The sequence below is a fragment of the Lujinxingia vulgaris genome (assembly GCF_007997005.1).
Taxonomy (GTDB): domain Bacteria; phylum Myxococcota_A; class Bradymonadia; order Bradymonadales; family Bradymonadaceae; genus Lujinxingia.
Genome location: NZ_VOSL01000036.1, coordinates 57672 through 173014, shown reverse-complemented (window position 1 = coordinate 173014; position 115343 = coordinate 57672). Strand labels below are relative to the sequence as shown.

At 65.8% G+C, this 115343-nt stretch carries 90 protein-coding genes and 1 tRNA gene (1 of these 91 only partly in view); 42 read left to right on the top strand and 49 right to left on the bottom strand.

The annotated features are described in order from the left end of the window. From FRC96_RS07700 to FRC96_RS07685, 4 genes are all read right to left on the bottom strand, one after another. Window positions 1–99 carry the beginning of a serine/threonine protein kinase gene (locus tag FRC96_RS07700; RefSeq protein WP_146973920.1) on the bottom strand. It extends 1125 nt beyond the left edge of the window, so 99 of the gene's 1224 nt are visible here — the first part of the coding sequence; it begins with the start codon at window positions 97–99; the stop codon falls past the left edge of the window. A gap of 194 nt (window positions 100–293) precedes the next feature. Then, window positions 294–1520 (bottom strand): hypothetical protein, encoded by a 1227-nt coding sequence (locus tag FRC96_RS07695; RefSeq protein WP_146973919.1) that lies wholly within the window; start codon window positions 1518–1520, stop codon window positions 294–296. A 185-nt stretch (window positions 1521–1705) separates the two neighbouring features. Continuing rightward, window positions 1706–3016 (bottom strand): mechanosensitive ion channel family protein, encoded by a 1311-nt coding sequence (locus FRC96_RS07690; protein WP_230469989.1) that lies wholly within the window; start codon window positions 3014–3016, stop codon window positions 1706–1708. A 163-nt stretch (window positions 3017–3179) separates the two neighbouring features. Beyond that, window positions 3180–3265: transfer RNA gene (locus FRC96_RS07685), tRNA-Leu, on the bottom strand. A gap of 348 nt (window positions 3266–3613) precedes the next feature. Here FRC96_RS07685 and FRC96_RS07680 point away from each other — a divergent pair. Beyond that, window positions 3614–6460 carry a neutral/alkaline non-lysosomal ceramidase N-terminal domain-containing protein gene (locus FRC96_RS07680; protein ID WP_146973917.1) on the top strand — a complete coding sequence of 949 codons (2847 nt, stop codon included), beginning with the start codon at window positions 3614–3616 and terminating at the stop codon, window positions 6458–6460. Beyond that, on the top strand, window positions 6457–7185 hold the full coding sequence (locus FRC96_RS07675) for a hypothetical protein (RefSeq protein ID WP_146973916.1): 729 nt from the start codon (window positions 6457–6459) through the stop codon (window positions 7183–7185). Before FRC96_RS07680 ends, FRC96_RS07675 begins: the two co-directional genes overlap by 4 nt. A gap of 174 nt (window positions 7186–7359) precedes the next feature. Here the strand turns inward: FRC96_RS07675 and FRC96_RS07670 are convergent, their stop codons facing one another. Continuing rightward, window positions 7360–8658 (bottom strand): hypothetical protein, encoded by a 1299-nt coding sequence (locus FRC96_RS07670; protein ID WP_146973915.1) that lies wholly within the window; start codon window positions 8656–8658, stop codon window positions 7360–7362. 571 nt (window positions 8659–9229) lie between these two features. On the opposite strand from FRC96_RS07670, the gene FRC96_RS07665 reads away from it, so the two are divergent. From FRC96_RS07665 to FRC96_RS07640, 6 genes are all read left to right on the top strand, one after another. Next, window positions 9230–11167, top strand: a complete 1938-nt coding sequence (locus tag FRC96_RS07665; protein WP_146973914.1) for a choice-of-anchor D domain-containing protein — start codon at window positions 9230–9232, stop codon at window positions 11165–11167. Window positions 11168–11550: 383 nt separating this feature from the next. After that, window positions 11551–13515, top strand: a complete 1965-nt coding sequence (locus FRC96_RS07660) for a choice-of-anchor D domain-containing protein (RefSeq protein ID WP_230469988.1) — start codon at window positions 11551–11553, stop codon at window positions 13513–13515. A 309-nt stretch (window positions 13516–13824) separates the two neighbouring features. After that, window positions 13825–15759, top strand: coding sequence for a choice-of-anchor D domain-containing protein (locus tag FRC96_RS07655; protein WP_146973912.1), 1935 nt, complete (start codon window positions 13825–13827; stop codon window positions 15757–15759). A 144-nt stretch (window positions 15760–15903) separates the two neighbouring features. After that, entirely contained in the window at window positions 15904–16296 is a 393-nt protein-coding gene (locus FRC96_RS07650) for a hotdog domain-containing protein (protein ID WP_146973911.1), read from the top strand. Window positions 16297–16326: 30 nt separating this feature from the next. Further along, on the top strand, window positions 16327–17163 hold the full coding sequence (locus tag FRC96_RS07645; protein WP_146973910.1) for a 3-keto-5-aminohexanoate cleavage protein: 837 nt from the start codon (window positions 16327–16329) through the stop codon (window positions 17161–17163). Between the two features lie 237 nt (window positions 17164–17400). Continuing rightward, a complete protein-coding gene (locus FRC96_RS07640) occupies window positions 17401–17694 on the top strand; it encodes an HU family DNA-binding protein (RefSeq protein WP_146973909.1) in 294 nt (97 codons plus the stop codon). Between the two features lie 395 nt (window positions 17695–18089). Here the strand turns inward: FRC96_RS07640 and FRC96_RS07635 are convergent, their stop codons facing one another. Then, complete coding sequence (locus FRC96_RS07635) at window positions 18090–19049, bottom strand: UbiA prenyltransferase family protein (protein ID WP_230469987.1); 960 nt, start codon at window positions 19047–19049, stop codon at window positions 18090–18092. 128 nt (window positions 19050–19177) lie between these two features. On the opposite strand from FRC96_RS07635, the gene FRC96_RS07630 reads away from it, so the two are divergent. Beyond that, complete coding sequence (locus tag FRC96_RS07630) at window positions 19178–20686, top strand: cellulose synthase family protein (RefSeq protein ID WP_146973907.1); 1509 nt, start codon at window positions 19178–19180, stop codon at window positions 20684–20686. Between the two features lie 3 nt (window positions 20687–20689). Here FRC96_RS07630 and FRC96_RS07625 read toward each other — a convergent pair whose 3' ends face one another. The 3 genes from FRC96_RS07625 to thiS are packed head-to-tail and all read right to left on the bottom strand — an operon-like array spanning window position 20690 to window position 22411. Further along, the gene (locus FRC96_RS07625; protein ID WP_146973906.1) at window positions 20690–21352 is read right to left on the bottom strand and encodes a thiamine phosphate synthase; all 663 of its coding nucleotides are present in this window, start codon (window positions 21350–21352) and stop codon (window positions 20690–20692) included. A gap of 3 nt (window positions 21353–21355) precedes the next feature. Next, the gene (locus FRC96_RS07620) at window positions 21356–22153 is read right to left on the bottom strand and encodes a thiazole synthase (RefSeq protein WP_146973905.1); all 798 of its coding nucleotides are present in this window, start codon (window positions 22151–22153) and stop codon (window positions 21356–21358) included. Between the two features lie 48 nt (window positions 22154–22201). After that, window positions 22202–22411 (bottom strand): sulfur carrier protein ThiS, encoded by a 210-nt coding sequence (thiS, locus tag FRC96_RS07615; protein ID WP_146973904.1) that lies wholly within the window; start codon window positions 22409–22411, stop codon window positions 22202–22204. A 120-nt stretch (window positions 22412–22531) separates the two neighbouring features. Between thiS and murJ the strand changes: the two genes are divergently transcribed. Then, complete coding sequence (gene murJ / locus FRC96_RS07610; protein ID WP_146973903.1) at window positions 22532–24136, top strand: murein biosynthesis integral membrane protein MurJ; 1605 nt, start codon at window positions 22532–22534, stop codon at window positions 24134–24136. 53 nt (window positions 24137–24189) lie between these two features. On the opposite strand, the gene FRC96_RS07605 is transcribed toward murJ, so the two are convergent. Then, window positions 24190–26649, bottom strand: a complete 2460-nt coding sequence (locus tag FRC96_RS07605) for a protein kinase domain-containing protein (protein ID WP_146973902.1) — start codon at window positions 26647–26649, stop codon at window positions 24190–24192. Then, complete coding sequence (locus tag FRC96_RS21905; protein WP_230469986.1) at window positions 26642–26779, bottom strand: hypothetical protein; 138 nt, start codon at window positions 26777–26779, stop codon at window positions 26642–26644. The genes FRC96_RS07605 and FRC96_RS21905 overlap by 8 nt, the downstream gene beginning before the upstream one ends. A 275-nt stretch (window positions 26780–27054) precedes the next feature. On the opposite strand from FRC96_RS21905, the gene FRC96_RS07600 reads away from it, so the two are divergent. Further along, window positions 27055–27648 (top strand): TetR/AcrR family transcriptional regulator, encoded by a 594-nt coding sequence (locus tag FRC96_RS07600; protein ID WP_230469985.1) that lies wholly within the window; start codon window positions 27055–27057, stop codon window positions 27646–27648. A gap of 62 nt (window positions 27649–27710) precedes the next feature. Here the strand turns inward: FRC96_RS07600 and FRC96_RS21900 are convergent, their stop codons facing one another. Then, entirely contained in the window at window positions 27711–27935 is a 225-nt protein-coding gene (locus tag FRC96_RS21900; RefSeq protein WP_230469984.1) for a hypothetical protein, read from the bottom strand. Between the two features lie 340 nt (window positions 27936–28275). Between FRC96_RS21900 and FRC96_RS07595 the strand changes: the two genes are divergently transcribed. Continuing rightward, entirely contained in the window at window positions 28276–31677 is a 3402-nt protein-coding gene (locus FRC96_RS07595; protein ID WP_146973900.1) for a DUF7107 domain-containing protein, read from the top strand. 354 nt (window positions 31678–32031) lie between these two features. Further along, on the top strand, window positions 32032–32598 hold the full coding sequence (locus FRC96_RS07590; RefSeq protein WP_349632748.1) for a radical SAM protein: 567 nt from the start codon (window positions 32032–32034) through the stop codon (window positions 32596–32598). A gap of 117 nt (window positions 32599–32715) precedes the next feature. Here the strand turns inward: FRC96_RS07590 and FRC96_RS07585 are convergent, their stop codons facing one another. Together FRC96_RS07585 and FRC96_RS07580 are read right to left on the bottom strand one after the other, a co-directional pair. Continuing rightward, complete coding sequence (locus FRC96_RS07585) at window positions 32716–33003, bottom strand: HU family DNA-binding protein (RefSeq protein WP_146973898.1); 288 nt, start codon at window positions 33001–33003, stop codon at window positions 32716–32718. Between the two features lie 265 nt (window positions 33004–33268). Beyond that, window positions 33269–34546, bottom strand: a complete 1278-nt coding sequence (locus FRC96_RS07580) for an FHA domain-containing protein (RefSeq protein WP_146973897.1) — start codon at window positions 34544–34546, stop codon at window positions 33269–33271. A gap of 305 nt (window positions 34547–34851) precedes the next feature. Between FRC96_RS07580 and rpmB the strand changes: the two genes are divergently transcribed. The 3 genes from rpmB (at window position 34852) to FRC96_RS07565 (ending at window position 38237) form a co-directional block, all read left to right on the top strand. Further along, window positions 34852–35094 (top strand): 50S ribosomal protein L28, encoded by a 243-nt coding sequence (gene rpmB, locus FRC96_RS07575; RefSeq protein WP_146973896.1) that lies wholly within the window; start codon window positions 34852–34854, stop codon window positions 35092–35094. Window positions 35095–35350: 256 nt separating this feature from the next. Then, window positions 35351–37300 (top strand): GAF domain-containing protein, encoded by a 1950-nt coding sequence (locus FRC96_RS07570; protein WP_230469983.1) that lies wholly within the window; start codon window positions 35351–35353, stop codon window positions 37298–37300. Window position 37301: 1 nt separating this feature from the next. Beyond that, on the top strand, window positions 37302–38237 hold the full coding sequence (locus tag FRC96_RS07565; protein WP_146973894.1) for a tetratricopeptide repeat protein: 936 nt from the start codon (window positions 37302–37304) through the stop codon (window positions 38235–38237). 6 nt (window positions 38238–38243) lie between these two features. Here the strand turns inward: FRC96_RS07565 and FRC96_RS07560 are convergent, their stop codons facing one another. Both FRC96_RS07560 and FRC96_RS07555 read right to left on the bottom strand, forming a co-directional pair. Then, on the bottom strand, window positions 38244–40646 hold the full coding sequence (locus FRC96_RS07560; RefSeq protein ID WP_146973893.1) for a YncE family protein: 2403 nt from the start codon (window positions 40644–40646) through the stop codon (window positions 38244–38246). Between the two features lie 86 nt (window positions 40647–40732). Next, complete coding sequence (locus tag FRC96_RS07555) at window positions 40733–42025, bottom strand: YncE family protein (RefSeq protein WP_146973892.1); 1293 nt, start codon at window positions 42023–42025, stop codon at window positions 40733–40735. A gap of 554 nt (window positions 42026–42579) precedes the next feature. Between FRC96_RS07555 and rpmG the strand changes: the two genes are divergently transcribed. The 4 genes from rpmG (at window position 42580) to FRC96_RS07535 (ending at window position 47611) form a co-directional block, all read left to right on the top strand. Further along, window positions 42580–42735, top strand: coding sequence for a 50S ribosomal protein L33 (gene rpmG, locus FRC96_RS07550; RefSeq protein WP_111731220.1), 156 nt, complete (start codon window positions 42580–42582; stop codon window positions 42733–42735). A gap of 42 nt (window positions 42736–42777) precedes the next feature. After that, window positions 42778–43020 (top strand): 30S ribosomal protein S18, encoded by a 243-nt coding sequence (gene rpsR, locus FRC96_RS07545; protein WP_146973891.1) that lies wholly within the window; start codon window positions 42778–42780, stop codon window positions 43018–43020. Window positions 43021–43413: 393 nt separating this feature from the next. Then, on the top strand, window positions 43414–45165 hold the full coding sequence (locus FRC96_RS07540; protein WP_146973890.1) for a hypothetical protein: 1752 nt from the start codon (window positions 43414–43416) through the stop codon (window positions 45163–45165). Between the two features lie 277 nt (window positions 45166–45442). Further along, complete coding sequence (locus FRC96_RS07535; protein ID WP_146973889.1) at window positions 45443–47611, top strand: WD40 repeat domain-containing serine/threonine protein kinase; 2169 nt, start codon at window positions 45443–45445, stop codon at window positions 47609–47611. A 29-nt stretch (window positions 47612–47640) separates the two neighbouring features. On the opposite strand, the gene FRC96_RS07530 is transcribed toward FRC96_RS07535, so the two are convergent. Next, on the bottom strand, window positions 47641–48756 hold the full coding sequence (locus FRC96_RS07530) for an MJ1255/VC2487 family glycosyltransferase (RefSeq protein WP_146973888.1): 1116 nt from the start codon (window positions 48754–48756) through the stop codon (window positions 47641–47643). Window positions 48757–49159: 403 nt separating this feature from the next. Here FRC96_RS07530 and FRC96_RS07525 point away from each other — a divergent pair, with 403 nt between their 5' ends. The 10 genes from FRC96_RS07525 (at window position 49160) to FRC96_RS07480 (ending at window position 61169) form a co-directional block, all read left to right on the top strand. Beyond that, entirely contained in the window at window positions 49160–49930 is a 771-nt protein-coding gene (locus FRC96_RS07525; RefSeq protein ID WP_146973928.1) for a Stp1/IreP family PP2C-type Ser/Thr phosphatase, read from the top strand. A 29-nt stretch (window positions 49931–49959) separates the two neighbouring features. Continuing rightward, complete coding sequence (rapZ, locus tag FRC96_RS07520) at window positions 49960–50871, top strand: RNase adapter RapZ (protein ID WP_146973887.1); 912 nt, start codon at window positions 49960–49962, stop codon at window positions 50869–50871. A gap of 119 nt (window positions 50872–50990) precedes the next feature. Beyond that, window positions 50991–52439 (top strand): multiheme c-type cytochrome, encoded by a 1449-nt coding sequence (locus FRC96_RS07515; protein WP_146973886.1) that lies wholly within the window; start codon window positions 50991–50993, stop codon window positions 52437–52439. Between the two features lie 66 nt (window positions 52440–52505). Beyond that, a complete protein-coding gene (locus tag FRC96_RS07510; protein WP_146973885.1) occupies window positions 52506–53540 on the top strand; it encodes a hypothetical protein in 1035 nt (344 codons plus the stop codon). A gap of 588 nt (window positions 53541–54128) precedes the next feature. Then, a complete protein-coding gene (locus FRC96_RS07505) occupies window positions 54129–55307 on the top strand; it encodes a class I SAM-dependent rRNA methyltransferase (RefSeq protein WP_146973884.1) in 1179 nt (392 codons plus the stop codon). A 156-nt stretch (window positions 55308–55463) separates the two neighbouring features. Continuing rightward, window positions 55464–56096 (top strand): hypothetical protein, encoded by a 633-nt coding sequence (locus FRC96_RS07500; RefSeq protein WP_146973883.1) that lies wholly within the window; start codon window positions 55464–55466, stop codon window positions 56094–56096. Then, complete coding sequence (locus FRC96_RS07495) at window positions 56093–57769, top strand: FAD-binding oxidoreductase (RefSeq protein WP_146973882.1); 1677 nt, start codon at window positions 56093–56095, stop codon at window positions 57767–57769. Before FRC96_RS07500 ends, FRC96_RS07495 begins: the two co-directional genes overlap by 4 nt. Next, window positions 57766–58866: an FAD-binding oxidoreductase gene (locus FRC96_RS07490; protein ID WP_146973881.1), complete on the top strand. Its 1101-nt coding sequence runs from the start codon at window positions 57766–57768 to the stop codon at window positions 58864–58866. The genes FRC96_RS07495 and FRC96_RS07490 overlap by 4 nt, the downstream gene beginning before the upstream one ends. Beyond that, window positions 58866–60083 carry a (Fe-S)-binding protein gene (locus FRC96_RS07485; RefSeq protein WP_146973880.1) on the top strand — a complete coding sequence of 406 codons (1218 nt, stop codon included), beginning with the start codon at window positions 58866–58868 and terminating at the stop codon, window positions 60081–60083. Before FRC96_RS07490 ends, FRC96_RS07485 begins: the two co-directional genes overlap by 1 nt. Window positions 60084–60158: 75 nt before the next feature. Then, complete coding sequence (locus tag FRC96_RS07480) at window positions 60159–61169, top strand: diacylglycerol/lipid kinase family protein (RefSeq protein ID WP_230469981.1); 1011 nt, start codon at window positions 60159–60161, stop codon at window positions 61167–61169. A 28-nt stretch (window positions 61170–61197) separates the two neighbouring features. Here the strand turns inward: FRC96_RS07480 and FRC96_RS07475 are convergent, their stop codons facing one another. Continuing rightward, complete coding sequence (locus FRC96_RS07475; protein ID WP_146973878.1) at window positions 61198–63687, bottom strand: heavy metal translocating P-type ATPase; 2490 nt, start codon at window positions 63685–63687, stop codon at window positions 61198–61200. A gap of 380 nt (window positions 63688–64067) precedes the next feature. Between FRC96_RS07475 and FRC96_RS07470 the strand changes: the two genes are divergently transcribed. Then, entirely contained in the window at window positions 64068–64940 is an 873-nt protein-coding gene (locus FRC96_RS07470) for a M50 family metallopeptidase (protein ID WP_230469980.1), read from the top strand. A gap of 31 nt (window positions 64941–64971) precedes the next feature. After that, a complete protein-coding gene (locus tag FRC96_RS07465; protein WP_146973876.1) occupies window positions 64972–65385 on the top strand; it encodes a J domain-containing protein in 414 nt (137 codons plus the stop codon). Between the two features lie 19 nt (window positions 65386–65404). Here the strand turns inward: FRC96_RS07465 and FRC96_RS07460 are convergent, their stop codons facing one another. The 8 genes from FRC96_RS07460 to FRC96_RS07425 form a co-directional block, all read right to left on the bottom strand. Next, window positions 65405–65809: a PilZ domain-containing protein gene (locus FRC96_RS07460; protein WP_146973875.1), complete on the bottom strand. Its 405-nt coding sequence runs from the start codon at window positions 65807–65809 to the stop codon at window positions 65405–65407. Window positions 65810–65890: 81 nt separating this feature from the next. Continuing rightward, window positions 65891–67654, bottom strand: a complete 1764-nt coding sequence (locus tag FRC96_RS07455; protein ID WP_146973874.1) for a carcinine hydrolase/isopenicillin-N N-acyltransferase family protein — start codon at window positions 67652–67654, stop codon at window positions 65891–65893. Then, window positions 67654–68583 carry a CDP-alcohol phosphatidyltransferase family protein gene (locus FRC96_RS07450; protein WP_146973873.1) on the bottom strand — a complete coding sequence of 310 codons (930 nt, stop codon included), beginning with the start codon at window positions 68581–68583 and terminating at the stop codon, window positions 67654–67656. The genes FRC96_RS07455 and FRC96_RS07450 overlap by 1 nt, the downstream gene beginning before the upstream one ends. Then, complete coding sequence (locus FRC96_RS07445) at window positions 68580–69347, bottom strand: NTP transferase domain-containing protein (RefSeq protein WP_146973872.1); 768 nt, start codon at window positions 69345–69347, stop codon at window positions 68580–68582. The genes FRC96_RS07450 and FRC96_RS07445 overlap by 4 nt, the downstream gene beginning before the upstream one ends. 522 nt (window positions 69348–69869) lie before the next feature. Further along, a complete protein-coding gene (gene aceA, locus FRC96_RS07440) occupies window positions 69870–71153 on the bottom strand; it encodes an isocitrate lyase (protein WP_146973871.1) in 1284 nt (427 codons plus the stop codon). Between the two features lie 136 nt (window positions 71154–71289). After that, complete coding sequence (gene aceB / locus FRC96_RS07435; protein WP_146973927.1) at window positions 71290–72909, bottom strand: malate synthase A; 1620 nt, start codon at window positions 72907–72909, stop codon at window positions 71290–71292. Window positions 72910–73096: 187 nt separating this feature from the next. Then, entirely contained in the window at window positions 73097–73687 is a 591-nt protein-coding gene (gene mobA / locus FRC96_RS07430) for a molybdenum cofactor guanylyltransferase (protein ID WP_230469978.1), read from the bottom strand. Then, window positions 73684–74346 (bottom strand): START domain-containing protein, encoded by a 663-nt coding sequence (locus tag FRC96_RS07425; RefSeq protein WP_230469977.1) that lies wholly within the window; start codon window positions 74344–74346, stop codon window positions 73684–73686. The genes mobA and FRC96_RS07425 overlap by 4 nt, the downstream gene beginning before the upstream one ends. 304 nt (window positions 74347–74650) lie before the next feature. On the opposite strand from FRC96_RS07425, the gene FRC96_RS07420 reads away from it, so the two are divergent. Next, window positions 74651–78136, top strand: coding sequence for a S41 family peptidase (locus tag FRC96_RS07420; RefSeq protein ID WP_146973868.1), 3486 nt, complete (start codon window positions 74651–74653; stop codon window positions 78134–78136). Window positions 78137–78156: 20 nt separating this feature from the next. Here the strand turns inward: FRC96_RS07420 and FRC96_RS07415 are convergent, their stop codons facing one another. Genes FRC96_RS07415 through FRC96_RS07405 form a run of 3 tightly spaced genes read right to left on the bottom strand, consistent with a single transcriptional unit; the run spans window position 78157 to window position 80788 of the window. Further along, a complete protein-coding gene (locus FRC96_RS07415) occupies window positions 78157–79233 on the bottom strand; it encodes a hypothetical protein (protein ID WP_146973867.1) in 1077 nt (358 codons plus the stop codon). After that, the gene (locus FRC96_RS07410; protein ID WP_146973866.1) at window positions 79230–80105 is read right to left on the bottom strand and encodes a c-type cytochrome; all 876 of its coding nucleotides are present in this window, start codon (window positions 80103–80105) and stop codon (window positions 79230–79232) included. Before FRC96_RS07410 ends, FRC96_RS07415 begins: the two co-directional genes overlap by 4 nt. Continuing rightward, on the bottom strand, window positions 80105–80788 hold the full coding sequence (locus FRC96_RS07405; RefSeq protein WP_146973865.1) for a hypothetical protein: 684 nt from the start codon (window positions 80786–80788) through the stop codon (window positions 80105–80107). Before FRC96_RS07405 ends, FRC96_RS07410 begins: the two co-directional genes overlap by 1 nt. Window positions 80789–81075: 287 nt before the next feature. On the opposite strand from FRC96_RS07405, the gene FRC96_RS07400 reads away from it, so the two are divergent. Beyond that, window positions 81076–83148, top strand: a complete 2073-nt coding sequence (locus FRC96_RS07400; protein ID WP_146973864.1) for a hypothetical protein — start codon at window positions 81076–81078, stop codon at window positions 83146–83148. Between the two features lie 20 nt (window positions 83149–83168). Here FRC96_RS07400 and recD2 read toward each other — a convergent pair whose 3' ends face one another. After that, window positions 83169–85352: an SF1B family DNA helicase RecD2 gene (recD2, locus tag FRC96_RS07395; RefSeq protein ID WP_230469976.1), complete on the bottom strand. Its 2184-nt coding sequence runs from the start codon at window positions 85350–85352 to the stop codon at window positions 83169–83171. 214 nt (window positions 85353–85566) lie between these two features. On the opposite strand from recD2, the gene FRC96_RS07390 reads away from it, so the two are divergent. After that, complete coding sequence (locus FRC96_RS07390) at window positions 85567–85992, top strand: NUDIX hydrolase (RefSeq protein ID WP_146973863.1); 426 nt, start codon at window positions 85567–85569, stop codon at window positions 85990–85992. A gap of 87 nt (window positions 85993–86079) precedes the next feature. Here the strand turns inward: FRC96_RS07390 and FRC96_RS22635 are convergent, their stop codons facing one another. The 5 genes from FRC96_RS22635 to FRC96_RS07365 all read right to left on the bottom strand — a co-directional run bounded on the left by FRC96_RS22635 (window position 86080) and on the right by FRC96_RS07365 (window position 92799). Beyond that, window positions 86080–87213, bottom strand: coding sequence for a DUF2914 domain-containing protein (locus FRC96_RS22635; protein ID WP_146973862.1), 1134 nt, complete (start codon window positions 87211–87213; stop codon window positions 86080–86082). A gap of 51 nt (window positions 87214–87264) precedes the next feature. Then, entirely contained in the window at window positions 87265–87507 is a 243-nt protein-coding gene (locus FRC96_RS07380; RefSeq protein WP_146973861.1) for a hypothetical protein, read from the bottom strand. 27 nt (window positions 87508–87534) lie between these two features. Beyond that, window positions 87535–89406, bottom strand: coding sequence for an oligoendopeptidase F (gene pepF, locus FRC96_RS07375; RefSeq protein WP_146973860.1), 1872 nt, complete (start codon window positions 89404–89406; stop codon window positions 87535–87537). A gap of 72 nt (window positions 89407–89478) precedes the next feature. Next, complete coding sequence (locus FRC96_RS07370) at window positions 89479–92487, bottom strand: hypothetical protein (protein ID WP_146973859.1); 3009 nt, start codon at window positions 92485–92487, stop codon at window positions 89479–89481. Between the two features lie 51 nt (window positions 92488–92538). Next, on the bottom strand, window positions 92539–92799 hold the full coding sequence (locus FRC96_RS07365) for a hypothetical protein (protein WP_146973858.1): 261 nt from the start codon (window positions 92797–92799) through the stop codon (window positions 92539–92541). Window positions 92800–92937: 138 nt separating this feature from the next. On the opposite strand from FRC96_RS07365, the gene FRC96_RS07360 reads away from it, so the two are divergent. Beyond that, window positions 92938–94842 (top strand): response regulator, encoded by a 1905-nt coding sequence (locus FRC96_RS07360; RefSeq protein WP_146973857.1) that lies wholly within the window; start codon window positions 92938–92940, stop codon window positions 94840–94842. A 354-nt stretch (window positions 94843–95196) separates the two neighbouring features. Here the strand turns inward: FRC96_RS07360 and dusB are convergent, their stop codons facing one another. Continuing rightward, window positions 95197–96285: a tRNA dihydrouridine synthase DusB gene (gene dusB, locus FRC96_RS07355; RefSeq protein WP_146973856.1), complete on the bottom strand. Its 1089-nt coding sequence runs from the start codon at window positions 96283–96285 to the stop codon at window positions 95197–95199. 89 nt (window positions 96286–96374) lie between these two features. Between dusB and FRC96_RS07350 the strand changes: the two genes are divergently transcribed. Together FRC96_RS07350 and FRC96_RS07345 are read left to right on the top strand one after the other, a co-directional pair. Next, the gene (locus tag FRC96_RS07350) at window positions 96375–96641 is read left to right on the top strand and encodes a hypothetical protein (protein WP_146973855.1); all 267 of its coding nucleotides are present in this window, start codon (window positions 96375–96377) and stop codon (window positions 96639–96641) included. Window positions 96642–96847: 206 nt separating this feature from the next. Continuing rightward, the gene (locus tag FRC96_RS07345; RefSeq protein WP_146973854.1) at window positions 96848–97324 is read left to right on the top strand and encodes a nucleoside deaminase; all 477 of its coding nucleotides are present in this window, start codon (window positions 96848–96850) and stop codon (window positions 97322–97324) included. A 287-nt stretch (window positions 97325–97611) separates the two neighbouring features. Here FRC96_RS07345 and FRC96_RS21890 read toward each other — a convergent pair whose 3' ends face one another. The 5 genes from FRC96_RS21890 to FRC96_RS07315 all read right to left on the bottom strand — a co-directional run bounded on the left by FRC96_RS21890 (window position 97612) and on the right by FRC96_RS07315 (window position 101961). Continuing rightward, the gene (locus FRC96_RS21890) at window positions 97612–97806 is read right to left on the bottom strand and encodes a type II toxin-antitoxin system death-on-curing family toxin (RefSeq protein ID WP_230469975.1); all 195 of its coding nucleotides are present in this window, start codon (window positions 97804–97806) and stop codon (window positions 97612–97614) included. A gap of 190 nt (window positions 97807–97996) precedes the next feature. Continuing rightward, window positions 97997–98230 carry an AbrB/MazE/SpoVT family DNA-binding domain-containing protein gene (locus FRC96_RS07330; protein WP_146973852.1) on the bottom strand — a complete coding sequence of 78 codons (234 nt, stop codon included), beginning with the start codon at window positions 98228–98230 and terminating at the stop codon, window positions 97997–97999. A gap of 264 nt (window positions 98231–98494) precedes the next feature. Beyond that, window positions 98495–99232: an AgmX/PglI C-terminal domain-containing protein gene (locus FRC96_RS07325; protein WP_146973851.1), complete on the bottom strand. Its 738-nt coding sequence runs from the start codon at window positions 99230–99232 to the stop codon at window positions 98495–98497. A 157-nt stretch (window positions 99233–99389) separates the two neighbouring features. Beyond that, window positions 99390–100157, bottom strand: a complete 768-nt coding sequence (locus tag FRC96_RS07320) for an alpha/beta fold hydrolase (RefSeq protein ID WP_146973850.1) — start codon at window positions 100155–100157, stop codon at window positions 99390–99392. Further along, window positions 100150–101961, bottom strand: a complete 1812-nt coding sequence (locus FRC96_RS07315) for a hypothetical protein (protein ID WP_146973849.1) — start codon at window positions 101959–101961, stop codon at window positions 100150–100152. The genes FRC96_RS07320 and FRC96_RS07315 overlap by 8 nt, the downstream gene beginning before the upstream one ends. 1 nt (window position 101962) lies before the next feature. Here FRC96_RS07315 and FRC96_RS07310 point away from each other — a divergent pair, with 1 nt between their 5' ends. The 3 genes from FRC96_RS07310 (at window position 101963) to FRC96_RS07300 (ending at window position 106525) form a co-directional block, all read left to right on the top strand. Further along, window positions 101963–103282 (top strand): TraB family protein, encoded by a 1320-nt coding sequence (locus FRC96_RS07310; RefSeq protein WP_230469974.1) that lies wholly within the window; start codon window positions 101963–101965, stop codon window positions 103280–103282. 158 nt (window positions 103283–103440) lie between these two features. Beyond that, window positions 103441–105450 carry a hypothetical protein gene (locus FRC96_RS07305; RefSeq protein ID WP_146973847.1) on the top strand — a complete coding sequence of 670 codons (2010 nt, stop codon included), beginning with the start codon at window positions 103441–103443 and terminating at the stop codon, window positions 105448–105450. After that, window positions 105434–106525: a hypothetical protein gene (locus FRC96_RS07300; protein WP_146973846.1), complete on the top strand. Its 1092-nt coding sequence runs from the start codon at window positions 105434–105436 to the stop codon at window positions 106523–106525. The genes FRC96_RS07305 and FRC96_RS07300 overlap by 17 nt, the downstream gene beginning before the upstream one ends. Before the next feature lie 104 nt (window positions 106526–106629). Here FRC96_RS07300 and FRC96_RS07295 read toward each other — a convergent pair whose 3' ends face one another. Continuing rightward, window positions 106630–108120: a pyridoxal phosphate-dependent decarboxylase family protein gene (locus FRC96_RS07295; protein WP_230469973.1), complete on the bottom strand. Its 1491-nt coding sequence runs from the start codon at window positions 108118–108120 to the stop codon at window positions 106630–106632. 211 nt (window positions 108121–108331) lie between these two features. On the opposite strand from FRC96_RS07295, the gene FRC96_RS07290 reads away from it, so the two are divergent. Beyond that, on the top strand, window positions 108332–108904 hold the full coding sequence (locus FRC96_RS07290; protein WP_146973844.1) for an SRPBCC family protein: 573 nt from the start codon (window positions 108332–108334) through the stop codon (window positions 108902–108904). 40 nt (window positions 108905–108944) lie between these two features. Here the strand turns inward: FRC96_RS07290 and FRC96_RS07285 are convergent, their stop codons facing one another. The 7 genes from FRC96_RS07285 to FRC96_RS07255 all read right to left on the bottom strand — a co-directional run bounded on the left by FRC96_RS07285 (window position 108945) and on the right by FRC96_RS07255 (window position 115281). Then, a complete protein-coding gene (locus FRC96_RS07285; protein WP_146973843.1) occupies window positions 108945–109400 on the bottom strand; it encodes a DoxX family protein in 456 nt (151 codons plus the stop codon). Between the two features lie 84 nt (window positions 109401–109484). Beyond that, window positions 109485–111110, bottom strand: a complete 1626-nt coding sequence (locus FRC96_RS07280) for a glycoside hydrolase family 57 protein (protein ID WP_146973842.1) — start codon at window positions 111108–111110, stop codon at window positions 109485–109487. After that, the gene (locus FRC96_RS07275; protein WP_230469972.1) at window positions 111107–111601 is read right to left on the bottom strand and encodes a DUF4912 domain-containing protein; all 495 of its coding nucleotides are present in this window, start codon (window positions 111599–111601) and stop codon (window positions 111107–111109) included. The genes FRC96_RS07280 and FRC96_RS07275 overlap by 4 nt, the downstream gene beginning before the upstream one ends. Window positions 111602–111667: 66 nt before the next feature. After that, window positions 111668–111853: a carbon storage regulator CsrA gene (csrA, locus tag FRC96_RS07270; RefSeq protein WP_115606598.1), complete on the bottom strand. Its 186-nt coding sequence runs from the start codon at window positions 111851–111853 to the stop codon at window positions 111668–111670. Between the two features lie 461 nt (window positions 111854–112314). Further along, window positions 112315–113949, bottom strand: coding sequence for a MutS-related protein (locus FRC96_RS07265; RefSeq protein WP_230469971.1), 1635 nt, complete (start codon window positions 113947–113949; stop codon window positions 112315–112317). 94 nt (window positions 113950–114043) lie between these two features. After that, window positions 114044–114514, bottom strand: a complete 471-nt coding sequence (locus tag FRC96_RS07260) for a hypothetical protein (protein WP_146973839.1) — start codon at window positions 114512–114514, stop codon at window positions 114044–114046. Between the two features lie 170 nt (window positions 114515–114684). After that, entirely contained in the window at window positions 114685–115281 is a 597-nt protein-coding gene (locus FRC96_RS07255) for a GTP-binding protein (RefSeq protein WP_111731164.1), read from the bottom strand. Window positions 115282–115343 lie beyond the last annotated feature (62 nt).

Genomic DNA, 115343 nt, shown 5'->3' with positions numbered 1-115343 from the left:
GGTGTCGAGGGGCTGCGTGGAGGAGCGCCGCCTCGGTGGCGTTTTGTCGGTGGGCTGCGTGGTCATCGTCAGACGCTCGCGGGGCTGCCAGCCTTGCATCCATCATCATCAAAGAGGGCCCCACCATAAACCCTCTGCGCTCCGGCCACAAAGCCCCCGCGTCTTCACGCGACCAGGCAAAAAACGCCGCCGGCCAGAGCCGGCGGCGTCTTCGGTCCGATCAGACCCCTGCCCGATCGTGACGTTCCATCGCCAGCGCCTGCGCGCTGCAGGCGCCTCACCACGATCCCCGCTTAAATCTGGGAGGTGGTCATCGGCGTATCCCCACCGCGCAGGATCGCCCCGAGCCCCGTCTGGCTGGGCATCTTGTCGTGGGGCAACACCACCACCTCGCCACCCATCTCAATGACCACCTCGGCCAGCTCGTCGTAGACATCCTTGGCAAGGGCCTGCTCGCTCTCCTCGGCACCATCTTCGAGCTCGTGAACCTGCCCCATCTCCCGGTCGAAGTCGCCCCGAAGCTGCGCGCTCTCATCGAGCAGCAGCATATGCACTCGCCCCTCGACCACCCGACGGGCAACCTGCGAAAGATCGATCTCGGCGCTGCCCTTGCCGTAGCTTCGCTCCCAGAGCTCCAGCGCTCGCTCCACCCGCGCCTGCGCCTGAGCCTCCACGATCGGCCAGGCCCGCTGGTGAATCTCCGCATCGCTCCAGAAATGCACGTTCCCCTCAATGCCCGACTCCACAAGCTGCGAGAGCCCGGCGCTGCGCGCGGCGTCATGGAAGATCGGATGGCAGAAATCCACCGCCGCAAGGATCAGCGGTCCCTGCGCCTCCCCCAGATAGTCGGCGATCGCCTCGCTGACCCGCGTAAAATACTGCTTCAGATACGCCTTATGCTGATCGCGCCCGCCGCCGTGGCCGTGCACCATCGGCGACATAAAGCCGCCCGGACGACCGTTGCGCGGCCCGGTGGCCGAACGCAGCATCAGACCGTCCTGATCCTTCTCTTCCTCGAGCTTGAGCGCGTCATGAAGATCGCCGGGCAGGTTCTCCACCTCCACCGGCGACGCCCCCGAGACGCTGCCCTCCCAGAAGTTCACCTGCTCCTCGCCAATCGCCAGCACCCAGTAGTTGGCCGGCGTGGCCAGCATCCCCAGCAGGGGGCGAGTGTGGAAGTTGTCGCCCACGACCACCTCTTCCTCAAAGGCGCGCGGCAACCAGTAGACCCGCTGAAGCTCCGGAGACACAAAGATCGCCACCCCTTCGCCGGACTGATTCCAGAAATCCCGATCCTCGACCATCGCGTAGAGCGGCTTGAGCAGCGCCTCACTTTCCTCGGCATCGAGCACCTCGGCCGCCTTGATCCTCCGCTCCGCCTCCTCCAGATGCCCGCGCAACTTCAGACGGTTGACCTTCCCCGTCATCTCCCGGCGCTCCACGGGCATGTAGATCGAGATCGCCGGGGTGGCATTCACACCCACCAGCTCGCGAAATTCGGTCGTCCCAAAGCGGTCCATACGTACTCCTTCATCCGTTGGATTGATGTGCAACAGAGGCTCCCCGCCCGTGCCTCCGACGCCTCCCTGGCGCTCTCGAAGTTGTAAGACCGAAGCCCCCCGCGGCAAGCCGCACAGCGCCGCATCCCCCTTTAGTTTCAAGACGTTACATGCACACACCGCCCCCCAACACACCCCGAAAATCCTCAGGACGAAGGCTCCGCGCTCGCGCCCGCGCGCGATCCACTCTCTGCCTCGACGCTCGCGACCCTCCCCGGCCCCCCGGCACCCTCCAGGCGCACCGGGGTCTCCAGATAGAGCGACTGGCTCGGGAAGGCAAACGAGCCCCCCTCTTCATCCACGATTTCCATCATCGCGAAGAAGAGCCGCTCGCGGATCGCGTGCCACTGATACCAGTTCTGAGCCCGCGCAAAGCAGTGCACATAGATGTCCAGCGAGCTCGCCCCAAAGCCCGCAAAGCTCACCACGAACTGGTCGTTGACCACCTCGTCATCCTGGCGCAAGAGCTCCCGAACCCGCGCGATAATTCGCTCGATCGCCGCCTTCGGCGTCCCATAGGTCATGCCCAGGGTTGTCGAGATGGCGATCACCCCCTCTTTGCTCAGGTTGGCCACCGCCGTGGTAGCAATATCGGCGTTGGGCACCGTGATGATCGTGCGATCAAAGGTGCGGATCTGGGTGGAGCGAAGCCCGATCTCCACCACGCGACCCTCGCCATGCTCCGACTCCACCAGATCGCCGATCGTAAAGGGCCGGTCGGTCAAGATCATCACCGAACCAAACCAGTTCGAGAGCGTCGACTGCGCGGCCAACGCAAACGCAAGCCCCCCCAGCCCCAGCCCGGCGATGAGGCTCGTCACATCGTAGCCCCACTGCTGAATCACGGTGATCACCATCACCACCAGCACCGCCAGGCGCATCACCCGCTTTAAGAGTGGCACCAGATGATCATCGATGCCCGAGTCCGTGCGCCGGGCCAGCCCCTCAAGGTACGCCCCGATGGCATCGACGACGTTGAAGATCATCCAGGCCACAAAGACCGTGCCCATCGTCTGCAGCACCAGCACCGTGACCTGATGCAGCGCCTCGGGCACCTGCAGAATCAGCACCGCCGCATAGGTCGCCACCAGGTTAAAAAGCCAGCCCAGAGGCCTGCGAATCGCGGCGAGCAGGCGATCGTCGACATCGGTCTCGGTGCGCGCGGCCAACGCGTGGAGCGGCCGCATCAAGCGATCGAGCAGGGTGGTGCGCATCAAGATGCCCGCCATCAACACCACACACGCAAGCCCCACCCGCCACAGCGCGATATCGAGCACGTCGAGCGCCATCACATCGTCGATCACCGCCTCGTAGCTCGGCAGCGGCGAATGACCGGCGGCCTCACCGGCGCTCGCACCGTGGGTCTCCACACCCGTATCCTGAGCAAAAGCACGTCCGGCGCCCAGACACACCCACGCCCAGCTCGCCACACCCACCGCCATCGCTCGATTTAACATGCTGCGTGTCCCGTGCATGATCGCTGCTCCGCTCGCCAGATTTGCATCATCCCTTCTCCCCCACCTCGTTCACACCCGACCTTCCAAAACTCCCCGGCCCGGCATCCCCAGATTTCGGACACAAAAAAACCAGCGCCCTCTCAGGCCCTGGTCTTTTCGATGATGCGGAAGGGGGGAGTCGAACCCCCACGGGCTTTTACGCCCACTGGATCCTTAGTCCAGCGCGTCTACCAATTCCGCCACTTCCGCCCGCTGCGTTGGGGGTTTCCCCCTCAGCGAGCTTGACGGTGTATAGGCAGATGCTCCGGGAGTGTCAATCAAAAAAACGTGCCTCCCCCACAAAAGTTTCATCCCCTTCAAGACACGCCCTCTTCCCTCCGCGGACCGCTCCGCATCAACGCCACCACGACAGGCGCCACAACCCCCTGAAACACCACAAGAATTGGCCCTCAAGCCCTGTCTGCAACGCGACCCGACGCTCATGGAGAGCGCCTGATGAGGGCCGGCGTTGTTTCAAACGCGAGCAGGCGCTAGGATCCGCCCACTTTGACTGGCACCTTTTCCCGGCGGCCTCACCGCCCCTGCTCGGAGTTTTTTGTGCGATCTTCCTACCTCCCCCACCTCCTCGCCGCGCTGCTTATTGCGCTGGCCGGGCTGACGGCGTGTTCCGAGCCTGACGGCCCCGCCGACACCCCTGACGCCACCGACGAAGACACCGACATCGACGATGTCGGTCCCGACGCCGACACGGACGCCGACGCCGGACCGCAGACCTGCGAGTTCCAGTCGGAGTGCGCCCTGGGAACCTACTGCGACACCGAGGCCGGTGAGTGCGTGCCGGCCCCGGAGTGCGGCCGCCGCGATCAGTGGATCCCGTGCGTGGATGCCTTCGCCGAGATCAATCCCGAGTTCGCCCGCCGCACCAGCTGCATTGAGCACAAGTGCGTGGTCCATTGCGCGCTGGATTCGCACTGCCCCGCCGGCAACGTCTGCACCGACAACGGCGAATGCCTCCCCTTCACCGGTGAGCTTACCGGCGAACACCCCGGTGGCGACGCCCCGGCGCCGCTTCAGGCGGGCGTCGCCAACGTGCTGATGAAGTTCCCCATCGGCCTCTCGATGGGCGGCTACGGCAGCCGCGCGGCCTTCAACGCCGGGCGCTACGTCGAGTCGATCCGCCCCAGCCGTGGTCAGATGCACGGCCTCTACGCCCGCGGCCTGGCGCTCGACGACGGCACCCGCCAGCTGATCCTTTTGCGCGCGCCGATCATCTTCCCCTCCGGCGCCCTTCACGAGGCCGTCGCGCGCCGACTTCAACAAGAAACCGGCCGCGACTGGCGCTCCAGCCTGGTCCTCAGCGGCACGCACACCCACTCCGGCCCCGGACGCCACTGGCACCTTCCCGCCGGCGATGAAGCGGCCATCCCTCTCGGCACCCTGGGCACCGATGAGTTCCACCAGGAAGCCTTCGACTGGCTCACCGACTCCTTCGCCGAAGCCGCCCTGGCCGCCCTCGATGACCTGGCCCCGGCCCGCATGGGCTGGGATGTGGTCGAGAGCTTCGACGTGGATGACGTCATCTCGAGCGACCGCTGGGGGGCCACCCCTGCGTTTGATGACAACCGCGTGCTGATGCTCCGCGTCGACGATCTTGAAGGCACGCCCCGCGGCGTGCTCGTGAGCTTCGGCAGCCACGGCACCCACAACTCCGGCGATTACATGACCGGCGATGCGCTGGCCGGCGTGGAGCGCGGACTGGAGAAGGCCCTCGGTGAGCACTACGACCGCTTCGTGCCCGTGATGTATTTCAACCAGAACGGCGGCACGATGTCGCCCCGCGGCGATCGCTACGGCCACCGCGGCCCCCAGATCTTTGAGCGCATCGGCCTGCATTTTGCCGAGCGCGTCATCGCACCCCTCACGCAGATGGAGACCACCACCGAGTGGAGCTTCAAGGGGCACACCCAGCGCTTCTCAATTCAGGTGGACGATCTGGGCTATGAGCCCGGCGAATTTGCCATGGAAAACAGCCCCACCTACGAGGGTGAGTTCTACCACGGCGCCTTCCAATGCGATCTTCCCGAAGATGATGATCCGGCAACCTTCGCGCCCCCAGGGGAGTTCGGCTGCATGGGCATCCACGAGATCGCCTTCCACCGCCCGGTGACCCTCTTTGGCAAGAGCCAGGTCACCGCGCTGCAGCTCAACGACCTGACCATCGTCACCATGCCCGGTGAGCTCGCCATGGAGCTGGGCTGGGACATCCAGCGCGCGCTGCGCGACGCCTGGGGCATCGATCCCTTCAACTCCTTCACCTGGGGCTATGCCCAGGACCACCTGCTCTACCTCTCGCCGACCAACGTCCGTGGCGAGCGGCCGCCCTTCCCCGGCCACTCTCTGGTGGGCGATCTCGACGACTATCCCGAGTTCACCTTCAGCTTCCTTCAGGGCGGCTATGAGGCGCAGATGGGCACCTGGGGCTACAAGTTCGGCGACTACCTCGTTGATCGCGCCGTTGAGGCCGTGGGCATCATGCGCGGCGAAGACGTCACCGTGAGCGTGCCCGAGCCCCTCCCCGATGAGTTTGCCCCCACCGGCCAGCCCGACTTCCCGATGGATCCGAGCGATCCCGACGACGTGGGCCGCATCATCGACCAGCCCCCCGCCCAGGTGGAGCGTCGCCAGGCCGTCGATATCACCTGGCGCGGGGGTGACCCGGGCGCCGAGATGTTCCAGGCCCCGCGCATCGCGCTGGAGCGCGCCGACGGCGAAGGCGGCTTTGAGCAAGTCCTCCTCCCCAGCCGCGCGCCCTACGACAACCGCGAGCCCGTCTTCATGACCCGCATCCGCCAGGCCGAAGACGAGGCCTGGGAGTGGGGCGCCTACTGGGAAGAGACCAAAGACTTCCCCACCGGCACCTACCGCTTCCGCATCGAAGGCCACTACCTCGACGCCGACTCGGGCGAGCGCACCCCCTACAGCGCCACCACCGACAGCTTTGAGATCGTGCCCTCCACCGCCATGGTCATCGACCAGATCGAAGTGCTCAGCCCCACCACCTTCAGCGCACGCCTCGCCTACCCGGCCGCCGGCGAAGTGCTGACCTCGGGTCCGGCCGGCGACCGCGCCAAACTCATCGGCTCCTTCCGCATGCATCACCCCGAGGTCGCCTCCGGCCTCCCCATCCCCGTGATGGCCGACAGCGAGTTCAACACCCTCACCGGCGAAGTTCGCCAGGGCCAGAGCGCGCTTAACTTCACAGATGTGACGGTCTCCACCGAGCTTGAGACGGTCGAGGGCCGCAACAACGTCCCCGTCACCCGCGCCATCATCACCCTCGATGGCGAGCTGAGTGAGGGCGAGGCTGACTTCGAACTTCTGCTCACCGATCTGCTCGGTAACAACGGCGAGCTTCTCACCACCCTGAGTGTGGATCTTCCATGAGCCTCCTCAAGCACCGCACCGCCTGGCTGGCGGTGGGGTTGGGCCTGACGCTTGGCGTCGGCTGCAAAAACCCCACCGTCAACGCCCCGCCTCCCAAACCCACCCTCGAAGACGCCCTGGGTCTGTGGGCCATTGACGCCTACCGACTCGATGAGCAGGGCTGCACCCCGCAGCCCACCCAGGCTCCCATGGCCGGCGTAGAGGCGCGCCGTGGCAGCGCCGACGGTGGGGCCCGGGCCGAACCAAACGCCGAGAGCACCGAAGGCACAGAGAGCGTCGAAGGCACAGAGAGCGTCGAAGGCACTGGCGCCGGCGCAGACGCCACATCACCCACCCTGGAGCTGGCCGATTGCTCCGACTTCTCCAGCTGCGCCGACCTCACTCGCCCCGAAGATCGCCTCACGTGGAACAGCGACGACGCCACGGCCAGCGCAAGCTACGCCTACGCTTCGCCTGCCACCCGTGGCGAGCTTGAGAGCTGGTGCCGGGTCGGCCGCGTCGACTCCGAGTTTACCCTCGACGGCCCCTCGGCCCGCCACACCCGCCAGCGCTTTGAAACCCTCATCGTTTTGGAAGGCGACCTGGAGTGCACCCCTCAGCTCGCCAGCGATCTGGGCGATGAGACCCCCTGCGTCACCTCCGAGGTCTTTGAGCTCGTCCCTTACGAGCCCATCCCCGAAGCCAACCCGACCACCACTGGCGAGCCCGAAGCCTCGCTGGACTGAGCCTCACACCGCGCCGACATCCTCCGCGCGCTGCCCCGCGCGGCGCGCCACCCAACGTCGGATGCGCCTGATACAAAAAGCCCCGGCAGCTGTCGCTGCCGGGGCTTTTTTAGGATCGCGTCGTACCTCGTTTCGTTCGAGCGGGCGCCATCCTCGCGCCCGCCCTCACTCACCTTACTCGCACTGCCCGCTGGCCGAGCAGCTCAGACCGCTGGGGCAGTCGCAGTCGTCGTCGCACTGCGCCACGCTGCCGGAGGGCTGCTCGCACATGCCGGTGTCCATGTCGCAGACCTGGCCGGTGCCGCACTGCTGGTTGCAGCTGCAGGGCGTCTCGCAGCTGCCGTCAACGCAGATCTCGTTACGAGCGCACTCGGCGGTCGCGCGGCACTCCACGTTCGGATCTTTGACGCAGTAGTTGAGGCTCGAGCAGATGAACCCGTCACCGCACTCCGCGTCGCTCTGGCAGGAGGGCTCGCAGGAGGCCTCCACGCAGATGTTGCCCGCGGCGCAGTCACCGCTGCGACGACACTCCACCACCTCGCACAGCCCCTGACGGCAGCGCTCGTTCGCGCCACACTGCGCGTCATCGGAGCAGGTCGCCTGGCACTGACCATCGACGCAGCGCGCATCCGAGTCGCACTCTTCATTAAAGACGCAGCTCTCATTCTGGCGCACGCACTCGCCGTCGATGCAGATCTCGCTCGACGAGCAGTCGTTGCGATCGACGCACTCCGGCGCATCCACGTCCACGCAGCTCAGGTTGCGGCAGACTTGCCCGTTGGGGCAGGGGTTGTTGGTGCCGCACTCCGCGCTCTGCGGTCCGACGCACTCGTTGTTCACGCAGCTCTCACCGAGCTGGCAGTCGTTGGCCCGCACGCACTCCAGCTCCGGCGAGGGGTTGCAGGTGCGAAGCTCCGTCTCACCGATGTTGGGCAAGCACTGAGCCGAAACGCCCGTCTCACCGCTGATGTTGATGCAGCTGAACCCGGCCGGGCACTCGTGGTTGTACTCACACGCCCGTCCACAGACCTTCTCACCGGTGTTTGTGGCCTGGTCGTAGTTGAGGCGAATGCAAAGCGCGCCATCTTCCACACAATCCGCCGACGACTCACACGCCTGGCAAAGTCCGGACTCCCCACGCACATCGGTGTCGGCGGCCTCGCAGCGGTTGCCCACGCAGATCTGGCCCTGGCCGCACTCCACGTCGCTGTAGCACTCCGCCGAGTCCCACGGATCGGTGTAGGGATCGTCGGGGTAGTAAGTCTCGTCACAGGTCGTGGTGCAGGTCGTCTCGGTCCAGTACTCGTCCCAGCACTGCCAGGCGTCGCAGTAGGTCTGGACCATCTCGTAGTCGTAACAGTCCACGTCGCAGTCGTCGTCGTGGTAATCGGTCTCCGAGACAATCAAACAGCCTGGCAGCAGCGCCGCGACCACCAGCGTCGCTAACAGTCTCCACATCGCGTTGGCGTTCATCTTCTCTCTCCTCATCGTTTTGGCGTGTGGCCGGCTGGCCAGAAAGCTCGCTCGGGGTCTCGGTTTACATCGTCGACACCCTTATCGACGACGCCCGAATTTTCTTTATTCAATCCGATCTTCATTCAGATCGCCAACTCGGCGCGATCCGCGGCTTCTCTACTTTAACATTTTCTTACACGCACACGCAGACCGCCCCCCATCGCGCGAGTCACCGGAACCTCCTCCCGGAGTGACGCGCCTGCATGCCCCCCGGGCGGCGTCTCAACACCATCTCACACCGCGATCCCCCGCGTCGCTAAAGGACCTCCTCACCATCGCACCCACCGGGCATCCGCAACATCCCGCGCGCAGACGATCGCAAGCGTGGGCCTGTTCCTCCAAAATCCTCCCCTTTTTCGAGCAGGTTTCACTTAATCTCTCAACCTTTTGACGGCTCTCCTACACTTCGCTACCCTTACGCAGTTGCGAGACGTCCTCGGCTCCCCCCGCGCACAGCGCAGAGTCCGACAATCACGCTTCGCTACCGGTGTTCACGCTCACTGACCCACGCTTGCCGACGGATAGATTCATGATCCAGACACCCTTCTTCGCCCGACGCCCCTCCGGCCTGACGCTGCTGATAAGCGTCTTCCTCTCCCTCGCGCTCTTCGCCTGTGGCGACGACGACGGCGACGGCAACATCACCGGCACCGACGCGGCCACCCTCACCGTCAACCCCACCCAGCTCAACTTCGAGCAGGTGGCCATTGGCGACTCCATCGCCGAGCTCATTGTCATTGAGAACACCGGCGCTGCCACCCTCACCGTCAACAACTTCCAGATTCAGGGCGAGAACGCCTCGGCCTTTAGCCTGGCCGAAGGCTCCCCCTCCTCGCTGAGCCTGGCGCCCAACGAGCTCGCCGAGATCTATGTGGAATACGCGCCCTCGGCCATCGCGGCCTCCAGCGGCGTGCTCAACATGAGCTCCAACGACCCGGATCGCGAGTCGTTCAACGTGGAGCTGCGCGCCGACGCGCCCTCCCCCCAGATCTTCACCCCCGAGATCGTCACCTTCGCCCGCACCCCGGAGGGTAGCGAGGAGTGGCGCGTCACCGAGATCGCCAACATCGGCTACGCCCCGCTGGAGATCGACTCCATCGAGCTCGACGGCCACCCCGACTTCTCCATCACCTTCCCCCAGCCCACCGGCGAGGAAGAAGAAGGTCAGTTCCCCGACCGCGCCAACGACACCACCGTGGCCCCCGAGCTCATTCAGCCCGGTGAGTCGATCATGGTCCGCGTGATCTTCCTGCCCACCAGCTCGGAGTTCCGCACCGCCGAGATCACCATCGAGAGCAACGACGCGGCCTCCCCGCGCACCAAAGTGCTCATCTCGGCCAACAGCGACGCCCCCTGCCTGGAAGTCGACGAAGAGATCAACTTCGGTCAGGCCTCCATCGACAACATCGCGCGCCGCACCGTCACCGTGACCAACTGCAGCGCCATCGCCGAGCTGGTCATTGGCGGCATCGAGTTTGAAGATGACGCCGGCGTCTTCGACGTCGCCGAATCCAGCCTCCCCGGCAACATCTCCACCGGTGGCGTTGCGAACATCGGCCCCCGCCAGAGCGCCAACTTCGTGCTGACCTACGCTCCGCTGGAAGAAGTCCTCAATGAGGGCGTCCTCAAGATCACCAGCAACGACGCCGCGCGGCAGTACACCTACGTCGACGTCGTCGGTCAGGGCTCGCTCTTGACCTGCCCGAACGCCCGCGCTCGTGCCCGTGTCCAGGGCACCAGCCGCTGGTTCGACGCCTCCGAAGGCATCGTCGCAAGCCCTCTGGCCACCATTGAGCTCGACGGCAGCCTCTCCGACGATCCCGACGGCACCCAGGTCACCTACGAGTGGTCGCTGCGCGACAAGCCCCTCAGCGCCCAGACCCAGATCTCGCCCTCCATCACCTCCGAGACCCCCACCCTCTGGCTCCCCTACGCTGGCCGCTACGTCGTCGAGCTCACCGTCTACGACGGCGCCGGTCTCACCTCCTGCGAGCCGGCTGAGCTCTTCATCGACGTCGTCCCCGGCGGCGACATCTGGGTGGAGCTCGCCTGGGATACTGCATCGGGCGCCCGCACTGACATGGATCTCCACTACCTCAACCTGGAGAACGCCTCCCAGTGGAACTCCAGCCCCTGGGATGTCTATTACGCCAACCGTAGCCCCAGCTGGAATGACGGCAGCGAGATCAGCCTGGACCGCGACGACCTCTGCTGCGGCGGTCCCGAAAACGTCAACCACAACGAAGCCGTCGCCGGTGATTATGCTGTGGGCGTCTACTTCTTCAGTGGCGGGGGAGGCGGCACCGACGTCACCGTCAACATCTACCTGGGTGGCAGCCTCGCCCAGACCCTGACGCGCCGCATGAACGCGCGTCCCGAGTTCTGGTACGTGGCCGACATCAGCATCCCCGAGTTCATGGTCACCGTCTACGATGAGCTCCTCCCCGACGGATACCCCTCGCTCTAAATAGATCCTGCTCCTCCTCGCCGGGGAGTTGGCTAAGCATGAATGAAGCATGAAAGAAGAAAGGCCGAAGTCACCGACTTCGGCCTTTCTCTTTTGCGCAACCGACCTCGCGAACCATTCTCATGTCAACACGGACGCTCGTGCCAGTCTCTCCCGACTGAATGGCGATTCAGCCCGAAGATTGACGCGCCGCGGCGCGCTCCCTATAGTTTCCCCTCCTGACTCACGCCCTCCGGCTCCAGCTCTCCGCGCTTCCGTGCACGGGCGAGCGTCTTCACGACCCGATTCGCACGATCAGGGCACAGGGTTTCAGCGCAATTCCGCACCGTCATTTTGATCTTCTTAGCCTGCTGACTGATCTAACTTTTCCGATGGATACATCCATGCTTCCCACACGCCGCTTCTCACGCCCCCCCGGCCTGACGCTGCTCTTAAGCCTTCTCCTCTCCTTCGCGCTCTTCGCCTGCAACGACGACGGCGATGGCGGTGGACAGATCTCCAGCACCGACGCGGCTACCCTCACCGTCAACCCCACCTCGCTCAACTTCGAGCAGGTGGCCATTGGCGACTCCATCGCCGAGCTCATCACCATCGAGAACACCGGCGCTGCCACCCTCACCGTCGACAACTTCCGCATCCTTGGCGAGACCTCCTCGGCCTTCAGCGTCGCGGACGACAGCCCCTCCTCGCTGGAGCTCGCCCCCGGAGAGCTCGCGGAAGTCTACGTGGAGTACGCCCCCTCCGCCGTCGTGGCCTCCAGCGGTGTGCTCAACATGAGCACCAACGACCCGGACCGCGAATCCTTCGACGTGGCGCTCAACGCCGATGCCCCCTCCCCCCAGATCTTCACCCCCGAGATTGTCACCTTCGCCCGCACCCCCGAAGGTTCCGAAGACTGGCGCATCACCGAGATCGCCAACATCGGCTACGCCCCGCTGGAGATCGACTCCATCGAGCTCGACGGCCACCCCGACTTCTCCATCACCTTCCCCCAGCCCACCGGCGAGGAAGAAGAAGGTCAATTCCCCGACCGCGCCAACGACACCACCGTGGCCCCCGACGTCATTCTTCCCGGTGAGTCTGCAATGGTCCGCGTGATCTTCCTGCCCACCAGCTCGGAGTTCCGCACCGCCGAGATCACCATCGAGAGCAACGACGAGTCCTCCCCACGCACCAAAGTGCTCATCTCGGCCAACAGCGACGCCCCCTGCATGGAGGTCGACGACGAGATCAACTTCGGCCAGGCCTCCATCGACAACATCGCGCGCCGCACCGTCACCGTAAGCAACTGCAGCGCCATCGCCGAACTGCTCATCACCGGCATTGAGTTTGAAGACGACGCCGGCGTCTTCGACGTGGTCGAATCCAGCCTCCCGGGAAACCTCGTCGACGGTGAATTCGCCAGAATCGGCCCCCGCGAGAGCGCCAACTTCGTGCTCACCTACGCCCCCCTTGAAGAAGTCCTCAATGAGGGCGTCCTCAAGATCACCAGTAACGACGCCGCTCGCCAGAGCACCTACGTCGATGTCGTCGGTCAGGGCTCGCTCTTGACCTGCCCCAACGCCCGTGCTCGCGCCCGCGTCCAGGGCACCAGCCGCTGGTTCGACGCCTCCGAAGGCATCGTTGCCAGCCCCCTGGCCACCATCGAGCTCGACGCCAGCCTCTCCGACGATCCCGACGGCACCCAGGTCACCTACGAGTGGTCGCTGCGCGATAAGCCGCTCAGCGCCCAGACCCAGATCTCGCCCTCCATCACCTCCGAGTCTCCTTCTCTCTGGCTCCCCTACGCCGGCCGCTACGTCGTCGAGCTCACCGTCTACGACGGTGCCGGGCTGACTTCCTGCGAGCCCTCCGAGCTCTTCATCGACGTCGTCCCCGGCGGCGACATCTGGGTGGAGCTGGCCTGGGAGATGCCCACCGGAGAAGGTGCCGACATGGATCTCCACTACCTTAACGTCGAGAACGCTGACGGCTGGAACACGCGCCCCTGGGACGTCTATTACGCCAACCGTAACCCCGCCTGGAACGACGGCAGCACCGTGAGCCTCGATCATGATGACACGTGCTGGACCTGGCCCTGCGGGGGCCCCGAAAACGTCAATCACGATGACGCGGTGACGGGAACGTATTCCGTTGGCGTCTTTTATTACACGGCAAGTCCCGACATCTGCGAAAACAACAGCCCGGTCGACGCACACATCAACATTTATATGGGCGGCACCCTTGCACAGCAATTTACCCGACGCATGAACCAGCGGTGCGAATTCTGGCATGTGGCTGATATCGCGATCCCCGAGTTCGACATCACCGTGTTCGACGAACTCATAGAAGGGTTCCCCGGGCGATAGGTTTTATTGAAGAGTAGTGTGGCGGTGCCATAAAGCGGTGTCACAAAAAAAGCCGGAGTCGACGACTCCGGCTTTTTCGTGCGAAGAAGATCGTTCATTCCACGTCATCAGGATGACGATCCTCACCCCGAAATGAATCCAAATTCATTCCCCCGAAGATTGACGCAAGCTCAAGCTCTGCCTATAGTTTCGCCCCTGACTCAGGTTTGCATGGCTGCGATGTGCTCCGGCCTCCTCCTCATCCGATGACGGCCTGGCTTATGTGTGCCGGCGATAACGCCGCATCAATACGAACGAAGGACGACCACCATGAAGCGACCCTCCCCCTCCTACTTGCGCGACGGCAAGAACCTGCTGCTGCTGGCGCTGGCCTTACTCTTTGTCGTCGGCACCGCCGCCTGCGGAGATGAGGGCATCTCCAGCGGTGATCCCGCGGCGTTCTCGCTGAACCCCAACCCCATCTCTTTCCAGCAGATCGCGTTGGGCGAGGAGATCGCCGAGACGATCGTCATCGGTAACAGCGGCGCAGGCCCCCTGCGCATCACGAGCATCGAGATCCTGCAGAGTGGCAGCGCTTCGATCGACGCCTTCTACCCCGGCAACAACTGGCCCGAAGGCACCCTCGAAGTCGCGCCGAACTCCGAAGTCGACTTCCAGCTGATCTACCGTCCCGAGCAGCCCATCGCCTACGGCGGCATCCTGCGCCTGGTCACCAACGACACCTCGGTGGGCAACCAGGGCACCGTCGATGTCAACATCCAGACCCAGGGCCTCAACCCCGAGCTCTTCTCGCCGCCCACCATCAGCTTCCCCCGCGTGCCCGCGGGCTCTGAAGAGTGGAAGCTGGCTCAGGTGGCCAACATTGGCCAGGCGCCCCTTCTCATCAACGACATTGTGGTCAGCGGTAACAGCGAGTTCCGCGTCTCCTTCCCCGGGCCGCGCGACGGCGACGGTGTGCTGCCTCCCCCGGAGCAGGACACCAGCGAGTTCCCCTCCGAGCTCGCCCCCGACGAGTCCTTCGAGATGCGCGTATGGTTCAACCCGGCCACCGACGATCCCACCACCGGTGAGCTCACCATCTACAGCAACGATCCCAGCCGTGAGGAGTTCCGCATCAACCTCAACGGCAACAGCGGCTCGGCCTGCATCGCCGTGACCGACGAGGACGGCATCGACTTCAACATCGCCACCCTTGATCGCGCCACCAACCGCACCATCACCATCAGCAACTGCTCGCCGGGTTCCGAGCTCAACGTCAGCGAGATCGCGCTCAACGATGATGGCGGCGGCACCTTCAGCCTGCGCGCTGAGAGTCTTCCGGAGCTGCCCATCACGCTTCTGCCCCGTGAGTCGGCCAACTTCGTGCTCACCTACACCCCCGATGAGATCACCACCCACGAGGGCGAGCTTCGCATCCTCTCGGATGACCCGGCCAAGTCGGTGCTGGAGATTCCACTGATGGGTCAGGGCTCCGACTCGGTCTGCCCCATTGCCGTGGCCACCGCCGCCATCCAGGGCTCCAACCGCTACCAGGAAGAGCTCGCCGCCAGCCCTCTCGAGACCATCCAGCTCAACGGCTCGGACTCCTCCGACCCCGACGGCACCAACGTCACCTACGAGTGGAGCGTGATCTCGCGCCCGGTCGGCTCGCTCTCGCAGTTGCAGCCCTCCTCGGCCAACGCCCAGCCCACCCTCTGGCTCGACATCGCCGGCACCTACGAGGTGGAGCTGGTCGTCTACGACGAGCTCGGCATGGCCGCCTGCGAGTCCGACATCGTGCGCATCAACGCCGTGCCCGAAGACGACATCCACATCCAGTTGACCTGGACGATTCCTAACGTACCCCAGCCGCGTCGCGGTAGTGCCGGCACCGACCTTGACCTGCACTACCTCAGCCCCACCGGCACCTGGGGCGGCAACCAGGCGGTCTGGTACAACAACACCCGCGCGTTCGGCGCCTCGCTCGACATCGACGACCTCTGGGGCGTCGCTCCTGAGAACGTCAACCACAACGATCCGGGCGAAGGCCTGGCCTACTCGGTCGGCGTGCACTACTACAGCGACCGTGGAAACGGCACCTCGCTGGCCACCGTGCGCTACTACATCAGCCAGCAGCTCGTGTACGAGTACCGCGACAAGCCCCTGACCCAGGCCAAGCAGTTCTGGTACGTTGGTGGCATCCTCTGGAGCAATCCGCCCACGGTCTTCGTGCGCGACGAGTTCATTCAGACGGCTTTGCGCTAATACCGACCAAACGCGCTTGCCTTCGGCAAGCGTGCTGGCCATGATTCGGGCGCCCTCCCCTGTGCGGGAGCGGCGCCCGCGTCGTTTCTTGGCGCACCCTGATCTCGCTGACTGACTGCCCCCCTTAACGTGATGGAGTCTTCTATGAGCACCTCCGAGGTGATGATCCGCATGCGCATCGGCATGGAGCAGGTTCACTACGCCGGCGATCTTGTCGACGGCGCGATGATGCTCAAACTCTTTGGCGACGTGGCCACCGAGCTGCTCATTCGACACGACGGCGACGAGGGCCTCTTCCGCGCCTACGACGCCGTCGAGTTTCTGGCCCCGGTCCAGGCCGGCGACTACATCGAGGCGGTCGGAAGCATCACCCACGTGGGCAAATCCAGCCGCAAGATGCAGTTTGAAGCTCGCAAGGTCATTCAGCTCACCGGCAACCCCGACAACCCCGCCGAGGCCGAGGTGCTCGACGAGCCCATCGTCGTCTGCCGCGCCTCCGGAACCTGCGTGGTCCCCGTCGCCCGCCAACGCCGCTGAACCTCTGCCCCTCTCAACGACGAGCCCATCATGACTGAGCCCACACCCCTGATCATCACCGCCGCCGTCGTGGGCGCCGAGGTGATGCGCGAGCACACCCCGCATGTGCCCTACACCCCGGTGGAGATCGCCGAGGAGGCTGCCCGCTGCCGCCAGGCCGGCGCAGCCATGGTGCATGTGCACGGCCGCCTCGACGACGGCACGCCGACTCAGGATCGCGCCACCTTTGAGACGATCCTCAACGAGACCCGTCAGCGCACCGACGCCCTGGTGCAGTTCTCCACCGGTGGAGCGGTCTGGATGAGCGTCGACGAACGCATCGAAGGCCTCGATCTCAAGCCCGACATGGCCACGCTCACCACCGGCACGGTCAACTTCGGCGACGACGTCTTCATGAACTCTCTGCCGATGATCCGCCAGATCGCCTCGCGCCAGCGCGAGCTGGGTATCGTCCCCGAGATCGAGGTCTTTGATACCGGCATGGTCGACACCGCTCTCAACCTCCTCAAAGAGGGCGTCGTCACCGCGCCTCTGCACTTCGACTTCGTGCTCGGCGTGCCCGGCGCCATGGGCGCACGCCCCGAAAACCTGCGCTTTCTCGTCGAGATGCTCCCCGACGACGCCACCTGGTCGGTCGCCGGCATCGGCCGCCACCAACTCCCGCTGGCCGAGCTGGCCATCGCCATGGGCGGCCACGTACGTGTGGGCCTCGAAGACAACATCTACCTCTCCCGCGGCGTGCTGGCCAAAGGCTCCTATGAGCTCGTCGAGCGCGTCGCCGAGCTCGCCGCAGCCGCAGATCGCCCTCTGGCCACCCCGGCTCAGGCCCGCCAGATCCTTCAACTCGATCGTTTTCAGCAGGTCTGAGCGGTCTCGATCGCATCTCAGCCCCTATTCTCGCGCTAAAAAGGCCTTGCAAATTGCCAGATTGCGCGTAAATAAGGATTGACACGCGATCCGGCCAGCCCTATTCTCGGCCACGATTCGCAGTCCGAAGTCCATGGATACTCACTCAACCCGCATCCTTTTGTTTCGCGAGTTGAACCTGGGTTGGAATGGTTTAAGCCACGTTCTCACCTTAATTTCTGTTTTAAGGGGATCACCATGACGAAGTCCGATCTGATCAACGCCGTTAACGCTGCTGCTGCCGAGAAAGGCATTGAACTCACCAAGAAAGACACCGGTGAGCTCATCGACATCCTCTTTGACACGGTCTCCACGACCATCAAAGAAGATGAGCGTTTCTCCTACCCCAACTTCGGCACCTTCAGCGTCAAGCACCGCAAAGCGCGCGAAGGCCGCAACCCGCGCACCGGCAAGACCATCAAGATTCCGGCGTCCTACTCGGTGGGCTTCAAGCCGGCGCCCCACCTCAAGGACCTGGTCAACGACAAGTAAGACCAGCACCTTGAGCCAGACCGAGCACCTCGCCATCGGCGAAGCCGCGCGGCCTGCATAGAGATCTTACTACGCTGTGAGCAGAAGTTGACGCTGGTGGATGCGAAATTGAGAGTGACGCGGGCAAGGCGCAAAACGCAGGCGATGCTTTAGCATCGTCGAGGCTTTGCAACGCAGCCCGCGGTGCTCTCAATGCAGCAGACACAGCGTCAACGATAGCTCACGGCGTAATGAGCCCCCTCCCGAAACTCGGGAGGGGGCTTTTTTCATGCCCGCATGCCAGCCCTCACACCGGACGCCGACACCGACGCCGACACACACGGGCCCGATCTTCACCGGCCCCGCGGTCATCCCCCCGCCCTTGTTCGTAACGTTGTCGTCGCAGCGCACCGGGCTCAGAGCACGCTCAGCACCACCATCACCGCCGCCCACACCCCGATGTTGAGCACCAAAGGTTTGTCGCGCAGCATCATCTCGGTGGGGCTTCGCGCATCCTCGCGACGCACGATCTGAAAGAAACGCGCCAGCCCCACCACCACCATCGGGATCGTCACCGGCAGCCACACGCTGGCAAAAGGCGTGGCCACCGCCCGAAGCGGCTGGTCGGGCAACGACGCCGTCAGGGTGTAGATCGTGTATGCCGCCGTCGTCAGACCTGAGCAGACCAGCATCCCGAAGTCCACGTTCTCCAGCCGGTAGCTGTCGAGCACGCGTCGCGTGCGCTCCACGCTGCCGCTCAAGTAGAGCGCGAGCTCATGGCGCCGCTTTCCAAGCCCCAGGTAAAGCGCCAGCAAAAAGGTGCAGGCCACAAGCCACTCCGAGACCACCACCGAGACCGCTGCGGCCCCGGCGAGCACGCGGAGCACGAAGCCGGTGGCGATGATGGCCACGTCGACAAAGGCGTAGTGCTTCAACTTCATCGAGTAGGCCAGGTTCATCACCAGGTAGGTGCCCACCGCCGCCGCAAAGAGCGGCGCGAGCACATACGAGCCCACCGCCGCCACCGCCCCGATCCCCACCAGCGCCCGCCAGGCCACCGCCTCCGGCAAAAGCCCCGAGGCGATCGGCCGATACCGCTTGACCGGATGCTCCCGGTCCCGCTCCACGTCCATCAGGTCATTGAGCAGATACACCGTGCCCGCCGCCAGCGAGAAGAGCAGCGCCGCGGCCAGCGCTTTGGCGCTGAGCAGCGGGTCGGTGTAGGCCTTGGCAAAGAAGAGGGGCGCGAGCACAAAGGCATTCTTGACCCACTGATGCGGGCGCAGACTCTTCCAAAGCCCGCGCCAGGGGCGCGCCTCAACCTGCTCGATCGGATGTTGGGCGGCCAACGCCGCCGATGGGTTCTGCTCTGGCACAATCGGGTCCAGGTCTGCTAAGTCACGTTGGGTCGCGCGCGCGCGCCGAACATCAATGCCCTGCATTACCACAGATGCACCCCGGAGTTCTTCCCCGGCGCGTTCGCCCTGTCGTAGAGCCCTATCTTATGTCGCACCTGCAAGACTACAACCTCTGGGAGCTCAGCGTGCTCGCGATCTACTTCGCGGTGCTCCTGCTCCTCTCGTTTTACGGCTCGCACCGCTACGTCATCGTACGCCTGTACCGCAAGCACGCCAGCGGCCCCGATCCCGAGCCCGCCCGGCGCTTCGCGCCGGAGTCGCTGCCGGTGGTCACCGTGCAGCTCCCCTCCTTCAACGAGCGCTACGTCATCGAGCGCCTCATCGACGCAACCTGCCGGCTTGATTACCCCGCTGATCGCCTCGAAATCCAGGTCCTCGACGACTCCACCGACGACACCACCGAGCTGGCCCGCGCCCGCGTGGCGCACTGGCAGGCAAAAGGTGTCGACATCAAACTTCTCCACCGTAAAGACCGCCACGGCTACAAAGCCGGCGCCCTGGAGGCCGGGCTTAAGAGCGCGCGCGGGGAGTTTGTAGCGGTCTTCGACGCCGACTTCATTCCGCAGCCCGAGTTTCTGCGCCAGACCATCGACCACTTCACCGAGCCAGATATCGGCATGGTGCAAGCGCGCTGGGACTATCTCAACCGCGACTACAGCCTGCTCACCCGCGCCCAGGCCGTGCTCCTCGACGGCCACTTTGTGCTCGAGCACACCGCGCGCAACCGCTCCGGTCGTTTCTTCAACTTCAACGGCACCGCCGGCATCTGGCGCCGCCAGACCATCGAAGACGCCGGCGGCTGGGAGCATCACACCCTCACCGAAGATCTCGATCTCTCCTACCGCGCCCAGCTCGCCGGCTGGCGCTTTCGCTTTCTGCGCGATGTCACCGTCGCCAGCGAGCTCCCCGTGGAGATGAACGCGTTTAAGAGCCAGCAACACCGCTGGTCCAAAGGCGCCTTGCAGACCGCCTTTAAGGTGCTGCCCCGCGTGCTGCGCTCCGATCTTCCCCGCACCATCAAACTTGAGGCCATCCACCACCTCACCGGCAACCTCGCCTATTTTTTGATGGTGATCCTGGCGCTGATCATGCCCCTGGCCACGCTCGTGCGCGTGCAGCAGGGCTGGCACGAGGTGCTTCTCTTTGATCTTCCGATCTTTTTGAGCGCCACCTTCTCGGTCTGCTACTTCTACTGGGTGAGCCAGCGCGAGGTGGGGCGATCGCGGCTGGAGATCATCCGCATGATGCCGGCGGTGCTGGGTCTGGGCATCGGCGTCTCGCTCAACAACGCCAAGGGCGTCGTCGAGGTGCTCATCGGCCATAAGACCCCCTTTGTGCGCACCCCCAAATACGCCATTGAGCGCCGCGGTGAGTCCTGGGCAAAGCGCATCTACCGCGGCGGCCTCAACGCCATGCCCGCCCTGGAGTTCGCGCTGGGCGCCTGGTTCACCTACGCCATCTACGTGGTGCTCGTCGATCCGGCCCACCCCTTTGGCAGCCTGCCCTTTTTGATGCTCTTTCAGTTCGGGTTCTTCTACGTGGCTTTCTTAAGCGTCACGCAGACCCTGGGCGGCCGCTCCGAGCCGCACCGCTGACCCTCACCCCGCGTTCACCGACTGGAGGTAGCGGCGCGCCGCCTCCTCAACATCCTCGGCGCCGAAGAGGCCGCCGACCACCGCCACGCCCCAGAACCCCGCGCGCAGGCAATCCGCCCCATGCTCCGGCCGCACCCCGCCCAGCGCGTACACCGGCACGGAGCTTGCGGCCACAAGCTCCGCCCACCTCCCAAGCCCCACCTCCCCGCCATACCCCGGCTTGGACACACTTTTGAAGATCGGGCTGAGCGTCACAAAATCCGCCCCCGCCTCACCAGCTCGACGCAGCTCCTCGGCGTTGTGGCACGACACCCCCACAAGCGCCTCCTGGCCCAACCGCCGCCTGACCTCGGCCACCTCGCCAGCCTGCCTCGCTTTGAGGTGCACACCTCCGCACCCCAGGCTCGCGGCGCGCTCGATATGGGCGTGCACCATCACCACCGCTCCGGCCTGCCGCCCCAGCTCCACCACCTTTTGAATTTTTTTCCACAACCGCTCGCGCTCCCCCTCGTCGCGGCCTTCGAGCGCGTCGCCCACCCGCACCGAGAGCATGTTGACGCCTGCGGCCAGCGCCTGGGCCACGATCGCCTCCAAAATAAGCCCCCTGGCCTCGCAGAAGCCTACGTCAGCGATCGCATAGAGGCGCGAGGGTAGCGGATGCGCCATCGATTAACTCGTCGGCTCCGAGCCCACCGCACCCTCCAGGGGGGTGGAGGCCTGCGCGTAAAAACGCCGCGGAATCCGCCCGGCCTCATAGGCCCAGCGCCCCGCGCGCACCGCGTCGCGAAAGGCTTTCGCCATCTTCACCGGCTTCTCCGCCCCGCTGATCGCGCTGTTTAAGAGCACCCCGTCGCAGCCAAGCTCCATGGCCAGCGCCGCGTCCGAGGCCGTCCCCACGCCGGCGTCCACGAGCATCGGAACCTCCATAAACTCCCGGATGATCTGGAAGTTGTAGGGGTTGCGGATCCCCATCCCGCTGCCGATCGGCGAGCCTAAGGGCATCACCGCCGCGCAACCGATATCCTGGAGTTTGCGCGCCAGCACCGGATCGTCGTTGGTATACGCCATGACCACAAAGCCATCTTCGACCAGCGTACGCGCCGCCTTCAAGAGCTCTTCGCTGTCAGGCAGAAGCGTCTGATCGTCGGCGATCACCTCCAGCTTGATCAGATCCGTCTCCAGCGCCTCGCGCGCCAGCTGTGCGGTCAGCACGGCATCGCGTGCGGTGAAGCAGCCGGCAGTGTTGGGCAGAAGCGTGTAGCGCTCCATCAAGATCTCTAAGATCCCTGCCTCCCGCGACGCCTCAATGTCCAGGCGGCGAATGCCCACGGTCACAAGCTCGGTCTCGCTGGCCTCCAGGGCGTCGAGCATCACCTGGTAGTTCGCATAGCGGGCGGTGCCCACCAGCAGCCGGCTCTCAAACTCGTAAGGACCCACCTTCCAGGTCGACTCCTTCGACTCACTCATCTCGTTCTCCTCAGCTCACACGTCCCACGTCGTCACGGATTAACAGCCTCAGCCGCCCTGGGTGGCGCGAATGATCTCCACGCTGGCGCCGGCCTCGATCACCCGCTCGCCCCAGCGGCTGCGGGGCACGACCTGATCGCCGACGGCCACCGCCACCCCCCGGGCGGCCTCCACCCCCAGCTCCGAGAGCAGCGCCTCCACCGAGAGGCTCCCCTCATTCGCGATGTGCTCCAGCTTGCCGTTGACCCGAATCTCCATCGCCTCCATCCTCCGAATCGCCGGCGGCGCCATGTCGCCGCCGCCTTCAAAAAACTTCGCGCACAGCCCTGCGCGCGCTACATAGAATGCTGAACACGGCTCCCGCGCACCCCGGGCATCATGAGCTCCGAGACCTCCGAAAAACCTCAAAAACCCGCCCGCTCCATCGGCCGCCGCATGGGCATCGCCGCCCTGATCCTGGCGGTGAGCACCTTCTTGAGCCGCATCCTGGGGTTCTTGCGCGAAGCGGTCATCGTCTACACCCACGGCGCCAGCGCCACGACCGACGCCTACCAGGCCGCGTTCACCATGCCCGACATGATGAACTACGTGCTGGCCGGGGGCACGCTCTCGATCACCTTCATACCCCTCTTCTCGGCCTATGTCGCCTCCGATGACGAGGAGGGCGCCTGGCGACTCTTCTCCACCATCGCCACGACCATGGGCTCGGTGCTGGCGGTCTTCATCGCCCTTGGGTACGTGCTGGCCCCGCAGATTGTTCCCCTGCTCAACCCGGGGTTTAACGATCCGCAGCAGCTCGACCTGGCGATCAGCATGACGCGCATCGTGCTGCTCGCGCCGATGGCCTTTTACATCGGCGGGCTGATCCAGGGCTCGCTCTTTGTGCGCGAGATCTTCTGGCCCAGCGCCATCTCGCCATTGATCTACAACCTCTGCATCATCGGCGGCGGGGTGCTGCTCGACCCCTGGTTTGGCATCAAGGGCTTTGCCATTGGCGTGGTCATCGGCGCGCTGCTCGGGCCCCTGGCCGTGCCGATGTGGGCTGCCCGCCGCGAGGTGAAGTTTAAGGCGCGCTTTGCCCCCTTCGACCCCGACTTCAAAGCATTCTTGCTGCTGACCCTCCCGCTGATGGTGGGCGTGAGCCTTGTGACCGTCGATGAGTGGTTCCTCAAGTACTTTGGCTCGATGCAGGGCGACGGGGCCATCACCTGGCTGGCCAACGCCCGCAAGCTGATGATGGTGATCTTCGCGATCATCGGCCAGGCCGCCGGTCAGGCCGCGCTGCCCTTCCTCACGCGCCTCTTCCATCAGGGCGAAGAAGAAGAGATGGGGCAGATGCTCTCGCGCAGCCTCCAGCGGGTGGGCTTTCTGGCGATGGTCGGCGCAGCCGGCCTGATCGTGGCGGCCTACCCCCTGGTGCACGCGATCTTCCGCCACGGGCAGTTCTCGGCCTCCGACGCCGACACCATGGCGGGCCTGCTGGTGGTCTTCGCCTGCGGGCTGTGGGCCTGGGCGGTGCAGACGCTGGCGGTGCGCGGCTATTACGCCCGCAAAAACACGCTGACGCCCATGATCCTGGGCTCGATCACCGTGGCCCTGGCCGCGCCCCTCTACGCGATCTTCGGCGACACCTTCGGCGTGCGGGGTCTGGCGATGGCCACCAGCGCCGGGATGACCCTCAACGCCCTGGTCACCATCGGGTACTACCGCTGGAAGGTGGGGCATCTTCCCCTGGGACCGATCATTCGCGGCACGCTGCGCGGCACGCTGCACGGAGCCTGGGCGGCCGCTGCCGCCTACGGGGTCTTCCGCCTCTGGGACACGCCGGCCGCCGATCTTCAACTCGCCGGACTGGCCGGGATGCTGGCCACCATGGGCACCGCCTTCTTTGCGGCGCTGGGCTTAAGCGCCTGGCTCCTCGCCCCGCCGGAGCTCGACGTGATCCTCGATCGTGTCAAACGACGCCTCAAGCGCCCCCGCTAACCCACTGATTTCATTCAAGAATACCGCCGAAGCAGCGACCGAATGCCAGACGCTCAGTCGACCTTCGGAAGGTCGACGCGCTCGGTGACTTCGAAGACGAGAATCTCGACCTGATGCAGCAGGTACACCGTCCGGTAGACCTTCTCGTGCTGGTCGGGTGTGAACTTCGAAAGGAGCGCGCGCAGGTTATCGCCCGAGCTGAGCTGGTTAAGCACGCGCAGCTCGTTCGCCCGAAGCCGCAGCCGGTCCACGCTGAAAGGCGCCGGCTCGTTGAGGTAGATGCTCACGAAGTTGCGGTTGCGGTAGAGCTCTTTGATGCGCGCCAGCGGCACCTGCTCACGGCAGCCCTCCACGATCATCTCGTAGGTGTCCAGCCCCAGCGAGTAGCCCTGGGTGTCGGGCTCCTGGTTCTCGTAGTAGCCGTAGTAGCCCTCGGGCCAGGTGAAGATCTCCAGCAACTTCTCACGCATCTGGCTGGAGAGGTGCGTGAAGATCGCGTGCGCCGGGATCGCGCCGATCGCCACCAGCGCATCGCCCAGGCGGCCGCCCCACTCGTTAAGGCGCGCCAGGCCCTCCTGAAGCTGCGCCTCGGTGATCAGGTTACGGGTGCGCAAGAAGTGCCCGAGCAGCTCTTCGCGACGGTTGGAGTCCACATAAATGGGCTCCCCGCTGCGAATGAAGATCGACTTCTCCACCTGCCCGTTGGTCACAAAAAGCCGCCCCGTCTCCCCGGCCCGGTGCAACCTGCCCAGGATCCGCGCAAAGGAGACCTCCGCCAGCTCGCCCTCATAGCTCGCGTAGAGGTTCTTGAGCTCCTGGAAGGTCGACCCCAGCGCCCCTTCGGTCATCATCAGCCCCATTGAGGGGGGCGATTGAGAGACCGGCGAGGACTGCCCGCCCAGCTCCGCCTCCGCGGCTGAAGGCGGGCTCATATCGGCCACATCGGTGCTGCCGGCGGCCAGCGAGTCGCGCTCGTCGAGCATCACGTCGGTATCCCCGGCGGCGGCGCTCTCTTCCTCCATCGCGCCGACCGCGCGGCGCACATCGCGCATCACGTCGGTATCACCGCCGCGGGTGGCGGCATCGAGCGTGGCTTCCACCGCCACCGGGCGCGCGCGCCGCGCGGTGGCGCGGCCGGTGGGCACCTCGATCTCACTGACTTCATCGAGCTTAACCCAGGGCCCGTCGCCCACCGCGACGCGATCGTCGGCGCGAGGCCGTCGCACGCGCAAAAGATCGACCAGCGTCTGTGGCCCCATCGGCCCGAACACAAGCCCGCTGCCGTCGCGATAGCGATAACGCCGCTCGTCCCCCTCCTCTTCAGCCGGCGCGTCGGGCTCCTTGCTCCGCGCGACCTGCCCGGCGAGCTCACCGGCGGGCATACGCCCGGTGTTCTGCGGGTCGCGCACCGCGGCGGTGTCCCCCATCGCCATCAGCTCGGCGCTGTCGGCCTTCTGCTCCGGGGTAAACTCCACCTCCGAGGCCACCGACGTCTCCTTCGGCGCGCTCTCCTCAAAGAGGCGCTGGGCGGCGAGCCCGCCAGGCTCACTGCGACGCTGACTCTTCTCCTCCTCGATCTCCCGGGCAAAGAGCCGGCGCATCAGGTTGGAGAGGTCGTTGCCGCTGACCTTGATGCTGTGCTGAAAACAAAAGTCCATCAGCGCCTGATAGAACTCCCCGGCGCTCTGGTAACGATCTTCGCGGTGGCGCGCCAGACCGGTGCGAATGATCTGCACCAGATCCGAGGGCAGAGGCCCCATCTTCTCCAGGCTTGCCTCCACATCGGCGTCGCGCACCTTGAGCATCACGTCGAGATCGGAGCTCCCGACAAAGAGGCGGTTCATGCTCAGCGCCTCCACAAACACGATGCAGGCCGAGAAGATGTCGCTGCGCGAGTCGATCTCCTCGCCCATCACCTGCTCGGGGCTCATGTAGCCGACCTTGCCCTTGAGCGTGCCGCTCTCGGTGAGGTTGCGCTGGATGGCGGCCTTGGCCACCCCGAAGTCGCCCACCTTCACATCCCCGGCGTAGCTGATGAGGATGTTCGACGGGCTGACGTCACGGTGAATGATGTTGAGATCGTCGCCATAAGGGTCTTTGGCGCGGTGGGCGAAGTCCAGCCCCTTGAGCATCTCCATGGCGATGAAGAGCACCAGGTTGAGCGGGATCTTGATGTTGAGCTCGGCGCAGCGCGCCAGCACATCGAGCAGATCCTTGCCGTGCACAAACTCCATGGCGATGTAGTACTGGTGGTCCATCTCCCCCAGATCAAAGACCTGCACCACATTGGCGTGGTAGAGGCTCACCGCGATCTTGGCCTCGTTGATGAACATCTCGACGAACTCGGTGTCGTCGACCAGGCTGGGCAAGATCAGCTTGATGGCGAACTCTTTCTCAAAGCCCGCCGCCCCAAAGGTTTTGGCGCGATAGATCTCGGCCATGCCCCCTGCGCCGATCTTTTGCAGGAGGGCGTAGCGCCCGAACTTTGTCCACTCGCGGTTGCTCTCAGCCACAGATGATGCCTACGCGCTCAAGATCGAATCGCTCACCGGCCGAGCCGGCAGGGTACAGACACGCCTGATTGTCGATGGCCTGACCCCGAAATTTGGCAGGTTGGGTCGTCGCCTCGGTCCGCTGATTCACTGACATCTCTTCGGGTGAAGCGTTGCACCTGGCCGGCGGCGGCCTGGCGCGCGCTCAAAACCGGTATCGGATGTATGGATCGCGTCGTTTTGACCGCCGAAGCTTAACACAGACTTTCGGGCGCAAGCCAGCCGGGTTTACGCCGGCAAGAAGGCGGCAGCGACACTCAAAATTTCGCGCACGCGGCGGTTGCGCCGATCGCCTCAGCGCGCATAAAAGAAAGCCCCGCTCACCCCGAGCGCCCCCGCCGCACTGCCCTGATGAGGAGCCGGAGCGTGACCAAACACAAAAGCCCCGACGAACGCGCCGACCAGATCCTGGCGGCCGCCCGCATCTGCTTTCTGGAGCGGGGCTACTTCGCCACCAAAATGGACGACATCGCCCGGGCTGCAAAGCTCTCCAAGGGAGGGGTTTATTTTCACTTCCCCTCCAAACGCGAGATCTTCCGGGCGCTGGTGCAGGCGGAGTTCGATCGCGCCACCGCGTTTATGGATCAGGTTGTCGATGAGGAGGGCGATCTGCTGGCGCAGCTCTTACGCCTGGGCGACCACTTCGTGGAGGCCTTCGCCGCGGACGCCACGATGCCCCGCTTTATGCTCATCGCCGCGGAGATGTCGCTGCGCGATGAGCCGATCCGCCAGATGTTGCTGGAGCTTCAGGAGGCCTACATCGAGCGCCTCACCGCGATCTTAGAGCGCGCGATCGCCGACGGGCACCTGCGTCAGATCGACGCGCGGGCCACGGCCATCGCCCTCAAATCGCTCGTCGACGGGGTGCAGGCCGCCTACGCGGTCGGCTATGAACCCGACCGCGATCGCCTGGTCGAGGCGACCTTCGCGTTGATCGGCAAGGGGCTGGCCCCCGAGTAAGGCCCGACCCTACATACCCGTGGTGAACGAGCACATCAGGCCGGCCAACCCGCGTTGCGTTCTTATTCAGCCGGAGCAGCTTCGCCTTCGGCCGGAGCAGCTTCCCCTTCGGCCGGAGCGGCTTCGCCTTCAGCCGGAGCGGCTTCGCCTTCAGCCGCCGCGCCTTCTTCACCCACACCGCTGGGCTCGTAATGCGAGCAGCCAAAGCCGACTTGCGTGCCGAGGAAGGCCACCAGCACCACCGCCAGAAAGCCGAAGATCAATCCCTGCGTAATTTCTTTCGCCATAACGAAGGCTTACCTGAGTCTGTGGACGTTGCCCCACCGGGGCAATTTCGGGTGCGCATCGACCTGCCCGACACCCTCGTCGCTTTAGTCATCATCGGCCCCCGGTCACACACGCTCAATGAGGGCCGCACAGCGTGGCGAATGGTCTAATATAACGCCGCCACGCTGGCAATCCCCATTCCGCCCCTGAGACCATGCGCCGCACCCCGGCGAGTTTGCCGCGTGTGTGGCGCTGTGCTACATCTGCAGGGTCTATGTCATGTGCGCCCCACCGCTCGACTCCGGCCCACTTTCCGGCGGCTCGCGGTGAGTCCCGATTGAGCATTTCTCTGGATACGTCATGCAACGTCAATTGATGCGATCACTCACTCGCCACCTCCTCCTCGCCACTGTGTTCGCGTTGTGGGCGCTGGTGCTCAGCGGCTGCGGCCGCACCGTGCTCATGGATCGCTGCGAGAGCGACAGCGAGTGCCCCACCGGCTCCCAATGCCTGGGCGCGGTCTGCTCCGAGCCGCTGCGCTGCCAGAGTGAGACCGACTGCCCCGAGCAGGCCATCTGCCGCGGAGGCTTCTGCGCGCCGGCGCCCGAGTGCACCGAAGATGCCGAATGCGCCGAGGGTCAGGTCTGTCAGGAAGGAAGCTGCGTCGATGACGGCCCCACCTGTGAGAGCGCCGACGATTGCCAGCCTGGCGAGCGCTGCGTCGAGGGCGATTGCCTTCCCGAATGCGCAGAAAACAGCGACTGCGAAGAGGGCGAGCTCTGCGTCGACGGCTTCTGCTCTGTAACCTGTGAGTGCGCTGAAGACGCCGACTGCCCCCAGACCTTCACCTGCGATGATGCCTGCCAGTGTGTCGAAGAAGAGGGCTGCCAGAGCGACGATCAGTGCGAGAACGGGCAGGTCTGCCAGGAGGGAAGCTGCGTCGATCCGATCCCCGAATGCACGATCGACGAGCAATGTGCGCCCGGCGAACAATGCGTCGACAACCTCTGCGTCCCGGCGCCGGAGTGCCGCATCGATCAGGACTGCCCCGGTGACGCGGTCTGCCTCGACGGCAGCTGCCAGGTGCTGCCGCCGGAGTGCGAGTTCGACGACGACTGCGGCCCCAACGCCATCTGCCTCGACCAGATGTGCATGCCCATCGATGGCGAGTGCCGGACCAACGAAGATTGCCCGGCGAACTTCGACTGCATCGATCAGTTCTGCGTCTTTACTGGCGAGTGCCTGCGCGATGACGAGTGCGCCTTTGGCCAGGTCTGCCAGGACGCCACCTGCGTGGCCCCCCAGTGCCAGACCGACGCGCAATGCGGCCCGGGCGGCCAGTGCGTCGAGGGCTCGTGTGTGTTCATCCCCTGCCAGAGCGACGACGCCTGCCCCGACAACCAGTCCTGCCAGGAGGGCATCTGCCAGCCGGTGGAGCTGGACTGCCGCACCAACGCCGACTGCGGCGCTGGCGAGGTCTGCATCAACAACGTCTGCCTGGCGCGCCCGCCGGAGTGCTTTGACGACTTTGACTGCGGGCTGGGCCAGAGCTGCATTGACGGCCAGTGCTTCGGCGGGCCCCAGTGCCAGAGCGATCAGGACTGCCTGCCCACCGAGATCTGCCGCGCCGGCCAGTGCGTGACCACCCAGGGCTGTCAGGTCGACAGCGACTGCGGCCAGGCCGAGATCTGCCTCAGCGGCGACTGCTACTTCGTGGGCGACTGCCGCGCCGACACCGACTGCCGCCGCGACGAGCAGTGCATCGACTTCCGCTGTGAGTTCACCGATCCCTGCCAGGCGATCTCGTGTGAGCCGGGCACCGTGTGCGAGCGTGGCGACTGCGTCCCGGTCGACGGCTGCATCGTCGACACCGACTGCCCCGCCGGCGAAGCCTGCATCGAGGGCAGCTGCACCAACCCCAACGAGTGCAGCACCGACGCGGACTGCCGCGCCGATGAGTTCTGCCAGAGCGGCCAGTGCCTGCCCCAGGGCGAGTGCCAGGTCGACGGCGACTGCCGCGATGGCGAGGTCTGCGAAAACAACTTCTGCGCCACCCCCGATCAGTGCCGCCGCGACTCCGACTGCCCCCCGGGCGAGGAGTGCGAATCGCTGACCCGCCAGTGCCAGCCGGCGGTCGAATGCACCAGCGCCAACGACTGCCCCGACGGGTTTACCTGCCTCGACGATCGCTGCGTGGACATCCGCGAGTGCACCGTCGACCGCGACTGCCCCGCCGGCACCATCTGCAACGGCTTCTTCTGCCAGCCGCGCCCCGAGTGCAGCGCCGACAGCGACTGTGAGACTGGCGAGCGCTGCGACCTGGGCAACTGCGTGGCCACCCGCTGCCAGGGCGATGATCAATGCCCGCCCTCCTGGCAGTGTCTGGCCCAGCGCTGCGTGCCGCCCCTGGCCTGCACCGGCGACCAGGACTGCCCGCTGCCCAACCTGGAGTGCATCAACAACGTCTGCGTCGATCCGGGCGGCTGCCAGTCCGACGCCGAATGCTTCCCCGGCACCAGCTGCATCGCCGGCGTCTGCCTGCCGCTCCCCCCGCCGCAGTGCAGCGGCGACAGCGACTGCCGAAACGATCAGATCTGCGAGTTCGGCATCTGCGCGCCGCGCCCCGAGTGCACCAGCGACCGCGACTGCGCGGCTACCGAGCGCTGCCTCAACTACCAGTGCCAGCGCGTGCGCGAGTGCCTGCGCGACGACCAGTGCCCGGAAGGCTCCCAGTGCATCGAAGAGAGCTGCGTGGCCGTGGAGTGCAGCGCCGACGGCGACTGCGGACCGGGTCAGATCTGCGGCGCCGACGGCCAGTGTGTGCCCAATCCGCCGCAGTGCAGCCTGGACACCGACTGCCCCGACGGCTTTGAGTGCCGCGGCGGCAACTGCCGACCGATCGTCTCGGAGTGCTCCACCGACGACCAGTGCGGCCCCGACCAGACCTGCCAGCAGGGCGTGTGCGTAGACCCGCCGCCCGAATGCGTCGACGACACCGACTGTGAGAACGGCCGCGAATGCGTGCGCGGCTCTTGCCAGGCCGCCCCGCCCTGCCGCCGCGACAGCGAGTGCGCCGCCGACCAGGTCTGTGACGCCTTTAGCGGCCGCTGCATCGCCGAGACAACCTGCGCCACCAGCAACGACTGCCCCCAGGGTCAGACCTGCATTGGCGAGACGTGCCGCCTGGTGCGCAGCTGCCAGGTCACCGCAGACTGCGCCGCCGGCACCGAGTGCATCGACGGGCTGTGCCGCGTCGCCACGACCTGTGCGGCCGACACCGACTGCGCCGACAGTGAGCGTTGCGACGCCGGCTACTGCCAGCCCTTCGCCTGCCAGAGCGACAACGACTGCTCCAGCGGCGCGCTCTGTGTGGCCAACCGCTGCACCTCCGAGCCCTTCTGCGAATCCAACGCGGACTGCCCCGCCCCCACCAGCTGCATCAACTTCGTCTGCCAGAACCCCGGCGGCTGCGCCGACGATGGCCAGTGCCCGCTTGGCCAGGTCTGCTACGCCGGCGCCTGCTTCAGCTTCCCGCCCTCGGAGTGCAACCGCGACACCGACTGCGCCGAAGGCACCGAGTGCAACTTCGGCGTCTGCGAAGACACCTCCCCGCCCCAGGCCTGCCGCATCAACGCCGAATGCGACCCCGGCGAGCTCTGCATCGGCGGGGTCTGCCTGGGCGGCACCGAGTGCAACTCCAACCAGGACTGCACCTTCCCCGAGGTCTGCCAGAACAACCAGTGCGAGCTGGCCGCGCCCTGAGCGCGCCGACCGGGCAAACGATGCGCAGGCTGGCTTAAACGTTGCGCTCAGGCCTGCCCCTGTACTATGGGGGCAGGCCCGGGCCGCCTCCCCGCGAGGTGGCCCCGCTCGTCATGCGCTCTTTATCGAGCGCGGGAAGATCGCCTGCGCCAAACCCCTTCTACTCCCGCCTGTGCGCTCGCCGCCCCCTCGCTCGCCCGACCCTCCCCAGGTTCTCCCATGTCTCTGACCACGCCCGCCCAGCGCGCCGCCGATATCGCCCAGGAGCGCGGCACCCCCGAACGCGAAGAGCGCAGCTGGCTGCGCCTCACCGAGATCTTTTTCAGCATCCAGGGTGAGTCCAGCTTCGCCGGCATGCCGTGCACCTTTGTGCGCCTCTCGCGCTGCAACCTGCGCTGCACCTGGTGCGACACCACCTACTCCTTCAAAGGTGGCGAGCGCACCGAGATCGACGACATCATCAGCCGCCTCGATGCGATCGGCTGCAAAGTCGTCGAGATCACCGGTGGCGAGCCCCTGCTCCAGCGCCCGGTGCACACCCTGATGAGCCGCCTGTGCGACCTGGGCTACACCGTGCTCATTGAGACCTCCGGCTCACTCGACATCGCCCCCATCGATGATCGCGTGCACGTCATCATGGATCTCAAAGCCCCGGGCAGTGGCGAGGTCGACAAAAACCTCTTTGCCAACATCGCGCACCTCAAGCCCACCGATGAGGTCAAGTTCGTGCTGCTCAACCGCGAAGACTTCGACTGGGCCATCGCCACCATTGAGGAGCACGCCTTGCTCGATCGCGCCCAGATCATCTTCTCACCGGTTCATGGCGAGCTCTCCGGGCACGTGCTGGCCAACTGGATTTTGGAGAGCGGCAAATCGATCCGCCTGGGCCTGCAGATCCACAAGTTCCTCGACGTCGAATAACGCGCAGGTCCCGGGGCGGCACCGCCGCTCCCACCCGCCAGACGCAAAAAAGCCGGCCGCTCACCCCCGAGCGCCGGCTTTTCTCTTGTCTCCCCCTGCAATGCGCACGCGCCAGGCTCAGGCACCTTCCAGCGTGTCGACGCGCTCGCGCAGCTCTTTACCCACCTTAAAGTGCACAGACTTCTTGGCTGCCACCTGCACCTCATCGCCGGTGCGGGGGTTGCGCCCCTTGCGCGCGCGGTAGTTGCGAATCGAGAAGCTCCCAAACCCGCGCACTTCGATGCGCTCATCCTCCATCAGCGCGTCGCTCATCGCGTCAAAGACCGCGTTGACGATCTCTTCGGCGTGGTTTTTGGGAAGATCAATACGCTGCGACACCAACTCAATGAGTTCCGACTTCGTCATTCTACTACTCGTCCGAATGCAGTTCAGCGGGCACAAATAAGAACATCTAGCCCTTTTCAAAGGGCAAAATCCTTAATTCCCACGGCAGGTTATCAACACCGGCGTTGATCTGCCACGCCCCCATCCCGATGTCAACCCGCGATACCCCTTAAGGATGAACACAGGCCAAAACGCTCGCGCCCACAAAAAACGCCTCCCTGAAAAGGGAGGCGTCTCTGAGTGGTCCTGAAGGATCTTGCGATGCGCCGGGTATCCCGCGACGCGATCAGCTCTGCTGCTCCTGGTGCACGCGGAAGAGCTGCTGGCCCATGAAGATGTAGTCGCGATGACGCAGGCGCGTCTTCTCCCAGATCTTGATCCAGGTGCCATTGGAGGAGTTCAGATCGACCAGGTAGCAGTGGTTGTCTTCCCCGGCGTAGATCTGGGCGTGGCGGCCGCTCATGAACTTATCGTGCGGGAAGACGATGTCGCCCTTCTCGCGCCCGAGCACCGCGCCGGCTTCGGGGAGGCAGTAGACGTTCTGGATGACGCCACCGATCCCGATCTGCAAGATCTTGAAGGTCCCCCCGGGCGCGGGGCTTCCCATGTAGCGGGTGCCGTCGCTGCTCTTGGTCTTCGGGGTGATCGACTGCTCAAAGCGCTCAAAACGCAACACCTGGCGCCCCATCAGGATGGTGTCGCCGGCGGTGAGTTTGGTCTCATCGCGAAGTTTGATGAAGGTGCCGTTGAGGCTGTAGAGATCTTCGATGAAGAGCTTGCCATCGACCACGTGAAAGCGCGCATGACGCGGGCTTAAGAAGGCGTCGGTGGGGAAGCGCTGATCGCCGTCGCGTCCCACCGTCGTCTCCAAAAACTCCAGGGCGATCGCGCTGCCATCGCTGCCGTCTTCGTTGATCGAGATGAGCTGGATCGGCCAGGGGTTCTTCTGGTGCGCGGCCTCGGAGGCCGGCGGGGCTTCGCGACGCTTCTCCACCAGGGCCGGAGCGCCGGCGCCGCGGCCGCGCAGGCTCACCTTATGGGTACGGGGCTTCTGGGGCGCGGCCAGCGCGCCGCCGCACTCCACGCAGAATTTCATCGAGGCCGGATTCTCGGCATGGCACGAGGGGCAGACCACCGGGCGCCGGCTCTCTTCGAGCGGCTCCACATCGACCATCGGCAGGTTATCGCTGGTCTGACCGGGATCTCTCCCGGTGATCGAGACCTCGCCAAGATCTTCGAGCGGGGCCAGGGTCACCGGCTCGGCGGTGGCCTCAAGCGCGTCGAGCAAAAATCCGGCGTCGACATCGGCCGAGCCCTGATCGCTGTCGAGGGTGGGCGCGTCTTTAAGCGCCGCGCCTCCAAGCGCCGCGCTGCTGCGAAAGCGTTTGGCCACCGCGGCGACCGCCTCATCATCATCGGGCTGGTAGGTGGGCAGATCGAGGCCGCCCGAGCGCGGCGCGCGAATGCGCCCGCCCAGTTTAAAGGACAGCCCCTCTGCGCGCTCCTCGTGTGCCGTCTCTGCCTGATCGCCTTGCAACTTCGACGACAGCTTCTGGTCGCTCACCGATTGCCTCCGGAGGTCGATGTTTCGCGAGCTTCCCTCGCGTGGGCTTGCTCGTGGTTGGGTCGCCGGCAATCTACAAGAGCCCCCCCAACCTTTCAAGGCTGACCGGCGCGTCAACACCGCCCAAGCGGGAGCTATCTCCCTGCGATGATCGGAGTTTTAAGACGATCGACTTGACATCACCGGGCAGCGCTGCCAGTCTCCCGCCTCCGAAGCGCGCCCTCTTTATCGCGCCCGGCCAAACGCTCAATGAAGTTGTAGTCACGACACCACGTCGCTGAGACCGTTGATTCATAGGAGATCCCATGGCTCGCAAATGCAAACTGACCGGTAAGAAGCCGCTTGTTGGCAACCGCGTCTCCCACGCGAACAACAAGACCAAAATGCGCCAGCTGCCCAACCTGCAGCAGAAGCGTATCTACATCCCCGAAGAAGACCGCTGGGTCCGCGTGCGCCTCTCGGCCCGCGCCCTGCGTACGGTCACCAAGAAGGGGCTGCTTCCCTTCCTGAAGTCCGAAGGCCTCACGCTGAAAGACGTGACCGCCTGAGCTTGTGATGACGCGAGCCCCTCGCGATCTTCAGACGCTTCAAAGACGCCAGCCTCTCGGGGCTGGCGTTTTTTTATGCCTGCCTTCAGACCTCCGCTCCGGCGAGGTCGTTTGTGCCGCTTCGCGAGGGCGCCGGCGCTGTGTTACTCTGAAGATGCGCAGCGCGGCGATCGGCCGCTCTCCCCCGGCACGGCGATCGAGACGCGAAGCCAGCCCGGGTCCCCAGCCACTTGTTGACGTAGTGCAGGCCCTCGCGATGTCTGAGAAGTCGTTAAAGACCCCGCTTCGCGCCCGGCGCGTGCGCCAGATCACCGGCGCGCTGGCCGCGATCCCCACCGCGGCGCCCGACGCGCCCGAGATCCTGCGCGACCCCGGCCAGCTCACCGAGCTGAGCCTGCGCCTGCTCAGTGAGGGCGAGAAGATCGAGCTCTTGCTGGCGTTTCGCCGCCAGCTCAAGAAACAGCAGCGCCGCTACAGCTCGCTCCTGCAGATCAGCAGCTCGCTGGGTGCCACGCTCGATCGCGAGGAGTTTTTAGAGATCACCCTGGAGCAGCTCACCGAGCTGATGCGCGCGGAGCGCTCCACCCTCTACCTCATCGATCAGAGCACCGGGCGGCTCTACGGCAAGATCGCCCAGGGCTCCCAGACCCAGATCGTGCTCGATCCTGGCCAGGGCATCGCCGGCTGGGTGGCGCAGAGCGGGCAGAGCATCAACATCCGTGACGCCTACGACGATCCTCGCTTTCACTCCGACGTCGACTCGCGCACCGGCTTTCAGACCCGCTCGATGCTCTGCCAGCCCATCCGCAATATGGAGGGCGAGATCATCGCGGTGGTCCAGGTGCTCAACAGCGCCGGGGGCAACTTCTCGGAGGACGATGAGAACCTCCTGAGCGCCATCGGCGGTCAGATCTCCATCGCCCTGGAGAACAGCGAGCTCTACCAGTCACTGGTCGACAAGAACGCCCAGCTGCTCACCACCAAAGAGCGCCTGGAGCATAAGTTTGCCGAGCTCGATCTCCTCTACAACATCCAGAGCAAGCTGAGCCATCACAGCGATCTGGAGAGCCTGGTGCAGACGATCACCCAGGAGACCCTGGAGCTGGTCAACGGCAAGGCCTGCGCGCTCACCCTCCGCGAGGAGGGCTACCATCGGGTGCACGTGCTCATCGATCGCAGCGAAGATCAGTCGCGTCAGTGGGACTTCTACACCCGCGCGGTCACCGACGAGAACACCATCGGGCAGGCGGTGATCGCCAGCGGTCAGCCCTTTGTCTGCCACAGCCAGGCCTGCCAGCATCTGCCCGGCCCCACCAGCGAGGCCAGCGGGCTGAATGTGGAGAACATCATCGCCGTGCCCCTCTTCGACGATGAGGTCTGCATCGGGGCGCTGGAGGTTTTTAACCTGGTGCTGCCGCAGCAGGAGTGCCTGGGATTTACCGACGATGACGTCAAAATCATCACGCTGATCGCCTCCCAGATCGCGGGCACCGTGGCGTCGCGTCGCCACCGTGAGGCCCAGGAGAAAGAGCATCGCCTGGCGAGCATCGGCCAGATGATCTCGGGCATCCTCCACGACTTTAAGACCCCCTTCTCGGTGATCAGCGGCTACGTACAGCTGATGGCCGACACCGATGAGGCCGAGGAGCGCCAGGAGTACGCCGGCCGGGTCAAGCACCAGATCCACCAGCTCAACCAGATGACGCGCGAGCTCTTAAAGTTTGCCCGCGGCGACTCCCGGATGCTGCTGCGTAAGATCTTTGTGAACGCCTTTATGGATGAGACCCGCGAGCTGCTCGACGCCGAGCTCAGCGATCGCGACATCGAGCTGAGCATCGATCTTCAGTACCGCGGAGAGGTGCGCATCGACGTGGTCAAGATGAAGCGCGCCATCCTCAACCTGGCCCGCAACGCCGCCGACGCCATGCCCGAAGGCGGCCGCTTCACCATCGGCGTGGATCGCCAGAACGATCAGGTGATCTGGCGCTTTAGCGACACCGGCCAGGGCATCCCGCCGGAGATCCGCGACCACCTCTTTGAGTCCTTTGTCACCCAGGGCAAACAAGACGGCACGGGCCTGGGGCTGGCCGTGGTCAAGAAGATCGTCTCGGACCACGGCGGCACCATCACCTTTGAGAGCGGCCCCGGCCAGGGCACGACCTTTGAGATCCGCACCCCGATTCATCCCCCGGAAGAGCCGAGCTGAGATGAGCACGCAACCTCTCCCCCGCACGCTCCTGGCGCTTGTGTTATGCGGCGCTCTTGGCGCCTGCGATGCCTCCGAGCCCGTCAAAAGCCCGCCGGTGACCGTCCCCGGCGCTCCCAAACCCCAGACCAAAGCGCCGCCCGAGGCGAACCCGGCTTTGGAAGGCACCGAGCCGGCCGACGAGGACGCGACGACGCCCGCGGAGACCCGTGCGCCCGCAGAGCTTCCGCCCGGCACCCCCGAGCAGCAGGAGGCACTGATGCAGGCGAAGATGGCCTTCTTGCAAAACCGGCTGGTCGAGGCCGAGGAGCTTTTTAAAGACATCGCCTCCGCCGAGCCTGTCACCGGCGATACCGTCTCGGCGGCGATCGCCCTGGGTCAGATCTACAGTGAGACGGGCCGCCGTCAGCGCGCGCTGGAGCTCTATAACGATCTTCGTGCCCGCGTCAGCGATCTTCCCGAGGTGCTGCTCGTGCTCGCGCGCACCATGGCCGAGCTCGATCGCCCCGACGACGCCATCGCCACCTACGAGGAGGCGCTTAAGGCCCAGCCTGACTACATCTTCCTGCTCACCGAGCTGGCCGAGCTGCACATCCAGCAGGGCAACCAGGAGAAAGCCGGCGAGCTGCTTTATACCTATGAGCAGCGGGTGCACACGCTGGCCAACCGCCTCGAAGATCACACCACCGCCCCCGAAGATCGCCTCTACCTGGTCGACGTCTTCTCGTTTGTGGATGACGAGCGCGGCTACCGCGCGCTGATCGAGGCGCTCGACGATCCCCACCCCCAGGTGCGTCGCGCCGCGGCGATCACCGTGGGTGAGTTGCAGCTCGATGAGGCGCGCAACATCCTGCAGCGCGTCGCCATTGAAGATGAGGTCACCGAGGTGCGCCTGGCCGCCCGCGCCGCCCTGCAGGTGATGCAGGAGCAGCGCTGAGCGCGCTCAGCGCACGAAGTCGCCGCCGGTGGTGATGTTGTCGAGGGGCGCGATGTAGACGGTGCTCGTGCCCGCGTCGACCAGCGCGATCTGGCGACCGGCGCCGAGCTCATCGATCACGACCAGCTCCGAGGGGAGCGCCGTGCCCAGCGAGGCGCCATCGACGGCGAAGGCCCGATCGACGCGGAAGGTGTAGCTCAAGCCCTCACGGGCCCCGACCTCACCCTCGCGGATGCGCAGCGCCAGATAGGGGCCTTCCCACAGCTCGCCGGCGGCGACCCGCCCCTGGATGCGGCCGTTGAGCGCGTCTTCTTTGAGCACGCAAGCCTCGCCATCGCGCTCCCACACCGAGGCGAACCCGCTCTGGGTGCCGGTGGCGATCCACTGCTCCTGAGGACGCACCTCGTAACGAAGCCCCGTATCAAAGCACTCGCGGGTGGGAAGCATCGCCGCGAAGCCCTCGTCGTCGATGGGGCTGATCGTGAGCGTTGTCGCGCCGAGCTCGGTGATCTCGTAGGTCAAAAAGGTCTCACTACCCTGGAAATCGGCGCAGCCCGCGCCGGCGGCAGGCTCGGAGAGGATGCGCAGGCGATCGCCCACCTCCACGCCGGCCGCGCAGTAGTCGACGCCGCCGGAAAGAAACGCTCCCGGAGCCTCGGTGCTGATGATACCGCGCTCCTGGCTTCCCACGCCGGGGAGCGCGCCTTCGTAGGTGAGCGTCCAGCTCTCGTTGCGCAGGCGCACGTCGTAGACCTGGCGGTTGATCTCGGCCTGAACCTCGTCGCCCTCGACCTGAAGCTGGGCGCGGGCCAGCTGCATCAGCTCGGCGCGGGGGGCGTCGATGAAGTTGCGAAGCTCGTCGTCGACGCCGGGGGCCACCGGTTGATCGATGAGCGGGGAGCCGCAGCCCAGGGCGGTGGTTGTGCCGGCGGCGGCCTGGCTCATGGCCTGGCGAAGATCATCGGGCTGCTCGCAGCTGGCGCGGCCGACCAGGCGGCCCTGGGCGCTGGCGGCGTCGCGCAGCGCAAAGATCGGCGTGATGGCCAGGGTGCGATCCTCGTCTTCGATGACGCGACGCGCGAGCAGCGCCTCGTCGGTGGTGTCCACGCTCTCCTCGGCCGAGGCCAGGGGGAGGGCCGGCAGCGTGAGGCAGCGGGCCTCCGGGTGGGCGTCTCGGAGCTCGGTGTTGGCGGCAAACTCTTCGTCGCTGAGCAGCCCCTCGGGGGCCTCGAAGGCGCACTCCACATCGAGCACATCCACGCGGTAGAGGCTTCCGTTGTCGGAGGCGACCATCAGGCCGTGACGATGCGCCACAAGGGCGGTGGAGCCATCGACGAGCACGCGGCGCTCCAGCACCGGCGCCATCGTGCGGGGCTGGCGCACCAGCGCGATGCCCGGGATATCGGAGGCCCCCACCGTGGTGGGCTCGCTGGCCAGACGAGCGTCGATGAGCTCACCGCGCTCGCGATCGATGACCACGACCTGGCTCTCAGCCTGCTCCAGCACATAGATAAACGCCCCGGCCGGATCAAAAGCGACCTCGGTGGCGCCAAAGAGGCTGCCACGCTCGCCGGCCCAGTCGATGCGCGCGATCTCGCAGGGGGCGGCCTCTCCTTCCAGGCAGCTCGCGTCTTCCAGGGCGGCGTCGTTGAGCGCCACAAGCGAGAGCTCGGCGAGGTCGCGGTAGACGATCGCCGCGAGGCCGGCTCCCTCGTCGAGCGCGATGTCGGTGGGCTGGCCGGGCAGCGCGAGCTCGACGGCCTCCTCCTCGCCCCAGGTGCAATTCTCGGGGGTGTAGTCGCGGCGATCGAGGGTGCCCTCGGGGCGCTCGCAACCCAGCGAGGGTCCGACCCAGAGGGCGTTGGGCGCGGCCAGCAGCGCGGCGATCCCGGCACTCGACGCGTTCTCAAAAGTCTCAATGGCCACCGGCGTGCCGGGCAGCTCCACCGCTTCGGGGAGCGCGCGCATCGTCCAGAGATCGATGGCGCTCAGGGTGTTATCGCCCTGGTTGGCGACCAGCGCGGCGGTGCCGTCGAGGCTGGCCGTCACATCGATCGGGCGCGGCCCCACCTTGATCTGCGTGATGCCGGGGATGCGGGTGTCCAGGTTGACCAGGCGCGGGATCGAAGCGGTCAGGTCGACCACACCGACGCGCTCCGAGACGGTGTTGACCACCAGCCCGAAGCCGCGGGGGCGCTCCACATCGGCGCAGCGCGGCAGGGGGCTTGAGGGGATGGAGAAGTCCTCCACATCGAGCGCGGGCAGGCAGACCTCGCCACTCACTGCTTCGATGGCCACCGGCGCGTTGAGGCCCTGGGGGGCCACCCGCACCTGCTCCTCACAGCCGGTGGTGGCCAACGTGAGAAGTCCCAACCCGCTAAGAATCGCGATCGTCCTGGCGTTGCTCATACGCGTTCACATCGTGTGCTACCCAGCCTCAGGTCCACCTGGCCACGCCCGGAGTAAAGGGGTGACGGGTTGGCGGGGAGGTGGGGTTATTGAATATGATCGATGACCTGATGAAAGGTCTCACTGGCCGGGTCGAGGTCGATCACGGCGATCGCCCCGCAGCCCTTATCGTCGTCTTCGCAGCGCTCGCCACGCTGATCGCCGCGCTGGTCAAAGAGCGAGACGTAGGCCTGGCAGCGCGCGCCCGGCGCGTTGCAATGGGCCGGTGAAGGGTCGATCACCATATCGTAGGGACTACGCCCCACCTCGATGATATCGACCACCGCACCCAACGCCGGATCGACAACCTGAATGATCCCGTTTCGGTACGAGGAGACGTAGACCCGCTCCACCCCGTCGGCGCCCTGATGGACCACCACCCCGGAGGCCTGCGGCTCCAGCGCGATGGTGTCGATGATCTCGTGGCGAAGCCCGTCGGTCTCGTCGATGCCGATCACAAAGAGCGCGTTCGGGCGGCGCGCGGCCACATAGAGGCGGTCGCCGGCGGCGTTGAACGCGAGCCCCCGCGCGTCGACCCGCTCCACCGCCCGGGAGAGCTCCACGCTGCCACGACGCACGATCGCCTCAACCTTGCCCTCTTCGTTAACGTAGGGCTGGAAGATCGCCACGACGTTGGTCGCCCGACCCGCCACATAGACATCCTGGGTGCCCGGGCGGATGCGCGTCTGGTTGCCGCCGTTGAGCAGCGCGGCGCTGCGCATCGACGCCCCCTCGATCTCCCCCTGAGGGAAGCTCAGGGAGGTGACCTGATTGCCCTGAAGATGCGAGAGATGCACGAGATCAAAGTCCACCGACTCCCCACCCACCTCCCGGGTCACGCGCCCCACCGAGAGCCCGAAGGGATCGACGGGGATCTCGGCGCCATCGCGCACATCGGGCACCCGACGCACCATACAGCTGCGCGTGTCGCGCTGCGGCTGACCGTCGACCTCACAGAAGAGCGCCTGGCCCTCGGAGGCCACCTCCAGCACCGTCACCTCGCTCTGCTGACGGCTCGTCACGTAAGCGCGCGTAGCGTCTGCGTTGAGCTCGATATGACCGGCGAACGAGGGCACATATGGCGAGGCGTCGGCCAACAGGGTGTTGGTCGTGGTGTCGATCACCGAGACCGTCCCGCCCATCTCTTCGTTGAACTTCAAGTCAAAGTTGCTGTTGGTCACATAGAGGAAGCGTCCGTCCGGGTGGAGCTCCAGCCCGATCGGGTAGTAGAGCGCGTCGCGGGGCGGCAGGGGCTCCTCGTAACGCTCCCCACATCCGCTCATGCCCAGCGCGCAGCCGGCGGCCGCGATCAGCAGCCGCACCTTCATTCGGTCATTCATACCAGTCCAGATCGCCCTGTGTTCTTCTATCGATGCCCGCCAACGTGGCGAGTGCGGATTAGCACCTGCGCGCCCGCCAGCGCAAGCGCGCCCGCCGCAGCCCCGTGCCGCCATGGCGAGGCGTTCCGCCGGGTTGGAGCGAGCCCGCCGCGCAGACCTCGCTGAAGAGAGCCCACTGCGATCGCAGGGTAAGCGCCGGGGATCCCCCTCACGCCCCCCGGGCGATCGCTCTCCCCACCGCGACGGGCATCGGCCCTGGTGCGCCTCGATGGTCCTACCTCCCCCTGGCGCTTCCCCCCGAAACTCGGGCGCTTCGCCCCGTCGACGCGCCGAGCATCGAGGGAGAACCCTGCCCCATCCCCCCGCGTTATACCCCGGTTGCAAGAGGTTCGCGGACGCCCGCGCGCGCTTTCGGCCACACCCGGCTTGTTTTTTTCTTCAAGGCCCGTTATGTAGTCCTCCGCCCACCCGCTGGGTCAAAATTTTGCGACGCCGACTTCAGGCCTGTGAAGCCTTCGCGCTTTTGAGCGCCACGATATTCTGGAGAGTTTGTCATGCGAGAGAAAATCCGACTCGTTTCGTCCGCCGGCACCGGCTACTTCTACACCACGACCAAAAACAAGCGGAACACCCCCGACAAGCTTCGCATCAAGAAGTTTGATCCGAAGGTCCGCAAGTACGTCGAGTTCGTGGAAGCCAAGATCAAATAATGTAGGCCGGCGCTCCCGGCTGACCCTTAAGAGGAACCCCTTATGTCCAAGTACGGAAAGATCAACTGGCGCCGCCGTCGCAAGATCGACCCCTTTGAGCAGAACCCCTCCTGGCGTCTTGATTACAAGAACGCCGAGCTGCTCAGGCTCTTTGTGACGACCACCGGCAAGATTCTGCCGCGTCGCATCACCGGCGTGAACGCCGTGAACCAGCGCCGCCTGCGCCGCGCCATCCTGCGCGCTCGCCAGATCGCGCTGCTGCCCTACACCACGCATAAGTCGTAAGGGTTGCGCGCGCAGGCTTCGTCTCTCAAACGAGCGAGGCGTGTGCGCCAGGACAACGACGACGGCGGCCCCCTCCCCCAGCATTCCGCTCCGGCGGATCGGGAGGGCGGCCGCCGCGTTACGTTCTTGCCCCCGACGATCTGCCGGTCATCTTCGCCGCGGGCTCACCCCGACAACCTCTCCTCGCCGGCCACACCTCGGGGTTACGCTTTATTACAAGGGCCGCTTCGGCCGCGCTCTGGCGAAAAATCAACCTCGGCGGCCCCTGCGCGCCCCGAAAGGGGGGCAGAGGCTGTAGACACCGCCGGGGCTCTCCGCTAGCCTTGCGCTCAACCAGAAGCTCCTCAACCCGCTGGATGATCAGCGCTCTTCTGAAACGACATGAGGCCAGATATGGGATGGAACGTGCCCGGCGCCCCGCGCCTGTTGACCGCGACCCTTGGGCTATGCACCGTCGCCGGCATCACCGCCTGCAACGAATACCCGGTTCAGCTGACGCGCTCGACCAGCGCCATTGAGTTCATTGAGCCCCAGACGGCCAACGGCACCGATAAGGCCGACATCCTCTGGATGATCGATAACTCCGGCTCGATGTGCCAGGAGCAGAAGCTCTTGCGCGACGGCTTTGCCGACTTTGTGGAGATCCTGGGTGAGGTTAACCTCGATTTTCATATCGGCGTGACGACCACCCACTTTGTCGATGACAGCGTCGACGGCGGGCGTGAGCCCGTGGCTCAGCCTGGCTATTTGCAGTCAACCCCGCAGCCTCTGCCCGGCACCAACCGCACCTGCTACTACGGGCTTGATGAAGAGGGGAACATTAACGTCAACGACATGTCGCCGATCATCGACTCCATCGCACTTGCTGTGGAGTGCACGACCAACCCGGGCGACTATCAAGATCTGCTTAACCCGGACTTCACCGAGCTGCGCTGCGCCTTTGACGGTTTTAGTTTTGAAGAAGAGTGCACCGGTGAGACGCGGGACCAGGAGTCCTTCTTCCCGCCGCCCTCCGCCTATCGACCCATCCCTAAGGTGCTTCGCGCCCAGGATTATACCAGCGAGCAGGGCGTGCTGGATGTGGAACGCCTCTCCGATGATTTTGCGTGCATGAGCCTGGTGGGCGTTCGCGGCTTTGGCTTTGAGCAGGGCCTGTCGGCGGTAGTTCGTGCCTTCTCACCCGAGCTGACCGGCGGCCCCGACGGCGATCCGGCCCAGTATCCCAACGCCGGTTTTGTGCGTCCCGACGCCCAGACCGGGGTGATCTTCGTCTCCGATGAGAACGACTGCAGTAACGACGGCACGCTGGACTACCAGAGCACGTGCCTGGTCAGCGAGTGCACCTACCAGGAGAACCTGGGCGAAGCCGGCGCGCTCTTGCAAATCGACACCCTGCGCGACGAGCTTCTCGCCAACATCGCCGCCTCCCGTGGTGTAAACAGCGTCGACCCGGACTCCGAGGTCATCATGGCCTCGATTCACGGTCGCGAAAGCCGCTTCCTTGAACCTCGCCCCGATGAATGCCGGCCCCCCATCCAATTCCCGGAAGACCACGTCCCGATCAGCTGCGCCAGCGTTAATGGCGAAGCGTATTCAGGTCACCGCTACGCGGAGTTCATCAGCGCCTTTGATATCTCCTTCCCGAAGAAGCCGTCCGAAGACGCGCCGATGACCGGGCTTATCTGCAGCGACTTTACGCCAGCTCTGGAAGAGATCGCGCGACTTTTTGAGCCTGCCGGCTCCGGCTGCATCGATGATATCTACGCCTGCGACGGGCCTGAGGCGGCCTGCCCGGCCAACCCCTTCACCGGCGAAGCGGGTGTCTGTCGCCCCTACCCGGTGGAGGCCGGCCTGGAGTCCTCAGGTTATTACTGCGACACCGGCCTGCAGGTGCGCATGAAGCTTCCGGACGAGGCTGAAACCGACCTGACGCGTCTGGAGACCACCCGGTACTGCCTGGAGGGCACCATCGGCATGCCGGAGTACCCGCGGGGTTGTGTGGTCGATCCGGCCAACTACCAGCTCAGCGCCTGCCCCGGTGGCACCTCCGGGGTGATCATCGATTGGAACGATGAGCAGTGGTTCAACATCCTCTCCGGCCTGGCCGTGGAGGCGCGTTACGCGCGCCTTCCCAGCGAGCGCTGAAAGCCTCGCCCCCGGCGAGCGTCGAGAGATGCTCGCCGGGAACACGATGCCGGGGAGCATGAACGAGAATCGAGCCACCTCCTGTGATCGGGAGGTGGCTTTATTTGTGGGTCATCGTGACGACACTTGGGTCAAAGCCTTGACAAGATTTGACAAAAAGGGGCTTGGCGATCTCAAATAGAAGTCATTAGCATACCGGCGCATGGCACAGATGAGCGGGGGATGATCGTGGTTTGTGCCCCGTGTCACCGATGTCGACGCCGTCAGGGAGCGCATCATGTCCAACGTGGGTTCGTCCTCCGGGACAGGCCAGCACATCCGCGCATTACGCGAAGCGCGAAGGCAGAAGCTGCGGGAGAAAAGCCCGCAGCATCACTGCCCGAGCTGCATGTCGGTGGTCTTCGCCGATGAGCCGCAATGCCTGGAGTGCGCCCTGAGCGCGCCCGAGGAGGGATGGCCCCCGCTGGAGGAGGCCAACGACCCGTGGCTTGGGCGGGTGATCGACAAGCGCTACCTGGTCGCAAAGCCCCTGGGGCGCGGCTCGTCGGCGGCGGTCTACCGGGCGGAGTCCCTCTCGATCTCGCGCCATTTTGCCATCAAGATCATCGCCACCGACAAAGGCCAGGCCGACCAGATCATCGAGCGGCTTAACCGCGAGGTCGAGGCGCTGAGCCGACTTCGCAACCCGCATATCGTCTCCTTCTACGAGATCCTCGACCTGAAGGGCTCGTACGTGGCCGCGATCATGGACCTGATCTCGGGGATGACGCTCGAAGATCTGGTGATTCGCCAGGGCCCCCTGAGCGTGCAGCGCGCCTGCGCGCTCTTGCGCCAGATCGCCAACGGGCTCTATGAGGCGCACCAGGCCGGCATGATCCACCGCGATCTCAAGCCGGAAAACATGATGGTCGAACGGCTGCCGGCCGGCGACGACTTCATGCATATCCTGGACTTTGGCATCGTGCGCCTGACCGACGACTCCGGGGTGAGCATGACCCACGGTTTCATCGGCACGCCCCTCTACGCCAGCCCCGAGCAGGCGATGGCCAAGACCGTCGACCGGCGCAGCGACATCTACAGCCTGGGCGCGATCCTCTTCTTTATGCTCACCGGCAAGCCGCCCTTTATCTCCAACAACGTCTACAGCGTGCTGCGCATGCACGTGCGCCAGAAGCCTCCGCGTCTGAGTGAAGCGCACCCCGAGCGCATCTTCCCCGAAGAGCTGGAGCGCCTGGTGGCGCGGATGCTGGCCAAAGAGCCCTCCGAGCGCCCCAATGATCTCTCGGAGGTCATCGCCGCGCTGGACACCTTTGCCAACTCGCAGCTCTCCTCCGAGGTGACCTCCTCGTCTCAGGTGGGTGGCGGGCGGATGACCCCGACCTCCGGGGTGTTCGGGGCCACCAGGGCCACCGTCGCCTCCAGCGCCGAAGCCGCGGCGACCTCCGACGCCTCGGTGGCCTCCGCGGTGGCCTCGCCAGACGAGCCCCACGGGTTCGCCCGCGAGGAGCACACCAGCGCAGCCACTCTGCAGGCTTTTGGCAAGCGTCAGCCGGCCCACACGCCGGTCTTCTCCCGCACCGACACCCCGCAGCACCATGAGGGGCTCAAGGCCATCCCCGCCCAGGTGCGCTACGCCCCGCACGAGAGCAGCTCGGCGACGGCCGTGCCCGGGGCGACGCATACCCTGCGGGTGAGCCCGACCGAGGCCGTGGCGAGCGCCCGCAGCGAAGGCGCTTTTGTGATCCTGGAGGGCGCTCCGCACGAAGCGATGCTCTTTGAAGCCAGCGCCAGCAACCCTCGCCCCCTGGCGGTGGCGACGGCCTCACGCGTGACCGCGCTGGCTCTAGGCGATGACGCGATCTACGCCGGGCACCGCGACGGCTCGATCTCGCGCACCTCCCTCGACAAAGCGCAAACGCGCACCCTCTTTCAGGATGTGCGTCGCGCCTCTATTGCGTCTATCGCGGTGAGCCCGGGCACCAGGAGCGTGATCGCCGGGTCGACCTCCGGGCGCGTCTACGTCCACCAGCCCGGCCGCTCCAGCGCCAGCGAGTGGACGCGCATCCGCAACGGAGAGGCCGTGCGCTGTGTGACGCTGGGCGCCGGTGGCGACACCGCCGCGATCAGCCGCCGCGACAACAGCGTGGAGGTCATCTCGCTGGGCTCGCCACGCCAGCCCACCGCCCAGTTCCGCACCGAAGCGCCGGTCATCGCCATGGCCCTCTCGCCAGACAACTACCTGCTGGCCGCGGCCCTGGCCAACCACACCCTGGCGCTCTTTCAGATCCCCACCGGGCACAAGCTGATGAGCCTGCCCACGCGCCACCTCGATGTGCTCGCCCTGCTCTTTGCCGACGGCAGCACGCCGACGGCCATCTGCGCGGTGGATCGTCAGATTCAGACGCTCTGCTTTGAGCAGATCAGCGCCGGTGCTGCCGCGCCCTGAGTCGCCAGGGCTACCGCCCGTTTTTCACCTCATTGCGGCGCTTCCCACCCCAGCCAACGCACCCGCCGCGAGCGCAAGAGCCCGGCTTCTGCCTGATCGAAGAGCTCCTCGAGCCTGGCGAAGAGCGCGCTGTTATCGCGCGGCTCGTAGCCCTGCAACGCCTCGCGGTAGCGAGGCAGATCATCGACAAAGTCCACAAGATCCGTCGGTCCCATCCGGCGGGTGTAGGTGCCGTAACCCAGATCTTTGAGGTAACGCGCGTTGAGCAGCTGCTCAAACTGCCCGCCCACCGGCGTGGCCAGGTAGGGCTTGCGAAGATGCAGCGCCTCGCCCATCAGCGTAAAGCCGGCCGAGCCAATCACCCCGGCGCAGCTGGCCAGATCTTCGACAAACTGCGTCTCGCTGAAGGGTCGAAAGACCAGGTTGCCGTGGCGCTGATCCTCGTTGATGTCGCGGCGAAGGCCGTAGATGTAGACCGGACGCGTGAGCCCGGCGAGCATCCGTGGAAGATCCGAAAAGCTCGGGGAGGTCTGGTAGACGAGCAGGTGCTCGCCATCGGAGGCCTGCGCGTTGAGGAGCTCCGGGCGTAAGATCGGCGGCACCAGCGAGGTGCGCTTTTTGCGGACCTTCGGCTCCACAAAGGTCGTGATCACATAATGCGCCGCGCGCGGGCATTTGGCCTTCACGATGGATTTGGCCAGCAGAAACGCGTTCATCTCGTCACCGATGATATGCTCTTCGTGCCAGCAGCGGTTGATGAGCTGAATGTTGTCGATGCAGATCAGCGGGATGCGGTGCACTTTGGCAAAGAGCCAGCTCCAGCTCTCGAAGTCGCTGATCACAAGATCGGGCTCAAACTTCGCAGCCATCTCAAAGTAGCGGCGCACGTTGGCCGGCCAGCCCTCCATCGCGCCGCGCAGGTTGTCGACGGCGGTGGCCATCCGACGCACCTCGTTGTTCTCCATGGCCATGGTCAACCCCCAGATCTGGTCGACCTCGGGCACGCGCGCCTTAAGGTAGTCGTGGGCGCGCCCGGAGGCGACAACCTGCACCTGGTGGCCCTGCTCCAGCAGCCAGCTCAACACCACGCCGCTGCGCATCGCGTGCCCCATGCCCTCGCCGACCACGCCATAAAGAATCTTCATACCAACTCCCGGGCTTCGCTTTTGATCTTCGGATGACCTCCTCCTTGTACCGCTCTCAAAGCGCGCGCTTCAAGCGCGTCGCGGCCCGGGGCGGTGACACTTTCGAAACGCCCACCGGCCCGGCGGCGAGCTCCTGCATCGTCCTTGCCCGATGGCCCCCCTCGAAGTATTGTAACGCCGATCCATGATGATGCGGCGGCGCTTGGTGGCGCGCACCTCCTGCCCATTTTGCCGGCGACACAGAGCCGGCCCCTTAAAGCGCCCCGACTCCGCCCATCGTCGACCGCTCCAGCCGGGAGCGGCACCTGCCAGAAGACGTCATGAATCACTGCGCCACGCGCCGGAATCTTCCAGGGATTCAACCCACCGCGCGCTGCCGTCAAACGGGGTCAAGACCGTGCCGATCAAACTGCGATACGCTGGAAACACCCACGTCGGGATGAAGCGGGGCCACAACGAAGACAACCTTCGTCTTGTGCCTGAGGAGAACCTCTACATCGTCGCCGACGGCATGGGAGGACACGCCAGTGGCGAGGTCGCCTCACAGCTGGCCGTCGACACCATCGCCGAGTTCTTCATGGAGACCAGCAAAGATGAAGATCTGACCTGGCCTTATAAGATGGAGAAGGGGCGCACCTACGAAGAGAACCGCCTGGGCGCGAGCATCAAGCTCGCTAACCTGCGCATCTTCGAGACGGCCAAAAACGACCCGAGCAAGCATCACGGCATGGGCACCACCGTCGTGGCGCTGTGCATCTGCGGGGAGACCATCTACGTGGGCCACGTCGGCGACAGCCGCGTCTACCGGCTGCGTGGCGAGGAGCTCTCCCAGGTCACCGAAGACCACTCGCTGCTCAATGACTACATCAAGATGAAAGATCTCACCGAAGAAGAGATCGAGAACTTCCCGCATAAAAACGTCATCGTGCGGGCGTTGGGCATGAAAGAGACCGTCCAGGTCGATGTCTGCCATGAAGAGCCTCAGCACAAGGATCTCTACCTTTTGTGCAGCGACGGGCTCAACGGCATGATCAACGACAAGACCATCCGTCAGATCATGCTGGATAACCGCGACAACCTGGAGGTCTGCATCGATAAGCTCATCGAGGCGGCCAACAACAACGGCGGCACCGACAACACCACCTGTGTGATGGTGGAAGTTCTCAAAGAATAACCCCCCCTTACATCCCAAAGGATTGGGCCATGTCCGAGGAGCTCGACGAACGCAGTGATCCGGGCGCCGGAGCGCCGCGCGTGGTGATCGTGACCGGGCTGAGCGGCTCGGGCAAATCCACCGCGATCCGCGCTCTGGAAGACCTGGGGTACTTCTGCATCGATAACCTGCCGGTGCCGCTCCTACCCAAGGTGCTGGAGCTGGCGCAGAGCGGACCCTCGCGTCAGGAGTGGCGGCGGCTGGCCTTTGTGGTCGACACCCGCGACCACGTGCACCTGGATCAGGCCAACGCCACGCTCAAGCAGCTTCGCGACGAGGGGATCGACGTGCAGGTGGTCTTTTTAGAGGCCACCGATGACGTGCTGGTGCGCCGCTTCAGCGAGACGCGCCGGCGCCACCCGGTCAGCGAGGCGCGCACCGTGCCCGAGGGCATCCGCCTGGAGCGAGAGTTTCTCGACGATATCCGCGCGCGCGCCGACGTGGTCGTCGACACCTCCACGCAGACCGTGCACACGCTCAAGGCGCTGATTCAGGAGCGCTTCAGCGATGATGCGCCCCCGCCCTTCTCGATCTCCGTGCTGAGTTTTGGCTTTAAGTACGGGCTCCCCATCGAGTGCGATCTGGTCTTTGACCTGCGCTTTCTGCCCAACCCCTACTTTGTCGAAGAGCTGCGCCCCAAAACCGGGCTGGATACCGACGTGCAGCAGTATGTGCTGGGGTTGAGTGAGGCGGTGACCTTCCTGGGCCTGTTTCAGCAGATGGCGGAGTTTACGCTGCCTCTCTATGAGCGCGAGGGTAAGAGTTACCTGACCATCGGCATCGGATGCACCGGCGGACAGCACCGCTCGGTGGCGATCGCCGAGACGATCACACGCCGGCTCTCCAACCGGGGCTGGAATGTTTCGACCCGCCACCGCGATCTAGAACGCAAGTCACGCTGAGCGAGGACACCTCGCTCAGCGCGCATTGCGCCCCTGGTAGCGCTCCGTTTTTTTTCGCCCCACCTCCTTCGCCCGCCTCGTCCGTGGCGAGCTTTTGAAGTTGCCGCACTGAGCCGCTGATGTCTGCACGTCGTCCGGGCGCAAAGCCCCTTTTGATCGCGCTGGCCGTGATCGTCTTTGTGGTGGTCGCTGCGCTCAATATTGAGCCGATGCCCGCCCCCGGCGCTCCGGCTGTCGCCCCCGAGCGGCTCGAAGACCTCTCCGCCGAGGAGGCCCTGGCCGCCGCCGAGGCCTTTTACACAAGCCGCCCCCTCTATGAGCGCCCCCACCCCTACACCCCCGTGCCCGAGGGGCTCCCCGATCTGCGCGCGGAGACCTGCGGGGCCTGCCACGCCGAGATCTATGCCGAGTGGCAGCTCTCCACCCACCGCCGCGCCTGGCTCGATGATGCCCAGTTCATGGAGGAGCTCGCCAAGTCCCGCGGCGACCACGCCGAGCCCGGCGCCGAGCGCCACGACGTGAGCTGGATGTGCGTCAACTGCCACACCCCGCTGGTCAACCAGCTCGAAAAACTCGTCGTGGGCCTGGAAGACGGCGACATCGCCAAACCGATCTACGTCGACAACCCCGTCTTTGATGCCGAATTGCAGCTCGACGCCATCACCTGCGCCACCTGCCATGTGCAGGATGGCGTGGTGCTCGGCCCCCGGGGTGACTCCGAGGCCGCGCCCCATCCGGTCGCAAAAGGCGATCACCTGCTCGACGAGGAGAACTGCGTGCGCTGCCACCAGGCCGAGGCGCTCTTCCCCGAGCAGAACTTAGGCTGTTTCTTCACCACCGGCGCCGAGTGGTCCCAGTCGGAGTTCGCCGAGAAGGGCCAGCACTGCCAGGACTGCCACATGCCCCAGACCGAGCGGCCCATCGCCCGGGGCTTCGATGTGCCCGTGCGCAAGACCCGCCATCACTGGTTTGGCGGATCGCTCATCCCCAAAAAGCCCGAATATGAGGCGGAGATCGCGCCGCTGCGCGAGATCTTCGGCTCCGGCGCTTCGATTTACCTGGAAGGCCCCGCCGACGACTGCGCCGGCGACGGCTGCGCCGATGCCCGGGTGGTGGTGCTCAACGATAAGGCCGGCCACCGTTTTCCCACCGGCGATCCGGAGCGCCACGTCGACGTCAGCGCCCGGGTCACCACCCCCGATGGCGAGGAGCTGAGCCGTAACGCGGTGCGCATCGGCGCCATCTTTGAGTGGTGGCCCGAGATCAAGCTCAAGAGCGACAACCGGCTGATGCCCGGCGAATCGCTTGAGCTGGGGCTGAGCTGGGAGGAGGAGGAGCTCGCCAACACCGGGCCGGTGATCGTGGAGATCGAGGCCGTCAAACAGCGCATGCACGAGGAGGCCTTTGACTTCCACGAGCTTGAGGGGCGCTATGTGCGCGGGCGCCACTTCCACCGCTCCCGCTGGGAGGTGGCTGAAAACGGGCAGGTGCGCCTGCTTCACATCGAAGACGATTTTGGCGCCCGCCAGACGCTGGCCCCCCGGGACGCGTCGCCCTCGCCAGAATGAGTGCTTAGCTTTAGAGGAATTGCGCCGATCGCACCACCGCACGGCCCCTGACCTCCGAGGCTTTCCATGCGCCACGCTCCCGCTGCCGCTCTGCCCCGCTCCGCGGAGGCTTTCTCTGCCTTTTTTCTGGGCGCGCCCTGGCCGATGCACCTGGTCGACGCCCGGGGAACGCCGGGGGTCTGCAACCCGGCGCTGGTCGAGCTCTTGGGGCTGGAAGATCCCACCCCCTCCGCAAGCGAGCTGCTCACCCCGGAGGCGGTCCGCCAGCTCGCCCAGGCCAGCCGCCGGCTGGCAAAAGGCGGCTGCGACTTTGTCGATCGCCCCCTGACCTACCTGCACGCCTCGGGCACCCCGATCCGCGCCGCGCGCCAGCGCCTGATCCCTCTGGAGCGCGAAGACGAGGGGGAGCCCACCTACCTGGCCATGCTCAGCGAGCTTGTGCCGCCGCAGCCCTTTAGCCGCGCCACCCTGCAGAGCCGCATGGCGCAGGCCATCGCCCACGACTTCAACAACGTGTTTACGGTCGCGGCGAGTTATGTGGATCTGGTGCGCCACCAGGTGGAGGAGGACCCGCACGGACAGCAGCTGGAGCGCGCGCTCAAAGCCTGCCGCCGGGGCATCGCCCTGGTCGATGCGCTGCAACTTCTCACCGCGCTCGACGGGCTGCCCCCCACCGAGACCGACCTCAACGAGCTCCTCGATCGCCAGGAGCGCGTCTTAAGCCAGACGCTCTCCCCGGGGCCAAAGCTGCGCATTCAGTGTGACGAAGATCTGCCGATTCTCAGGGCGCATCCGTCCCGGGTCGGGCAGCTGGTGGCCGATCTGGTGGCCAACGCGCTGATGCGCTGGCCGCAGGCCAGCCGCCTGGAGCTCCATGCGCGCCGCGCCCGCGCAGAACACCCCGGCGTGGAGCTGACGATCACCGGCTCCGACGATCCCAACGCCGCCTACGAAGGCCCCTTCTGGCCGATGCTCGTGGGAAGCGTCGAGCAGGACGAGCACCTCACGCGCGTGCCCGAGATCATCGCCGAGTTCGCCGTCGACGTGATCTGCGATCAGCACGCTATCACGGCCTTTTTGCCAGCGCCGACGCTGCACTGATCCTTCCGAACGCCACCCGCCACGCTCTCCGGCGGCCTCGCCGGGTCGCCGGCGCGTTGTAACACGCCATGGCATACCCCTTTCGGGGGTTGAACCCCCTCCCCTCCCGTCCGCGAACGCCTCAAATCGGGTCGGAACCTCGTCGGAGCCGTCCCGGGACACGGTCCCTTCATGGTCCTACCCCCCCGGGGGCCGTCCGCGGACACGGTCGCTTCATGGCGCTTCGCCAGCCGAGGCGTCCCGGGACACGGTCCCTTCATGGTCCTACCCCCCGGGGGCCGTCCGCGGACACGGTCGCTTCATGGCGCTTCGCCAACCGAGGCGTCCCGGGACACGCTCGATTCATCTCCTCTCCGCACATCTGGCGTCCCGAGGCGCCTTCCCTTGAGGTGGTTTTGCCAGATCGGGCGTTCCGGGGCGCCTTCGCTTGATGGCGAGTCGCCAGCTCGGGCGCCGCTGAGCGTCGCGAGGCGGCAGCGGCCGGCGGCGGTGGCGCCCGCAGGCAACCTGGGGCATGCTCTCGCCAGGAACGCGCTCGCCAGAAACGCCCCCACCCCGATCTGCCCTTTTTTCCGAGTTTTTTGAGTTATGCGTTATTACCCCCGCGTCGATCTGACCCAACCCCTGGAAAATGTCCTGCGCGCCGGGCACCCCTGGATTTTCGAAGACGCGCTCCGTCACCCCGAGCTTGAGGCCGGCGACGCCGTCGACGTCTACGACATCCACGGCGCCTGGCTGGGGCGCGGCATCATCGACCCCGCCTCCCCCATCCGCGTGCGCCTGTGGACGCGCAACCCCCAGACCGAGCTCGACAACCGCCTGCTCGACCAGCGCATCCGCCAGGCGATCAAGCGCCGGCCCTTTCCCACCACCGATACTAACGGCTTTCGCCTGCTCAACGGAGAGGGCGACCGGGTACCGGGGCTGGTGTGCGATATCTATGGCGATGTGGCCGTGCTGCGCCCCGACGGGCTGGCCGCCGAGCGCTGGCTCAAGCCCGCGCGCCAGACGATCACTAAGCTCCTGCCCATCAAACACTGGGCGATCAAACGCTCGAACCTGCACCGCGGCAAGCTCCCGCGCGCGGAGTGGTGGGAGTGCGAGGCCCCCGCAGAGACGACTTTTGTGGAGGGCGGGCTGACCTACGTGGTCGACCCGATGGAGGGGCAGAAGACGGGCTTTTTCCTCGATCAACGCGCCAACCGCCGCCGCCTGGCCGAGGTGTGTGTGGGGCGCCGGCTGCTCAATCTTTTTGGGTATACCGGCGCGTTTTCGCTGGCGGCGGCCGCCCGGGGCGCGGCGCGCACGACCACCGTGGATCTGGCGGCGCCGGCGATCGCCGACGCCCGGCGCAATTTTGAGCGCAACCACATCCCGGCGCCGGCCCACGGCTTTGAGGCCTGCGACGCCTTTGAGTACCTGGAGCAGTTCGAGGCGGAGCGCGCCCCCTTTGAGGTCGCCGTCTGCGACCCGCCCAGCTTCGCCCACCGCCACAGCGACGTGCCGCGGGCGACCGAGGCCTACACGCGAATTTTCCAAAAATTGATTGAGGTCATGCCCACCGGTTCTACCATTGCTCTCGCGTCGTGCAGCAGCCACATCGATCGGGGGCGTTTTTTGAACATCGTCTCGGCGGCCAGCGAGCGCGCCGGGGCCGAGCTGGTGCTCAGCGGCACCTTTGGGGCCGACGTCGATCACCCCACGCTGGCGGCCTTCCCGGAGGGCGACTACCTGCAGTTCAGCATGGGCACGCTCTGCCGCGACTGAGCCTGCTGGCGAGCTGAGAGTTCACAGGTCGGGTGGCGAGTCTTGTCAGCGAGGGGGGGCTGACCGATGGTGGGCACGTTGATACGACGTGACACAGATCCCGAGTCTCAGAGCGCCACCCCTTAAAAGGGTCGGAGCGCGGGTTTGGAGGAGAAGGTGGCAAACGACTCAAATTCTGGCGGGTTGGGCGACTGGATGTCCTCGGTATGGGGCGCGGTGGAGCGGGTGCCCCGGCTGGAGGCGCGGGTAGCGGCCTGGATCCCCACGCTTTTTGCCGCCAAACGCGCCTCGGGCGCGCTGGTGGAGCTGGGCCGGCAGACGCTCGGCCCCCTCACCGACGAGGAGCGCGAGTGGCGCCTGCCCGACAACGAACTTGCGCAGCTCGTGGGCGCGATGGCGGAGCTGGCCGACGCGCTGCCGGCGCTCGACAAAGCCTTTCCCAGCCTCGGAGAGATGAGCCAGCTGCGCGCGGAGGTGGCCGCCGATCCGGCCACCCATGAGCTGGGCATCAGCCTGCTCAAAAGCCTCGAAGAGCTCGCCCAGAGCGGGCTGACAAAGGTCGTGGAGCTGGCCTTTTTCTCGCGCGAGAGCCCGCAGAGCGAGGCCACCGCCGAGCGCCTCACCGCCCTGCTCACGCGGGTGGAGCGCGCCGCCGACAACCTCCTGGCCGCCGGCATTGAAGCGATGGCAAAGCCCCCCACCGACGGCAGCACCGGCGACTCGCCATGCCCTGAGCCCACGGATGCCCTCGACACGGCAGTCGAACCCCTTTCCCCCGAGGACTCATGAGCCTGAACCCCGCTCCCAACCTCTCTGCGGCCATGCAACGCGACCTGGAGGCGATTGTCGGCGCGGAATGGGTGCGTTATCAGCTCCCCGATCGCCTGGCCTACGACAACGACTGCTGGCCGCGGGGCATCATCCTGACGCGCGGGCGCCGCCTGGGCGTGCATCGGCCCTCGGCGGTGGTGCAGCCGGCCAACGAGGCCGAGGTGGTCGAGCTGGTCCGCTGGGCGCGCAAAACCGGCACACCCATCATCCCCTTCGGCGCGGGAAGTGGGGTGTGTGGGGGCACGGTGGCGCTCGATGAGCGTGCGATCGTCATCGATCTCAAGCGTTTGGACCGGCTCCTGGAGGCCGACGCCGAGCGGCTGATCATGCGCGCGCAGCCCGGGCTGATCGGCATGAACATGGAGCGGGCGCTCAACTACCGGGGGCTGACCCTGGGTCATTTTCCCTCTTCGCTCTACTGCTCCAGCGTGGGCGGGTATCTGGCGGCGCGCTCGGCCGGGCAGTACTCCAGCCTCTACGGCAAGATCGAAGATATGGTGGTGAGCATGCGCGTGGTCACGGGACGCGCCGATGTCATTGACAGCGCCGCCAGTGTGCGCCGCCCCGGGGTGTGGGAGGGCGCGGCGGCCGAAGCGATGGCGCCGGAGAGCACCCAGCTTTTTGTGGGCAGCGAGGGCACCCTGGGGCTGATCACCGAGGCCACTCTGCGCCTGCAGCCTTTGCCCTCCCGCCAGCTCTACCGCGGATTTCAGTTTCCGACGCTGCAGGGCGCGCTCGACGCCATCCGCGAGCTGATGCAGCAGGGGCTCAGGCCCGCGGTGGTGCGCCTCTACGACGAGTTCGACAGCCTGATCGCCGGCAGCGGCCGAAAACGCGCCCGCAAAGCCAATACCTCCCCTGTGAGCACGGTCCCCCCCGCCACCGCCTCGCCAACCCCGAGCGCCGGCGAGCTGCTCAAGGGGCTGGGACGCCTGGCGAAGCGTACGCTGGGGGATCTGGGGGTGGCCGCGCCGGTGGAGCGCCTGGTGGACCGGGCCTCCCGGGAGCTCTTAAGCCGCGCGGTGGGCCAACCCCTGCTGATCAACCGCCTGGCTGAGCGGGTGCCCGCCCAATGCCTGCTCGTCATCGGCTTTGAGGGCCACAACGAGCTCATCGACGCCGAGGCCTCCTTCGCCTTTGACCTTCTGGGGCGCTACGGGGTCGACCTCGGCGAGGGCCCGGGCAAGCACTGGCTGAAGAATCGTTTCTCGGTGAGCTACAAGCAGTCGCCGATGTTTGATGCGGGCACCTTCGTCGACACGATGGAGGTCTCCACGACCTGGGAGAACGTCTTGCCCCTCTACGAGGCGGTGCGCCGGGCGGTGGAGCGGGAGGTCTTCATCATGGCGCACTTCAGCCACGTCTACGCCGAGGGCTGCTCGATTTACTTCACCTTTGCGGGCTTCGGCAGCGACCTCGACCAGACGCTGCGCACCTACGAGCTGACCTGGAACCGGGCGCTCGGGGCGGTGGCCGACGCCGGCGGCTCGATCGCCCATCACCACGGCGTGGGGCGCTCCAAAGCGGCGTTTACCGCCCGCGACCATCGGGGCGGCGAGCCGCTCTTTAAGGGGCTGAAGTCCACCTACGATCCGGACGGGATCCTCAACCCATCGAAGGTCTACCTGTGAGAGAGACAACGACGTTGAGCGCGCCCACTCGCCAGCATTATGAGGCCCGCGGGCTTGAGCTCCCCCGGGAGGAGCGGGTCGTCTCCACCAGCGGCGAGCTCATGGAGGGCTGCCGCGAGCTCCGCGCCGCCGGCCGCCCGTCTGTGGTGGTGGGCGACGGGCAGCATCTTCGCTATTCGCCGGCCGGCGCGGTGGCGCTGCGCACCGAGGGCATGGATCGCATCCTGTCCATCGATCGCCACAGCGGGCTTGTGCAGGCGGAGGCCGGCGTGCGCTGGCGCGACCTGCAGGACGCCCTCTTTGCCGAGGGGCTCTCGGCCGGAGGCTATGCGCTGCAGCCCTCGACAGCGACCCTGGGGGGCCTTCTGGCACGCTTTCGCCCCGGACCCAAGACGCTCGGGATGGGCTCGGTGCGCGACGGCTGCGTGGCCTTGAGCGCCTTCTCACCGACGAGCGGCAGCTACGAGTATCTGGCGGCGCCGCGCAAGGCGGCCGGCCCCGATCTGCGTTATCTATTTATTGGCGCGGAGGGGCGCAACGGCCCGATCCTGGAGGCCACGATGGTCGCGCGCCGACCTCTGGAGAGCGAGCTGCTGATCTTTGAGGGGCTCGGGCTCAACGAGGCCCTGGCGCTTCTGGAGGCCATCTACCGCGCCGGGCTGCGCTGGCAGTGGATTCACTACGTGGCGAGCTCCGAGCGCCTCCAGATCGCGCTGAGCGCGCCAGGGGCCCTGTTGCGGGGGCAGATCCGGTGGATCGAGGCGAACCTGCGCCTGCCCGAGGCCCATCTGGACGTGGAGGGGCTACGGGCGCGGCGGCGCTGGCTTGAAGATCGTCACCCGGCCCGGCGCGCGCACAGCCGCGCGGAGCGCTCAAGCGGGCTGTGGTGTACGGCCCGCGCCTTGCAGAACCCGCCCCTGGATCGGAGCACCCCGGGGGTGGACGACCTGACGATCACGGCCTTTACCCCCGATCGCGTCGAGCTTGTGGTCGAGCACCACGCCCCGCTTGATGTGCCCATGCCCGGGGTGATCGCGCGCTGGCCGCTGCGCCAGAACCTCCCCCTTGATTCAACCGCCACCACGGAGCTTTCCTGATGCGCCACGACGACGCCCCACCCCGGGGAGACGCCCCCCCTCTGACGCAGGCTCCGCAAGGCGACGCGCCACCGGCTGTGCGGCCGGCGGCGCTCCCCAACGACATCTCGCGCATGAGCGCCTACTGCACCTACTGCCCGAAGATGTGCCGCTTTAGTTGCCCGGCGTCGGCGGCCGAGTCGCGCGAGACGGTCACGCCCTGGGGGATGATGCGGCTCCTGGAGCTGACCCGCGATCAGAGCGTGGCGATAAGCCCGGAGGTGGCCGAGACCTTTTACCATTGCACCGGTTGCCGGCGCTGTCAGGCCTTTTGCCGCCACGACAACGACGTGCCCCGCGCGCTGTGGAGCGCACGCGAACAGACGGCCGAAGCCGGGCTGATCCCGGCCTCGCTCACCCCGCTGCGCGAGAGCTTCGCCGCCCACAGCCGCCCCCACGCCGACCCGGTCGACTGGCGCCCTGACCCCGAGGTCTTCGACGCCGAGAGCACCGTGGGCTTCTGGCCGGACTGCGACACGCTCACATCCAACCCGACGCTCATCGATCGCCTGGGTCGCTTGCTCCACCGGCTGCTCGGCCAGAAGGTGCGACTTATCGGCACCGGCCCCGACCACCTGCCGGTCTGCTGCGGGTTTCCCTTAGGCGCCACCGGCGACCGCCCCGCCCTGGACCATCACCTCAACGAGCGCTGGCCCTCGCTCGACGGGCTCACCGACCTTTATACCGACTGCCCGGCGCTGCGCGCCTGGGCCGATCCGGGGAGCTCCTGGCCGGAGCTCTCCCACGGCGATCCGGAGCGCCTCAAGCCCACCCACCTGGTGGAGGTGCTGGCAGACGCCGTGAGCCAGAACCCGCCGCCGGAGAAGCTCGACTTGAGCGCGCTGCTGGTGCACCACAGCTGCATGATGACCCGCCAGGCCCCGCTCGCCGGACCGAGCCTCAAGCTCTTGCGGGCGCTCGGCTCGGGGGAGCCCTCCGCGATGATGTTTGATGGTGTCGAGGCGGAGTGCTGCGGGGGCCAGGCCGTCTACCGCGCGCTGGAGCCCGACGCCGCGCGCCGCCAGGCCACGCGGGTGGCCGAGCAGCTGCACGACCATCCCACGGCCACCCGTCAGGTGAGCACAGCGGCGACCTGCGCCTGCGCACTCGGTGAGGCTCGCGAGGACCTCGACATCACCTCCCTGCTGGAGCTGGTCTGCGAGACCTACTCGCTTTAGATTCACTCCGTGGTCTCACCTGTTTGTTGAAGATTCACCGGCCTTAGCTCGCCGGCTGCCCCGATGGGATTTTGTATGAGTGAACACGCCGCACATCTTCGCACCTTCGTCGTCGCCAACCCGGTCGCCGGAGCGGGCAAGGTCAAAGAGGACTGGCCGCTCTTAGAGCGCCTCTTTCGCGCGAACTTGCCCGAGGTCGACTTCGCCTTTACCGAAGGTCCGGGCCACGCCACGTTGCTGGCCCGCGAGGCGTTGCGGACCGGCTGGGAGATGATCGTGGCCGTGGGCGGCGACGGCACCCTCAACGAGGTCGCCAACGGCTTCTTTGAGCGCCCCGACGCCTCGGCCTGCTACGCCCTCGATGAGGAGGGCTGGGTGCGTCGCGGCGATCTAACGCTTAAGCCCATCAACCCCGATGCGGTGCTGGGGCTTGTGCCCCTGGGCACCGGCGGGGACTTTCGACGCTCGGTGGGGCTGATGGCCGGCGCGCCGGAGGCCATCGAACGGCTGCGTGGCCGCGAGACCCGCGCGCTGGATCTGGGGCAGGTGGGCTTTCTGGATGCCCGCGATCGCATCGCCACACGTTATTTTGTGAACATCGCCAGCGGAGGCATCAGCGGGCTGGTCGACGCGACGGCCAACAGCACCTGGAAGGGCCTGGGCGGGCGCGCGAGCTTCACCCTGGCCACGGCGCGTGCCTTTGCGCGCTGGAAGAACATCGAGGTGGAGCTTCGCCTGGATGATACCGCCGAATTGCGCGAGCGGGTGCTCAACCTGGTCGTCGCCAATGGCGAGTATTTTGGTGGGGGGATGTGGGTGGCTCCGGGCGCAGAGCTCGACGACGGCAAGCTGCAGCTGATCGTCATGGGCGATCTGAGCAAGGCGCAGGCCGTGCGCATGTTCACCGACATCTACAAGGGCAAGCACTTAAGCCATCGCCACGTCGGCCGCCACCGCGCCCGCCAGGTGGCGGTGCGTCTGCTCAAGAAATCGCCCCACGCGCTGGTGGATCTCGACGGGGAGCAGCCCGGCAAGCTCCCGGCGACCTTCAACGTGCACGCCGGCGCGATGAAGTTCAAAACCTGAACCCTTTCAAACACTTAAACACCACACATCAAGCTGCGAGCGCCGGTTCTTCAGCCGGCGGCGCGGGCTGTGGGGAAGGCTCGGGCTCGCGGCGCAAGAGGCGCATCGCGTTCATAATCACGAGCATGCTCCCGCCCATATCGGCCACGATCGCCATCCAGAGCGTGGCCCAGCCGCCCATGGCCAGCACCAGGAAGATGACCTTAAGTGCCAGGGCCACGGTGATGTTCTGCAGGATGATCGCGCGGGTCTTTTTGCCGATGGTGATGGCCTCGGCCAGGCGAGTCAGATCATCGCCCATCAGCGCCACGTCGGCGCTCTCCAGGGCCACGTCGGTGCCGGCGGCGCCCATCGATACGCCCACCGAAGCGGCCGCCAGCGCCGGGGCGTCGTTGACGCCGTCGCCAACCATCGCCACCCGATCCTCGGTGCGGGCCTTGAGCGCTTCGACCTGCGCGATCTTGTCGTGGGGGCTCTGACGCGCAAAGACCAGCTCGGGCGAAAGCCCCAGGCGCTCGGCCACAGCGAGGGCTGCGGGGCGACCATCGCCGGTGAGCATGGCGATCTCCTCGATCCCGGCCTCCCGCAGCGCCGCGAGCGCAGCGGGCGCCTCGGCGCGTACACGGTCACCGAGCGCGATCACGCCCAGAAGCCGCGAATCGCGGGCGACGGCAACGAGCGTGTGGCCGCGCTCCTCCAGCGCCTGAGCCTGTCGGGCAAACGCCTCATCGAGCACCACACCCAGCTCCGAGAGCCACACAAGCTGACCCACCCGCAGGGTGGGTGTCGACCCCGGAGTTGTGGCATCCGCATCCGCACCGTCGGCATCTTTGCGAAGTCGGGCCTCGATGCCCGCCCCGACCACCGCGCGGGCGTCAACGACCTGATCGACAAAGCGCCCCGGCTCAAAGCGCCCCATCGCCGCGGCCACAATCGCCCGGCCGATGGGGTGCTCGCTGGCCGCCTCCACCCGCGCGGCCGCCAGCAAAAGCTCATCGGCCTCCACGCCCGGGGCGGCCTCCATCGCCTCCACCACCAGGTTGCCCTCGGTCAACGTCCCGGTCTTATCGAGCGCCAGCGCGCGCAGCCCGCCCAACTTCTCCAGCCACTTGCCCCCCTTGACCAGGATGCCCCGGCGCGCAGCCCGCGCCAGCCCCGCCACGTTGGCAATGGGCGTGGAGATCACCAGCGCGCAGGGGCAGGCGATCACCAGAAAGACCAGCGCCCGGTAGAACCACAGCTCCCCGCCCCCGCCGGCGATCACCGGCCCGAGCAGGGCCACGGCCACCGCCAGCGCGACCACCGCCGGGGTGTAATAACGCGCAAAACGATCGATGAACTGCTCGGCTGGCGAGGCCTGAGCGCGGGCCTCTTCGACCGCGTCGATGATGCGCGCCAGGGTGCTGCGGGAGGCGGGCTCGGTGCAGCGCATGCGCACGCGCCCCGCCTGATTGACCGTACCCGCGTAGAGCGCGTCGCCCTCGACCTTGCGCACGTGACGCGACTCCCCGGTGATGGTCGACTCATCGATCTCGGTGACGCCGCTCAAGAGCACGCCGTCGACGGGCACGCGCGCGCCGGGGCGAAGTTCCACCTCATCGCCCGGGCGCACCTCGGCCACGGCGACCTCTTCAAAACCTTCGCCTCGCCGCACCCGCGCCACCGGCGGGGCCAGCGAGACGAGCGCGCCGATGGCCTCACGCGCCCGCACCATCGAGCGGGCCTCCAGCCACTCCGCAAACCCGAAGAGCAGGATCACCGCCGTGGCCTCAAACCACTCCCCGATCGCCGCGGCTCCGATCACGGCGATGGTCACCAGGATGTTGATGTCGATGCGCCGCTGACGCAGAGCATGAAACGCCTGGCGATAGACGTAGACGCCGCCGACTGCGATCGCCGCGCTCAGAGCCAACATCTCAGCCATCGCCGCGCCCTCGACGCCAAAGCGCAAGAAGGCACCCAGGGCGGTAAGCAAGGCACCGGCGAGCACCGTGAAGAAACGGCCGTCGAAGGCGGAGCTTGAGGGCGCGGCGCGGCGGCCGGCCTCCTGACGCGCGTGGGCTTTGAGCCCCACACGCCCCAGCGCGGCGACGGTGGCCTCATCGCGGGAGCTCTGCCCGTCGTGGTAGACGGTCAGGGTGCCCGAGGGCACGCTGATGCGCAGCTCCGAGACGCCCGGCGCGCCGCGCAGCGCGTCTTCGATCAGCCGAACCTCGCTCTGGCAGCACAGCCCCTCCACATCAAAGACCGTACGCGTCGCGGCCGAGGCCTCGTCGGCGTGTCGCTCGTCGTCCCGCGCATCCGACGACGCGTGGTCATGGGCGCAGTCCTGCGCGCCATGCTCATGGCGAGCATGATCATGGTGAGCGTGATCGTGCCCGGCGTGATCATGATGATCGTGATGATCATGCCGGCGCTCCCCGCCCGGGTACGGATCGGCGCTGTCCGTACGCGTCGCGTCGGAGGCGCACCCCGCGCCGGTGCAACAGGTCGAGCTCTGGAGAGGATCACGGTCCACGAAAGACTCCTGAAAAAGATGCAGCTTGAATGAGGCCCGTCGGACCGGCGGCCCGACGGCGTGCTACCTCAAAGACGGCGGCGCGCCACGAAGCCTTACGCTGCACCGCCACCCCGTCAACCCACAGCAGGCCTCGGCTATGCCGCAGACCCTCGGGGAATGCGCCCGGGCGCGCGCGATGTTCTTGACGATGCGCCGACCCGCGCACCCGCAACCGACTCGCTGCGCTCAGGATCGCGCCCGAGCTGGCAAGCGCCGCGTCGGTTGGTATGTTTAGCAGCGTCACTGATGACCCGCACCACCCGGTGCCGCCGCGTGTTGACGATTCGCTCGCGAGAGCATGTTCGACGCCCGCGCGCACCGCACCTTCAGGAGCACCCATGGCCTCATCGAAGTTTAACCCCTCGGCGCGCACGCTCTTGCTTTTTGCGGTGGCCCTGGTGGTCGTGACCATGCTGGTGCCCTACGGCTACATCGTGGCCTACCCGCTGCGCCTCTTTGGCACCTTTGTGCACGAGACCGGCCACGCGCTGGCCACGGTCATCACCGGGGGCACGGTCAGCGGGATGCACGTCAACCTCGACACCAGCGGTCTGACCTTGAGCCGCGGCGGGGCCAGCCTGCTGATCAGCTCGGCGGGCTATCTGGGCACCGTGGCGCTGGGCGCAGCGTTGCTGGTCGCCGGCCGACGCCAGGCGTGGGCGCGTAAGGTCTTGATGGTGCTGGGTGTGGGCACGTTGCTGGCCACCGCCGTCTTCGGCGGCTACGGGAGCTCGATGCTCGCCGTCGGTGGGTTTGTGCTGGGTGTGGGGCTGTGGGCGCTTGGGCGCCGACGCTCGCGGACCGACCAACCCGCCGGCGCGTTGTATGCCGGCGGCGCGCTCGCCACGCTGGCAGCGCTGGCCTACCTGGGCTTCTCCGGCGCGCTCTTGACCTGGACCATCGGCCTTGTGGCCGCCGCCCTGTTGCTGGGCGTGGCTTTTTATGCCGCACCGTGGGTGCAGCATATGCTGGTGATCGCGCTGGGCGTGCAGCTGAGCTTCGACGGGCTGCACTCCATCCGCTACCTCATCGACCACACCGTGGCCGCGCGCGGCCACTCCGACGCCGTCAACATGGCTCAGTTCACCGGCATCCCGGCCACCGTCTGGGCGGTGCTCTGGGCGCTTGTGGGCGTGGCGATCGTCGTGGTGGCCTTCGCCCTCTTCTGGCGCGAAAACAAACGCGAGAGCTTTGAGGCCTCCATCCAATGACCTGCCCTTCGGCCCCCGGAGTTGTACCGCCATGAGTGAGCTTAAAGACCGCCTGATGCGCACGGTGCGCGCCAACCTCAACCACCTGCTCGATAACGTGCAGAAGTTCGAGGAGCGCGGCGGCCTGCGCTCGATCATCAACCCGGAGAGCGCCGACGAGGGTTGGGAAGAGATCGGCCAGAACCCCCGGCCAAACGCCGCAAACGCCGCGCCGCCGGCGCCTCAGGGCCCCAAGACTCTGCGCGATTACTACGCCAACCTCGAGGTCCCCTACGGCAGCGATCTTCCCACGGTCAAAGCCGCTTACCGCACCATGATGCGCCGCTACCACCCGGATAACTTCGCCAGAGATCCCGAGATGGAGAAGGTCGCCACCGACCTCTCCCAGGAGCTGGCCGTGGCCTACCAGGCCATTGAGCGCTACCTGCGCACCGGAAGCTACTGAAGCGCCCCCGCGACAACGTTTAGAATGAGGCGTCGTGAAACTGCGCCTCGTAACGCTCAAAGAGCGCGTCGATCAACGCCTTGCTCTCCCCGCTCAGTCGCGTAAACGCCACCCCCATCCCCATCTCCGGGCCGCTCGTCTCCACGCGCACCACCTCGCCCTCACCCTCGACCGTCTCCACATCGTCGAGGATCACCGAGAACTTCAGGGTGACCCGGGTGCCCAGCGCGAGCGGCTTCTTGGAGCGAATGAAGACCCCGCCGCGCGAGATGCTCGTGACATACTCGGCGATGTAGGCGTCGATCACCGCAAACTCACGGTTGACCGGCACGCGATCATGCTCGCGCCGCTCCTGAGAGCTCGCGCGCTGCGTGGTGTTGAGGAGCTGCGGGGTTCCCGCGCCCGGGCGATTCGCGTCGCTCATCGCAATGACCTGATTCGCTGTGGACGTGTTCGTTGTGGCGAACAGGACCAAGATTAACGCGTCGCGTCGACGATGGCGAGCTTAGAGCGCGCTGGCGAGCATGAAGTCGATGTGCAGGCGCTGCGCCTCGCGGTTACCAAAGCGACGCCGGCGCGCCGCGGCGGCCGCGCGGCGAGTAACCCCGTGGGCTTGAGCGTCCTCGCTGACCCGGGCGTAGAGCTCGCGGGCGGCCTTGCGTCGCCCCTGCAGATCGAGCGCCCAGCCCAGATAGAGCCCCACCTCGGCGCGACGCCCGGCCTCATCGATCGCATCGAGCGCGCGGCGAAACGCGCCCTCGGCCCGCCGGCCGCGCAGCGCGCTCAAGGCCACAAGCCCTGCCAGCACGTGGTAGCGCGCCGAGGTGGGCTCCAGCGCCACGGCGTACTCCAGCGTGATCAGGAGCCGCTGCGGATCTTCGCCTTCGAGGTAGAGGCGGTAGGCGTTGCGATAATAATCGGCGGCACGCCCGCGCGCGCTCTCCTGCCAGGTGGGCCAGGCCTGCACGGGTGCCTCGCGCGCGTCGAGCTCAGCGCGGGCCTCGCCATGGGCGCCGCGCAGGCGCAGCGGCACAAACCAGCGCAGAGAGGTGGGCGCCCGCCCGGCGGCCACCCACAACCTCCCGGCGGCCGGCTCGAAGATCACCGACATCACCTCGGCGATGCGGATCGGATCAGCACCGGGCGCAGCCTCATTGTCGCCTCCCAGGCCGCGGGCGAGCTCCACCAGCGGGAGCGCTCGGTCGGAGCGCCAGGAAGCGAGCAGGCTGCCAAGGTGGGCATCGCGCCGCGCCTCCTCCCGCGCCAGGGCTGGCGAGCGTTTTAGCTCGGCGATCGAGGGTCCGCCGCGCACCACAAGCCCGCGCGTCGCCTCAACCTCCACGCCCACCCTCAGCGGGCTGACCTCCACCCTGGCACTACGCCCGCTCGCTGCCTCACTGAGCATATACGTCCAGCTGGTCATCGGCGGGTGCTGCCGGAAGATCGCGACGGCCTCCTCAATGGTGCGAGCCTCATTGAGCACCTGCAGCGCCGCCGGTCCCAGCGGCACACCCGCCCGATCGCCCAGACTCGCCGGCCCCGGATGCGTGCTCAAGGTGAGGCCGGCGGCGTTCATCCCGGCCGGCAGCCCCGTCAAAAAGCCCAGCGACGTCACCAGGGCATAGCTAAACCCCTGGTCGGGGTGCATCACGACCACGCGCGCGGCCCGATCCCAGCGCTCCACCGCGGCGTTCTCAAAGCTGAACGCGTGCAGTATCCCGCGCTCCTCCGAGGGCACCACCACCGCGCTGGACGCCAGAAGCGGCGAGTGGGTGCGGGCTTTCAGGCGCCCCTCCACCAACCCCCGGACGTTGCCGGCGCGCGCCCACGCCCACTGATCCCAGATCTGCTGGGTGGCCAGGGCCTCCTCCACGTCCAACCCGGCGCCCTCGGCAAAGGCCGTGAGCATCTGCAGATACGCCGTGGGAAGTTGCTGACGCAAAAGGCGCGGCAGCACCGCCCCACCCACCACACGCCCGGCCGCGGCGATCATCCGCGAGCCGCTCTCGGCGCTGATGCGTTGCACATAGTCGTCAAAGGCGCGGTAGGCCCCCTCGCGAAGCTCCGGGGCGAGCCGCCTCCCAAGGTCGCGGCTGGCCGAGGTCAGCGGGCCGTTGATGTTGGCCACGTGCACATCCCCCACCGGCGTGGTCACGCGCCCCAACCCTCCGGCGCGCTCCGGGTAGTACACCGCCTGCGACCCGGCCGACGCCGAAGCCTGCGCCTCGTCGGAGGAGGTTGAGCCCATCGCGTCGTCTCCCTTCGCCATCAATGCGGCACGTCGACAGGTGCGGCGAACCCTCGCGAGCGCCACATCACCACAGCCATCAGCACGTTAAAAACTGTCGCCAGCACCACCTGCATCCCCAGCGCCGCTTCGGGCGTGACGGCCATCAACGCAATTCCCCCGTAGATCACAAACATATGCGTCCCCAACCCCATCCAGCTCGCCAGGCGCATCGCCGGACGGTGCTCGGCCCGGTAGCGGGCGATCGCCCCCGGATCATTCACCTCGCTGCGCTTCTCGGTGCTGCCGCTGGCAAAACGCTCCTGCACCTGCAGATAGCCCACGTAGATCCACAGCAAAAAACGTTCAAGACGTTGGCCCTGCGCGCGGGCCTCGGCCAGCTCGGCGCGCACCGCCTCCACCGTCTCGGTGCCCTCACCGCCTCCGGCCTGGGGCATGGTGTGCGCCAGATACAGATTCTTGAGCTTGTCGTAGATGATGCAGTGAATCCACGTCGAAAACCCCGCCACCGCCGCTGCCACAAACCAACCGCTGCCGTAAAGGTGGCGAATCCCAACCCCCAGGATCACATAGGCCGGCAGGAGCACCAGCACATCCACAAAACCATCCAGAATACGCCCCACCCGCGTGCCCCCGCCGCGGGCCCTGGCGAGCTGACCGTCGGCACAATCGAGGATCACCGCGCCAAAGAGAAAGAAGGCCGCGACCAACCACCCCATCGAGCCGCCCCAACCTTCAAAAAAGCTGAGGTAGAGCGCGACCGAGCCCGTCCAGCCACTGATCAAACTCATCAGCGTGACGTGATTGGGGCCGAGCCCTGTGGGGATCAGCGCCGCGGCCACCGCCGCGGCTACCGGGCGATGAAAGTAGCGGTCGATGGGCTCCTCCACATCGAGCGACTTAAAGGCCAGAGCCTGACTCAAGCGCTCGCGGTACGTCGAGGAGCTCATGCCACGCTCCAGCTCTGGTAGAGCGCGCGGGCCGCCTCCAGATCGTCGATCGTGTCGATCTCCGTCCAGCTGCCCGGCGCGACCTCACGGGCATAAAAGGCATGCCCCTGCGGGATCAGCTCCGCAAACACATCTTCGTAATACAGGCGCACGCGCTCCTCGGCGTTGAGCGCTTCCAGACGATCTTGGAGCGCCTCAAACGCCGACGGCCCCACCTTCTGCACGCCCAGCGACTCACCATGCGCGCCCGCCGGGTCGAGCCCCTTGCTCAACCCCTCGACGGCCTCGCCATCTCCGAGGCGGATCTTCATCTCTTCCTGACCCAGGGCATCAAAGCGGATCATCGTGAGCACGTTCTCGCGCTCGTCAGCGAGCAGCTCGGCCACCCAGGCGGTCTGCCGGAGCAGGATGTCGCCGTCGCAGAGCAAGAAGGAGTCGCCCTCCAGCGCGCGCATCCCCACCAGGGTCGAGATGGCGTTGTTCTCGCTGGCGAAGGTCGGGTTCGGCGCAAACGCCACATCCAGCGCGAGCTCCCAGGACTCCACCTGCGCGACCATGCGCTCGTGCAGATACCCTGTCACGAGGATGGCGCGTTCAATGCCCACCGCAGCGAGCTGGTCAAGCAGGCGCTTGAGCAGCGCTTCACCGCCGACCTCCAGCAGGCATTTGGGGCGATCTTCGGTCAGCGGTCGCAGGCGACTGCCGGTCCCGGCGACCAGCAAGATCGCCTCGCGGGGCGAATGAGAAGGACGGTTTTTCGACATCGGATAGCTCCGGCAAGGGCATCAGGCGCGCCGAAGGTAGTCCTCGTAAAATAGCGTGTCAAACCGCTCATTCTCCCCATCACATCAAAGAAATAGGGCCCCTCCAACACCGCTCATTGAGCAAAGCATGGGAGGGGCCCCGGCTCCCCCCAGGCCATTTGTACAGCAACTTGTACGACTATCTTTGCGAAGGCTCCGGGCGCGCGTGGCGCGCCGGGGCGCATCGTCGTTGTCTGAAGGGGCGGCGCGAGCGAGGTGCGCTGCGCGCCGCCGGGGAGGTCAGCCGAAGGCGGAGGTGTCGGCCCTCACGACGCCTCCGCCCGGAGCGCCACCGGCAATCTGCCGGTGCGATCGGCACGTCGACCGAAGGGGGACACATCGCCCCCTCCTGCAGATCTGCCCGCCCCTCACGCCGGGCAAACCTGACTCCCCCCGGGCGCTCGCTATCGCAAGCGCCCTTCGCCCCCCCCATCCCCCCGCGGATCGCCCACCACACACTCCGGGCGAACTCGGAGAACTTGCTCAAAACTGGTCTTCCTCAGTCGACCCGCGCATCGCCACCGTCTCCGACTCTCCGCCGGTGATCGTGAGCTGGACCTCATCGAAGTAACCCGCTCCCACAAAAGCCTGGTGGCGCACCGCGCTGTAGTTTTGCTGACGCGCCAGCTCAAACTCGTGCTCCTGCAGTTGCGAGTACGCGGCCATGCCCCGCTCTCGATAGTCCAGCGCCAGCTCGAACATCGCCGCGTTGAGCGAGTGCCACCCCGAGAGCGTCACAAACTGGAGGGCGTAGCCCATCTCGCCGAGCTTCTCCTGAAAACGTGCGATGGTGCGATCATCGAGGTTCTGCCGCCAGTTGAAGGAGGGGGAGCAGTTGTAGGCCAGAAGTTTGTCGGGGTACTTCGCCCGAACTTCTTTCGCGAACTCCTCGGCCTCCCCCAGATCCGGCGTCGACGTCTCACACCAGAGCATGTCGGCATAAGGGGCGTAGGCCATCGCGCGCTCGATCGCGAACTCCAGCCCGCCGCGGATCGTGAAGAAACCCTCGGCGCTGCGACCCTTCTCACCCTTAATAAAGGGACGATCCGCCGGATCAATGTCGCTGGTGAGCAACTTCGCCGAGTGCGCGTCGGTGCGGGCGACCAGCACGCTGGGCACCCCCATCACATCGGAGGCCAGGCGCGCAGCTACCAGCTTCTGAATGAACTCGCTGGTGGGCACGAGCACCTTGCCGCCCATGTGCCCGCACTTCTTGGCCGACGAGAGCTGATCCTCAAAGTGCACCCCGGAGGCGCCGGCCTCGATCATCGCCTTCATCAGCTCAAAGGCGTTGAGGTTGCCGCCAAACCCGGCCTCGGCGTCGGCCACAATCGGGGCAAACCAGTCGCGCTTCGGCGAGCCCTCGATGTGGGCAATCTGGTCGGCGCGCTGCAAAGCGCGGTTGACCCGGTCGACGAGCTTGGGCACCGAGTCCACCGGATAGAGGCTCTGGTCAGGGTAGACCCCCCGTGCGGAGTTGGCGTCGCCGGCGACCTGCCACCCGCTGATGTAGATCGCCTCCAACCCCGCCTGCACCTGTTGGATGGCCTGGTTGCCGGTGACCGCGCTCAAGCAACGCACAAAGGGACGGTCATGAAAGAGCTCCCAAAGCCGCACCGCGCCGCGCTCGGCCAGGGTGTAGGTGATGGGGACGCTGCCCCGCAATTTAAAGACCTGGGAGGCCGGGTAGGGGCGCTGCACCCCGCGCCAACGCGGATCTTTATCCCACTGTGCCTGCAACGCCTCAGAAGATTGGGCCTGACTCATCTGCTGCTCCTGTTCTCAATCAAGTCGATGATGAACAGGCCGCCATGAGGGGAGCGCATCCGGCGCTCACCCGCCACGACGTCGCGGCCTTGTTAAAGTTCGCTCTACATCGTTGTGATCGTCCTCTCCCCCGGTCTCAGAGCGCCTCGTAGGCCACCAGGGTAAAGAACTCGGGAAACTCTTCGGAGGTCGCCACGTCGTCGAAGATCTGACGCGCTCTCTCGAAGGGAAGCGCCTCAAAACGCTCGCTGCCCATCGCCTCGCGAATCGCCATGAGCTCCTCGTCCACCAGGCGCTCATAGAGCTCCCGATCCACCCGGCGACCGTCGTCGAGCACCACATCGGGGCGGTGCAACCACTGCCAGATCTGCGAGCGGCTGATCTCGGCGGTGGCCGCGTCTTCCATCAGGTTGTAGAGCGCCACCGCGCCGAGGCCTTGCATCCACCAGGCGATGTACTGCAGCCCCACGTTGATGTTGGTGCGCAGCCCCTCCTCGGTGATGCGCCCCTCGGCCACGCGGAAGTTGAGCAGCTCCTGGTCGCTGATAGCGCTGACCTCGCGTCGACGATCTTTCTGATGCGGGCGCCCCTTCAACACGTCTTCGAAAGGCGCGCGCGCCACCGCCACCAGATCCGGATGCGCCACCCAGGTGCCGTCAAAACCGTCGCTGGCCTCGCGCTCTTTGTCGCTACGCACCGCCGCCAGCGCGCGCTCGTTGACCGCCTCATCGCGTCGCGAGGGGATAAAGGCCGCCATCCCTCCGATCGCGTGCGCATCGCGCTTATGGCACACATGCACCAGGCGCTCCGCGTAGGCCCGCATAAAGGGCACCCCCATCGTGATCTGAGCCCGGTCCGGCAGCACCATCTCCTGGCGAGCGCGGAAGGTCTTGATGACGCTGAAGATATAGTCCCAACGCCCGGCGTTGAGGCCCGCGCTATGCTCCCGCAGCGCGTAGAGGATCTCCTCCATCTCAAAGGCCGCGTGAATCGTCTCGATCAGCACCGTCGCCTTGATCGTGCCGGTCTCGATGCCCAGGCGCTGCTGCGCCATCAAAAAGACGTCGTTCCACAACGCCGCCTCCCGGTGGCTCTCCAGCTTCGGGAGGTAGAAGTAGGGCCCGCTGCCCCGTTGCACCAGCTCTCTGGCGTTATGAAAGAAGTACATCCCGAAGTCGAAGAGGCTCGCCGAAATCTCCTGGCCGTCGACGAGCACGTGCTTCTCGGGGAGGTGCCAGCCCCGGGGGCGCACCATCAACGTGGCCGGGTTCTCGTCGAGCGTGTAGTCCTTGCCGCGGGCTTCATCGCGAAAGTCGATCTGGCGGCGCACCGCATCAAAGAGGTTGTTCTGCCCCTCCACCACATTGGACCAGGTCGGTGAGGTGGCGTCCTCGAAGTCGGCCATAAAGCTGTCGGCCCCGGAGTTGAGCGCGTTGATGATCATCTTGCGATCGACCGGGCCGGTGATCTCCACAGTGCGCCGCTGCATATCCTGAGGCACCCGGGCCACCTGCCACTCCCCCTGGCGAATCGCCCGCGTATCGGCCGGAGCGCCGGGGTTGGCGCCGCCGTCGATCGCCTCCTGACGACGGCGACGATCGGCCAGAAGTTGGCGTCGGCGGCCCTCAAACTCCCGGTGTAATGCCGCCACAAAGCCCAGCGCCTCCGGACTTAGAATGCGTTCATACCCGGGAGCAACATCGCCGAGAATCGTGATCGCGTCGGGCAGGCCGGCGCCTTCTGTGGAGGGCTGCATCATCGGAAGTCTCCTGATGGTGGAGGGTTGAGTCAGGTCAGCTACAGCGCGTTATTCGTTGGTCGAAGAGCACACAACGCTCGCTGCGGGCCTTCTGAAACGAGCCCGCCTACTGCGCCGAGACACCCCCTGCGTCGACTTCCGTCGGTGTCACGATGAAGCCAAGTTTAAACACGCTTAAGACCTGTCAACGATCGCCCCGAAGAATCTTCTGCGCCTTGGCTCGCGCCCGCGCCAACGCTTGAGGATCGTTGATCCCCTGCCCGCTCTCCCACTCCCCCGGTGCGTCGAGACGCCGCGCTCCGACCGCCTCCAAAAAGCGCCACACCGAGCGCTGGCCGCCCTCCATCGCCGCCTCAAGATCCGGTGCCAGCTCCGCCCGATACCAGCCAAAGAGCGGCTCCAGACGGCCCTGATGCTCAAAGACCACCGCCGGCGAACGCCTGGCCTCCCAGAGCTGCTCCACCCACGCCGCACGCGCCCACACCGCATCGCAGCTCGTCACAAAAAACCACCCCCTGCCCCGATCGATCGCCGCCGTCGCAATTCCCCCCAGCGGCCCCTGCCCCGGCCACCGGTCGCCGATGGTGCGCACCCCCAGATCCTCATACTCGCCGGCCTTTGCCCCCACCGCTGTCCAGCTCGCCACCGCCGGCGACAGGCGCTCGGTCACCCACGCCAGCAGCGTCACCCCCCCGACCAGCTGCGCGCGCGCCTTATCCTCCCCCAGACGCCGCGCCTGCCCCCCGGCCAGCACATACCCCACCCGCTCACTCAAGGCGTGTGCCAGTCGGCCACCGGCCCGTAGAGCGGCTGATCGCCTTTTTTGGCCTGACGAATCAGACCGCCCAGCGTCTTCGAGGGCCAGTCGCGCTGAATGCGGTTGACCAGCCAGTCCGGTAAAAGACCTTTGGGATCGGTGTGGACCTCCACGATCATGCGCGTACGTTCCCCCTCCAACGCCTCAAAGCGGTAGTAGGTCGAGTAGGTCATCGCCCGCACGCAGCAGTCGTTCTCCGGCCGACGCGCGTCGTCCACCGACTCGATCGTCGCGACAAAGACCTGGTCGTCCTGATCGAGGCGACCGTTGGTTTGCAGCACATAGTCCCGATCCTTGATCGGAAAGGGCAGCCCGAAGCGAATCCAGTAGCGCTCGCTGAGCTCGCCGCGCTCCAGCGTGCCGTGCTCGTCGTAGCGGTCCACCCAGTGGCGGCGCTGGCTGCCGTCGGCAAACACCGTCAGGATCTTGCCAATATGCACGTCCGCCACAATCTCACCGCGAAACGCAAAGACCGAAGATCCCTCCACCTGCATCCGCGAGATCGCCACCCCGTCAGACTCCCCCAGCGCCTCCCAGTTGCCATCTTGCTGGGCCGCCGCTGGCGAGCTGAGGGCGAGCATCAAAAGGAACATCAGAACCGTAGGAAAAGGACGCACAGGTAACCTCCACAGGGTGGATCGAACCGAGTCGATATGAGCACCCGCGGCAAACCGAGAATTCGGCTTGTTGCAGGCGAACTTAAAAGAGCGCGAGTGACGCACGATACTAGCGTGATACGTCAACATCACAAGGCCTATTCAACGCGCTCAAACCCGCGAATTCCTTGCCGCAGCGCGTCATTTCGCCCGCTGCGCGATTGAAATGTGCCCCCTCTTGCAATAGAGCTGTCCACCGGCGCCCCCGAGCGGGCGTTCTGGATGTTGCGTTGCCCGAACATGAACCTGCCAGGATGTGCACCACATGAGTGAAGTGAGCGCGGCCCCCCTCGATCTTCAGCCCGACGACCAGGGCTACTACCGCTACCCGAGCGTGCATGGCGAGCGGGTGGTCTTTGTCAGCGAAGACGATCTCTGGGAGGTCCCGCTTCAGGGGGGCTTTGCGCGCCGCTTAAGCGGCTCGCGGGGCCAGGTCAGCGCCCCGGCCCTCTCCCCCGATGGGCAGTGGTTGGCCTACACCTCCACCGAGGAGGGGCGCCCCGAAGTCTACGTGATGCGCGCGCGCGGCGGCCCGGCCAAAAAGCTCACCTTCAACGGGGCCTCGCGGGCCTGGGTCTGCGGCTGGAGCCCCGACAGCGAGCGGGTGATCTTCACCTCCAACCTGCGCGAGCACGTCTCGCGCCAGCTCGGCCTCTACGAGGTCCCCCGCCAGGGCGGCCCCACCCGTCGCTTGAGCCTGGGCGCAGCCCAGGCGCTCAGCTTCGAGCCCGACGGCCCCGGCCGCGTGCTCGCCAGGCACGCCGATGATCTGGCCCGCTGGAAGCGCTACCGCGGCGGCACCGCCGGCGTGCTCTGGATCGACCGCAAAGGCGATGATCACTGGGAGCGGCTGCTCCCCGAGATCACCGCCGGGCTCTGCCGACCGATGTGGCGCCAGGGCCGCATCTTCTTCATCAGCGACGTCGAGGGGCACGGCAACCTCTACTCCTGCCTGCCCTCCGGCGACGATCTGCAACGCCACACCGACCACCTCGGCCACTACGTGCGCTTCGCTTCGGCCGATGACACCACCATCGTCTACACAGTCGCCGGTGATCTTTACCGCTTCGACATCGCCTCCCAGACCGAGGCGCGTATCGAGGTCGATTACGCCTCGCCACGCACCGCGCTGAACCGCCGCTTTGTCGACGCGGAGTCCTTCCTCGACGACTTCACGCTCCACCCCCGCGGCCACTCCCTGGCGCTGACCACCCGCGGCAAAGTCTTCAACATGGGCGGCTGGGAGGGCGCCGTGCGCCAGACCGGCCGCGAGCAGGGCGTGCGCTACCGCCTGGCCCGCTACCTGGCCGACGGCCAACGCCTGCTGGTGGTCAGCGACGAGGGCGGCGAAGAGCGCTTCGAGCTGCACAGCGTCGACGGCTCCCACGCGCCACAGCCCCTCGACACCGGCGACTTTGCCATCGGCCGCCCCGTCGAACTGCTGATCTCGCCATGCGATGATAGCGCGCTCTTTACCAACCATCGCCACCAGCTCATTCACCTCGACCTGAAGACCGGCGCCTGCCGCGTGCTCGACCGCAGCGAATACGCCCGCATCGCCGGCGTCAGCTTCAGCCCCGACGGGCGCTGGGCGGCCTACGGCTTCTTCACCGGCGTCTACACCGCGCAGATCAAGCTCGTGGACTTGGCCTCCGGCGAGCTGCACACCCTTACCGATGGCGAATTTCAAGATGTGCAGCCGGTCTTCGACCCGGCCGGCCGCTACCTCTACTTTTTGAGCTACCGCCACTTCGACCCGGTCTACGATCAGGTCTTCTTCGAGTTGAGCTTCCCGCGCGGCACGCGCCCCTGCGTCATCACCCTGCAGGCCGACGCCGACTCCCTCTTTCTGCAAAAACCCCGCCCCTTAGGCGGCGATGATGACGAGGGCGACGACACCTCCGACGCGACCTCAAGCGACGACGACGACGAGGATGCTTCCTCCGACGACGCCTCCGAGACCCGCACAGAATCTGGCGATGCGGCCCTCGACGCCGACGCCAGTGAGGCTAACTCGGACACCGAAGACGAGAGCGCCGAGGGCGATGAGAGCCCCAAACCCGTGCGCATCGATCTCGACGGCATCGGCCAACGCGTGGAGGTCTTCCCTGTGCCCGCCGGCAACTACGGCGAGCTCGCCGCAACCGCCGAGCGCGTCTTCTGGACGGTCTACCCGGTCACCGGCGCGCTGAGCGGCGACGACGACGATGACACCCCCGGGGTGCTTCGCTACTTCGGGCTCAAGTCCCTCAAGCAAAAGACCTTCGCCCGCGGCGTGAGCGCCTTTGAGATCGGCGCCGACCACAAGACCCTGGCCCTCTTTGGCGAAGACGGCGTGCAGATCGTGAGCGCCTCGGCCGAGAGCGTCTCCAACGAAGACGACGACGAGAGCGAGCCCTCCCGCGAATCGGGCATCGTCGACCTGAGGCGCGTCTCGGTGCAGGTCGACCCGCTCTCGGAGTGGACCCAGATGTTGCGCGAAGCCTGGCGCCTGATGCGCGACCATTTCTGGCGTGAAGATATGGGCGGGGTGCGCTGGGAGGAGATCTGGGAGCGCTACAGCGCGCTGCTCCCCCGGGTGGGCAGCCGCAGCGAGTTCTCCGACCTGGTCTGGACGATGCAGGGCGAGCTGGGCACAAGCCACGCCTATGAGATGGGCGGCGATTATGAGCGACCGCCTCAGTACTCCCCGGGCTTTCTGGGCGCGACCCTGCGCTGGGATCCGGACTGGCGCCTGGCCGCCGATCCGCAACGTTTTGAAGGCGCCTACCGCATTGAGACCATCCTGCGCGGCGACACCTGGGAGCCCTCCAAATCGTCGCCGCTCTCCCGCCCCGGCCTGGGCTTAAGCGAGGGCGACGTGATCCTCGCCATCAACGCGCGCCGCGTCGACGCGCAGCACAGCGTCGAAGAGCGCCTGGTCAATCAGGCCGCTCAAAGCGTCGAGCTTCTCGTCGCTTCCGGCGACGGCCTCAGTGAGCCGCGCCAGGTCACCACCCGCGCGCTCCGAGGCGAGGCCGAGCTGCGCTACCGGGAGTGGGTCAACCACAACCGCCGCCGCGTCCATGAGGCCTCCGAGGGCAAGCTCGGCTACGTGCATATCCCCGACATGGGGCCTGCCGGCTACGCGGAGTTTCATCGCCACTACCTGAGCGAAAACACCCGCCAGGGCCTGGTGGTCGACGTGCGTTTTAACGGCGGCGGCCACGTCAGCCAGCTCATCCTCGAGAAGTTGGCGCGCCGTCAGGTCGGCTTCGATCTCCAGCGCTGGGGCAAACCTCTGGCCTACCCGATGGAGTCGATCGCCGGCCCCATCGTCGCGCTGACCAATGAGCACGCCGGCAGCGACGGCGACATCTTCAGCCACACCTTCAAGTTGATGAAGCTCGGCCCCCTGCTCGGCAAGCGCACCTGGGGAGGCGTGGTGGGCATCTGGCCGCGCCACACCATGGTCGACGGCAGCGTGACCACCCAGCCGGAGTTTTCCTTCTGGTTTGAAGATGTGGGCTTCTCGGTAGAGAACTTTGGCACCGAGCCCGACGTGGAGATCGAGCTTCCGCCCCAGGCCGACGCCACCGGCGACGATCCGCAGCTGGAGGCGGCCATCGCCACAGCGATGGCCTCGCTTAAGGAACGGCCGGTGCAGCTCCCGGACTTCGCGCCCTACCCCGATCTTCGGGCGCCGCAAACGCTGCCGCCGCGCCCCTCGCTGAGCGGCCGCGGCGACAGCGGTGGCTCAGACGATCGCTGAGCGCGAGGCTCAGCCCCTGGTCACCCGTGCGGCCAGCTCTTCTCAAAGCCGTAGAGCGGGCCGTCGAGCCCGTGGCCGGGCCAGCGGCTTAAGTCGCGATCGACGGCGTGCAGCGCGTCGATGAGGCGGCGGTTGAGGTAGGCGTCGAACTCAAAATACGCCCGCTCATCGGCATGCACCGCCCAGACCGCCTCCACGCTGTGGCCCGCGCTGCGGGCCACCTCAAAGAGCTGTGTGGCGATCGCCCGGAGCGCGGGGCTGGCGCCGGCGAAGAGGGCGATCAGGTGCAGAGACTTTCCAAAATACGCCTGAAAAGGGCCGTGTGCATACTGCAACGCCTCAAACACCGGCGGGAGCGGCCGCCACAAGCCCTCCATCAACTTCCAGCTTAGCCCCTGCAGAAGCTCCGTCGTCTCCCCCACGCTCACCAGCGCGATCGGGTGCGCCAGCCAGTGCGACGGGGCGAGCGGCGAGTCTTTAAGACGTTGGTCACGCAGCGCCGCCACCGCCTCGGGCACCTCCCGAAGTCCCAGCCCGAAGCGCGGCGCGCCCACCCGCTCAGCCAGCGCGTCGGCCAGCCGGAACGCGGTCAGATGAGCGACCGCCGGCGTCTGCACGCGCAGGAGCAGGCCATCTTCGCGCTCCGGGGGAATGGTCAGCACCGCCAGGCGCCCCCCCTCCAGCGCGGGTCCGAGCCGGGGGCATCGCGCCACAAGCTCGTCTTCCTCCAGCCCCGTCACCACCAGCGCCTGCTCGGCACGGGCGGCCGCCCGGAGCGCGAGCAGCGCGTTGGGGCAGACCCCCTGGCTAAACACCACCAGGGTGCGGCTCTCCACCTCCGGCGCTCCGATTGCAAAGCGGGAGAGCGGCACATAACGCGCCGCCAGCCCCACCCGCCGGCTCGCAAGCTCGGCCAGCACCCGCGCCGGCCCCTCCGATAGCCCCACCCCGCAGACGAGCATCCCGGAGGCCGGCACCGACCTCAGCGGCCAGATAAGCGGCCGGCGAGCCTGCTCGCGTAGAAGTTGCGGGATCGCGTCGACGCGCCGGGCCACAAGCCCCACGTCGCCGCTCCTCGGTTCTGGATGCACACTCACATCGCCTCCGTGGCTTCGCCGCTCCCCTCCTCGGGGCTCGCCTGGGGTTGTTTCTTTCGGTCGCGCATCGCCTCGAGATAGCTCCAGAGCGAGGCCAGCTGCGCCTGGCTCAGATCTTCAAACGAGGGCATCTGGCTGTAGCGAAACGCCTGCGCGTTCTGGATAAAGCGCAGCGTCTGCTCCCGCTCCCGGTACTCGGTGATGTTCATCGGCAGGTTGAGCTCCGGCCCTACGCGCCCCCCGCTGCGGTTGATGGCGTGGCATTGCACACAGCGGGCCTGAAAGAGCTCAAAGCCCGCCCAGGCCTCATGATCCTCATCGAGGCCCAGCGGCGCGACAAGCTCCCGGCTGCTCTCTGGCGAGGTGATCGCGATCTTCCGAAGTTTCCAGGGGCGCGGATAGACCGAGGTGTCTGTCTGATGCTCCCCGGTCCAGACCAGGTAGAGCGGCGCCGGATCAGCCTGCGCCGGACCAATCGGCTCCCAGCCCGGCGAATACTCCATATCCTGGAAGGCCAGGTAGGCGCCGGGCTCGGTAAGATGCGAGCCCGGAATCGGCGCGGCGTAACCATCAATGGCCTCCAGCATAAAGTCCTGACCGGCCAGCTCCGCGCTGCTCATGCCATAGGCCTCCTCCAGCACGGGCAGAAGCTCGATGGCCCGAAAGGTCTTGGTCTTCTCATAGTAAGGATCCTCCACCGTGATCTGCTCGGTGGGCCCCTCGGGGATGCCTTTGCGGGCAACCTCCTCGGTGCCTCGGGCGAAGATCAACGTGGCCCCGTCGCCGTCGCGAGCCTCATCGGGCGCCTCACACCCCGCGCTCCACAGCCCCAGCGTCACCGTCATCATCTGCACGCACAACCTTCGAAGCATCAGCGGTCCTCCAGGGGTGGGGCGCTCAGCAACACCACCGGCAAAAAGAGCGCGTAATACATCAGGTTGGGGATCATCCTGAGCAGATGGCCCCCCTCAAAACCGGCCAGGATCACCACATCGGCCCCGGCCCACAGCGCGTACTGCACCATCACGAAGATCGCCACGCGGCTCAGCCAGCGCCGCACCGGATCATCCGGCGCCATCGCCCCGAGCACCCGCACCCGCCAGACCAGCGCGACGACCACCAGCGCGATCAGCTCATAGGTCAGGTAGAGCCTGCGCGCCGACGCGCCGAAAAGATCGCTGGAGACGCTGATAAGCCCCACCAGCACCGAGGCTACCAGCGTCCAGCCCAGCGCCCGCACCCACACCCCGCCGCCCCCCGACCAACGCTCAGGCCGGGGCTCGCGGTAGCGCTCCAGGAGCAAAAAGACGCGGTAGTCCCCCGCCAGCACAAAGAACCAGGAGAGCCCCACGTAGGCCGGGTGCGCCTCTCCCCCGAGCTGACTCCAGCCGCCGGTGACCATCGCGTCGGCCGCGCTCACCGCCACCGCCCCGATGATAAAGGCGTAGAAGAAGGGCAACCGCCTCAACATCACCCCCAGCACCAGGGCCGCCGACAGCCAGGCCGCCCCCGGATGATGCAGGGGATGAACGTACACACTCTCCCAGATCGACACGTCGCTACGCCTCCATATCACGGCTCATCTCGCCAACCATCCATCACCCCGCCAAGCGTAACCACCCCCCTGCCGGCGGAAAGCTCGCCGCGATGATCCCCCCCTGCACGCCCTCTCGACGATTTGGTGGCATCTGGGAGGCGATTACATTTCCTCAATGTTCGAGCGCACTTAGCCCGAACCCGGAAGCAACCCAACGCAGCCGGGCCCGCAGGAATGAATCGCCGAGCGCTATTGGCGCAGGTCCGCTGTGTCCTACCGCGACGTATGACGTCAGGAGTGCAGCCATGAACGCAATCCGGCAACGTAAGCTGTTGAAGAGTGCGGCCCTTCTGGCCGCCGCGCTGGGAATGACGCTGAGCACCACCGTCCAGGCCCAGTCTCCCCCCTCCTCCGAGGACCAGCCGACGCACTACGCGCAGTACCCGCCGGCCGGCGAGCAACCCTCGGAGTCCACCGAACCGGCCCCGCCGGACAACCAGCCCGAGCAGGCGCAGGGTCAGGAGCAGGCATCGGGCGACTCCAAGCTCAATGAGGATGTTCAGGCCTTCAAAGAGTTCGTCGATAACGAGGCGCCCGAGAGCGATGAGGAGGCTCAGGCTCAAGAGGATCAGGCCAAGGCCATCTCCACCTACATCGAAGACGGCACCAAACTCTTAAGCGACGCCATCGCCGCGCTGATCCCCGAGGAGAACGAGGTGCTCAAAGAGCGCCATAACGCCTGGGATGGTCGCATCGACATGCTCGGCGACCACAACGAGGAGGGCTACTCCCAGCAGGCCCGTGACGTGCTCATCGAAGGCGCGCAGCTTTTGACCGCGCTGCAGGTCGACGCCTACCCCGGCCAGGCTCAGGGCGTCAGCCAGCTGATGGAGACCGCCCAGAACATCGACGCCGAGGCCGAGATCACCGAGCAGCAGGAGGTCTTCAAAAACTACCTCACCCAGGCCTCCACCGTGGTTGAGGAGATGGACCAGTCCCGCGAGGCCCAGACCAGCGCGCTGACCCCTTCGCTTACGCCCGCTTCCTACCCCATGCTCGCCCAGAATGAAGGCGCGCAGGAGGAAGGCGTGCCCGACGAAGAGAGCGAAGACGGCATGTTCGACTGGGTGCCCGGCGTCGGTGAGGACGAGCCGAAGAAGTCCGCCGACGAGTTCTCCAACTTCATTCAGCGCACCGAAAATGAGGGCATCACCAACCACGGGGAGTTCGTGCGCGAGGGCATCAACGCCATGGATGACGCCATCGCCCAGGTCGTGCCCGAAGACAACCAGGTGCTCAACGACGAGCTCAGCCGCCTCAAGGATAAGAGCGGCGAGCTCGATGACACCGCTGCTGATGACTATGTCGAGAACGTGCGCACGGCCTTCTACGACCGCGCCATGCTCATGACCGCGATCCAGCAGGCCGAGTTCCCCGACCACGGCGCTCAGGTTCAGTCGCTGCGCATGGCCGCCGAGTCCATCGACATCAACAAAGGGCTCGCCGAGCAGGATGAGGCGCTGATGAACTACTTCAGCACCGCCTCCGAGACGCTCTCGTCGATGGCCGACGCCGAGCAGGACGCCACCGCCTCGGCCGAAGGCATCGAGGGCGCGCCCCCGGTCAATGACAACGTCGAAGAGCCCATGTTTGAAGATGAGATGGCCTACGACGACGAGCTCGGCCAGGCCGAAGAAGATCTCGCCATGGACGATGAGATGGCCTACGACGAGGAGATGGGCACCACCGACGACGATCTCAGCATGGAGGAGGAGCAGGCCATCGAAGATGAGCTGGCCATGAGCCCGGACGCCTCCACCGAAAACGAGCCCCCGATGGGCGCCGAGGGCGACCAGCCCCGCGAGGGCATGCCCGAAGAGAACATCGGCGGCGGCCCGGTCCTCACCCCCGAGGTTCAGGCCTACGTGGACTTTGTAGCCATGACCGGCGAGATCGACATGAGCATGAACCCCGAAGATGTCGCCATCGAAGGCATGCGCCTGCTCGACGGCGCGCTGAGCAGCTTCATTGAGTCCGGTCAGCAAGACATCGAAGACAAGCGCGTCGAGTTGACCGAAGCCATCGACAAACTCGAAGAAGACCGCGGCGATGAGGCCTTCACCAGCACCCTCAACGAGGGCATGGACAAGGGGGTGGCGCTCTTTGAGGCCATCCAGCAAAACACCTTCCCCGAGTCGCTGGAGATCGTCAGCCAGATTGAGATGGCCGCCGATCAGTTCAACGAAGATATGCCGGTAGAAGAGCAGACCGACGCGCTGCTGAGCTACTTTGAGTCCAGCCGCGACGCCGTCCAGACCATGGACACCCAGCGTCGGGGCGCACAGGCCCAACTCATCGAGCGGGGGCTCTTCTTCTAAGCTCCGCTCGAGCTGAGGTGCTAGACCGTGTCGCCTCGGAGTCGCCGCGCAAGCTGCGTGTAGCGCTCCGAGGCGCGGTCGTTCTTGAGCGCCAGGCGCACCGCCTCCTCACTTCCCACCACCACCACCAGCTCCCGCGCCCGGGTCACCGCGGTGTAGAGCAGGTTGCGCTGCAACATCACATAGTGCTGCGTGGACATCGGCAGCACCACCGCGCGGTACTCCGAGCCCTGGCTCTTGTGCACCGTGATCGCATAGGCGAGCACGAGCTCATCGAGGTTGGCCCGGTCGTAGGTCACCTCGCGCTCATCAAAACGCACCCGCAGCTGACTCTCTTCGGTGTCGACGGCCACCACCTGGCCCACATCCCCGTTGAAGACCTCAGCCTCGTAATTGTTGCGGGTCTGCATCACCCGATCGCCCAGGCAGAATCGGCGCTGACCGCGCACAAGCTGCGGACCTCCTTTATAAAACGCCTCCTGCAAGGCGGCGTTGAGGCGAGCACAGCCGACATCTCCGCGGTGCATCGGCGCAAGGATCTGCACGTCCTGCAAAGGGTCGAGCCCAAAGGCCCGGGGCATCCGCTGGCTGACGAGCTCCACGATGCGCTCGTGGGCCTGCGCCGGCTCCTCGGCGTTGATCGTATAGAAGTCGACGAGCTCGCCGGGCGCGCGCGCCGGCACCACGGGCATCTGCCCGGCGTTGATGCGGTGGGCGTTGATCACGATCGTCGAGGCCTCAGCCTGACGGAAGATCTCGCTAAGACGCGTCACACCGGCCACGCCGCTCTCAATCACATCGCGCAAGACCTGGCCGGGGCCCACGCTGGGGAGCTGGTCGATATCCCCCACCAGCACAAGGCTTGCGCTTGCTGGGAGCGCCCCGGCCAGCGCAGCGAGCAGATAGGTGTCGACCATCGAGGCCTCATCCACGATCAAAAGATCCGTCTCCAGCGGCCGCTCCTCATCGCGTTGAAACCCGCCGGCGTGAAAGCTGTACTCCAGCATCCGGTGCACCGTCGTGGCCACGCGCCCGGTCGTCTCGCCAAGGCGGCGCGCCGCACGCCCGGTGGGCGCAGCCAGGGTGACCCGCCAGCCGAGCTGCTCGGCCAGCTCACAGATCGTCTGCACGATGGTGGTCTTGCCGGTGCCCGGCCCGCCGGTGATCACCGAGACCTTCTGCTCAAAGACCGAACGCACCGCCTGGCGTTGCAACGCAGCGAGCGCCACACCCAGGCGCGCCTCCACCCCGGCCAGCGCATCGGCGTCGGGGCGGCCGACCAGACCGGGCGATTGCATCAAGCGACGAAGTTGGCGCGCGGCGCGCTCCTCAACGGCCAGCGCGCCGGCTGCATACACGCGCGCCTCCCCGGCCAGGGTGGCCTCTACGCTGACGCGCTCTTCGTGACGCAACACCTCGAGCGCGTCCGCCAGCATATGCTCACCCACCTCCAGAAGTTCGGCGGCGCGCTCGCGCAGCAGCGTCCAGGGCAGGTACATATGCCCCTCGCTCGACGCCTCTCCCAGCGTGTGCAAGAGCCCGGCGCGCAGGCGCGCCAGCGCCGTGGGTTCCACCCCGGTCTGCATCGCGATGCGATCGGCGCTCTTAAACCCGATGCCAAAGATCGCCTCCGCCAGCTCATAGGGGTTCTGCTGGATCACCTCGACGGCCTGCGCCCCGAACTTGCGGTAGATGCGCACCGCGTTGGCGTTGGAGACCCCGTGCGAGCGCAAAAACACCATGATCTTGTGGATCAGCCGCCCCTCCTCCCAGGAGGCGATGATGCGCGCGGCGCGTTTTTTGCCGATCCCCTCCACCTCCTGCACCCGATGCGGGGCGGCGTCGAGGATCTCCAGCGTCGCCTCCCCAAAATGCGCCACGATGCGCCGGGCCAGCGTCGGGCCGATGCCCTCGATCAGATCGCTGGCCAGGTAGCGCTCCACTCCCTGGCGGGTCGAGGGCAGCACCGCCTCCAGCCGCTCGATGGCAAACTGGCGGCCAAAACGCGGATCGTCGCGCCAGCGCCCCCACACCTCGACCGTCTCGCCGGGGCGCGTGGCCAGGATGTTGCCGACGATCGTCACCGGCATCACCCGCTCAGGCACCACCAGGTCGCAGACCGCAAACTGCCCGTCCTCGCTGGCAAAACGCACGCGCTTCAACTCGCCGCGCAGCCGCTCCAACTCGTCTGCGTTGCCCCTCAAAACGCACCGCCACAGCGGCGATCAGGGCATCGGCAGAGACGCGCGGTGAAAGAATTTTCCCCGGTGGCTGGAAGATCACATGCTGGTACCATGTTTACTCACGTAACGGCGACGAGGTTCGCTGTCTGTCATCAAGACGTTCGAGATGGTTCCGTAGTCCCCACACCTGAGTCAACCGCCTCGGTGTGGCGGTACATAATTTCTAAGGATTCTCATGAGTTCTGCATGGGCTCTAATCGAGGATCGCGGAGAGCTGCTCTTCATTCGCCGCGCCTTCAAAGTGGGGCGAGGAGGCCAGTGGTGTCCTCCCGGGGGCACGATCTGGAGAAACGAATGGCCCGAGGTTGCCTGCGTCCGCGAGGCGTTTGAGGAGACCGGCCTTCGTGTCACTGTTGAGCGCCCGATCGCAGTGTTCGAGTCGGCGCATTATTTTGTCTGTCGGCTCAACGGCTCCCGCGATCAACTTAACCTTCGCGCCCGCGAGTGCATCGACTTTCGCTGGGTCTCGCCGACCGAGCTGTTGCGCATCGGCACCATTATGGACCTAAGGCGCATCATCCCCATTCTGGAGTTGGGGGGCTTCCGCGTCCCCGACGTCCCCCGGGGCCTTGTGACGGCCATCCCCAAAAAGATCTACTGACCGTCGACTCACGTCCACGCCGCGCTCTTCGAGCGCGGCGTGCTCGCTCTGGGCCGGGCGGTAAACTCGGAGCATCGCCCGCACAGCTCAGAGCGCTCGAGGCTGAAGTTCAAGCGCGGCGCGCTCCTCCTCGGAGATCGCGCGCACCTCGAAGGTCTCATAGCCCAGCACCGCCCCGCCCTTGAGCGCCGTCTCCACCCGCCAGAGGCCGTCGGGGATGTTTTGCTTGCGCGAGTAAAAGCGCCACCCCTCGTCCCGACCGCCGCGGATGGTGATGGGGATGGTGTCGGTGGTCACCCAGCCCTCGTCGGTGCGGCGTCGCCAGCGATGCTCCAGGTTGGCCACCGCCCGCAAGGGCGCCGAGACCGCCACGACCACCGTCACCGGCTCGCCATCGGCCCGGGCCACCACCCGCTCGCGCAGCCCCACGCGCTCCAGCAAGGTGGGGCGCTCACCAAGCACCTGATAGCGCCCCTCGGTCTTCTCGAAGTTCAGCCCCACCACCGCGCCCTCCTGCACCAGGGGCACCGGCGGGATCAGCCCCAGCGGGTAGAGCACACCCAGCACCAGCGCAAACCCTAAGGTGGGCACCGAGGTGCGCCAGCCTCGCGCCCCCAGCAGGCGCCGCACCCCCAGCACCCAGCCCATGCCCACCGCCAGGCTGATGTAAAACCACACCGCGCGCACGCTCCCCAGGGCATAGGGCAGCAGGAAGTTGAGCAGCATCACCGCGCTCACCCCGTAGATGCCCCACAGAAGCTCAAACTGGCGGCGCGCGCGGCTGGAGAACTCGTTCCAGACCATGATGCCGAAGAGCACCATCACGATGAGCATCGTGATGAACTGGCCGGCGCTTCGGAAGTAGAGGACGACCAGCGCGCTGAAGAGGGCACCGAGCGCGAAGTGCAGCGCCAGGCTCGCCCCTTTGAGCCACTTCTCGTGGGTCGCGCGCCCGAGCACCGCAAAGCAAAGTGGGATGAGCAGCACATAGACGCAGACCAGGCCCAGCGCGCGCAGATCAACCTCGCGCCCCAGCGTCCAGGCGTCGATGCCGAACCCACCCACAAACAGGCTCATCGGGGTCCAGCGCTGCACCGCCTCGCTCTGCAGCGCGGCGCGCAGGGCTGCAAAGCGGCCCTGCGGCGCACGGGGTGAAGCATCCCCGGGGGGCTCCTCCCCGCCGGACTCAACGTGCTGCTCAATCTCGTGCGACTCGCTCAAATCCAACCCGTCTCATCTCTCGGAGCGCGCCGCATCACCTTCATCGAAGTCTCAGCAGCGCGCCTTGCAGCGGTTCTTCTCGTGGGCGCAGGTGCTGGCGCCTTTACCGCGGCCTGCGTTGCCCCGACGCCCGTCTTTGCATGTATGAAAGCGCTCCATACAGCGATCCTGGCAGACCTTCTCCGACTCCAACGCCTGCCCTCGACGCCCGGCGTCATCCTCAATGACAAAGGTGGTGCACCCGCTCAAACCCAGCACACCCGCCACGATCATCATCGTCCAGAATCGCTGCATCACCGCTCCTTGTTCCTTAAAAGGAGCTCAGCTCAGACGTTTGAGCTCCTCTTCCAACATGCCCACAAGCTCATCCATGCGCTGCGTGACCGCACGCACCGTATCGGCCTGACTCAAATCCACGCCGGCCTTCTGCAGCTGCACCATCGGGTGATCGTTACCACCACTGGAAAGGAGCTCCAGATAACGAGCCTGCGTGGCCTGGCGCTCGCTTTCATCTTCGCTGAGCAGCCCGGCCACGATCTTCGCCGACGAAGCGTAACAGGTCGCGTACTGGTAGACGTAGTAAGGAGAGTTAAAGAAATGTGGAATCCTCGCCCAGGTCACCCGATAGAGTTCATCGAGGGTGAGCGCGTCGCCGTAAAACGCCTTCATCTTCTCCATATAAAGCGCGTCAAGGCGCTCGGCGGTCATCGGCTCGCCGCGCTCCACCATGCGATGCGCTTCGAGTTCATAGTCGGCAAAGAGCGCCTGAGAATAAAAGGTGCCGGCGATGCCGCTGATGGCCTGCTGCAGCAAAAACGCCCGCTTCTCCGGGTCGTCCGTCTGCTTGAGCAGGTAGTCGAGCAAGAGCGCCTCATTGGTCGTGGAGGCCACCTCCGCCACAAAGATCGTATAGCTCGACGTCGCAAAGGGCTGCGCCTCACACGAGAGCACCGTGTGCAGGGTGTGCCCCAGCTCGTGCGTCAACGTGAAGACATCATCGAGCGTGTCGGTGTAGTTGAGCAGCATGTAGGGGTGCACCCCGTACACACCGGCCGAATACGCCCCGCTGCGCTTGCCCTCGGTCTCGTACACATCGATCCAGCCTCCGCTTAGCGCCTCGCCAAGAAGCGTCTGATAGCGCTGCCCCAGCGGGGCCACGGACTCAATCAGCGTGGAGCGCGCGCCCTCGTAGGTGTAGACCTCGTCGTTCTCCAAAAGCGGGATCGAGCCGTCGTAAAGGTGGTACTCGTCGAGCCCCAGCACTTCTTTGCGCAGACGATGGTAGCGGCGCAGTGGCTCCGAGCCCTCGCGCGCCGTCTCAATCAAGGTCTCCAGCACCGAGACCGGCACGTTATCATCGTCGAGCGCGGCCTCCGCGGTGCTGCTGTAGTTCCGCGACTGCGCCTGAGCCCAGTCCCTCTGGCAGAGGCTGTTGTAGAGCGAGGCGAAGGTGTTTCGCTTCGCCTCAAAGATCCCGTACATCGCCTCAAACGCCTTACGACGATCCTCCTGATCGCGGCGCGTATGCAGGAGGTTGGAGTACTCCCCGTAGCTGACTTTAACATCTTCGCCATCGGAGAGGGTGATGGTGTTGAACACCACATCGGCCGTGGTCAGCGCGCGGTAGACCTCGGCCGGCGCCGAGCGAAAACGGCTTCCCAGCGCGAGGATGCGCTCCCCACCCTCATCAAGCACATGCTCCTGCGCGCGGTAGGCTTCCAGGATCGGGAAGCGGTAAGGCGCGAGCGCTTCTTCCTCGTCCAGCCACTGCTCCATCGTGCTTTGCGCGATCGTGAGCAGCTCCGGGGTAAACCAGGCCGAGCGCGAGCCATACTCCGCGAAGAGCTGCTGCACCTGTTGCAGCCGCGCCTGCACCTCATTGTCGCGCTGATCGAGGTCGAAGCTCAGCTGCGGGTAGCGGTAGAGCTTGTACGCCATCATCCCGATAGTGTCCTGAAGGCGATACGCTTCGAGGATCTGCTCGGCGCCCTCGGCGAGCTTGCCACGGAGTTCGACGAAACGATCCATGTGGGTGCGGACCTCCTTCATGTCCGACTCCCACCCCTCCCAGCCCGTGTAGATGTCGTTGAGGTTCCACTTAAAACGCGCATCGATCTGCTCGCGATCGCGGGTCTTGGGGCGCGCGCCCTCAATCTCATCGTCAAAATAGGTCGGGATCTTCAGCTCGCTCATCGTCGCTCCACATGCGCTCGTACAAGGTTAAGGTAAGCCGCCGCCATCGCGCCGGAACATCTCTCACAGACGTCAAAGATCGCCGCTGATGTTGAGGCCAACGTAATGGGTATGACGTCCGCCGTCGGTCAGCCATCGGGCGTACTGGTAACGCAGGGTCATCGGCAAGATCCACAGATAAAACTGCGCGTCGACGCTGCCTCCGGCGGCCAAATGAAGGTTACCATCATCGAGGATCGCCCCGCTGGCGAAGGCCTCCAGGTTGATCTGCGAAAAGAAGGCCGAGGGCAACACCATAGGCCCGGAGATCACGCCCTGATCCACAATAAGCGGGTACCGGTAGTTGAGATCCCCGATCGCCGCGCGCGCTCCGGTCAACGTCACCCCTTCAAAACCCCGCAACGACTCCACAAATGCCACCTGGGGAGGAAGTCGATCGTCGGCGGGCAACGCGTCTTCGAGCGCCGGCGAGGCGAAGAAGGGAATCATGCTCCCAAACCCACCCACCCGAAGCACGCCTTCCGACGGGTCGACGCCCAGCAGCTGGCGATAACGCGCCGAAAAACGCAGTCGATGCCGCTTCGAGAGCGGCAGGGGCGTGTGCACTTCAAGTTGAGCACGCACATCCCCCAGGTCGAGGTCCGAGCCCAGGGCCTCACCATAATAGGCCCCGGCGCCGCTTAAGGCGAAGAGCCACTGCGTACCACCATAGGACGTGCCGCGCCCCGCCGCGTAGCCGGTCGCGAGGCGAGGACCGACGAGCTGACGTTCATCGCGCGCTTCACCCTCCCGATCGATATGGTGACGAAGTCCGCTAAAACTCAGGGCGATCGGGATGTCGTAGAAGCTTCGCTGCACCTGCAGGGAGACCTGTTCATCGAGCTGCTCCACCCGCCGAAGATCGGTGCTGCCGGGCTCGATCTGCTCGCCAAAAACCTGACGATCGGAGCCCACAAAGATCGACCACGTGAGCGGAGCAAGCTGCGTGTTCACATACGACGCGCTGCCAACCCACCAGTCATTGACCACGTCGTACGCCCCGCTCAACGCCCAGTTATGAAAGCCCAGGGCATCACGCCCGCTCAGCGCGAGCCCCAGCCGGCCATTGACCGGGGGAAGGTCCTGACGATCCGCCTCGGGTAAGAGCGCGTTCACCACGCCCAGCTGAACGATCGGGAGGCGAAGTCGCGGCACAAAAAGCCCATCAAACGCGCTGTAGGGGGCATCGCTTTGAATCGGCACGGGCTCAAGCTCACGGTAGCCCCGCACCTCCGGCGCTCCGGCCGCATCGTCCCAGGCCAGCGCACCGTCGAGCCCCGCTGTACCCGAGGCTCGCGCGCGCTCCAGCGCCTGCGCGTCCACGCGATCCAACGACCAGCCCCACCCCTCACGGTTCAAAAAACGAAGATCGCCCGAGGCCCCCGGCCGCGCGCTCTGCGCGAGATAGGGCGCCTGGGTCAGCCGCACCGCCTCGCCATCGAGCGGCATCTCGAAGATGTCCACCCGATCGCCGTAGGCGGCCGAGACCCACAGCGTGGTCGCATCTACCCAGTACGCGTCATACGCCGGGCTATGCGCCTCGCCAGTGCCCAGCGCCTGCAGCAACGCGCCGCTCTGCGCATCCAGTACGGCCACCCGCCAGCGCTCGTCTTCCATCAGCGTCAGCGCGATCTTCTGCCCATCTGGCGAGACCCGCACGTGCGCCACAAACGCGCCGGGCTCCAGCCGGAAGAGCTCGCGATCGCTCTCACCCTCCAGATCCACGCGCTCAAAGACCACCTGATCGCCCTCGGCGCGCGCCAGCAGGTAGGCATCCTCGCCAAGCAGGTCACCGCTGATCCCCATCACCTCGTCACGCACCACCTCCAGATCACCGCTCGCCACATCAAGCCGCATCAACGAGCTCCGCGGCGCATCGAGCCCCTGGTGGCGAACCAGCATGTAGAGCATCTGCCCGTCATCGCTTAAGCGCAACGCGTCGACGCTGCTGCCCGCCACAACCGTGCGACCGGGCAGCACATCGGGAAGCTCCCGGCGCAGCACACGCTCCCCGGAGGCCTCATACACCTCGATGGCCGCCCGCGCGTCGAGGCCGCTCACATAGGTCGCCCACCGCCCCGAGGGGCTGACTTCCAGCTGCGCATTGCGTCCCAGCCAGCGCTCCCGCTTCTGCGAAAGAGCGCGCTCGCGCGGCGGATGCTGCCGGCGCATCTCATTTGCGAAGTCTTCAAATAGCCCCGGCAACCCCTTGCCATACACCCACCAGAAACGCGTCGTCACCCCGACCGGAAAGAGCCAGGAGCGCCCCTGAAGATCAAGAAGTTGCCAGAGCTTCTCCTCCCCGTAACGCTCCACCAGAAAGGCCACAAAATGCGACCCCACCAGGTAGTGCCCCCCGTTGGCGACCTCCCGATCGAAGACGCTGAGACGACCACCATCGAGCTCCCCCTCATACATCCCCGCCAGAAAGATGTTCTCCCACACCGGCGATCCGTGACGCCCCACATCGTCGACGAGCTTGCTCTCGTAGTAGGTCGCGATCCCTTCAAACACCCAGGAGTCCAACCCGCTATGCGGCGTCAGCCAGGTGCCAAACACACGGTTGAGCCCGCCGTAAAGCCCGTGCACCCGGGTCATATGCACCCAGTGCACCATCTCATGGCACCCCACCGCGAGCATGCTCGGCGTAAACCCAAAGCCCGCAAACGCCCCGCTGGTCAACGAGGTCGGCAAGAGCACGTGCGGATCGTTGCCTGGCGAGAAGCTCACGTAGGCGTTGTTGAACTCCACCTCTGGCAGAAAGATCGGCACCCGCTCCCAGGGCCCGTCGCGCACCACCTTCGCGTTGAGCTCGTTCAGACACAGCTCCAACTGCGCTGCAATGCGCTCGGTCTGCGCCTTGCGGTGGGCCGGGTAATAGAGGCTTAAGTGCTCGGTATCCATCCGCCGCATATCCTCGCGCGCGAAGGACTGCTGAAGCTCGGGGCTAAAGCGCGGCCCGTTGCTCACCGCGCAGCCACTCAGCACCAACACCAGCGCCATCACCCACGCGCGCCACACCCTGTTTCGCCAGCCATTCATACACACACCATCCCCATCGCAGAACGCTCCCAGCCATCACGATGACCGCGCCTATCGCACGGTCAGATACCCTCGAATCAACGATCGCTCCTCATCCGCCAATGGTGAGAGCGCCTCATTGGCCACCGCCTCATCAAGCGCCGCATCAAAGACATCGTCGCCCTCCAGTTCACGCGCGCCCGGGAGGCGAGCGATGGCGCGGAGCAGACGCTCGCGCCGTTCCGCCTCGATCTGGCGAAAGCGACGATCGCGCATCAACAGTTCCATCTTCTGCGGGCTCGCCAGGTAGCGCGTGTTCTCTTCTTGAGACATGGTTCTCCTCAGTCACGGGATGATCGGCGCTGTTCAGCGCGTTGCCGAGATGGGGCTGACGTCGACCTGAAACCCTGCTAGCCTGCCTCCACGTCGCGCCGCTTACCTCACTTGTGGGATGTCAACGGAGTCGTCCCCATGAGCCGTCCACTCAATCTACTGGTCTACGGTCCCTGTCCCGAACTCGATGGTCAACGCCTGGGCGTTGAGGTGATGCGTGCCGACCGTGTTGACACGCGGAGCTCGATGGAGCTCAACCTCAAGCAGCAGCGCGTGGCGCTGATCGACGGCAGCCTCCCCGATGCGCTGGACCATATCAAGCTCCTTCGCACCCTCGCTCCGGGCTGCGCGACGGTCTTGCTGGCCGAGGCCAACGCACATCACCAGGTGCTCGACGCGCTTCAGCTGGGGCTGGGCGACTATCTGGTGCGCAGCGGCGACGCCGAGACCGACCGCATCCTGCTTGAACATCTGCTCCGGCGCACCTTCAACACCTGCCATATTCGCCGCCGCCTTCACGATGGCGAGCGGCGCTTCTGGACCCTCTTCGACTCGGCTCCGATCGGCATGCAGATCCTGGGGCTTCAGGGCCAATGCGAGCACGCCAACACCGCGCTTCAAGAACTTCTGGGCTATGGCCTCGACGAACTTCGACGCACGCCCCTGGCCGAGCTGATGACCGACGATGAGGCCGAGCTCTGGGGCGCACTCCTGGAGGAGCTCCGCCAGAGCCAGCGCGACCTCTACACCATCGAGCTCCGGCTGAAACACCGCGATGGCGAGCCGCGCTACACCCGTTTCACCCTGGCGCTGATGCGCGAGGAAGGCGGCGAGCCCTCGCATATTCTGGCGATGATCGCTGACCTCACCGACAAAAAACGCATCCAGCAAAACCTCCAACACGCCGACAAAATGCAGGCTATGGGCCGACTCGCCGGCGGGGTGGCCCACGACTTCAACAACCTGCTCACGATCATCGGCAGCCACTGCTACATCATGCGCGACGCGCTGCATGATTCGGCGCGCGTTGAGTCGAGCATCGAAGCCATCCTGAGCGCCAGCGAACGCGGCGGCGCGCTGACCCGCCAGCTGCTGACCTTCGGGCGGCGCCACGTGCGCGAGTCCAGCGTGCTCGACCTCAACGAGCTCCTCGATGAGATGCGCATGGTCCTGGAGAGCCTCTTCGGCTCCAGCGTGCATCTGACCCAGGAGTTGGCCTCCGATCTTCATGACATCGTCGCCGACCGCAGCCAGATCGAACAGGTCATCATGAACCTGGCCATCAACGCGCGCGACGCCATGCCGCGTGGAGGCCGCTTCAGCATGCGCACGGCCAACCTGGAGATCACCGCCGGCCCCCGAGACAGCGGCATTCCGCGCGAACTTCGCCCCGGTCATTACGCCACCATCACCATCCGCGACTCCGGTCACGGGATGCCGCCCGAGATCAAACATCAGATCTTTGAGCCCTTCTTCACCACCAAAGCGCTCGGGCAGGGCACCGGCCTGGGGCTCTCGACCGTCTACGGCGTGATCACCCAGGACGGCGGCCACATCCGCGTGGAGAGCGCTCCGGGCCAGGGCACCACGTTTACGTTGTACCTTCCCGCTGCCCGTCAGGAGTCCACCACGCCGGCCCGCCTGCGACGCGCACGCCGCGCCACCCCCATCCCCGGCGATGAGACGATCCTCCTGGTCGAAGACGACGACGCCCTGCGCCAGCCCATCCGCATGCTGTTGGAGCGCAAGGGCTACCACGTGCTCGAAGCCGCCAACGCCGAAGAAGCCCTGGAGCTCAGCCGCACCTACGACGGCCCCGTCGATCTTCTCTTAAGCGACGTGATCATGCCCGGCCTCGACGGGCTCGCCCTCTCCAAACGCATCACCTCCACCCGGCCCGAAACCGCGGTCCTGCTCATGAGCGGGTACACCGCCGACGCGCTGCTCGCCGCCGAGACCGGTGATCTCCCGCGCCTGCTGCAGAAACCCTTTGGCATGGACACGCTCACGCATACGATTCGCACCCTCCTCAAATCCCCTTAAAATATCGGTGTGCGGTGTCGGGAGGTTGGTGGGTGGGGTAGGTGGGGCGCGTTTTGTGGTCAGGTGGTCAGGTGGTTGGGTGGTTGTGCAACGCCGAGATTCGCGGAGTTGGTCGATTCGTGTGGGCGGTCGGGGTGCACGTTTTTCCGATGTGTCGGTATGTTGCCCTCGTCGCCCTGGATACGCTCGGATCTTTTGTATTGCGGGGTGTCGCCTTTGCGCACCTCTCGCCGCCCGCACGAATCGACCTATTCTGCGACCCTGGGCGTCCCACAACCACCTGACCACTTGACCACCTAACCACACGCATCCCCCCCAACCCTACCAACCTCAGGGCGACGTCGATTCGTCGTCTTACATGCGCTCGACAGCCCGCGGGTGACTCTTAGCACGCAGTTCGGCCTGACCCACGTTGGCAGCCAGCGCCGCATCAATCGCCTGGCGAATGTCGTCTGCGCTCGTGATGCCGCTGAGCCGCTTGCGCAGCACCAACTCCCCGGGTGTGCCGCGGTAGTACCAGAGCAGGTGCTTGCGAATCTCCTTGCAGGTGCGCCCCTCACCGAAGCGCTCCAGATAAAGATCCACGTGGCGCAAAAGCGTCTTGCGTTTGAGCTCCGGCGAAGGCGGCTCGGGGATGGCTTCGCCGCGCAGGTCGGCGGCGATCTCCCGAAACACCCAGGGGTTCCCCAGCGCCCCGCGCGCCACCATCACCGCATCACAGCCGGTGGAGGCAAACATGCGCCGCGCGCTGATCCAGTCGCAGACATCCCCGTTGCCGATTACCGGGATGCCCACCGCCTCTTTGACCGCGGCGATTACGCCCAGGTCGGCGTGGCCGTCGTACATTGCCGAGCGGGTGCGACCGTGAATCGTCAGCGCCGCCGCGCCGCCGGCCTCCATCGCCTCGGCCACGGCCACCGCGCTGGTGTCCTCCCAGCCGGCGCGCATCTTGCCTGTGACCGGAACGTCGACCGCCTCACTCATGGCCTCAAAGATCTCGCGGATCCGCCCCACATCTCGCAAGAGCGCGGCGCCATGGCCGCTGGAGACGACCTTCTTCATGGGGCAACCCATGTTTAAATCGACGATGTCCGCGCCGAGCTCCACGGCGATCTGCGCAGCTTTGGCGAGTTCTTCGGGGCGTTTTCCATAGATCTGCACGCAGGCCGGGCCCTCCCCCTCCACCAGATCGACCATCGAGACCGCTGTGGGCGCGCGGTGAATCAGCCCCACCGCGCTGACCATCTCCGTGGCCACCATCCCCGCGCCCATCTCCCGGCACACCCTGCGAAAGGGCGAGCTTGTGACCGCCGCCATCGGTGAGAGCACCACCGGCGGGTCGAGCACCACCCCATGACCAAGATCGAGCGGGGGGCGCTCCACCGGCCCCGGCACCTCGCCGCCCCAGCGTTTTGGCGTTAATTTCTCGAAGGGAATGCCCATGATGACCTCGTCGTCGCGGCAGAAATCGCCTCAGGGGCTCTTATAACGAGGTGCAACGAGGAGGGAAAGCGCGCGCCTACTCCGCCGCGATGTCGCCCTTATCCGCGGCCGGCAGCTGCGTCGAAGACTACAGCCGCGCCCGCATTCAGGCCTTCTTCAACGTCGACCGTGGCGAGTTTGAGGGCGCTGCGTACTCCAGCGGCCAGACCGCCGAGCTGGCCGCCCGCGGCCTCTACGGCGACTACGCCCTCTTCATCCCCGCCGACGTCATCAGCGTCAACGGCAGCAACGGCCTGAACTTCAACAGCATCGACGACATCCTGCTGCGCCTGGATTACGTCTCTGTGGCGCGCTGATCCTCAACCGCACCACCCGATTCACAAAAAAGGGCGGGCCCAACGGGCTCGCCCTTTTTGCGCTCCAATGCGACCCTCCCAACGCCCTCACGAATCGACCCACAACGCAAACCCCGGCGCCCCACAACCACCCAACCACAAAACGCACACCCCCCATCCCCACCACGCCCCCCCACACCGCCAACCTCCCAATCCCCGGAGACCCCATGATCACCCCCCAGGACCGCCTCCACCTCTCCCGCTGCATCGAACTCGCCAGCGAAGCCCTCGACGCCGGCGACGCCCCCTTCGGCTCCTTGCTCGTGCTCGACGATGAGGTGCGCTTTGAGGAGCGAAACCGCATCAACTCCGACGACGACGCCACCCTCCACCCCGAGTTCGAGATCGCCCGCTGGGCCGCCGCTCACCTCACCGAAGAGGAGCGCGCCCGGGCGGTCGTCTACACCTCGGGCGAACACTGTCCGATGTGCGCTGCCGCCCACGGCTGGGTGGGTTTAGGGCGCATCGTCTACGCCAGCTCCACGCGCCAGCTCGTCGCGTGGCTCAAAGAGCTCGGCGCGCCGGAGAACCCCGTCCAGGCTCTGCCGATCACCGACATTTTAAAAGGTGCACAGGTCGAAGGGCCGGTGGAGGGCCTCGATGAGAAGGTGCGGCAGCTGCACGTGCGGAGTTGGGAGGAGTGAGGGGGCTGCGAGAAGTACGATAAGCCGCATACATGCCGGGGATGGTCGGGGATGGTCGGTCTCTCGGACGGTTTTGGGGCTCGATCTCGGGCTCGATCTCGATCTCGATCTCGGGCTCGATCTCGATCTCGATCTCGGGCTCGATCTCGATCTCGATCTCGATCTCGATCTCGCGAACCCCGCAACGCACACACGAATCGACCCACATCGCGAACCCGGGCGTCCCTCAACCACCCAACCACCTAACCACACGCCCCTCCGCTCCCCCCCAACCTGACCGCCCACTCTCACTCCCTGCCCACAATCTCGCCCAACACCTCCACCACCTCGCGTTTCTTTAACGCACCGCGAGCCACACGCATGGTCAGCTCATAAAGCTCCTCGGTATTCGTGCGCACCACGATGCCGTTGAGATCGAGAAACACCAACGCGCTGGCTAAACCAACGCGCTTGTTCCCATCGACAAAGGGGTGGTTCCCCACCAGGTGGAAGAGGTAGGCCCCGCCATCTCAATCAGGTCGCTGTGGAGAAAAGTGTCTCCGAACGTGGCCTGGGGCTGCGCCACCGCCGACTGCAAGAGCCCCGCGTCTCGTAGACCGGGCGAGCCTCCGAATCGCTCGATCTGCAGCCCGTGAATCTCGAGCACGTCGGCAACATCGAGAAAAACAACGCTCACTTCGACAACTTCTCGAACGCCTCGCAGTGGTCATCAGCCACGCGCTCGGCCGCGGCACGCACCCGCGAGCGGTGGGCATGTTCGGCGGCCGTCACCGGGCGAATGATCAGCGCCTCCCCGTCGGTGCTGATGTCGAGCAGTGTGTCCTGATCGATGCGAAGCAACTCCAAAATGGGCTTGTCGATGATCAGGCCCAGGCTGTGGCCGACACGGCTGAGTTTCTTTTGCATGATGACGCTCCAGATCCGCAGGTTGAACGCGTTCGTTATAACATCAACATAACCACATCGCTCAAAAAACGCAGCAGCCCTCGCGCATCTTCCGCCGTCGCAGCTCGCCCACCCTATACTCGGGCACCCATCCGATACACGGGCGCTCATAAGGGGTGCCCCTGCCGATGCCCCCCCCCAACGCCCTCTCAAACCTCCCCACAGCGGGAACCCGGGCGTCCCTCAACCACCAAACCACCCAACCACCCAACCACACGCCCCCCCTCACATCTCCTCTCCCTGCGCAAAATGAAAGGGATACGTCACCTTCATCACCGCGTCCTCCCCCGGTGAGTCAAACACCACCTCGCTGATATGATGCTGCAGACACGTGTGAATGGAGCTCTCGTAAAGCGTCGAATCCTCGCCAATCTCCGTCATCGCCACGCGTCCCTCTCCACCCTCGCTGATGATCTCGAACTCCAACATCACGCGCCCGTCGACGTCGGGAAAATCCTTGAGCGCGTCCAGGTAGCATTGGCGGGCGATCGGCCTCAGCGTCTCAATGCTCTCCTGGAGTGCCTCCCTGGAGAGCGTCCCGGCCTTGCGCTCTGCGGCCGGCTCCTCCCCGCCGCGCTCTGCTGCCGCGCCCCCCTGAAGGTCGGCGATGTCGCCGCCGCCAGCGAACTCGCCAGCCCCCTCAACCCCACTCGCCCCACGCCCTTCCGCGCTCGCCAGGTCGGATGCAGGCCCTCCCACGGCGCCATGCGGGCCATCGCTCTTCGCGGGGGCCGCGGCCACATCCGCAGCCTCGCTGGCGGCCTCCTCACCCGGCTCGCCACCCGCTTCTTGAGCCTGGTGCGGTTCCTCAGCGCCCTCCCAGGCCTCGAACCCCTCCTGGTCAACGCGGGGGGGCTCGGACTGCTCCTTATCGCGTTGCCCCAGCATCACCCCCAACCCCACACCAAAGATCGCCGAACACACCACGGCCCCGATCAACTGTTTTTTCAGATCTGTCTTCATCGCACACCCCTGATCACAACCACCCAATCACAACGCGCCCCAACCAACGCCCTCTCAAACCTCCCCACGCCGCGAACCTCCGCGCCCCACAACCACCCAACCACACGCTTACCCCCCCACCCCCACAGCGCCCCCCCAACCCTCAAAATCCCCCCGACTAACCACACCAATGCCCCACCTGCCTCGCCACCCACTCCGGATCATCGAGCGGAAGCTCATGACCGGCGGTCGGGTGCACGTGCAAGGGCGCGCGCAGATGGCGCGCCAGCTGCCAGGCGCAGCGCGGATCGACCATCGCGTCACCCCCGGCGCCCAGCACCAGCGCCGGGACCTCAATCGAGCGCGGGGCTTTAAATGTCGCCGCGGCCAACAGCTGCTTGAGCGCGTTGCGCCGGCGGATCGGGGCATCTTCGGCGAAGCGGGCGGCCTGCCGGGCCACGATCTCGCGATCTTCGATCAGCGCTGAGGTAAAGCCCAGGATGCGGCGCTCCCGCTCCACCGGGTCCGGGTCGACCATCGCCCGCACCATGTCGGGCAGAATGCGCGCGTTGAGGCGCTGCAGCGGGCCGTTAAGGTCGCCGGCGCTGGAGTTGATGATCACCAGGCGAGCAAAATCCTGGGGGTGCAGCTCCCCCCACTTCATGGTCACCATGCCGCCCAATGAGACGCCCAGCAGGCCCCAGCCCCCCTCATGCTGCTCGCGCAAGGGCTGCAGGCGTCGACGCAGGTCGCCCACAATACCTGCCACCGTGGTGGGGCTGTCGCGCTGACACTCCGTGCCTACCCCGGGAAGATCCAGCGTGTGCACACGCGCGCCGGGCACCTTCGCCTCGAAGATATCGACAAAAGGCCCCCAGTGGCGCTGCTCGCGCGCAAGCCCGCGCAACATAAGCCAGTTCGTCGGGCGTTCGCCTCCCTTACGCATCGCTCTTTTCCTCGCTCGTCTTCGTGCGTTTCGCCTTACCCGTCTTCGCCTTCCGCGACGATGTACCTTTCTTCGTCGACTTCGCCGACACGCCCTTCGACGACTTCGACGACTTCGACGACGTCGTCTTCTTGCCGCTGGCCGCTTTGACCACCGGCCCCACCCCGGCCGCCGCCGGAAGATGCGTCAGCGTAAAGTCATAGGCGTTCTTCCAGGCAAATTTCTCCAGGATCGTCTCCACCCCGATCTCCGCGATCCCGCGGGTATGCTTATGGGCCTCCAGCAGCACCCGCAGCGACTCGCCAAGTTTCGGGAGGTCGGCCGCGGTGGGGCAGCTCTCAATGGGGTGAATAAACCCGTCAAAATCCGTCCCCAGGCAGATCCGATCCCAGACCTTGAGCTTCTCCTCCTCGCTGTAGCGATCGTCGAGCAGGATCACATCGACCAGCGCAAAGATCTGGCGTAGCACCACCTCGGGCACCACCTCCGGGTCGAGCTTATCGCCGGGCTTCATGCCCAGGATGCGCCGGTCCAGGTTGATGCCCGCCAGGCCCCCGCTCTCAAAGATCGCGCGCATATCCTCATCGCTTAAGTTGATGCTCCAGGCGTAAAAAGGCCCGCGGTGCCAGCGATCGTGCTCGCGCTCCTCCTCGGCGATCATCTGCGCCAGCGTGGGCACCCCGGCATAGCCCGAGTGGCTCATCACCACCGGGATCTTCGGGTAGCGCGCCCGGTAGGCCGCCGGCTGCTTATCGCGCCAGGCGTTGTAGGGCTCGACCACCTGCGCGTAATACGCCTTGCGGCTGCGCGCGCTCATGTGGCGCACATCCAGATGAATGCGCTTGCCGCCCTGATCTTTGAGGTCTTCGTCCAGGTCCAGAAGCGCGCGCACCACCGGCATCCCCCGCTCCGGATCCAGGCCCTGGTTGAGGCGAAACTCCTGATCCATGATCCAGTCGGCCGCATCGACCAGGCTGTGGGCGTGGCCGCAGATCCCGTTGTCGAAATGATGCGCCAGCGTCAAAAAGAGCACCGGGTGCTCCCAGTTCTTGAGCGCCTCGATCCGCTCCAGCATCACGCTCAGATCCACCGGTTTGAGATCGGTGCCCACCGAGAAGACGTGTCCGCCCTCAATCGTGAGCACCACCGCCAGATCATCCTCGTTGCGCTCGATCACCGCCTGCACATCCTCGACGCCGGTGGCCACCCGATACGATCCCTCCACGATCTGTGGCCCCTCCCCGGTGGCAAACTCCACCTTATGGCGCTCCCGATCGCCGCGCTTGATGAAGTCGTACTCGAGCAACAACTCCTCCCAGTAGTCGTAGGCCGAGCCGGAGAGGTAGGCGACGCGATCGGCGCCGTAACCCATCACCGCGCGCTGCACCAGCTGGCGCAGCGGGCCGCCGTTGCGCAGCACGCCCAGCGCCTTCTGCGCCGCCCCGGAGACATCACCCGCCGCCAACTTCGAGAGCACCTCGGCGGGCCGCTTAAGGCGCAGCCACGCGGCGACCTCGTCTTTAAAAGGGCGCTCATCGCCGTTGCCGCTGCCGATGAAAAAGCCGCGCTCGATCGGCGTAAAGCTCGCAAAGATCAGCCGGACATCGCCGGCGATCATCCGCGAAAAATTCGTCTGCACATAATCCGACGCCCGCGCCCCGGCCAGCTGATGCTCCAGATGGCTCTCCAGCTCCATCCAGGGATGAAACACCGAGGGATCCTGCTCCTCGGGGGTGTTGCGCAGCCGATTAAAGGCGTAGAAGGTTGGGTGACAATGGATATCGGCAAATGCTAACGGTTTCATCGTGTCCTCAGAGCTCCCCAGATCAGCGTCCAGCGCGGCGGATAACGCCGCCGACGCTACACCAGCGCCCGCGGCGTTGACAACGGCCTCGCCAGGCACGGAGGCACGGGCCAGCGCGACGCCGGCGTCTCACGATCCCGATGAAAGTCAGGCGCTGGCCGTGCCGCCCCCCGGGGTGCACCGCCAGGTCGTGCGCAGGGGCGACCGCCGCATTGTGATCCTCGATCTTCCCCGCGTCGACGAAGCCTCCCTCAACGCGCTGCGCGCCACGCTGCAGGATCTTCGCCCGCAGGCGCTCGCCATCGAGCTCGACGCCCAGCGACGCGAATGGATCGGCGACCAGGCAAGCTGGCAGGCGCTCAACCTCATCGACGTCCTCAAGGCGAAAAAAGGCACGCTGCTCAACGCCTACCTGGCGCTGCGCATCTTCCAAAAACGTTTTGGCTCCTTCGATGGCACCGAGCCCGGCGATGAGTTTCGCGTGGCCATTGAAGAAGCCGAGCGCAGCGAGGCAAAGCTGCACCTGGTCGACCGCGACATGACCATCACCGGCCTGCGCGCCTGGCGGCGCTCGCCAGTGTGGATGCGCCTGATGCTCATCCTCACCATGACCTTCGGCTCCTTCCGCCGCACCAAGGCTCGCCCCGCCTCCGAGCACCGCGACCGGGTGCAGCGCCGCTTAAAACGCCTGGAGCTCTCGCTGCCAGCGGCCAAGGCCGCCTTCGTCGACGAGCGCGACGCCCACATCGCCTGCCGCATCGAGGCCATCGACGCCCCGGAGGTCGTCGCCGTGCTCAGCACCGTGCACGCCGACAGCGTCGCCGCGCTCCTCCAACAAGGCCCGCGTCAGGACGCCTGCACCGACGCCGTGCCCGCCAAAACCCTCTTCTCACGCGTCTTCCCCTGGGTGCTCAGCGCGGCGATCCTCGCCACCTTCATCCTGGGCTTTGCCCTGGGCGACCCCTCCACGATGCGCCAGGCCCTGTTGACCTGGTTTGTCGTCAACGCCATCTGCACCGCCATCGCCACCGGCGCAGCCCTGGCCCACCCGCTCACCATTCTGGCCAGCGCGCTGAGCGCCCCCATCGTCTCCCTCAACCCGGCGGTTGGCGCCGGCATGGTCGGCGGACTGGTGCAGCTCCTCGTCGCCCCGCCCAGCATCAAAGAGCTCGAGCAGGTCGGCGACGACATCGCGCGCCTCAAAGGCTGGTGGCAAAACCGACTGGCCAAGATCGCGCTCGTCTTCATCCTGGCCAACCTCGGCAGCACCATCGGCACCGTGGTCGCCCTGATGATGTTCCCCGACCTTTTCGGAAGTTGACCTTTTGGTTAACCTCCTTCCGCGCCCCTCTCAACGTGCCACCCTTATGGCGCATCGCGTCATAGGTTGGGTGGTTTATGCGGCTTGCGAGGCTCTCTTTGTAACGAGTAGGCTCGGCGCACGTGATTGAAGTGAAAACATTTTCGCTGGAGTTTTCTGTGTTCTCTCCCTCCCGCCGCTCTCTTCTCCCTGCGCTGATCATCGCCGCGCTCCTGGCCAGCGCCCCGGCCTTCGCCCAGGACGCCCCCGCGTCACCTGACGCCGAAGTTCCGACCGACGGCGAAGTTCCGACCGGCGCCGCCCCGGAAGACGACACCCCCGACGAAACGCGCGCCGCAGTCGAAGAAAACGTCGACGACTCACCGGCCGAAGAGAGCGCCGACTCCGACGCGATCACGGAAACCACCGAAAGAACGGAAACCACCGAAAGAACCGAAACAACCGAAACCCCAGGCGATGCTGCCCCGGCATCTCTGGAGGGCGAGGTCGCTGAGGTCCCCGCTCGGAGCGCGACCGAGACCATCCCCGAGCCCGCCACGCTGCCTCCCGACGGCATCGACGCCCCCGGGGTCATCGACGCCGAAGAAGACCTCAAAAAGAGCCGCGTCTCCTACCAGGCCAACAGCGAATACCGGGTGCGCTCGCTGCAGATCACCCCCATTGAGCTCAACGGCACCGCCGTGCGCGACATCGGCTGGACCGAGCAGCGCTTTCGCCTCGACGCCTCCACCGGCCTCGATGGCGTGGGCTCGATCACCGTGCAACTCGACGCCCTCGACGGGGTGCTCTTCGGCGACAACGGCCGCTTCTTAGGAAACCCCTCATCCAACTCCGGGGTCTCCCTGGCGACCAAACGCCCCAACCTCACCCGCTGGCAGATCGGCCTTCTCCCCGGCGGCGATCCCTTCGATCGCGAGAGCTACGGCCCGGTCCTCACCAGCGCCCCGCTCCTTGAGGTCAACTACCTCTACGCCGACGCCATGCTGCCCATCGGTCTCTTACGCGTGGGCCGCCAGCCTCTGAACTACGGCGCGACCATCAACGCCCACGACGGCGGCCGCCACAACCGCTGGGGGGTCAGCCAGTACTCCGACGGCGTCGACCGCATCCTCTTTGGCACCAAGCTCAACGAGATCGTCAACACGCTTCGCTACGGCGCCGATCACACCCCGGACACCTCGCTCGATCGCGGCGTGATCCTGGGTATGTTTTACGACTTCATGAAGCACGACAACATCGCTCGCACCGACGACGATCTTCGTCAGATGGGGCTCAACCTGCAGTGGCTCGTCGATGAGGCCGACTGGTTCGGCCTCGACTGGCAGGGCTTCCAGGCCTCGGCCACCTTTGTGCACCTGCGCAACGACCGCTTCAACAGCCGCATCTACGGCTTCCCCCTGGCCTTCCAGACCGGCGTGAACAACGTCGACCTTCGCCTGCAGTTCTCGCATCTTCGCGGCGAAACCACCGAGATCAGCGAAGGTTTTGCCGCCCTGACCAACGCCCGGGTGCAGACCCAGCAGATGCGCGGCTACGGCGCCCAGGGCGTCGTCGACGTCCACCTGGGGCCGGTCACCCTGTCCCTGGAGGGCAACTACGCCAGCGGCGACGCCAACCCCCGCGCCGGCGACCCGATCACCTCCTTTAGCTTCGCGCGCGATATGAACGTCGGCCTGCTCCTCTTTGAACACGTCCTGGCCTTCGAGTCCGCCCGATCCGTCGGCGTCGGTCTCGAAAACCTCGCTGACGCCGACGTCGACAGCTTCCCGCTGACCGAGATCCAGAGCGACGGCCGCTTCTCCAACGCGATTGCGATCTTCCCTCAGATCTACGTCGACATGCTTAAGACCGCCGAGCACAACCTCTTCGCCCGCGCCGGCGTGCTGGCCGCCTGGTCGGCCACCCCCGATGGCGTGGTCGACGCCGTGCAGACTGCCCTCAACGACGTCGGTGGTCCCATCGAAAACAGCGCCCTGAACTTCCACGGCGGCACCCCGGGGCGCTTCTATGGAACCGAAGTCGACCTTCAATTAGGCTATCGTCTGCGCGACAACTTCTTCTGGACCGTCGAAGGCGCCGTGCTCTTCCCCGGCGAGGCGCTGCATGATGAGAATGGCGACGCCGTCCGATCTTTTCTCGTGGAGAACCGTTTTGAGCTTCTTTTCTAAAAAAACCTCGTTCTTCGCTGGCGCTGCCATCGCGCTTACGTCGCTTTTGGGCGCCGGCTGCCAGGAGTACATCGCCCCGCCCGAGGCGCAGCTCAACCTGGGCGACAGCCGCGTGGCCGTGGCCGATGAGCCCCTGGTCTTCGAGTTCACCAAAGCCGTCGATCCGGAGACCGTCGGCGTGCGCCTGTGGCCACGCGACCGCGGGCTGCGCCGGGTGCCCGCCTCCCCCGACGTCGAGCCCCTGGCCCCGACCTGCATGGCGTCGGATGGCGAGTGCGAGGCGCTGAGCATCGACTTCAACGACGACGCCACCGCCGCGCTCATCACCGTCGCGCCGGAGTTCGCCCGCCCCGGCTCCTCGCTCATCCTGGAGATCGTCGAGGGCTTGAGCGACCCCGACGGCTTCGACACCGGCACGGGCTACCTCTACAACATCCAGTTCGGCGTCTCCGGCGGCGACCCCAACGCCAACATCGAGTTCCAGGATGGCATCTACATCCTGGGCGGCAGCCTCAGCGTCAGCGGGCTCAACGCCGTGCTCACCCTTGTCAGCGACCTGCGCGTCCAGCCTGACGGCCGCTTCGCCCTGGCCGGCGCCAAAGGCGTCGTCGACGAAACCCGCGCCGAAAAGACCAGCCTCGACCCCGAAGTCATCACCATCGCCGACGACGAAGAGAGCTGGGCCCTCTTTGCCCGCGGCCAGATCGTCGAAAACGAGGGCACCCGCTTTCTGACCACCGAGAGCTTCAACGTCGCCGTCCCCGTGCTCGGCGTGGCCACCGTCGAGCTGCAGGACGTCGTGCTCTACGCCGACATCATCAAAGACGAAAACGGCAACGACTTCTTCGACGGTACGCTCACCTTCGGCGACTCCCAGGTGGTCTTCCCCAACGCCAATGTTGACATCCCGGCCGGACAGGCCGCCCTGGCCGGCGGCCTCGTGCCCGAGGAGCTCGTCCCTGAGGGCACCCCCGACATGTGCAACGATATCTGCGGCGCGGTCACTGCCGTCTGCGAGCCTCCGGGCGGCTTCCCCGACCTCGACTTCTGCGAAGAGATCCCGGTCGAAGACTAAACCTCCCGCCAGCCAGGCAACAAAAAAGGGACGCGCGCCAGCCGCGTCCCTTTTTTTGTTTTTATTTCAAAGACTTACACTACCCACCCCCATGCCCAAAAAACTCATTTCTTCCACGGCAACACGTCTTTGATGACCTCTTTGGAGCTCTCAAACTTCTCCAGAATCCCCATCGCCTTGTCGCCGTACTTATCCATCAGCTGCATGATCAGATCATCATCCTCGGTGGCCTCGCCGCCCAGGTCGGGCACCTTGCCCTCGGGGCCGTACATCCCCTCCATGATCTTCTGCACGCTGAATTTCACCGCGCCCCGGAAGGGAATTTTGGCGATCATGCCGTACATCGCCGCCTGCCCCTCGCTCTTAAGCTCCGGGTGCGCGCGCACGTGATCGACCGCCTGCTGCAGATCGTCTAAGAAGGCCGGCACCGCCTGCAGGTGGTTCGCCGTGACCGAGAGGTGGAAGCTGTTGGGGTTTTGCTGCCGATCGAGGTTCCAGCCCTTCGCGTTGAGCTGATCGACGACCGCATAAATGTCGATCTCCGGCCCCTCGGCAGCCACACACACCACGGGCCCGTCGGTGCTCCCGAGCACCTTGAGCCCCTCGATGCGACGCACGCCCGCCTGCAGAGCCTCCACCGCCTCCATCGTCTTGCGAGTCAGCTTCAGGTACCCATCCTCGCCCATCGCCTTCATCGCCGCCCACGCCGCGGCGATCGGTCCGCCGGGGCGCGTGCCGGCGGCCGAGGGCGAGGGGTAGATGCCGCCGGGCCAGTCGGTGGAGATGTAGAACTGATGCTTCAGGAAGCTCATGTTGCGGTAGAGCACCACCGAAGCCCCCTTGGCCGCGTACCCGTACTTATGCACATCGGCGGAGATCGAGGTTACCCCGGGCACCCGAAAATCAAAGGGCGGAAGATCGTAGCCGAGCTTCTCCATCCAGGGCAGAAAGAAGCCGCCAAAACAGGCGTCGACATGAAAGGGGATGTCTTCCCGCTGCGCGAACGCCCCGATCTCCTCGATCGGATCGATCACCCCGTGGGCGTACTGCGGCGCCGAGGCCGCGATCATCGCCGTGTTGCGGTTAACCGCTCGCTTAAGCGCGTCCACATCCACCCGAAAATCATCGCGCAGGGGCACGTAGCGCACCTTCAGCCCGAAGTAGTGCGCCGCTTTGCCAAAGGCCACGTGGATCGACTCCGGTGCCACAAGCTCGGGCTGCCCGTTAAAGATGAAGCGTTTTTTTCGAAAACGCTCCCGCGCCGCCTTCACCGCCATCAGGATCGACTCGGTGCCTCCCGAGGTCATCGTGCCCACGACCTCCCCGTCGCCGTGCAGCATCTCGGCCGACATGCGCACCACCTCCGACTCCATGCGGCGCAGGCTTTTGAACACCATCGGGTTGAGCCCGTTCTCGCTAAAGAAGGTGTTATGCGCGTCCTTGAGAAAGTCGTAATGCTCCTCATCGGCGTAATACACCAGGCTCCAGGTGCGCCCCTCGCGCCAGTTTCCGTCGGCGTCGCGCAGCTCGCGCATCTGCTCAAGCAACTTCGTCTTATCGAGCCCCTTCTCGGGGATGGTCAGGCTCTCACTCACGTCCGAACTCCGGGTCATAGCTCATCTAACTTTGAATGACGGGGCATCGACCTCGTCTCGTTAAGACGCGGTCTTCTGGCCGATGCTTTTCTCGCGCGCTGGCAGACCCTATACTCTGGGGGCAATCCTACGCTTAGGCAAGCGCGTCCTGCCGCCCTTTTGAGGCTCGGGCAGAATCCACGCGCCTCTTCACTTCCAAGGATCTTCGACGATGCGACACGCTCTCGGCACTGCTCTCCTTCTCACTTTGACCCTGGCGGCCTCCTGGGCCTTTGCCAACGACGAGAAGTTAGCCGCCGGTGAAATCCTGGTGGAGACGCAGGAGGTCAGCGGCAGCGACATCCCGCGCATGATCGTGACCGGCGTGATCGAAGCCTCGCCAGCCGACGTGTGGAAGATCGTCAGCGACTGCGGCAACTACAGCCGCACCATGCCGCGCATCAAAGAGTCGCGCATGGTCTCCCGCGACGGCGACACCGTAATCTGTGAGACGGTCGTGGGGCTGCCCTTCCCGCTGAGCGATCTTCGCTCCACCACCACCGCCACCCACACCGCCGGCCCGGTGGAGTGGCGCCGTCAGTGGACGATGATCGAGGGCAACTACCGCTTTAACGAGGGCTACTGGAGCCTGAAGTCGTTTAACGGTCACGACAACCGCACCCTGGCGGTCTACTCGGTCTACGCCGCGCCGGAGGGCTCGGTGCCCGACTGGATGCGCCGCCGGGCCCAGGAATCCTCGATGCCCGGCGTGATCGAGGCGGTGCGGGAAGCGGTCGCGAAATAGTCGCGGTTTACAGCATCACTGCCTGCCCCATCGGGGGGCTTCAGCCATGCTCGCGCGCATGGCGCAGACGCTGACGAAAACGCCAGGTGTCAAGCCACTCGTCCAGGCTCATTGGCCAGGGCTCGCGCAGCGCTAGAAAGATCAACGCCGAGCCGATCAGCCCCCCGTTTTTCAGAAACGAGGTCAGCTCCACCTGGCGGGCCACCGCGTCATCGATCGCCCAGAAGTTGTGCATCATCAGCGTAATCGGCAAAAGCGCCACCACGATGCAGATCACCCCGAGCAGCGGGCGCAGTCCCAGCGCCAGGCTCACCCCTCCCATCACCAGAAGCACGCCACTCAACCCCACCGCCAGAGAGGGAAATGGGACGCCTTTGTCGGCGGCATAGCCGCTCAGCGCCTCCCAGGCGCCGAAGTGGTTGAGGCCCATGATCAGATAGAAAAAGCCGGCGATCACCCGGCCCATCAAGAAGCTTCCTTTGCGCAGATCGCTCATGCAGCCTCCGCTCGCTGGTGCAGCCTGGCGACGAACCCTCACCCCCAAAGCTAAGCACCGGCCGGGGCGCCGGCGCGGCCGACCTCAACCACTCGCGCTCCGCGCAGACGGCGCTTCCTCGCGCCACCACGCCACATCGAGCGCGCCAAAGATCGGGTAGCGCGCTTCCAGCTCCTCCAGAAGTTCGACATCAATGGCCCCGGAGGCGATCATCTCGCCAAGGCGCTCCACATAAGCGAGATGGCCGGCCTGACGCTCCTTCGCGTAGGCCACGGTCGTGCCCGTCTTCATGATAAACGCCCAGTCGCTGGCCTGGGCTAAGAGCAGCTGCTGCCCCATCAGGCGCAACGCGCGCCCGAGGTTGGGAACGCTCCCGAGTTCGCCCTCTTCAGCCTTCTCCACAAGGCGAAGAACGCGGGCCTCCGCGTTGCGCAGATGCCGGTAGATCCAGGCATTGGAAGGATCGAGCCACACGCCAAAATAGGACGCCTCACCCCAGGTGGAGATCCCCGGCGTGGCCTGCTGCTGCACCGGCTCTTCGGCCAGATAGTCCAGCGGGGAGACCAGGTGCAGCTCCTGATGATGGGACGCCTCCCGCAGGACCGCCTCCAGAAAGAGCGGCCCCTCAAACCACCAGTGCCCGAAGAGCTCCGCGTCATACGAGCAGGTCAGATGCGCGGGGCGCTCTCCCAACTTCTCAAAAAGATCGCGCCCCTGCCCCAGACGCGCGTGCACAAAGTGCGAGGCGTGCTCCCGGGCGCGCCGGGCGGCAACTTCCGGCTGATAGAAGTCCTTATCTCCCAGGTCCACATCCCCGGTGATCCGATGGTATTTTAGCCCGGTATGATGCCGGATCCCGTCGGGGTGAATGTAGGGAGAGACCACCTCCATCGGAAGGTCGTAGCCCAGATCGCGATAGAACTCCCGATAGTCATAATCGCCCGGGTACCCCTCGCTCGCGCTCCAGACCTGCGCGCTCGCCAGCTGATCTCGCCCGAAAAAGGCCACGCCCGCCGGGGAGACCAGTGGCGAGTAGGTGCCGTAGACCGGCGCCGCATCGGCGGTGAGGATGCCCACATCCTCCAGGCAGGCAAAGGCGATGCCCTCGTCGGCCAGCAGCCGATCGATGCCCGGCGCAAAGGCGCACTCCGCGATCCAGATCCCGCGCGGTCGAAACCCCAGGTGCTGCTCAAACTCGGCGATGCCCGCGCGGATCTGCGCGCGCCTGCCCGCATCACTCTCCAGAAAGGGCAGAATCGGGTGGGTGCCCACGCAGGTCATCAATTCCAGACGTCCGCCCTCGGCGTGATGCTTGAACCTCGAGAGCACATCGCCGTCGAGCTCATCGAGGTAATACGCGCGCAACGCTTCAAAGCGCGCCTCGTAATAATCAGCCAGCGCTCGCGCGCGTTCCGGTCTCTCGCCATGCGCCCGATCGGCGCGCGCCAGATCGCGCATCCGCTCCAGCTGCGCCACACATCGCTCGCGCAAGAGCCCGTCGGCCATCATCGCGATCAGCGGCGCGCTCAGGCTCAAGGTCACCCTCCCCTCAATCCCGTCGGCCTCCAGCCGGTCGAGGGCCTGCAAGAGGGGCAGATAGGTCTCGTGCATCGCCTCATAGAACCACATCTCCTCGAGGTGGTAGGCGTGCTCCGGATGACGGATAAATGGCAGGTGAGCGTGAAGCACCACGCTCAAAAAGGTCTTCATGCGTCCCCCTTTCGATGATCATCCCCGCGAGTTTTTTGATCGCCCACAAAAGCCGTCGAGCTCGGTCGCTGACCCACGCCCGGCAAAAAACGCCCCAGCGTGGGGTGCGAATGCTCGGTGGGCTCCCAGCTTAAGCCCTGCGTCTTGCTGAGCATCACCCGCACAAAACGCGGGGCGCCGTCCCCGGGCCCACGCCCCGGCGCTTCGCTCACCTCCGAGCTGGCCCGCACCTTGAAGCTGCCGTCCGACCCCACCTCCCCGAGCTCGGCGCGGTAGCGCGCCCTCCCCTGATCAGCCCGCACAAAGCGCCCTGAGAGCGCCTCGTCGACCCGCCAGCGCTCCAGCTCTTCCACCCCGTCGCCAGCCTCCAAACGCACCAGGCGCGCCCACGCTTCGCGTGGACGCACCTCCCCGGTGAGCTCCCAGTACACATAGCCCACCTCCGGATCGCGCCACAGCAGCACCAGCTGCGTCTCTCCCCGTTGAGACATCCCATACCCTTCGTACGGCTGCTGCTCGCTTCCCATCGCGCTCCCGATGCTTATGTCGCCCGCCCGCTAGGGCTCCTCGTCGTCGCCCTGCTCCTCCTGAATCGCCTCGTACACCTCTTCGCGATAAATCGGAACATCGCGCGGCGCGACAATGCCAATGCGAACCTGATTGCGGCGAATCTCTTTGACGACGATCTCGATCTCTTCCCCGATTCGAATCGACTCCCCGACCTTCCTGGTTAGGGTCAACATGGGCCCACTCCTTTCCACGAGTGATGATTGGGTGATGTCCGACGCACTATGCGCCCACTCCTCGATCGACGCTCCCTTCACCCGAGCTGGCCCTGACAGGGCGTTTAGTCTGCGCACCATAGTGGCCTTCGGCCAGCAAAAGATCGCAGAACCTGTCAGAGGGCTCTCAGGGCATAACGCGTACGGGCGCATAGAACATGCCCGAGACGCCCTTGAGGGGAACCTCCCGATGCCGGTGTCGATCGCTTCCTTGCATGACTACCTGCACCTACATCGTGATCCCATAAGACACCAGGTTGGGGGGCCGGTCAAAAAACTTAAAGAGAAACTTTAAGAAAACACCTTTCTGACCGCGTCGAAAGCAACATCCACCCACACCTCGCCCGCTGGCGATGCCGAGAGCGCCCATCGTCACCCGATTTCGAGTCAGGGGAAAGTTTTTCCCGATCGCCCGGGCGATCTCAGCGCTCGTCGTCCAGCTTCAGCCCCAGCGCGCGGGCCACCCGCCAGGCGTCGCGGGGCACGTCGGTGGCAAGGCTGGGCTCCGGCCGGTAATCCATCAGCGCGCGAAGCTTGGAGGTGAGCCGGTCCAGATCGCGCTCTGGCGGCGAGTCACCGGCGGAGAGCGCCAGACGCAGCGCCTCATCGCTGACGCGCAGACCGCGAATGCGCAGCCGCGCCACCGTGTCGGCCGCGGCGATCTCCGGGAAGTGTGTGGCGGCCACGACCCGATCGCCGGCGCGCTGCCGGGCCTCAATCACCGACCGCGCGAAGCGCGCGCCCTCGGCCGGGTGGGTGCCGCGCCCCGGCTCATCGAGCAGCCAGAGCCGGGGCACGGCCCCCTCCCAATGCGCCACAAGGCGCCGCACCTCGCGCCCGAACGACGAGAGCCCCTCCTCCTCGGCGGCGCCCCCCTCTTCACTGCCCACATAGATCAGCCCCTCCAGCATCCCGAAGGTGCAACGCTCGGCGGGCACCGGCAGCGCCGCCTGCGCGCAGAACTGGCAAAGCCCCACGAGCTTCAAGAGCGCGGACTTCCCGCCCATATTCGGGCCGAGCACCACCGTCACCGGCGCGTCGAGCGCCACATCGATGGGCTGAACCTCATCGCCGATGCGATCGACCTGGCGAGGATCGCGCCCCTGCACAAGATGCAGCGCCGCGCCCTCCCGACGCTCCGGCCAGCAGCCACCGATCGCCTCGCGCAGGCGCACCCGCGCCCGCCCCTCATCAAAGCGCGCCAGCGCCTCGATGGTGCCTTCGAGTTGCGGGAGCGCGCGCTGCAAAAGCTCGCTCAGTCGCCCCCGCAGCTGCTGCTCGCGCGCCTCCACCTCCTCGGCGACACGAGCCTGCGCCGCCTCGGCCTCCACCACCGCCTCATCGACCAGCTGCCAGGCCCCCCCCTGGTAGGCCAGGCGCTGATCGTCGAGGGTCACACCGGCCTCGGGTCGGTAGCGGCCCCGCACATCGAAGCGTCCGCCCCAGCGCTCACAGATCTGAGCCTCAGCGGCGTCGCGAACCTTACGAAGTTCGCGCCCCGCGCGGCGATGCGCCTTCCGCGCCCGGGCCAGCTCCCCGTCGAGTTGATCGCTTAAATGAAAACGCGCGCTGGCCTGCGCCTCCGGGTGCATCGCGCTCATCGTCTCGCGCAGCACCTCATAGCCCGGCTCGCCAGGGGCCGGCAGACCATCGGCGCTCCCGGCCGCCTGCAGGATCGTCAGCGCGTGAAACAGAAAACGTTTGACCTCAAAGAGCTCCGCGTCGCGCAGCACCTCCCCGAGCTGCAGGCGACGAAGCGGCCGCTCCAGGGCCGGAAGCTCACGCAGCGCGTCATCGATCGGGCGTTGAACCTCGGCATGATCCTGATGCCAGAGGTCGAGCGTGCGCAGGCGCGCGACTTCTGCGTCCCAGCGCGCGACTTCATCCCCGCGATAGACGTGCACGCGCGCCGCCCGCGCACGCCCCGCCTCACTCAAAGGGCGCAACCTCCCGAGCATATCGCGCGCGCCCACCACCTCCAGCGTGGTCGCATCGCCAAAGCGCGCCGGGGCGCCGGACTCCCCCTTCACCCTGTTCAGATCCTTCCACTCGCTCATCGGCCAGCCTCTCATCGAAGACGGCTGCGACTATGCGCGAGCGCCCGACGTTTGGCAAAGCCGCACAAGCTCCCTGGCTTGCTCCCGCCCCCTTTCAGTCGGTGGCCGCCCCACCCGGGAACACGATCGTGGAGTAGGTCTCATAGAAGCGACGCTCGATCTCGGTGCGCGACTCATAGAGCTCGGCCAGCTCATCAAAGAGCAACGCCAGGTACGCCAGCCGCACCGGATGGTAACGCCCGCGAGTGGCTGCCGGGAGCTCATCCATAAAGTGGTCGAGCTGCTCCAGCACCTGCTCGGCGTAGCGCTTGAGCCCCTCGATCTCCTCGACCTCCGAGCCGAAGATGCGCCGCACCCGCGGGTAGAGATGCTCCCGCTCCCGATCGAAGGTCGCCTGCAAGCGCTGACGCAGGAGCAGCGCCCGCGGCACGATCTCGCGCAAGAGCGCATGGACCTCACCCTCATCTTCCCGGGCGCGCTGGGCCTGCGCGATCGAACGCCCGATCGCCTCCATCGTCGAGAAGACCTCCATATGGGTGTACGTAAGCTCCGAGAGCAGCCCCATTGCATACCTCCGTGCGCGTCGCCGTTAACCGTCGTAACGTGTTGAAAAACAACACCTTTACGATGACCATTCCCTGCACAGCCTGCCAAATATCAGCGCCCGGCGACCAAAAAAAAGCGGCACCCTCCGAGGGGGTGCCGCTTCTGAACGCTCACAGTCAAGATGTCGACTTATTTGGTCTTCTTCAGCTCGACCAGGATCTGCTTGACCACCGCCTTGAGCGTCTCAAAGACGCCGGGGCCATTGGGCGCGATGGCGCTGGCCTCAAAGTCGGGGTACTTGCCCTCGGGGTTGAGGTCGGCGCGCAGCTCTTCGAGCGGCATCGCCGTGGGCAGGTCGCGTTTGTTGTACTGGATGACAAAGGGGATCTTGTCGATGTCGTAGCCGTAGGCCACCAGGTTCTCTTTGAGGTCCTCCATCGAGATGATGTTGGCCTCTTTACGAGCCCGCTGGCTGTCGGCGACGAAGACCACGCCGTCGGCGCCCTTCATGATCAGCTTACGGCTGGCGCTGTAGAAGAGCTGACCGGGCACCGAGTAGAGGTGCAGGCGAGTTTTGAAGCCGCGGATGGCGGGAAGACTCAGGGGCAGGAAGTCGAAGAAGAGCGTGCGCTCTTGCTTGGTCTCCAGACTCACCAGCTTACCGCGCGCGTCCGGGTTGGTCCCCGAGTAGATGAACTTAATGTTCGTCGTTTTACCACAGAGCCCCGGCCCGTAGTAAACGATCTTGAGGATGATTTCCCGCTGGGCGTAATTGATGAACGACATAGGGACCTTCTCGTCACCGCGCGTGGCCAAGGCGTACGTACCCTGGGGCCGGGGCACGTTGC

Coding starts and splice junctions, on each gene's coding strand:
- FRC96_RS07530 (WP_146973888.1), bottom strand. CDS start 48,756: ATGAAGATTCTTTATGGCGTGGTCGGCGAGGGCATGGGGCACGCGATG.
- FRC96_RS07350 (WP_146973855.1), top strand. CDS start 96,375: ATGTCGCCCTTATCCGCGGCCGGCAGCTGCGTCGAAGACTACAGCCGC.
- FRC96_RS07255 (WP_111731164.1), bottom strand. CDS start 115,281: ATGTCGTTCATCAATTACGCCCAGCGGGAAATCATCCTCAAGATCGTT.
- FRC96_RS07400 (WP_146973864.1), top strand. CDS start 81,076: ATGAACGCAATCCGGCAACGTAAGCTGTTGAAGAGTGCGGCCCTTCTG.
- FRC96_RS07485 (WP_146973880.1), top strand. CDS start 58,866: ATGCGCCACGACGACGCCCCACCCCGGGGAGACGCCCCCCCTCTGACG.
- FRC96_RS07285 (WP_146973843.1), bottom strand. CDS start 109,400: ATGAGCGATCTGCGCAAAGGAAGCTTCTTGATGGGCCGGGTGATCGCC.
- dusB (WP_146973856.1), bottom strand. CDS start 96,285: ATGGGCATTCCCTTCGAGAAATTAACGCCAAAACGCTGGGGCGGCGAG.
- FRC96_RS07540 (WP_146973890.1), top strand. CDS start 43,414: ATGGGATGGAACGTGCCCGGCGCCCCGCGCCTGTTGACCGCGACCCTT.
- FRC96_RS07625 (WP_146973906.1), bottom strand. CDS start 21,352: ATGGCGCATCCGCTACCCTCGCGCCTCTATGCGATCGCTGACGTAGGC.
- FRC96_RS07360 (WP_146973857.1), top strand. CDS start 92,938: ATGAGCCGTCCACTCAATCTACTGGTCTACGGTCCCTGTCCCGAACTC.
- FRC96_RS07620 (WP_146973905.1), bottom strand. CDS start 22,153: ATGAGTGAGTCGAAGGAGTCGACCTGGAAGGTGGGTCCTTACGAGTTT.
- FRC96_RS07455 (WP_146973874.1), bottom strand. CDS start 67,654: ATGGCGAAGGGAGACGACGCGATGGGCTCAACCTCCTCCGACGAGGCG.
- FRC96_RS07260 (WP_146973839.1), bottom strand. CDS start 114,514: ATGGGGCTGCTCTCGGAGCTTACGTACACCCATATGGAGGTCTTCTCG.
- FRC96_RS07630 (WP_146973907.1), top strand. CDS start 19,178: ATGTCGCACCTGCAAGACTACAACCTCTGGGAGCTCAGCGTGCTCGCG.
- FRC96_RS07555 (WP_146973892.1), bottom strand. CDS start 42,025: ATGAATGACCGAATGAAGGTGCGGCTGCTGATCGCGGCCGCCGGCTGC.
- FRC96_RS07645 (WP_146973910.1), top strand. CDS start 16,327: ATGACTGAGCCCACACCCCTGATCATCACCGCCGCCGTCGTGGGCGCC.
- rpmB (WP_146973896.1), top strand. CDS start 34,852: ATGGCTCGCAAATGCAAACTGACCGGTAAGAAGCCGCTTGTTGGCAAC.
- csrA (WP_115606598.1), bottom strand. CDS start 111,853: ATGTTGACCCTAACCAGGAAGGTCGGGGAGTCGATTCGAATCGGGGAA.
- FRC96_RS07315 (WP_146973849.1), bottom strand. CDS start 101,961: ATGAAACCGTTAGCATTTGCCGATATCCATTGTCACCCAACCTTCTAC.
- FRC96_RS07495 (WP_146973882.1), top strand. CDS start 56,093: ATGAGCCTGAACCCCGCTCCCAACCTCTCTGCGGCCATGCAACGCGAC.
- FRC96_RS07380 (WP_146973861.1), bottom strand. CDS start 87,507: ATGCAGCGATTCTGGACGATGATGATCGTGGCGGGTGTGCTGGGTTTG.
- FRC96_RS21900 (WP_230469984.1), bottom strand. CDS start 27,935: ATGGCGAAAGAAATTACGCAGGGATTGATCTTCGGCTTTCTGGCGGTG.
- FRC96_RS07675 (WP_146973916.1), top strand. CDS start 6,457: ATGAGCCTCCTCAAGCACCGCACCGCCTGGCTGGCGGTGGGGTTGGGC.
- FRC96_RS07510 (WP_146973885.1), top strand. CDS start 52,506: ATGCGCCACGCTCCCGCTGCCGCTCTGCCCCGCTCCGCGGAGGCTTTC.
- FRC96_RS07505 (WP_146973884.1), top strand. CDS start 54,129: ATGCGTTATTACCCCCGCGTCGATCTGACCCAACCCCTGGAAAATGTC.
- FRC96_RS07320 (WP_146973850.1), bottom strand. CDS start 100,157: ATGCGTAAGGGAGGCGAACGCCCGACGAACTGGCTTATGTTGCGCGGG.
- FRC96_RS07570 (WP_230469983.1), top strand. CDS start 35,351: ATGTCTGAGAAGTCGTTAAAGACCCCGCTTCGCGCCCGGCGCGTGCGC.
- FRC96_RS07465 (WP_146973876.1), top strand. CDS start 64,972: ATGAGTGAGCTTAAAGACCGCCTGATGCGCACGGTGCGCGCCAACCTC.
- FRC96_RS07565 (WP_146973894.1), top strand. CDS start 37,302: ATGAGCACGCAACCTCTCCCCCGCACGCTCCTGGCGCTTGTGTTATGC.
- FRC96_RS07345 (WP_146973854.1), top strand. CDS start 96,848: ATGATCACCCCCCAGGACCGCCTCCACCTCTCCCGCTGCATCGAACTC.
- FRC96_RS07585 (WP_146973898.1), bottom strand. CDS start 33,003: ATGACGAAGTCGGAACTCATTGAGTTGGTGTCGCAGCGTATTGATCTT.
- FRC96_RS07655 (WP_146973912.1), top strand. CDS start 13,825: ATGAAGCGACCCTCCCCCTCCTACTTGCGCGACGGCAAGAACCTGCTG.
- FRC96_RS07480 (WP_230469981.1), top strand. CDS start 60,159: ATGAGTGAACACGCCGCACATCTTCGCACCTTCGTCGTCGCCAACCCG.
- thiS (WP_146973904.1), bottom strand. CDS start 22,411: ATGGAGATTCGGGTCAACGGCAAGCTGGAGCACATCGCGAATGAGGGG.
- rpmG (WP_111731220.1), top strand. CDS start 42,580: ATGCGAGAGAAAATCCGACTCGTTTCGTCCGCCGGCACCGGCTACTTC.
- FRC96_RS07665 (WP_146973914.1), top strand. CDS start 9,230: ATGATCCAGACACCCTTCTTCGCCCGACGCCCCTCCGGCCTGACGCTG.
- FRC96_RS07410 (WP_146973866.1), bottom strand. CDS start 80,105: ATGCTTCGAAGGTTGTGCGTGCAGATGATGACGGTGACGCTGGGGCTG.
- FRC96_RS07280 (WP_146973842.1), bottom strand. CDS start 111,110: ATGAAGACCTTTTTGAGCGTGGTGCTTCACGCTCACCTGCCATTTATC.
- FRC96_RS07660 (WP_230469988.1), top strand. CDS start 11,551: ATGCTTCCCACACGCCGCTTCTCACGCCCCCCCGGCCTGACGCTGCTC.
- FRC96_RS07325 (WP_146973851.1), bottom strand. CDS start 99,232: ATGAAGACAGATCTGAAAAAACAGTTGATCGGGGCCGTGGTGTGTTCG.
- FRC96_RS07470 (WP_230469980.1), top strand. CDS start 64,068: ATGGCCTCATCGAAGTTTAACCCCTCGGCGCGCACGCTCTTGCTTTTT.
- FRC96_RS07450 (WP_146973873.1), bottom strand. CDS start 68,583: ATGAGCTCCTCGACGTACCGCGAGCGCTTGAGTCAGGCTCTGGCCTTT.
- rapZ (WP_146973887.1), top strand. CDS start 49,960: ATGTCCGAGGAGCTCGACGAACGCAGTGATCCGGGCGCCGGAGCGCCG.
- FRC96_RS07515 (WP_146973886.1), top strand. CDS start 50,991: ATGTCTGCACGTCGTCCGGGCGCAAAGCCCCTTTTGATCGCGCTGGCC.
- FRC96_RS07275 (WP_230469972.1), bottom strand. CDS start 111,601: ATGTCTCAACGGGGAGAGACGCAGCTGGTGCTGCTGTGGCGCGATCCG.
- FRC96_RS07535 (WP_146973889.1), top strand. CDS start 45,443: ATGTCCAACGTGGGTTCGTCCTCCGGGACAGGCCAGCACATCCGCGCA.
- FRC96_RS07390 (WP_146973863.1), top strand. CDS start 85,567: ATGAGTTCTGCATGGGCTCTAATCGAGGATCGCGGAGAGCTGCTCTTC.
- rpsR (WP_146973891.1), top strand. CDS start 42,778: ATGTCCAAGTACGGAAAGATCAACTGGCGCCGCCGTCGCAAGATCGAC.
- aceB (WP_146973927.1), bottom strand. CDS start 72,909: ATGCAGCCCTCCACAGAAGGCGCCGGCCTGCCCGACGCGATCACGATT.
- FRC96_RS07445 (WP_146973872.1), bottom strand. CDS start 69,347: ATGTCGAAAAACCGTCCTTCTCATTCGCCCCGCGAGGCGATCTTGCTG.
- FRC96_RS07690 (WP_230469989.1), bottom strand. CDS start 3,016: ATGTTAAATCGAGCGATGGCGGTGGGTGTGGCGAGCTGGGCGTGGGTG.
- FRC96_RS07595 (WP_146973900.1), top strand. CDS start 28,276: ATGCAACGTCAATTGATGCGATCACTCACTCGCCACCTCCTCCTCGCC.
- FRC96_RS07365 (WP_146973858.1), bottom strand. CDS start 92,799: ATGTCTCAAGAAGAGAACACGCGCTACCTGGCGAGCCCGCAGAAGATG.
- FRC96_RS07265 (WP_230469971.1), bottom strand. CDS start 113,949: ATGAGCGAGTGGAAGGATCTGAACAGGGTGAAGGGGGAGTCCGGCGCC.
- FRC96_RS07640 (WP_146973909.1), top strand. CDS start 17,401: ATGACGAAGTCCGATCTGATCAACGCCGTTAACGCTGCTGCTGCCGAG.
- aceA (WP_146973871.1), bottom strand. CDS start 71,153: ATGAGTCAGGCCCAATCTTCTGAGGCGTTGCAGGCACAGTGGGATAAA.
- FRC96_RS07670 (WP_146973915.1), bottom strand. CDS start 8,658: ATGAACGCCAACGCGATGTGGAGACTGTTAGCGACGCTGGTGGTCGCG.
- FRC96_RS07560 (WP_146973893.1), bottom strand. CDS start 40,646: ATGAGCAACGCCAGGACGATCGCGATTCTTAGCGGGTTGGGACTTCTC.
- FRC96_RS07650 (WP_146973911.1), top strand. CDS start 15,904: ATGAGCACCTCCGAGGTGATGATCCGCATGCGCATCGGCATGGAGCAG.
- FRC96_RS07695 (WP_146973919.1), bottom strand. CDS start 1,520: ATGGACCGCTTTGGGACGACCGAATTTCGCGAGCTGGTGGGTGTGAAT.
- FRC96_RS07370 (WP_146973859.1), bottom strand. CDS start 92,487: ATGAATGGCTGGCGAAACAGGGTGTGGCGCGCGTGGGTGATGGCGCTG.
- FRC96_RS07420 (WP_146973868.1), top strand. CDS start 74,651: ATGAGTGAAGTGAGCGCGGCCCCCCTCGATCTTCAGCCCGACGACCAG.
- murJ (WP_146973903.1), top strand. CDS start 22,532: ATGAGCTCCGAGACCTCCGAAAAACCTCAAAAACCCGCCCGCTCCATC.
- FRC96_RS07460 (WP_146973875.1), bottom strand. CDS start 65,809: ATGAGCGACGCGAATCGCCCGGGCGCGGGAACCCCGCAGCTCCTCAAC.
- pepF (WP_146973860.1), bottom strand. CDS start 89,406: ATGAGCGAGCTGAAGATCCCGACCTATTTTGACGATGAGATTGAGGGC.
- FRC96_RS07330 (WP_146973852.1), bottom strand. CDS start 98,230: ATGCAAAAGAAACTCAGCCGTGTCGGCCACAGCCTGGGCCTGATCATC.
- FRC96_RS07290 (WP_146973844.1), top strand. CDS start 108,332: ATGCGACACGCTCTCGGCACTGCTCTCCTTCTCACTTTGACCCTGGCG.
- FRC96_RS07590 (WP_349632748.1), top strand. CDS start 32,032: ATGCCGTGCACCTTTGTGCGCCTCTCGCGCTGCAACCTGCGCTGCACC.